The organism is Castellaniella daejeonensis, assembly GCF_039523555.1.
GTDB lineage: Bacteria > Pseudomonadota > Gammaproteobacteria > Burkholderiales > Burkholderiaceae_B > Castellaniella > Castellaniella daejeonensis.
On sequence record NZ_BAAAFN010000006.1, the window covers coordinates 372,281 to 484,552 of the forward strand.

A 112,272-nucleotide genomic window follows, 5' to 3' on the forward strand; every position below is an offset into this window, starting at 1 on the left:
CGGTCGCCAAGAGCATGGTGCGCAACGCCGCCAATCAGCTGGTGCGCGGCCTGCTCGGGTCCCTGGTCGGCGGCCGGCGGCGCTGAACACGCGCGGCAAGGCGAGACGCAGATGCCGGCACGGATATCCGATCCCGCTTCCGCCCCGCACGCCGGGGCGGACCTCGCACGCTGCAACTGGTGCAGCGGCGATCCGCTGTACGTGCGCTATCACGACACGGAATGGGGCGTGCCTTCGCGCGACCCCCGGCACCTGTTCGAAATGCTGATCCTGGAAGGCTTCCAGGCGGGCCTGTCATGGCTCACCATCCTGCGCCGGCGCGAAGCCCTGCGCACGGCCCTGATGGGATTCGATCCAGAAGCCCTGGCCGGCACCGGCGAGGCCTGGGTCCAGGACCGCATGCAGGATGCCTCCATCATCCGCAACCGCCTCAAGCTGCGCGCTGCCGGCACCAATGCCCGCGCCTGGCTGGCCCTGCCCGATCCGGTCGGCCTGGTCTGGTCCGTGGTCGGCGGCCGCCCCATCATCCACCACTATGCCGCCCCGGGCGACGCCCCCGTTGCCGGCCCGGAGGCCGAAGCACTCAGCCGCCTGCTGAAACGGCACGGATTCACTTTCGTCGGTCCGACTATCTGCCAGTCCTACCTGCAGGCCATCGGCTGCCTCATGGACCACACCACGGACTGCCACCGCCATCGGGAACTGGCAGGCTAGCCCCGACAGCCCGATGCCCTCCGTCACAGGATCCCGCAGCTCGCCATCCAGTCCGGCCGCTTCGGCGCTGGCCCAGGCCTACCGGGCCGCGCTCTACCGCATCGACATCGAACCCTCGCTCGTGATGCGGATCGACGAGGCGCATCCGGCGCTGCACGCCCAGTTTCCCCGGGGCGGCGTCTTCCTGACCGCCTGCAATCCGCGCAGCCGGCGCCTGAGGCCTGCCGCGAACGCCCGCCGCCTGCGGGCACTGCAGCGGGCAGTCGAACGCCTGGGCCATGCCTGGCTGCCGGGCCGGGGAATGGACCCGCGCGGCTCATGGCCAGACGAGCCCAGCCTGTGGATTCCGGGCCTGTCCCGGGATGCTGGACTGCAGCTGGCGCGCCGCTTCGGGCAGAATGCGTTGGTCTGGTGCGGACCGGACACGGTGGCGCACCTGGCATGGGTCAGGCCGCCGACAGCCTCCATCTGCTAAGGTAGGCGGGTCATCCGATCCCACGGAGCCCGTCCATGCAATCACTCCTCAGCCGCCACACCGCTTTCCATGCCGTGATCGCACTCACCGTGTTGTGCGCCCTGCTGGCCCTGACCTTCAGCGCCGGCTGGTGGCTGCCCTGCCTGCTGTTCCTGGGCCTGAGCCTGCTCGGGGTCTACGACCTGCGCCAGACACGCCACGCCATCCGCCGCAATTACCCGGTGATCGGCAACCTGCGCTTCCTGTTCGAATTCATCCGCCCGGAAGTGCGCCAGTATTTCTTTGAGGACGACACGCTCAAGCTGCCCTTTTCGCGCGTGGACCGGTCCCTGGTGTACCAACGCGCCAAGCAGCAGATGGACCAGCGCCCCTTCGGCACGCAGGGCGACGTCTACGGCAACGACTACGAGTGGATCAACCATGCCATGGTGCCCACCCACATCCAGGACAGCGATTTCCGCACCACCGTCGGGGGGCCGGACTGTACCCAGCCCGTGGACCTGTCGGTCTTCAATATTTCCGCCATGAGCTTCGGCGCGCTGTCGGCCAACGCCGTCATGGCGTTGAACAAGGGTGCCGCGATCGGTCGCTTCGCCCACGACACGGGCGAAGGCGGCGTCAGCCGCTACCACCTGGAACACGGCGGCGACCTGATCTGGAACATCGGCTCGGGCTATTTCGGCTGCCGCAATCCGGACGGCAGCTTTTCCGAAGAGCGATTCGCCGAAATGGCCCGGCGGGACAACATCCGCATGATAGAGATCAAGCTGTCCCAGGGCGCCAAGCCCGGCCACGGCGGCATCCTGCCGGCGCCCAAGGTCACGCCGGAAATCGCCGCCGCGCGCGGCGTGGCGGCCGGCCATGACTGCATTTCCCCGTCCAGCCACAGCGCCTTCCGCACCCCCGTCGAGATGATGCATTTCATCGCCCGCCTGCGCGAGCTGTCCGGCGGCAAGCCGGTCGGCTTCAAGCTGTGCATCGGGCACCCCTGGGAATGGTTCGCCATCGCCAAGGCCATGCTTGCGACCGGCATCGCGCCCGATTTCATCGTGGTCGACGGCGCCGAAGGCGGCACGGGCGCCGCACCCATCGAATTCGTCGATCACGTCGGCACGCCGCTGCGCGAAGGCCTGCGCCTGGTCCACAACACGCTGGTGGGCATCGGCCTGCGCGAACAAATCCGGCTGGGCGCCTCGGGCAAGGTCATCAGCGCCTTCGACATGGCCCGCATCATGGCCCTGGGCGCGGACTGGTGCAACAGCGCCCGCGCCTACATGTTCGCGATCGGCTGCATCCAGGCCCAGACCTGCCACACCGGCCGCTGCCCCACCGGTGTCACCACGCAGGACCCCAAGCGCCAGCAGGCCCTGGTGGTAGCCGACAAATCCCTGCGCGTGGCCAACTACCACGCCAACACGCTCAAGGCCCTGGGCGAACTGCTGGGCGCGGCCGGCCTGACCCATCCGAACCAGCTGCGCCCGCATCACATCGCGCGACGCATCACCAACGGCGAAGTGCGCGTCCTGTCCGCCCTGTTTCCGGATCTGGAAAAAGGAGAACTGCTGGAAGGCCGGTTCCGCAATACGATCTTCCGCACCGCCTGGCCCATGGCGCAGGCGGAGTCCTTCGAACCCCTGTACAGCCTGAGCGCGGCCCTGTCCGGGCATGCCGATACCACCCTCGCCGCCGATCGCGACCCTTCGGCGCGGCCCGGGGAAAACACCGCCTGAGGCGGCCCGGACACCCGGCTTCGGAAGCGATCAGGGAATTCCCCTATGGCCTGTATTCCGCTCGGGTCTATACTGGAATCGCTACCCGATGGTAGCCCATCACGCCTCAGGGCGTTGACTTAGCACCGCTCCCATGCGGTGCCGCTGCCCAAAGCGGCAGCAGGGCCCCGCCAAAAGGCGGGGCCTTCGCATTTCCGGACTCGCTCCATCCAGTGGCGTCTGCTAAAAAGCGTCCGCTTCCACCCGATTGCGGCCGCCCTGCTTGGCCCGGTACAGCGCCTGGTCGGCGGCCTTCAGCGCCTGCCACGCATCCCCGTCTTCACATACGGCCACCCCGGCCGACAGGGTCACGTTCCCGCCCTCCAGCATCTGCGCGCCCTCCAGCGCCGCCCGCAGGCGCTCGGCGATCTTCACGGCTTCGGCCATGTCGCATCCGGGCAGCACCACCAGGAACTCCTCGCCCCCCAGGCGGAACAGGGCATCCCCCTGGCGCGCCTGCGTACGCATGAGATCGGCCAGACCCGCGATGACCCGGTCGCCCGCGTCATGGCCATGCTGGTCATTGATCCGCTTGAAGAGATCAATGTCCAGCGCCACCAGGGCGAACGGCAGCCCCTGCTCTTCCAGGGCCCGGAAGGCGGCCTCCAGGCCACGCCGGTTTCCCAGCTTCGTCAACGGATCGGTATGCGCGGCGCTGTACAGTTCGCCCATCCGGGTCCGGACCTGTCCCTGGCCCGCCAGAAGCGCCCCACGCAGGCGCTGCGCTTCCAGGTACCAGCACTTCACGGCCGCGATCCGCCGCGCCATGCCTTCCTCGTAGCCGGCCTGGACGATCTGCGACAATTCGCCCAGGGGCCGGGAAATCCAGCGCGACAGCAACCACAAAAGCGCAAGCAGTGCCAGGGCGGGCCAAACCGCCAGCTGCAGCACATGCAGCATCAGCGCGTTCAGCCCGCGCAGGGCGAGCTCGGTGGGGCGCTGCACGACCACCCCCCAGTCGGCGGTCGGTACATAGGCATACCCGGCCAGCATGTCCACATCGCGGCTGTTGACCAGCCGCATCTGGCCGGACCGGCCCTTGCGGACACTGTCGATCGCCGGGTTGTTCATGATGATCTCGCCGATGCGCTCAGGCTGCGGATGGTACAGGAGCCGGCCCTGCGCATCGACGACATAGACGTAAGTGCCGTCACGGAAATATTGCTCGCCGATCAGGCGCTGCAAGCCGCCGTCATTCTTCAGGTACACGGTCGCCGACAGGCGGCCGAGCAGATGCCCTGTCCGGTCGAACAGGGGATGCGAGAGCCGGATCGCCAGATTGCCCAGCACGCTCACATACGGAGCGCTGATCATCGGCACCCGGTCCTCGCCGATGCCGTTCCCATTCTTCACATCCAGGCGGCGCCCTTTCAGGTCCCGGGTCAGTGGGGAAAATGCCTGGATGACACCGCGCCCATCCACGACGGTCACGGTATTGAAGCCCAGTTCCAGGTGGCGCAGCCGATCGACCTCGGCCTGCAGGACGGCCGGATCCATGCCGGAGCGCACCATCAGGCCGGCCGAGTAGGACAGATTGCCCTGGGCCCGCAACAGCAGATCGGATGTGATTCGTGCCAGCTTGAGAGCAAAGGCCTCGTTGGCGTCCAGAGTGTTGGCCATGAGCTGCTGACGCTGGACCTGGTAGGCCCCGGCCATCCCGCCCGCCAGCATCACCACCGCACTGAACACGGCCAGCAGCAGGATCAGTTGCCGTAGATTGATTCTGGACGGTTTCCGGATGCGCATCCGCTTGCCCCCCATGCGATGGTCCCGTGACGGCAACCCCTTCAGGTATCAACTATACGCCAGACTGCATGGTCTTCCGCCCCCCAAGTGCCCCCCGTCGCCTGCAACTTGCACGATGAAAATTCACCCCCTATAATTGCGTGCTTTGGCGCATTAGCTCAGCCGGTTAGAGCGACGGAATCATAATCCGCAGGTCCCCTGTTCGAATCAGGGATGCGCCACCAAGGAATGCAAGCTGCCCCGACACCGAAAGGCTCGGGGCAGTTTTTTTTGCGCCTTATAAAGGCAAGTGGTTGCGTAAGCTCCCCCGTCAAGTAAATAACCATTCATACCGTACAGTCCGATTGAACTGTTCGAGTTTTGGAGGTCAGTTCAAACCCCGGGGGATTCACGCCACTTGTCCGGAACCGCAGCCAGGTACTGAGTCACCATCACGTGCGGTTCACCGGCGATGTCAAACACCGGATTAAGCGTTTGCGCGGGTTTGAGCGCTTCGCTCAGGGGAAGTAGCGGCACAACCGCGCGCGTGCTCATCTGCATCAGCCTGTGGTCGGGACAGTTCTGTTTTCTCCCGAGCGTTCTCTCGGCAGTCTGCGCGCTGAAACAATTCAACACGTGTCCGGGCATGGCGCATGCTACCTTGATCCCGCATGCGGCATAACTTCCCCGCTCAGGAGAACGCACATCATGAAATCCAATATCACCCGCATCATCGCCATCGCCGCGATGGCAGGCGCAGCCACCGTCATGATTTCGGGCTGCTCCGTGGCCCGCAAGCAGGAAACCGTCGGCCAGTACATCGACGGCTCGGCGATCACGGCCGAGGTCAAGGCCAAGCTGGCAAACGATCCCGACACTTCGGCCGCGAACATCAACGTCAAGACCATCGATGGCGGCGTCGTGCAGCTCTCGGGTTTCGCCAAGTCCCAGCGCGAAAAAGACCGTGCCGCCGAACTCGCCCGGTCGGTCAAGGGCGTGACCCGAGTGCACAACGGACTAGTCGTCAAACCATGAGACAATGCGGGCATCATGCCTGATGCCCGCACAGACCTGAAAGATCCGTTCGCCGCCCTGGCGCCTCCCCCGGTCCAGGCCGAAGCCGCTGACTTGGCCCGCGATGCCTTCACCCGGGCATTTCGCCACGCGGCGGCGGAATCGTCCACCTTCCCACAAGATGCGCTGCGCAAGCAATGCCTGGATTGGATTCAATCCGTTCCGGATTCCGAGACGCGCGCCCCGCGGATGGCGCTGCTGCTGAGCGGGCTGGACCAGTGGGGCCTGGCCTTCAGCCAGGCCTTCGGAATCCAGGCGATTCCGCCGCTGACCGCGCTCATCGGCGCCCTGCGCACCGGCCTGGATCCCGCCGACGACGCGCGCTTCCAGCAGCAATTCGAGGCCCTGGACACTGCCGAGACGGCGGCCATCGACTTCAAGATCGCGCTACGCCGCCAGATTCACATGGCCTTGTGGCACGCCATGGCCGCAGGAGACAGCCTGGAAGCGGTCGAGCCGGTGATCCAGGCACTGGGCAGCCAGCTGCTGGCCCTGGACGCCGGCATGCCGGAACTGGGATGGCGCCTGGTGTCGGATACGCTGGCCCACATCCAGATCCGCCTGCTCGAAGACCCTGATGCAACCGCTCTGGCCCAGTCAGGCACCCAATGCCTGTTCGCATCGCTGCGCCAGGCGCTGCCGAAAGAACACCACGATCGCATCCTGGCCCAGGCCGCCCAGGCCGTAATTGCCTGGCAGCATGCCCGCCGCCCGGCGGGCGGCTGACCACCGGCGGGGCCGGGCCAAGACCAAGGATTCCAGCCGCAAATCCGGCTGCGCTAGGGGCATACCACGAGAGACAAGGCAGCGTCACTCTGTTACATTTGGGATGCGGCACCCCCTCATCCGTTTCCCGCTCGATCATGCCCCTGGTTTCCCGTCTTTGCACGCGATGCTGCCGGAAGCCCGTCCAGGCTATCCTGGCCGTGGCATTTGCATTTCTGTGCGCCGGCCTGGGGCAGGTCACCCGTCCCGACCAGGGGCTGTCCATCCTGTGGCCGGCCAATGCCTTGCTGGCCGGCCTGCTGATCCGCCGCCCGGCCCTGGGCCATCCGCTCTTCTGGGCAGGGGCGTTCTGCGGCCTGGCGCTGGCAGGCCTGTTCCTCGAAGACCAGCCCTGGCCGGCCGCCCTTGGCTACGGCATCACCGACCTGTCGGGCGTGTTCGTCGCCTGGATCATCCTGTCGTCCAACTGGACACCCGCCCGGATGCGCAGCCCCCGGGGCATCGGCCATGTGTTCGCGGCCTGCGCGGCGGCTGCCGCCACCAATGCCGCCATAGCATTGGCCCTCGTTCCCTGGCTGCGGCCCGATGCGCAATGGACGACCGTCGCCCTGAACTGGTTCTTCGGCCAATTGCTCAGCTACTGCGCCCTCCTGCCGCCGATCATGCTGTTGCCCAGGCGTGCCGGATTGCGTCCGGATCGCCGCCATTCCTGGTCCTCGCTGTTCAGGCGCATGGTCAGCGGCACCCTGCTGCTGCCCATCGCCGCGCTGGCCGCCAGCCTGTCCCTGTGTTTCCTGCTGGGCGGGCCGGGCGCCGCCGCATTTCCCATCCCCGCCCTGATGTACTGCGCCCTGGCCTACCGCCAGAGCACGACGGCCTGGATCACTCTGCTGACCGCCCTTGCCGTGCTGCTGGGCGTCGCAAATGGCTGGCTGCCGATGGGCGAAAACCAGCCGCTCGCCGGACGCCATGCCTGGGACATGGTTTCCTTGCGGCTGGGCGTCCTGCTGCTGGTCATGTCGCCTCTGCTGGTCTCCGGCATCCTGGCCGCCCGCAGCGACCTGATCTCTTCGCTGAACCTGGCCCTGGACCACGACGGCCTGACCCGCGCCCTGTCGCGCGAAGCCTTCCTGCGCAGCGCCGACGAGCACCTGGGGCGCGCCACGGCGCCGCCCCAGGGCAACGCCCTGCTGATGCTGGACATCGACCACTTCAAGCAACTGAACGACCGGTACGGTCATGCCGCCGGCGACCAGGTCCTGAAGGACTTCGCGCGCACCATCCGCACACTCGTCCGTCCCAACGACCTGTTCGGACGCCTGGGCGGCGAGGAATTCGCGCTGTTCCTGCCCGACACATCCGAACGGGACGCAAACGACATTGCCGAACGCCTGCGCTTCTGCGTGGAAAAACTGGAAGTCTTCGCAGGCAACGGCGCGCCCCTGAAGATCTCCGTCAGCATCGGCGCGGTGCACGACTCCTGCACCCAGCCCGCCTCCCTGAGCGAGCTTTTGGCGTATGCTGATCGAGCGATGTACCAGGCCAAGCGTGGCGGCCGCAACCGGGTGCACGCCCACGGCGGCACGACCGCCTGGCCCCTGGATGCGACGGAGGACACGGCATGGCTCCCACCCTTGAACAACGCGCCCAAGGCGCCCTGATCGGCGCCTACATCGGCGATGCCCTGGCCCTGGGGCCGCACTGGTACTACGACCTGGACGCGCTGCGGCGCGACTACGGCGCGTGGATCGACAGCTACACGGACCCCAGGCCGGACCGCTATCACGCCGGGTTGCGGGCCGGCCAATCGGGCCAGGCCGGTTTCATCCTGGACCTGCTGACGGAATCCCTGGACGCATGCGGCGGATACGATGAAACGGACTTCTGCCGCCGGCTGGACCAGGATCTGTTCCCGCTGCTGGACGGCACCCCCATGAATGGACCAGGAGGCTACACCAGCCAGTCGATTCGCGAAGCCTGGCGCCTGCGCGTGGGCCAGGGGCTGCCCTGGGGTCAGGTGGCGGGCCTGGCCGACACCACCGAGGCCGCCGAGCGCATCCTGGCCCTGGCCGTGCGCTATGCACGGCAACCGGCCGACCTGGCACGCCACTGTGCGACGAACACGGCGCTCACTCAGCGCGACGCCACGGTGATGGCCATGACCGTGGCGTACGGCTGCGTGCTGGGCAGCCTGGTGCGCGGCGAGCCGCTGGACGCAGCCACGTCCGACCGCCTGATGGCGCTGGTGCGCGACGGCGCCCTGCCCTTCCACAGCGTGACATCGGCCGGCGAGAACACCCCGCCGCCCGGTCCGGAAGCGCCCCGGACCGCCGGTCAATTCGCCTCGCCCGACGCCCTGCTGACGGTGTCCTGCGTCCTGCGCGCCGCCCAGGATCCGGACATCCGCATCGAACCGGCCTGGAAAGCCTCGCTGGTATACGGCATGCCCTGCGCCGTCTATCATCAGTTCCCCGCCGCCTACTACCTGGCCGGCCGCTTCCAGGGCGACTTCGAATCCGCCGTCCTGCATGCCGTCAACGGGGGCGGCCAGAACCAGGCCAGGGCGATGCTCACCGGCGCCCTGTGCGGCGCGATCGGCGGCATCCAGGCGATCCCGAGCCGCCTCGTCGCCCCCCTGGAAGACAGTGCGCGGCGCCTGGAACGCGCAGGCCGGATCGCCCGCCGGGCCGCCGAGGCAGCCTGACACACCGGCGAAATCAGCGTACCGGCAGAAAATTGAAGAACAGCAGGCCCTGCACGTAATTGATGCCGATGCGCCGCAGGCTTTCATCCTGCAGCTCGGCTTCCAGATCCAGGCGGGCGACGATGCGCCCGAACTCGCGCTCGAAGCTCAGGTTGGCCACGCCCTCGCCCATTTCATTGGACAGCAGCAGCGGCCGGCCCTGGGCATCGCGCCGGCTGGAGAGCATCCAGGCGGCGATCTCGACATTGCGGGCCGCATTGAACACATGACGGGCCTGGACTGAATCGCCGACGTGGAAACGGGTCAGTCCGCCATGCGCGGCGATGATCATGCTGGACAGGCCGAGCACGAACGCCGCCACCCGGTCCCCCGGGTAACGCGGGTCCATGGCCACCGAGAGCACCTCGATATCCTGCAGGCCGTCCAGTTCCTTGGGCACCTCGCCGCTGCGGATACGGGCCCGGCCCTGCTCCAGCGCTGCCTTCAGATCGGTGAACCCCGCCTTGCGCCATTCGCCCGGATTGCGCCGGTACAGCTTTTCGAGCAGGCGATCCAGGCTTTCCAGGTTGTCGCGCATCGCCAGGGTCTGCATGCGGTTGAGGTCGCTCTGCGCGAACTGATCGGCAGACATGGACTCCCCCCGCAGTCCGGGATCGGAAGGTGCCGCACAGCCGGCCAGCGCCAGCAGGGCGGCCAGCCACCACGCGCGCCAGCGGACGGATTCCCGGGGGCGCGATCCGGCCATCAGGGCCTGCCCGCACGCTGCATGCGCACAGCGGCATGCGCGCTGCGCCTGGTGTCCTGTCCAGCCCGGTTGTGCATGGCCACTCGACTCCTTGGCGAAGGTGAAAGGGCGCCTAGTATTGCCGGTCCCGGTCCACGACGCCGGAGACGGCCTCGCCCCGGTCCAGGGCGCGGATCTTGCCGGCGATCTGCCGCACCGTCCGGTCCATCAGGCTGGCGCCGGCGATGTGCGGCGTGACGCGGATGCGCGCATCGGTCCAGAAGGGATGACCGGGAGGCAGGGGCTCACGTTCGAAGACGTCCAGGGCAGCAGCCCGCAGGCGGCCCTCGTCCAGGGCGGCGAGCAGATCGGCCTCGACCAGGTGCCCACCCCGGGCGATGTTGATCACCACGGCGTCGGGACGCAACCGATCGAACGTGCGGCGGCACAGAATGCCCCGGGTGGCATCGGTGAGCGGCAGCGCGTTGACCAGCACACGCGTGCGCGCCAGGAACGAAGCCAGACCCTGCTCGCCGCAATAGGACTCGGCGCCCGGCACTGAGCGGCCGCTGCGCGACCAGACGGCCGTCGGGTACTCCAGAGCCGCGCAGGCCTGGGCGACCCGGGCGCCCATGGCACCGGCCCCCAGCACCCCGACGGTCCAGGCATCGCGGTCGATATCGCCCAGGGGGCGCCACTGCTCCTGGGCCTGCTGGCGCTCGTAGCGGCCGAAATCGCGCGATTCGCGCAGCAGGTGGTAGAGCGTGTATTCCGCCATCTGCACCGCCATGCCGCCGTCCTCCAGCCGCACCAGGGGCAGGCTGTCGGGCAGGCCGGGCAGTCGCAGCAAGGCGTCGACGCCCGCCCCCAGATTGAACAGGGCGCGCAATCGGGGCTCGCGCACGAACAGGTCGGACGGCGGCGCCCACACCACGGCGAAATCGGCATCGCCTTCGGGGGCACCATCGCCCCACAGGCGCACCCGGGCCTCGGGCAGCGCATCGCGCAATGCCGCCACCCAGGCGTGCGGATCGGCTTCCAGTTCCGACGCAAAGACGATTTCCATGTCAGGACCCATCCGTATTTCCAGGGGCGCCCCCATGTTCCAGGGCATAGTCCAGCGCCGCGCACACCGCCACGGCCTGGGCCTCGTTGCACCGATCCGGCGTTGTGCGCGGGCTGTCGGGATAGACCTCGGTCGTGGTGCGGTAGCGCGCATCCGTGATGCCCGCGCACAGGCCCAGGGACCGCAGGGCGTAGCGAATGACACCCGGGGCCACCACCGGAGAGCCGATGATTTCACCGCGCGCATCGGCGGGGGCGATGTGGGTGACTTCGGCCACCGCGCGAATCACGGCGGCCTGGAACTCCGGTTGGGGCGACTCGGTGTCGTCGACCAGGTAGAAGCCGTCGGGGATGCTGCCCGGGGTGAAAGGCCGGCCATCGCGCGCCGCCAGGGCGGGCCGGAATTCGGACTCGTCGGTGTCGGTGGTCTCGTGCAGGTCGATGTGCACCCGCACGCGGTCGGCAAACGGCGCCACCAGCGCCATCAGTGCAGCCGACTCGGGCGCCGGGCTGCCCTGGCGGAAGGAACGGTTCGGGTCCAGCGCCTGGGGATTCCAGCGATGGATGCGCTCGTAGCCCCAGGGGCTGACACAGGGAACGATCATCAGGTCCAGGCGGCCCGCATAGTCGGCGGCGTGGCGTTCGGCAAATTGCAGGGCGCCATGCACGCCACTGGTCTCGTAGCCGTGCACGCCGCCCGTGACCAGCGCCACGGGTCGGCCATCCTGCCAGTCCCGGCTGCGCAGCGCACACAAGGGATAGGTGTCGGGACCGTAGTCTAGCCGGCCATACCGCACGATGTCGAAACGGTCGCGCAGGTGCTCGACCGCGACGAGGACTTCATCGGCGTAGCTGCGCCGGCGTTGCTGGCGGGCACGCCAGGCGGCGACCTCCGCATCCCCCCAGGGGATGCCGGGCGTGCCGATCGGATAGAACGGGGACAGCATGAACCGGACTCTCCAGGGCATGAAAAACTGCCTTGGAATGTATCACACGGGCGCGCGCCGCCATGTCTGCCCACCGGCCGACCTGCGGCATGCGGACGGCGCCCTCAATACAGCCACAGCCGGACGTGCAGCCAGCCGGCGTCCTGGGCGGCCTCGATGGCCTCGAACACGGGAATCGACAGGAAATACGGCAAGGCATCGCGCACGGTCTTCCAGACGCCCGCAAGATCGACCGTCACGTGCTGCGGCGAGCGCCAGCCGGCCAGACGGGGCAGGAAACGCGGCACCCGTGCCTGGTATGCGTCGAACGGCGTGCCGAACGATATGCGCAGCATCCGCTCTTCTTCGCCCACGATCCAGCGGAACACCGCCCAGGCCGCCAGGGCGAGAACCAGGCCCACCGTCATGCTGCCGGTCTGCAGGCCGATACCCAGGACCGCCAGGATGGAAAAGACATACAGCGGATTGCGGCAGACCGAATAAGGCCCCTCGGCCACGAGATCGGCGCCCTTGCGTCCCCCCAGATACAGCATGCAGGCGCAGCGCCCCAGCAGCGCCAGCGCCATCAGCATGAGCCCCGCCCATTCCAGCCCCTGGTTCACCCAGCCGGCCTCCGGCCAGGCGGAACCGATCCAGGGCAGCGCCAGCAGGGCCAGGGCACCAAGAACGCCCAGGGCGCGGCGGCGCAGCACCTGCGCATGGGCCAGGCGCTCCCAGGCCGGACCGATACCGGTCCCGGAATGGGGCGCAGCGGCGGCCGAAGAAGAATAGGCAGTCGAGGTCATGAAGGCTCCCGGTCGGACAGCACCCACGATAGCCTTCCGGGTTACGAATCCACTACGAATCGAGCTGACTCATAGCTGAACGAAAATCCAGGACGAACACCGTGCCGCTGTCCGGGCCGCCACGGACCGAATCCACATCCAGCCGCCAGCCGCGCAGTTCGCAGACCCGCTGTGCAATGCCCAGGCCCAGGCCATGACCGGCTTCCTGCAGGTCTCCGGCGAACAGATCCGTCCGCCCGTTGCGCCACTCCTGCAGCCGGGCCAGGCGCCCCGGTTCGATGCCCGGGCCGTCATCGCGCAAGACCAGGGCGCCATTGCCGTCCAGGCTCACCCGCAGGGTGGCCGGCGCGGCATGCTCGATCGCGTTGCGCAGCAGATTGCGCAACACGATCAGCAGCGCATCCGGATCCAGCAGCCGGATCTCACCCGGCGGAACGAGCGGCTCCAGTGCCAGGCCGCGCACCCGGGCCATGGGCTCCAGGGCGAACCAGGCCTGTTCCAGGGCTTGCGCCAGATCGACGCGGCGCACCCGGGCAGGATCGGCGCTGTTCAGGGCCGCCGCGCCCGCCAGGCTGCTGGCGGCGGCATCGACCTGGACCAGCATGCGCTTCAGGCGCGCCTCCAGGGGCGTCCCCTGGCCGGCATCCAGCAGCGCCATCTCGCCATCGGAACGTAGGGCGGCCAACGGCGTGCGCAGTTCATGACCCAGGTTGGCGGAGAACTGACGCTCGAACGCCACGGAACGATCGACCCTGTCCTGTATCCGGTTGAAGGCCTCGATCAACTGCAACGCCTCGTCTCCCTGGACAGCGTCGTCGGCAGCAGCCCCGCCTTCCCAGGCCGAGAGCCGGTCCGACACGGCGCGGATCGGCGCCACCACACGGCGCGCCAGACGCCGGGCCAGCAGCCAGGCACAGACCAGCGCCAACCCGGCCCCGCCGGCCAGGATCCAGCCAAAGGACCGGACCCGGTCCTCGTGGGTGGTGGCGTCGTAGCGCACGTAGAGCAGGCCCTGCGGCACGGTCTCGACCCAGGTATGCCAGGTCTGGCCGGCCTGCACGATTTCGCGTCCACCCGGCCCGGCCGGAAACATACCCTCCAGGGGAGGCGGCCGATCCGCCGGCTGCACCCAGGCCTGGACGCGCCCGCCCTCGCTCCACCGCGGCGGCAGGACGGCCGGCACCGCCAGCCCTGCCCCGAGTTCATCGCGCAAGGCTGCGATCTGACCGGACAGGACCTCATCGACCAGGTCATCTTCCATGCGCGCGAAGGTTTCATACGCCAGCAAACCGATGATCGTCAGGAAGACGGCAGCGGTACCGGTGACGGCCCAGGTGACTCGCCTGGCCAGGAAGGAAGGCCGTTTCCGCGTCATGAGCCGTCCTCGCCCCCGACCTGGCCGAGCGCAGTCGTGTCGCCCGTCGCCGGGACCAGCCGCCAGCCCCGGCCGGGATCGGCCACGATGTCCGGGCCGCGCTCCGCACGCAGGCGACGGCGCAGCAAGTGCACCTGGTCATGCAATGCGCGAGCCGATGGCGGCCCCTCGGGCCACAGCGCCGCCGTCAGGCGGGCATGTGTCGCAAGGCTTCCCGCCGGCTGCATCAGCGCCGCCAGCAGCAGCACCGACTTGCGCGGCAGGGCCAGCGGCCTGCCGGACAGGAAAACCGTCCGCGATCGAGCGTCGTAGCGCAAATCTCCGTAGGTCACCGGATCCGCGGCTTCGGCCCGCCCCCGTCGCAGCAGCACGCACAACCGTGCCGCGACCTCGGCCAGCGAGAATGGCTTGACCAGGTAGTCTTCCGCCCCCAGCTCGAAGGCCAGGAGCTTGTCTTCCAGACGATCACGCGCCGTCAGCACCAGCACGGGCCGCCATAACGCGGGTTCCCGACGCATGGCGCGCAGTACATCCAGTCCGCCCAGCCCCGGCAGGCCCAGGTCCAGCACCACGGCATCGAAGGCCGCCCCGCGCAGCAAGGCCAATGCCCCATGGCCATCGTATGCGGCATCGGGCTCCATGCCCTGGCGCTCCAGGTAACCGTACAGGTTTTCCGACAGCGTCGGCTCGTCCTCGACGATCAGGATGCGACGACTGCCGGCCATCGCCGTCCGCGCCTACCCCAGGAACTCGACGCGCCCGGTTCCCAGGCGATAGATGCCGCCGACGACCCGCAGCTTGCCGGCCTGCGCGGCATCCCGGATGATGGACGAGCGCGCGCTCAGGGCGGCGACAGTGTCGCGGACATTCTGCGCGGTCGCGGTCTCCTGCAAGTCTCCCGCCAGTGCGCGGGCCTTTTCCACGGACGGCGAGATGGCCGACACCAGCGACGAAATCTGCCCGGGATATTCCGCCGACTGCGTGACGGCCCTGACGGCGGCGGCAACTGCGCCACAGCGCTCATGTCCGAGCACCAGGATCAGCGGCACTTCCAGGACAGCCACCGCGTATTCAAGACTGCCCAGCATGTCGTCATTGGCAAAATTGCCCGCCACCCGCGCGACGAACAGATCGCCCCGGGCGCAATCGAAGGCATATTCGGGCACGACGCGCGAGTCCGCGCAGCCCAATACGGCCGCGTAGGGATTCTGCCCGGTCGCCAGTGCCGGACGTTCGTGGGTGAAATCGTGACGCCGGGACACGCCGGACACATAGCGCTCATTGCCCGCGACCAACTGTGCGAGTGCGGCATCGGGATCCAGGACATTCTGCGGCTTTGGCGGGGACGCGGTGCGTGCCACGGCCCGGTTGCCCGGCAACACGCCGCCGGCGGCGACCGCCAGAGTGGCAGCCAGGGAGGAACGCAGGAAAAAACGGCGGGCGGACACTGCGGTGTGTGCACAGGATTTCGAATCACACATTTCGGCTCTCCTATCAGGGGAATCGGTCTCGACCCGAGCCGGCGTCGAGCGGCCATGATAACCAGCCCTTTGAAGCCTGAAAAGCACAATCTGAAGCCTGAAAAGCGCAATCGAAACGCCCGGCCTTCCTGCCCGCTGCAGGCATCCGGATTCAATCGCCCGGCAACAGATCCTGCGCGGGCGTCTGATCCAGATACTCCCGATAGTGCCGATATTCCTGCAGCGAGCACGCCCTGATATTCCTTGCAAGCCAGGCGTCGACATCCTCGGTCTCCCGCCCGCGGTCCGGCGCTGCGCGTGTGCGGGCCGCGGAAAAATCCGGGCGATACCTGCCGGTATTCTGCTGGTCCATGCCTGCCGACCTTGAAGAAACAAAACTCTTGAAAAGACGAAACTGAATGCGTATGCACCATGCCCATTATTTCATCCGTATCCCCTTGACACAGAATCAAGAATTGCAAATACCCTGCTTCTTCGGGCAATTTCCATGCATCCGGCAAGCAACGACCGGCAGGCCCACGCAAGGGAAAGATTAAAAATCGTCAGGAAACGAAGAATGGCTGCAACACTCTGATAAATTCGACCATGCCATGCTCACCAACGCCTTACCCGATATGCTCCAGGCCCTTCGCCGCAAGCATCACAGCGGCTGGCACACATCCAAGGTCGCCGCGATCGTATTCCTGGCCGCCATGGCAGAGCTGTCGACCCAGCCCGCCGGCGGCCTGCCGGTGTTGTGGCCCGCGAACGCCGTGCTGGCGGGCCTGCTGTTGCGCCAACCCGCCCTTGGACGACCGGTGGTCTGGCCGATGGCCGGCGCCGTCCTGCTCCTGGCCGCCAGTGCCTGGAACGTGCCCGCACTCCTGGCGCTGGTGTACGGCTTTGCGAACCTGGCCAGCGCCTTCGTCTGCTGGCGGCTTCTGGCCCAGCCCGACGCCGCCCCGAACCTGCGCCAGCCTCGCGCCGTCGCGCAGGTGCTGGCCGCCTGCATCGCGGCGGCCGCCACGCACACGATCGCGGCCGGTCCATTCCTCCTCTGGCTGGCGGCGGATGCGCCCGGTTCCCAGGCATCCGTCATCATTCACGGATTCCTCGGCCAGTTGCTCGGCTATTGCGCCCTTCTGCCCCCCATCCTGACGCTGCCCGTGCCGGCCTCCCGGAATCGCCGCCGCACTCCGCCGCGCACACAGCCCCGACCCGAGACCGTGCCACCGTTCGTCTGCCTGCTCGCAGGGCTGACCCTATGCTTCCTGGTCGGCGGCCCGGGCATCCTGGTCTTTCCGATTCCGCCCCTGCTGTATTGCGCGCTGGCCTACCGGCAACACATCACAGCCTGGCTCGCCCTGCTTTCCGTGCTCACCATCACCCTGGGCGCCACGTACGGCTGGATTCCCTTCGGCGACACACCGGACCCGGCCGGCACGGCCCCCTGGGACATGGCATCGCTGCAGCTGGGCGCCCTGCTGCTGGCGCTGGCCCCCCTGATCATGTCCTGCGCGCTCGCGGCGCGCAGCGACACCATCGCCGCCCTGAACCGCGCCCTCGATCACGACACGCTGACCGAAGCCCTGTCGCGGCAGGCATTCCTGCGCGGCGCCCAGGAACGCCTGCAAGATCCGGCCTTGCTCCGGGGGACCGGCCTGCTCATGCTGGACATCGATCATTTCAAGCGGCTGAACGATACCTACGGACACGCGGCCGGGGATCAGGTCCTGCAGGCCTTCGCGCAAACCATCCGCGCGGCGATCCGTCCCCAAGACCTGTTCGGCCGGATCGGCGGCGAAGAATTCGGCATCGTGCTGCCCGACACGGGCCCCGAGGAAGTCGCCCACATTGCCGAGCGCCTGCGTGCCCGCGTGGCGGAAGCCTTGACGACCTGCACGGAAAGCGCCGAGCCCATCCGGATCACAGTCAGCATCGGCGCGGTGCATGACTCACGGGCGAACGGTGAAACCCTGCACTCGCTTTTATCGTATGCTGACCAGGCGATGTACCGGGCCAAGCACGGCGGCCGCAATCGCGTGTGTTTTCACAACGCCCGGCATCGGAAACATCCCCATGCTTGATCCTAGCCAACTCATTGCACTGCTGGAAGACGACTCAGCCCAATCCGCGTGGATGCAGCAGACCCTGGCCAACGCAGGCCTGTCCTGCCGCGCCTTCGACGAAGGCGGTGCACTGCTCGCGGCGCTGCGCGCCCGCACACCCTTCGCGCTGCTCCTGCTGGACTGGGAACTGCCGGGCATCAACGGCATGGAAGTCCTGCGCTGGGTCCGCGCGAACTGCAACGAGGCCCTGCCGGTGATCTTCATCACTAATCGGACGCTGGAACGCGACCTGATCGAAGGGCTCAACGCAGGCGCGGACGACTATATCGCCAAGCCTTGCCGGCCCGGCGAGCTGCTGGCGCGGATCGGCGCCCAGCTGCGCCGCCACCGCCCGGCCGCGAACCCCGACGCGGACTTCTCGCTGGGCGGATTCTCGGTCGACATGAGCGCCCGGAAGATCCGGCTGCATGGCGAACCCATCGCCCTCACCCCCAAGGAATTCGAGCTCGCGTCCCTGTTCCTGCGCCACCCCTGGCGGCTGTTCTCGCGTGACGACCTCAGCGCGCTGGTATGGAACCGGGAAGTGCCCAGCTCTTCCCGCACCCTGGACACCCACCTGTCGAACATCCGCAAGAAACTGCGCTTCGGCCCCGCCACCGGCACCTTGCTCAGCGCATCTTACGCGCTGGGCTATCGTCTCGAGCTGCTGTCTTCCCCCGACTCAACCGCGTCCCCATGACTTTGCCACGCTTCTTTTCCAATACCCCGGATGCCCGCACCCTGGCGCTGGTCCTGCTGGCTTCCTGCCTGTCCCTGCCGGCCACCACGGTTGCACGCCCCCTGGGCGCCCAGGGAAACGACTTCCTGTACCAGGTGGAGCCGCACGACACCCTGGAGCAACTTTCCCGGCGCTACACGCTGCGGGCCGAGCACTGGCCCGAGCTACAGCGCCTGAACCAGGTCGAAGACCCCTACCGCCTGCCCATCGGCAAGGTGCTGCGCATTCCCCTGTCCCTGATCCCGGAGCAGCCGGCGACTGCCACCATCGTCCATGTGGCCGGACAGGTCGCCGCCGATGGCCGGCCAGTGCGGCCGGGCGACATCCTGCGCGCGAACCAGTCGCTGCGCAGCGACGCGGGCAGCACCGCCACCCTGCAGCTCGAAGACCGGAGCCTGCTGACCCTGCCACCCGGTACGACGCTGCGGCTCCGCCGCCTGAAGTCATTCCAGGGCACGGGGCTGACCGACACCCAGGTCGACATCGACCGCGGCTCGCTCGAATCCACCGTATCGCCCGACGACACGGGTGTCGGGCGCTTCGAGATCCGCACGCCCGCCACCGTGACGGGCGTGCGCGGCACCCGGCTGCGCGTCCACGTCGATGCGCAGGGATCGCGCCACGAAGTCCTGCACGGCAACGCGGCGATCGAAAGCCCCAGCCAGGGCGAACAGCGCCTGGCCCCCGACCGTGGCGCCGCCTACGACGCCCGCGGCACCTTGCTGGGCAGCCACCCCTTGCTGCCCGCGCCGCACCACCCGAACCTGGACCCGGGCAGCGGCCGTCTGGAGTTCGAGCCGGTTCCAGGCGCATCCACCTATGCCGTCCGGGTCGCCCTGGACGCCGACGGCACCCGTCTGGAATCCAGCCGGCGCGTGAACGGCCCCGGCGTGTTCCTCCAGGCCCGTGGAAGCGGCCCACGCTACATATTCGTGCGCGGCATCGACGCGCTCGGCATCGAAGGCCACGATGCAGTCCTGGCCGTCGATACCCTGCGCATCGGCCTCAGGGCCAGCGACGGGACTCCGGTCCTGGGGATCGACGGAACACCCGTGGCGCTGGACTGACGTGCCATGATGCTCACCGACACCCGCCATTCGACCGGCATGCGGCGCCGCCTCATGCTCGAATGGCTGGCGCTGGTGGCCGTCCTGACCCTGCTGTCGACCGCACTGGCGTTCTGGCAGAATCTGCCCGGCATCCGGGATGTGAACCGACGGGCCTACGACCTGAGCATGCAGGCGGTGCACAGCCCGCCCGCCAGCCGGAACATCGTCATCATCACCATTGACGATGCCAGCATCGACGCTCTGGGCTACTGGCCCTGGCGCCGTTCGGTGCATGCGGCCCTGCTCGACCACCTGCACGGCGCGCGGGCGGTGGCGCTGGACCTGATTCTCTCGGCGCCCCACCCTACCCACCCGCAGGACGACCGGATCCTGGCCGAAGCCATCGGAAGGCATGGACGCGTCGTCCTGCCCGAAGTCCTGAGCCCGGACGGGCGGTACCGGATCACGCCGATCCCCTCGCTCGCCCAGGCCGCCGCAGCTCTTGGCCGGATCGATACGAGCCCCGGCCACGACGGCGTGCTGCGCACCGTCGAACTGCGCCGCACGCCGCAGAATGGGAGCCCGCCGCTACCGCATCTGATCGTCGCGCTGGCCCGCATGAGCGGCCAGGACGCGGCCGTGGAACGCACCCGGGCCATCCCCCCGGACACGGCGTCATTCATTCGCTTCATCGACCCGGTTCCTGGCTACACCCTGTACCCTTATGCGGCCGTGCTGAACGGCCTGGTGCCCGAAGCCGCTTTCCGGGACCGCATCGTACTGGTCGGAGCCTGGGCCTCGGGCCTGGGCGACCAGTTGCCGACCCCCATGGGCGGAATGACCGCGGGAGTCGAAATCCTTGCCACCGCTCTGCAGAACCTGCAGGACGACCTCTGGATCCGCATTTCCCCGGCCTGGATCACGGCGCTGGCAGGGCTGGGGCTGATCCTGCCGGTCTGCCTGGGCCTGGGCGTCCTGTCTCCACGCCGGGGGCTGGCCTGTGCGCTGGCCGCCTGCGTGCTTTTCCTGGCTGCGAACGCCCTGCTGCTGCAATGGGCCGGCTACTGGCTGCCACCCGCCGGAATCCTGGCGGCCCTGATCCTGGCCTACCCCCTTTGGAGCTGGCGCAGCCAGGAAGCCTCCCTGAGCCACATCGACGCCGAACTTGAACGGCTGAGCATTCCGTCGACGTCCGCAGATCCCGGATCGGACCTTGCAATGCACGCAAGGGCCGGCCCCGATACCCTGCCCGAGCGGGCCGTCCGCCTGCACCAGGCCGTCACCCGGCTGAAGCAGGCCACCCAGGCCCAGGAAGAGACGCTCAGCTTCCTGTCGCACGACATGCGGTCCCCGCAAAACGCCATCCTGGCCATCATCGAACTACGGCGCCAGGCGCCCGAGCGATGGGCGGAAGGCGCGGTCCTGGCGCACATCGAGCAGCAGTCGCGCACCACCCTGGACCTGGTCGACCATATCGTCCAGCTGGGGCGCGCCGAATCCGCGCCCCTGAACCGGCACCCTGTCTACCTGGACGATCTGATCCAGGAATGCTGCGACCGGCGCTGGCCCAAGGCCGAGCAACGCGCCATCGCGCTTCGATTCGAGGCCCGGCACCCTGACGCGATGGCCGACATCGACGCGGAACTCATGAGCCGGGCCATCGGCAACCTGCTGGACAACGCCCTGCTCTACACCCCCGAGCGCGGGATCGTCGAGTGCACTCTGGACACCGACGGGCGTTTCTGGCGCATTCACGTGCAGGACACCGGCCCCGGCATCCCGCCCGACCAGATGAAGCGCCTGTTTGCCCGCTTCCAGCGCCTGCCGGGCGATGCCGGCAAACCGGCCGGCAGCGGGCTGGGCCTGGCGTTCGTCAAGGCCGTGGCGCAGCGCCACGGCGGCCAGGCATCCTGCGTCAGCACTCCTGGCCAGGGCGCCCGGTTCACGATCAGCATCCCGGTGCAGGCGCACTGAGCGCCGCCGCCCCTGTAGCGGGCAGGCTACCTGACGGCGCTGCGGCGCAGCTTTTCCAGCGCGGCCCGGTTCAGATCCCGGGCCTCCTGCTCGGCGTAGTCCCGCTCGCCGGGCTCATAAGCGCCTTCGTAGAGACACCGGCTGCGATTCCACTGGCACTCGCCGCTGACATCCGTCGTCTGCCTGGCCGGGGCGCCGCCCCCGAAGCATCCGGAGACCAGGGCGGCGGACAGCAGCGCGATGCTGCTTCGAATCACGATTCTGCCGGACATGTTTCCTCCTTCTGCCTGGATTGCGTCTGCCATTTTTATAACAGGTTCCCACAGGCCTTCCGGGGCCGTCGCCCCGCCGCGGCCGGCGATTTTGTCACCGGCTATTACCCCGGCGAAAGGAACGGGCCTGGACAGCCGGCATCGGGCACGCGAATTGCCCCGGCCAGCACCGTACCGAAATAGAAAGGAACCACCATGGCCGATCACACCAACGAACCGCCCGGGCCGGATGTGCCCGAACCCAGGCCCGAAGACGTGCCGCAACCCGATGAAGACGAGGTCAAGCTGCCGCCCAAGGAAAAGCCCCCGATGAAGGCGGGCTGGCAAGAGGATGGGTGAGGCGTGAGCCTCAACGTCCGCACGGCGCCAATCATTGCCTGTTGCCCATAAGCGGCTGGATCCGTGCCTTCGCGCATCCGGATGGTCCCCTCCCTGTGGAGGCATCGCTGGGTGGCGCTTGTCATGCAAGCACGTGTGTTGGGCGTTCTCGATCTCACATCATGCAGAAGCCGCAGCTCGGACACCCACGCACCTTCAGCAATTCCCCTTCTTGGCCTGCCCTGGGGGACAGAATCCGCCATGCCCCTGATCGGGGTCCACGACTACGGATCCGTGCGGCGTATACACAGCACAGGCTGAGAGCAAGGACACCAGCGCACAGGCCAACAATAGTTTTTTCATGCCAACTCCTTTCAGGGCGAAGCAATTTTGCCTCAAGCCAAAAAAGGAATGGCTACGGAGCGTAACCACTCGCCCCATTCAGACCGTCCGCAGACACGGCCCAACGAATGCGTCTTGGCTGCGCATGTGTTCTCTCATCCTCCGATACATGCAGTGCAGCCGGGGCCTTGCACCGGGCGCTATGCCGTGTCAGCCGAGAGCCTGAACTCCTGAGCCCTCCAATACCGGACGGATGCATACGGACGTGACGGCGGTGGAAAGCAAGATTCGCCCTGCCCCAATGACATCCGCATCCCAATCAAGCGCAATATGCAATGGCCTCACGTACAGGCAAAGAAAAAGGACCTAGGTTTGCACCTAAGTCCTTGGTAATTCTGGTGGGCTGTGAGTGACTCGAACACTCGACCGACGGATTAAGAGTCCGCTGCTCTACCAACTGAGCTAACAGCCCGTCGCAATGATTTTGCGAAGAACGAAACTATACACCTTTTTTCAGCGGCGCGCAAAGCAACTGCGGCCAAGCCAGGCCAGACGCAAGCCCCGGCCTACACCGCCGCCGCCAGTCGGGCCGCCAGACCGATGTAGCTGCGCGGCGTCATGGCCAGAAGCCGTGCCTTGGGTTCGTCGGGCAGGTCCAGGCCGGAGATGAATTCCCGCAGGGCCTGCTCGGTGATGCCCTTGCCGCGCGTCAGGGCCTTCAGTTGTTCGTAGGGCTGCGGCAGGCCATAGCGACGCATCACTGTCTGCACGGGCTCGGCCAGGATTTCCCAGCAGGCGTCGATGTCGGCATCGATGGCTGCTGGATTCAGTTCCAGCTTGCCCAGGCCGCGCAGGCAGGCTTCGTAGGCCACCAGGCCGTAGCCCAGCGCCACGCCCAGGTTGCGCAGCACCGTGGAATCCGTGAGATCTCGCTGCCAGCGCGACACCGGCAGCTTTTCCGACAGGTGTCGCAACACCGCGTTGGCCAGGCCCAGGTTGCCTTCGGAATTCTCGAAGTCGATCGGGTTGACCTTGTGCGGCATGGTGGACGAACCCACCTCGCCGTCCTTCAGGCGCTGCTTGAAGTATCCCAGGGAGATATAGCCCCAGACATCGCGGTTCAGGTCCAGCAGGATCGTGTTGGCGCGGGCGATCGCATCGAACAGGGCCGCCATCCAGTCGTGCGGTTCGATCTGGATCGAATAGGGATTCTGGACCAGCCCCAGGCCGCCCAGGACCTTGCCGGAGAAAGCGGGCCAGTCGACTTCCGGGTAGGCCGCGAGATGGGCGTTGTAGTTGCCGGTGGCGCCGTTCATCTTGGCCAGGGGCTGCACGGCGCGGATCGCATCCAGGGCCCGGTCCAGGCGGGCGACCACGTTGGCGAATTCCTTGCCCATGGTGCTGGGCGTGGCCGGCTGGCCGTGCGTGCGCGACAGCAGCGGCTGGTCGGCGTGCCGGTGCGCCAGTTCGCGCAGGCGGGTGGCGACCGATTCCAGGGCGGGCACCACGCACAGGGTGCGCGCGCGGCCCAGCATCAGGGCGTGCGAGGTGTTGTTGATGTCTTCGGAGGTGCAGGCGAAATGGATGAACTCGGCCGCCCGGGACAGCTCGGCATCGTCGGCCACCTGCTCCTTCAGCCAGTATTCCACCGCCTTCACGTCATGGTTGGTGGTGCGTTCGATGGCCTTGATGCGGGCTGCGTCCGCTTCGGAGAAATTCTCCACCAGCGCCTGCAGCCGTGCGCGCGCAGCAGCCGAAAAAGCGGGCAGCTCGGGCAGGCCGGCGTCGGACAGGCCGATCAGCCAGGCGATCTCGACCTCGACCCGATGCGCCATGAAACCGGCTTCGGACAGGTAGGGGCGCAGGGCATCGGCCTTGGCCGCGTAGCGCCCATCCAGGGGCGACAGCGCGTTGAGCGCGCTGAGGGAAGAATCAATATGCATCATCGACGGGAACGAGAAGGCGCCGCAGCCCGGCTACAGGACCGGGGGGCGCGAGACTGTGGAACGAACGGCGACCTGGAAATGCTCCGCACCAGCGAGGCAGCAAAGCGAATCCCAAGCCAGGATTCTAGCACCCGCCCCGGCCGTCTCCGCCGGCGGGGCTTATATACCACACCTGGCCCCTGGCTGTTGATAAAAAAAGGTCAAAAAGACCCCCACATCCCCAGTTCCGGAAACCCGTCCTGCTATACTTTTCGAGCCCTGGACTATCCTGTTTCCTCATGAAATTGATCGGTTCCCTGACCAGCCCCTACGTTCGCAAAGTGCGTATCGTGCTGGCCGAGAAAAAGCTCGATTACGAGCTGATCCTCGACGACCCCTGGGGTCCCGCGACGCACGTCACGGCGCACAACCCCCTGGGCAAGGTGCCCTGTCTGATCATGGACGAAAACGGCGCGCTGTTCGACTCGCGCGTCATCGTGGAATACCTGGACACGCTCTCGCCGGTCGGCCGGCTGATCCCGCCCCCCGGGCGCGAACGCGTGGAAGTCAAGCGCTGGGAAGCCATCGCCGACGGCATCATGGATGCCGCCGCGGCCGCGTTCATGGAAACCCACCGCCGGCCCGAACCCCAGCGCAACCCCGACTGGGTCGCCCGCCAGCATCAGAAGATGAGCGCCGGGCTGGACTACATGGAGCAACTGCTGGGCGAACAGTCCTACTGCATGGGCGTCAACCTGTGCCTGGCCGACATCGCCGTGGGCACCGCCCTGGGTTACCTGGACCTGCGCTTCCCGGACATGGACTGGCGCACCGGTCACCCCCACCTGGCCCGCCTGTCGGAAAAGCTCGGCGCCCGCCCGTCCTTTGCCACGACCCGGCCGCCCGCAGCCTAGGCTCGGCGCGCACCAGACGCCAAAAATCCCCGCATGGGCTCTGCCCTTGCGGGGATTTTCATTCGTGACGCCCGACCCCCCAGGCTGCCCGGATACCCGCCTTCAGACGATGATCCCGCCGCCCAGGCAGACGTCGCCGTCGTACAGCACGGCCGATTGTCCCGGGGTCACGGCCCACTGGGGCTCGTCGAAACGCAGCGTGAACTCCGCGCCCTCGCCCACTTCCAGCAGGCAGGCCGAATCGGCCTGTCGGTAGCGGGTCTTGGCGGCGTAGGCGCCCGGCGCCGGCGGTTCGCCCGCCACCCAGCTGGCATCCTGGGCGCTCAGGTGCTCGCTGAGCAGCCAGGGATGATCGTGGCCCTGGACGACGTACAGGACGTTGTTCGCCAGGTCCTTGCGGGCCGCGTACCAGGCATCGGCCGTGCCGTCATCGCGCTGGGCGCCGCGCACCCCGCCGATGCCCAGCCCCTTGCGCTGCCCCAGCGTATGAAAGGCCAGCCCCTGGTGGCGGCCGATTTCGCGGCCGTCCGGAGTCAGCATCGGCCCGGGCTGGGTGGGCAGGTAGCGGTTCAGGAATTCCCGGAACGGCCGCTCGCCGATGAAACAGATGCCCGTGGAATCTTTCTTGGCGGCGTTCGGCAGGCCGATCTCGCGCGCGATGCGGCGGACTTCGGTCTTGGGCAGTTCACCCAGGGGAAACAAGGTGCGCGCCAGCTGATCCTGGTTCAGTCGATGCAGGAAATAGCTCTGGTCCTTGGTGCCGTCCAGGGCCTTCAGCAACTGGCTGCGGGGGCCGTGCGGTGTGTCGACGCGCCGCACCCGGGCATAGTGGCCGGTGGCGATGTAATCGGCGCCCAGCCCCATGGCATGATCCATGAACGCCTTGAACTTGATCTCGGCATTGCACAGCACATCGGGATTGGGCGTACGGCCGGCGGAATATTCCCGCAGGAATTCCGCGAATACCCGGTCCTTGTATTCGGCGGCGAAATTGACCGCCTCGATGTCCACGCCGACCACGTCGGCCACGCTGGCGGCATCCAGCCAGTCCTGGCGCGACGAACAGTATTCGGTGTCGTCGTCGTCTTCCCAGTTCTTCATGAACAGGCCGACGACCTCGTAGCCCTGCTGCTTGAGCAGCCAGGCCGACACCGAAGAATCGACCCCGCCCGACATGCCGATCACGACCCGGGCGCCGCGTGCCGGCCGTTCAGTCATGCAGCGCCTCGTCCACGGTTTCGATCCAATGGCGCACCGGCGTGTCGGTGCCGCCCTGCAGGTGACAGATGCAGCCGATGTTCGACGAAACGATGGTTTCGGGCAACGTCGCCTGGATGGCCTGCAGCTTGCGGTCGCGCAGGGATTTCGACAGCACCGGCTGGGTGATCGAATAGGTGCCCGCCGAGCCGCAGCACAGGTGCGATTCGCCGAAAGACTGGAGATCGAAGCCCAGTTCGGTCAGCAGGCGCTCGGTGACGGCGCGCAGGCCTTGCCAATGCTGCAGGGTACAGGGCGGATGAAAGGCGCTGCGGCCCGGCGCACGGCGCATCTTCGACCGCACCTCGGCCGCCATGGGCGCGAGGAACTCGGCAATGTCCTTGACGTACGGCATCAGGCGCTCGGCGCGCTCGGCATAGGCCGGGTCGTGCTTCAGGTGATGGGCGTACTCCTTGATCATGCCGCCGCAGCCCGAGGCATTCACGATCACCGCTTCGACCTCGCCGGATTCCAGCAGTGGCAGCCAGGCATCCACGTTGGCGCGCATCTGGTCGCGGCCGGCTTCCTGGGCGTCCAGGTGGAAATTGATGGCGCCGCAGCAGCCCGAACCGGCCGCGATACGCGTGCCGACGCCAACCGCGTCCAGCACGCGCAGCGTGGCGGCGTCGATCGAAGGCATCATGGCGGGCTGGACGCAATTGGCCAGCATCAGCACCTGGCGGGCATGGCGGCCGGGCTCGGCCGGCAGCGGCCCGGCCGGGCGGGCCTCGGCGATCTTCGAGCGCAGCACGGCCGGCAGGACGGGCCGCACCCAGCACCCCATCCTGTACAGGGTGCCAAACCAGGGCGAACCCATCAGGCGGCGCAGGGTTTCGCGCAGCAGGCGTTCGCGCAAAGGACGGCGCACGCGCTCGCTGACGATCTGGCGGCCGATGTCCACCAGGGCGCCGTACTGGACGCCCGACGGACAGGTGGTCTCGCAATTGCGGCAGGTCAGGCAGCGGTCCAGATGCTGCTGGGTGACATAGGTGGGCTCGGCGCCTTCCAGGACCTGCTTGATCTGGTAGATGCGCCCGCGCGGGCTGTCGAGCTCGTCGCCCAGGATCTGGTAGGTCGGGCAGGTGGCCAGGCAAAAACCGCAGTGCACGCAGCGGCGCAGGATTTCATCGGCTTCCCGGCCGAGATCGGTATCGCGCGCCCATTCCGCGAGTTGTGTCTGCATGGTGGGTCCTCAGAGTTCCGGATACAGCCGATGGGCATTGAAGATCCCGGCGGGGTCGAATTCCTGCTTCAGCCGCCGGTGGATCTGCAGGACGCCGTCGGCCAGGGGATGGAAGGCCGGCACATCGGCGGGCGCGCCGTCGCGCCGGTACAGGCAGGCGGAACCGCCCAGCGACTGGACCCGGTCGCGCAGCGCCGCCGCATCGTGCGGGCCGGCCAGCCAGCGCAGGCAGCCGCCCCATTCGTGCAGCACGGGCGCAAGGCCCAGCGCCGGCGCGCCGGCAGGCAGGACGATGCGCCACAGGGGCTGCTGGCGGAAGAACGCATGCGTCTGGTCGCGCATGCCCAGCCAGAAGGCATCCGCGGCCTCGTCGTCCAGATGCTCGCCGCCAATTTCTTCCAGTCCCTGGCGCACGGCCGATTCGTTGCCAGACAGGCGCACCGACAGCTTCCCGCCGGCGCCCGAAGCATCGGCCACCCAGGCCGTCGCCGAAACCGGCAGCGGGCGCGACCGCCAGCGCAGGCACTGATCCAGCGCGGACGATTCATCCAGTGCCAGGACACAGGTGGCCTCGCGGCGCGGACGGGGCACGACCTTGAGCGAGACCTCGACCAGCGCCCCCAGGACACCCAGGGATCCCGCCAGCAGACGCGAGACGTCGTAGCCGGCGACGTTCTTCATGACCTCGCCGCCGAAGCGCAGCACGTTGCCATCGGCGCTCAGCAATCGCGTGCCGAGCACGAAATCCGCCAGCGAACCGGCCGCCATGCGGCGCGGGCCGGCCAGGCCCGAGGCCACGCAACCGCCCAGGGTGCCCGCGGTGCCGAAGCGCGGCGGCTCGAAGGCCAGCATCTGGCCTTGCGAGGCCAGCAGCGTCTCGATTTCCGCCAGCGGCGTGCCGGCCCGGGCCGTCAGCACCAGTTCGGACGGCTCATAGCTGACCACGCCGTGATAGGCAGACAGGTCCAGCCAGGACGCGGCGCCTTCCGGCGGCAGCGGCCCGCCGTAAAAAAGCCGAGTGCCGCCGCCCCGGATCAGAAGCTGCCGCTGGGCCGCGCGCGCGGTCACGACCTGCTCGCAGAGTTCGGACAATACGAATTCCATGGTTGGGCCTATTCAGTCCTAGAACCGGGGGATGTCGGGGAAACGGATGTCGCCCTGATGCACGTGCATCTTGCCGTATTCCGCGCAGCGCACCAGCGTGGGAATGAGCTTGAGCGGATTGAGCAGGCCGTAGGGATCGAAGGCGCGCTTGACCGCCGAAAAGGCGTCCAGTTCGTCGCGCGTGAACTGCGAGCACATCTGGTTGATCTTTTCCAGGCCCACGCCATGCTCGCCGGTGATGGTGCCGCCCACCTGGACGCACAGCTCGAGGATGGCTGCACCGAAGGCCTCGGCGCGCTCGACCTCGTCGGGCTGGTTGGCGTCGAACAGGATCAGGGGGTGCAGATTGCCGTCACCGGCATGGAAGACGTTCGAGCAACGCAGGCCGAACTGTGTTTCCATCCCCGCGATGGCCGCCAGGACCTTGCCCAGGTGGCGGCGCGGGATGGTGCCGTCCATGCAGTAGTAGTCGGGCGAGATGCGGCCGGCCGCGGGAAAGGCGTTCTTGCGCCCGGCCCAGAATTTCAGGCGCTCTTCCTCGGACGAGGACGTCTGCAGCCGGGTGGCGCCCGCCTCGCGCAGCAGGGCCTCGACGCGGGCGATTTCCTCGGAAACCTCGTCGGGCGTGCCATCGGATTCGCACAGCAGGATGGCCTCGGCCTGCAGGTCGTAGCCGGCCCCCACGAATGGCTCGACCATGTGCACCGCGCGCTTGTCCATCAGCTCCAGGCCGGCGGGGATGATGCCGTCGGCGATGATGCGCGTGACACCTTCCCCCGCCTGCTCGACGCTGGGGAAACTGGCCATGACCACCCGCGCCAGTTGCGGACGGGGGATCAGGCGCACCGTGACCTCGGTCACCAGGCCGAGCATGCCCTCGGAACCGATGAAGGCCTGCAGCAGGTTCAGGCCCGGTGCGTCCGGCGCCTCGCCGCCCAGTTCGACGATCTCGCCCTCGATCGTGACCACCCGCACGCGCAGCACGTTGTGCACCGTCAGGCCGTATTTCAGGCAGTGCACGCCGCCCGAGTTTTCCGCCACGTTGCCGCCGATGGAACAGGCGATCTGGCTGGACGGATCGGGCGCGTAGTACAGGCCATGGGGCGCCGCGGCCTCGGAGATCGCCAGGTTGCGCACGCCGGGGCCGACCACCGCCACACAGGTCTCGGGATCCAGGCGCAGGATGCGATTGAGCTTGGCCAGACCGATGACCACCCCCTGGGGATGCGGCGTGGCCCCGCCCGACAGGCCGGTGCCCGCGCCGCGCGGCACGACCGGCACGTTGTGCTCGTGGCAGGCCTTGAGGATGGCGATGACCTGGGCTTCGTTTTCGGGCAGCACCACGACGGGCGGCTGCTCGCGGTACAGAGACAACCCATCGCATTCGTAGACGCGGGTCTGTTCGGGCCGTGTCAGGATGCAGTGCGCCGGCACGTCCCGCGCGATGCGGGCGAGGAAGCCGGGAAAATCAGGCACGATGGCATGCCGTTCGTCCGGAGAGCTTGCGATATCCATGGGGTTCCTCGGGGCCTAGGCGGCCGGCGGCAGGATCTTGCCGGGATTGAGCACATTGTGCGGATCCAGCGCGGCCTTCAGGGCCGCCATCACGTCCAGCGCATCCTGTCCGTGCTCGGCCCGCATGAAGGCTTGCTTGTGCAAGCCCACCCCGTGTTCTCCTGTGCAGGTGCCCTGCATGGCGATGGCGCGCGCCACCAGGCGCTGGTTGAGCTTTTCGGATTCGGCCCATTCCCCGGGATCGTCTGGATCGAGCAGCATCAGCACGTGGAAATTGCCGTCGCCCACGTGACCCACGATCGTATAGGAGAAACTGGCCTGGTCCAGCTCGCGCGCGGTTTCGCCCACGCACTCGGCCAATCGGGAAATCGGCACGCACACGTCGGTCGTGCTGGAACGGCAGCCGGGGCGCAGCTGCAGGCCGGCGAAATAGGCGTTGTGACGCGCCGTCCACAGGCGGCTGCGGTCTTCGGGCCGATCTGCCCATTCGAAATCCTGGCCGCCGTGCTCGCGCGCGATGGCCTGCACCGACTCGGCCTGTTCGCGCACCGAGGCCGGGCTGCCGTGAAATTCGAACAGCAGCAGCGGCGATTCGCGCAGGCTCAGGTGGCTGTAGCGATTGGTCGCCCGCACGGCGTGGGCGTCCATGAATTCGATCCGGGCCACCGGCACGCCCATCTGGATGACTTCGATCACGCTGTTGACGGCGGCATCCAGGTCCGGGAAATTGCAGATGGCCGCGGACACCGCCTCGGGCTGGGGATACAGGCGCACGGTGACTTCGACGATGATGCCCAGGGTGCCTTCGCTGCCCACGAACAGGCGGGTCAGGTCGTAGCCCGCCGAAGACTTGCGGGCGCGGCTGGCGGTCTCGATCACCCGGCCGTTGGCCGTGACGACCTTCAGCGACATGACGTTCTCGCGCATGGTGCCATAGCGCACGGCATTGGTGCCCGAGGCGCGGGTTGCCGCCATGCCGCCCAGGCTGGCATCGGCGCCCGGATCGATCGGGAAGAACAGGCCGGTGTCGCGCAGGGCTTCGTTGAGCTGCTTGCGTGTGACGCCGGCCTGGACCGTGGCCGTGAAGTCTTCGGCGTGCACGGCCACGATCCGGTTCATTCCCGACAGGTCCAGGCAGACCCCGCCCTGGACCGCCAGCAGGTGGCCTTCGAGCGAGGAGCCGGCGCCGTAGGGAATCAGGGCGATGCCGTGGTCATGGCAATGGCGCGCGACCCAGGCGACCTCGTCCACGTCCTGGGCGAAGACCACCGCGTCGGGCGGCATGGTCGGATACGGGGATTCGTCGCGCCCGTGGTGCTCGCGCACCGCCTGCGCCGTGGAGCAGCGCTCGCCGAACCGCGCCTGAAGCGCCGTCAGGAATCCTTCCGGCAAGGGGCGGGCCTGCTGGGCGATGTGCAAGGTGTCCATGGATGCAATCCTGTCTTCTCTTAAGCCTTCAGCTTGCCATAGGGGGCATCAGGCGGCGCTGCCGACCGATTCGGCCGCCGCCCGCACTGCCTGGCGGCGCGCCCGCGCCGCCGCGGCCAGGCGATCCAGCAAGCCCACCGTCGTATCCCAGTCGACGCAGCCGTCGGTGATGCTCTGACCATACACCAGGGGCTTGCCCGGCACCAGGTCCTGGCGGCCGCCCACCAGGTGGCTTTCCACCATGACGCCGAACAGGCGCGTGTCGCCGGCCTCGACCTGGGCGCAGATGTCATCGATCACCAGCGGCTGGCGGGTGTAGTCCTTGCTGCTGTTGGCGTGGCTGGCGTCCACCATGACGCGCGGACGCATGCCGGCCTTTTCCAGGGCCTGGGCCGCCGCCTGGACGTGCTCGGCCTGGTAGTTGGGCGCCTTGCCGCCGCGCAGGATCACGTGGCAGTCCTCGTTGCCGCGCGTGGACACGATGGCGGAATGCCCGCCCTTGGTGACCGACAGGAAATAGTGCGGCTGCGACGAGGCCTTGAGCGCATCGATGGCGATGCGGGTGTTGCCGTCGGTGCCGTTCTTGAAGCCCACCGGGCAGGACAGCCCCGAGGCCAGTTCGCGGTGCACCTGGCTTTCCGTGGTGCGCGCACCGATGGCGCCCCAGGACACCAGGTCGGCGATGTACTGCGGCGTGATCATGTCCAGGAACTCGGTGCCGGCCGGCAGGCCAAGGGCATTGATGTCGATCAGCAGCTCGCGCGCGGTGCGCAGGCCCTGGTTGATGTCGAAACTGCCGTCCAGGCCGGGGTCGTTGATCAGGCCCTTCCAGCCCACCGTGGTGCGGGGCTTTTCGAAGTACACCCGCATGACGATTTCCAGGTCGGCGCCCAGGCGTTCGCGCTGGGGCGCCAGGCGGCGGGCATATTCCATGGCCGCCTGGGTGTCATGGATGGAGCACGGGCCGACCACGACGACCAGGCGGTCGTCGGTGCCGTAGAGGATATTGTGGATGGCGTGCCGCGCATCGTGAACCGTGCGGGAGATGTCCGGCGTGCAGGGAAATTCGCGCATCACATGGGCGGGCGGGGCCAGCTCGCGGATTTCTCGGATGCGGGTATCGTCGGTATTGTGTGACACGATCATGCTCCATTCATGGGCCGGATGCGGGGGCGGCAACAAAAAAGCCGCCTGGCAGCGCCGGCGGCTTTTTCGGGAATGTGTGGTCTACCTTTTAGTACAGCGATTCCCTTCCTCCACCAGCGGCTTTGGAAACGTAAAAAAGTAGAAAAAATAAGGAATCGAGTGCATTGGTGAATCCTAGCACAGTCTGCGCCGCCGGGGCAAGAAAGTTGCTCCGGCGGGACTCTCTGGATCTTTTGCGCCCGAAGGATTTCCTACGCTCCCCCAGCCTTTTCCATGCGATCCGGTCGCCCCGCATGAATCGATGGGCGAATCCTAGCACGCACCCCGCCCTCCTCGGCTAGAAAATTGCTCTAGGGATGCCAGAAGGATTTTCCACCCTGCACCTCCACTGTCAGCTCCGAGCGAATGTTTCTTGTGAATTGATTAGTGCCCGAATCATTCTATAATACATAATTCGCCTAGACACCATTTCACACATATACATTCCGAGATCCATTCACCGGACACCCAGGAGGCATCGATGAAATCCGCACAGAAGAAATCCGCGCTGAAACCCTGGCTGCTCGCCGCAGCCGCCGCCTGCACGCTGGGCCAGGCCGCCACCGTGCAGGCGGCCGACCTGGCCGCCATCCGCGAGAGCGGCACGCTGCGCGTGGCCATCGCCAATGAAATCCCTTATGGCTACATGGACCTGAACGGAGAGGCCAAGGGCGTCGGGCCCGACGTGGCCAAGCACATCGCCAAGGCGCTGGGCATCGGCAAGATCGAATGGACCACCACGGCGTTCGGCTCCCTGATCCCGGGCCTGCAGGCCGACCGCTACGACATGGTGGCCGCCGAAATGGCCATCCTGCCGCAGCGCTGCGAGCAGGTGTTCTATTCCGAACCCAACAGCTCCTATGGCGAAGGCCTGCTGGTGGCCAAGGGCAATCCGAAGGGCATCCATGACTACGAAAGCTTCGCCGCCTCGGATCACAAGGTCGCGGTCATGGCAGGCGCCGACCAGCTGGAAATCCTGCAGGCGCTGAAGGTGCCCGCCAGCCGGATCGTCACCATCGCGAACAACGCCGACGCGATCTCCACGGTGACCACCGGACGCGCGGACGGCTACGCGGCCACCAGCCTGACCGTCAGCCAGCTGGCCGCCAAGAGCAAGGGCAAGACCGAGGCCGCCCATGACTTCAAGGACCCGATGGTCGACGGACAACCGGTGCGCAGCTGGGGCGGCTTCGCCTTCTCCAAGGACTCCGGTTCGCTGCGCGACGCCGTGAACCAGGAACTGGCGAAATTCAAGAAGACCGACGACTGGAAGAAGATCATGAGCGACTATGGCTTTTCCGCCGAGGACGCCTCGCAGTCCTTCGAGCGCACCACCGCGCAGCTTTGCGCCGGCTAAGGTCCGCCCGCGCCGAGCATGGACTGGCTGTCCTACCTGAACCCCCTGATGCAGGGCGCCTGGGTCACGATCCGGCTGGCCCTGTATTCCACCCTGCTGGGGGGAATGTTTTCCTTCCTGTTCGGCATCGGACGCCTGTCCGGGTCCGCGCCCTGCCGCTGGGCCTCGATCGCCATGATCGAGATCTTCCGCGGAACCTCGCTGCTGGTGCAGCTGTTCTGGCTGTTCTTCGCCCTGCCGGTGCTGGGGCAGGCCCTGGGCCTGGACCTGCGCCTGCCGCCGGTGGTGGCGGGCACGCTGGCCCTGAGCCTGAACATCGGCGCATACGGGGCCGAGGTCGTGCGCGGCGCGCTGCAGGCCGTGCCGCACAGCCAGCACGAGGCCGCCAAGGCGCTGGATTTCACGCCGCGCCAGATCCTGTGGCGCATCTCCATTCCGCAGGCCGTCCCGGAAATGATGCCCAGCTTCAGCAACCTGGCGATACAGAACCTGAAGGACACCGCCCTGGTGTCGCTGATCGGGCTGGGCGACCTGGCCTTCCAGGCCGAACGCGTGCGCAATTTCACCCAGGACAGCGTCGGTGTCTACACCCTGCTGCTGCTCATGTATTTCGGCATGGCACTGGTGCTGGCCGGCCTGCTGCGTCTCATGGAAACCCGCGTCGGGCGCTGGCGCGCCAGAGGAATCTGAATGCTGTTCGGCATCGAATGGAACACCGCCAACGACTGGGTGTTCGCCTGGTCGATCCTGCCCATCCTGCTGCGCGGCCTGATCGTCACGATCGAGGCCACGCTGCTGGGTTTCGTGGTCGGCGCCGCGCTGGGCCTGGTGCTGGCGGCCCTGAAAAGCGTGCGCTTCCGGCTGATCTCCTGGCCCGCCCGCGTGTTCACGGAATTCCTGCGCGACACCCCGTTGCTGGTGCAGCTGTTCTTCCTGTACTACGTGCTGCCGGAATACGGGCTGGTGCTGCCCGCCTTCCTGACCGGCGCACTGGCGCTGGGTGTGCAGTACAGCGCCTACATGTCCGAGGTCTACCGCGCCGGCCTGGAATCGATCACCCGGGGACAGGTCGAGGCCGCGCGCGCGCTGGACATTTCCCCGCTGCGCATCTTCACGGTCGTCATCCTGCCGCAGGCGATTCCCCGCATCATCCCGGCGCTGGGCAACTACCTGGTTTCCATCATGAAGGACGTGCCCGTGCTGTCGGTGGTGTCCATCCTGGAACTGCTCAACGTCGCGCGCATCATTGGCGACCGCAGCTTCAACTACATGGTGCCGCTGACGCTGGTGGGCGTGCTCTACCTGATCCTGACCCTGGTCGCCTCGGCCGGCGTGCGCTACCTGGACGAACACCTGCCCAAGCGCGGCATTCCGCTGCATTGAACCCACGATGAACGATACTTCGAACCCTTCCGATCCGGCCTCCCCCATCATCGTGATGGACCAGGTCGTCAAGCGCTTCGGCGACGCACTCGTGCTCGATCATCTGGATTTCCAGGTGGCCAAGGGCGAGAAAGTCACCATCATCGGTCCGTCGGGCTCGGGCAAGTCCACGGTGCTGCGCATCCTGATGACCCTGGAGACCATCGACTCGGGCCTGATCCACGTGGCCGGCAAGCCCCTGTGGCACGAATACCGCGACGGCCGCCCCGTGCCCGCCAGCGAAGCCCATCTGCGCGCCATGCGCAAGGAAATGGGCATGGTGTTCCAGCAGTTCAACCTGTTCCCCCACATGACGGTGCGGCGCAACATCACCGAATCGCCCATCCACGTGCTGGGCCTGTCGAAGGCAGAAGCCGAGCAGCGCGCCCACGAGTACCTGGAGCTTGTCGGCATGACCGAGCATGCCGACAAGTTTCCCGGCCAGCTGTCCGGCGGCCAGCAGCAGCGCGTGGCCATCGCCCGTGCCCTGGCCATGCGTCCGAACATCATGCTGTTCGACGAACCGACCTCGGCCCTGGATCCCGAGCTGGTCGGCGAGGTGCTGACCGTGATCCGCCGCCTGTCCGAGGAACACGACCTGACCATGCTGCTGGTGACCCACGAGATGGAATTTGCCCGCCAGATATCGGATCGGGTGTGCTTCTTCGACAAGGGCGTCGTGGTGGAGCAGGCGCCGCCCGAGGAAATGTTCGCCGAACCCCGGGAAGAACGCACCCGCGAATTCCTGAAAACCTTCATCCGCACCCGGCAGGGGGCCTGAGCCGGAAGCGAACCGGGCGCGGGACTGCCCCGCGCCCGGTGGATCATGCGCAGGCTAGGCAGCCACCCGCAGCGGCGACAGCGGCTCGGCCGACTGCCGCGCCGCGATATGCTCGGGGCGCGGCTTCATGCCGTGAAACGGCGCCACCAGGCGGTTTTCCACGCTGTTGTAGACCATGAAGACATTGCTGCGCGGCCAGGGCGAGAGGTTTCCGGCCGAACCATGCAGCGTGTTGCAATCGAAGAACACCACCGAGCCGGCCGGCGCGATCACGGCCTCGAGGCCGCCCTGCTCCGCCAGCAGGCGCAGGCTGACCGGATCCGGCACCCCGACTTCCTGGCGGCGCAGCGAGGCGCGGTAGTGATCTTCCGGCGTTTCCCCGATGCAGGACACGAACTGCCGGTGCGAACCCGGGATCAGCATCAACGGCCCGTTGAACGCCGTGTTGTCCGTCAGCAGCACCGAGCAGCTCAGCGCCCGCATCGCCGGCATGCCGTCTTCCACATGCCAGGTCTCGAAATCGGAATGCCAGTAGAACTCCTTGCCGTCGAGCGCGGGCTTCATGTTCACCCGCGACTGATGGATGTAGACCTCCGATCCCAGGATCTGGCGCGCCACGTCCAGCAGCCGGGGATCACGCGGCAGGTCGGCCAGACGCCGGCCCAGCTCATGCACGCGGAAGATCGAACGCAATGCCGTACCGCCTGGTTCGCGGATCACTTCCTCGCCCTCGCGCACCGCCGGGTCGTGCTCCAGCGCCTGGGCCTCTTCTCGCAACGCCTGGATTTCCCCGGCATCGAACATGCCGGGCAACACCAGGAAACCGTTGCGTTCATAGGACCGCAACTGCGCTTCATCCAGGGCGTCGGCGTAGCGGCCGCCGCCATACACCACGGGATCGCCGCGCGCGATCAGCGCGGCATCCCGTCCTGTGCGTGATACGTAAAAATCCTTCATGTCGTCATCGTCTCCCATCAAATGCCCCGGCTTCGGCCGGGGCCGCTCCACCGGCCATCGGGCCGGCGAAAGCATGCGGGCAATCCCGCAGGCGCGCTGGCGCGATCAGGCGCCGGCGGCGTCCGCCACCAGCGGATAGACGCCCGACGCATCATGCACCTCGCGCCCCGTCAGCGGCGGATTGAACACGCAGATCACCCTCAACGGCCGCTCGCCGCCGCGCAGCCAGTGCTCGTCGTGCTGGTCCAGCGCATAGACCACCCCGGGGCCCAGGGCGTATTTCCGCCCATCGGCGATGGTCTCGATCTCGCCGTCGCCCTCGATGCACCAGACGGCTTCCAGGTGGTTGCGATAGTGGATGTGCGTTTCGGTCCCGGGAAGGATCACGGTCTCGTGAAACGAGAACCCCATGCCATCGGACGCCAGCAGCACCCGGCGACTGGTCCAGTTGTCCGTGACGATTTCCTGGTCCGTCCCGATGACATCCTTGACGTTGCGCACGATCATCGTCCGCCTCCCGCAACCTTCAGGGGCCTGGAGCGGCGCCCCTCGCCTGCCAGGACTTCGCCCACGCTGCGCTCGACGATTTCCAGTCCCTGCTGCAGTTGCTCGCGCGGAATCGTCAGGGCCGGCAGGACCTTGAGCACCTCGTCTTGCGCGCCGGAAGTCTCGATCACCACGCCCAGCTCAAAGGCCCGCCGCGCGATCCGGCCGGCCAGGCCGTCGCCCACAGGCGTCACCAGCCCCTGGATCAGCCCGCGGCCGCGCACTCCCAGGCCCGCGTCCCTGCAGCTGTGCGCCAGGTTTTCCAGCCAGTCGCGCACCAGGCGTTCCTTGGCCTCGACTTCCTCGCTGAGCGCGGCATCGGTCCAATAGGTCTCCAGCGCCTGGGCCGCCGTGACGAACGCCAGGTTGTTGCCGCGGAAGGTGCCGCTGTGCGCGCCCGGTTCCCAGACGTCCAGTTCGCGGCGCAGCAGCACCAGCGACATGGGCAGCCCGAAACCCGACAGGGATTTCGACAGCGTGACGATATCGGGCGAAATCCCCGCCGCCTCGAAACTGAAGAACCCGCCGGTGCGCCCGCAGCCGACCTGGATATCGTCCACGATCAGCAGCATGTCGTGACGCCGGCACAGGCGCTCCAGCTCGCGCAGCCAGCGCTGCGAAGCCACGTTCACCCCGCCTTCGCCCTGGACAGTCTCGACGATCACCGCCGCCGGCTGGTCCAGGCCGCTGCTCGGATCGTCCAGCATGCGCTCCAGGTAGGCCATGGTGTTCACATCCGGACCGAAATAGCCGTCGTAGGGCATGAAGCTGATGTTGCCCAGCGCCACGCCGGCCGCCTTGCGGAATTTCCGGTTGGCCGTGGCCGCCAGCGAACCGCCCGACACGCCGTGGAAGCCGTGGGTAAAGGAAATCACATTCTGCCGGCCCTTGACCTGGCGCGCGATCTTGAGCGCCGCCTCGACCGCGTTCGTCCCCGTGGGCCCCGTGAACTGCAGCACATAATCCATGCCGCGCGGTTCGAGCACCAGCCGCCCCAGCGTCTGCATGAAGTATTTCTTGGCACTGGTGGCCATGTCCAGGGCGTGCGTCACACCGTCGGATTCCAGGTAGGCCATCATGCGCTCGCGCAGGACCGGGTTGTTGTGCCCGTAGTTCAGGGTGCCCGCGCCGCTGAAGAAATCGATGTAGCAGCGGCCGTCTTCGTCGTAGAGTTCCGAGCCGCGCGCCTTGTTGAAAATGACGGGAAACGACCGGACGTAGCCTCTGACTTCAGACTCCATCCGGTCAAAGATTTTCAAGTCCATGGGTTCCTCCTTTTCTTCGTTCATGGGGTCCGGCCCGATGCATGGACCGGCGGGGTGAACGGGCCGATGCGCAGCAACGGCTCGGCCTCGTGTGCGTCCGGGCCGAACAGTGCGGCGCCGAACAGATCCGTTTCCTCCAGAGCGGCGCCCAGATGGGCCGCCAACCTGGAAAACAGCCTGCGCGAGGCCCTGTTGCCGGGCCCCACGGTGGTCTCGATCCAGCGGATCGGGCACGGAGTCCGGCGCGACAGCAGGCCCAGCAGCATGTCCAGGCCCAGCCCCCGGCCGCGTGCCCGGGGGTCCACCGCCACTTGCCAGACGAACAGCGTATCGTCGCGTCCGGGGGGGCGGTAACCCGACACCATGCCCAACAGGCCTTGTTCATCCTCGGCCAGAATGCAGGTGTCGGGGAAATGCTCCGTCAGGAGCAGATAGAGATAAACGGAATTCAGATCCAGCGGCGGACAGCGCGCCACCAGATCCCGCAGGGCCGGCCCGTCGGCGCGGGCCGGCAAGCGCATGCGAACGCTGCCTTCCGGAGCCGGGCCCGCCGTCAAACCACCAGCCCGGATTCGGGCGCAACGCTACCCACGGGGACGTCCAGCATGGGGGACTGGGGGTCGGCTGCCGGAGCAAGCCCCGTACCGGACTCGATCAGCCCAACCACGCGTTCCAGCGACAGCGTGATCGTGGCCTGTTCCAGTTCGGGCAGCGCCTGCAGTGCCTCGGCCAGCTTCTGCTGCAGCGGCGAAGGCGTATCCCGTGCCAGATCGCGCCCTGCGTCGGTCGCGCTGACGAATACGATGCGGCGGTCCGCTCGGCCGCGCTCGCGCACGATCAGCCCCTTGTCCTCCAGGCGGTCCAGAATGCCGACGACCGTGCTGGCGCTGACGTGGACTTCACGGCTGATGGCCGTGGCCGTCATCGGCCCCTTTTCGATCACGGTTCGCAGGCAGACCAGCTGGGGGCCCGTGATGTGGCTGCAGGCCGATAGCTGCCGGGAATGCAGGGCCACGGCCCGGGTGATGCGGCGCAAGGCCCGCAGGATCCGCAGGTCGTAGGCCTGCTGCGCATCCGTCTGGGTGTTCATGGTCTTGGAAAATCCTCAAAAATTAATTTCTATTGAAATGATAAGACCATGAATCATCTGGGTCAAGAATAAAAAAAACCGCGCCTGGCCGAACCAGGAGCGGTCTTGCGCCACGAGGCCGGGCGCCGGAAGCAGGCCGGTCAGTGCCCCGAATGCGGGTCGATCGGCTCGTCGCTGTGGAAGATCGAGGCGTCCTCCTTGCCCTTCACGGTCAGGAAGCCGGCCAGGCCCTTTTCCATCCGCGACAAGGCATGGTCCACCAGCATGTAGCGTCCCGGGTAGTCGGCCTTGAACTCCACCATCGTGGCCCCGCCCGGCGGCACCAGTGTGGTCTGCACATCGGTCAGCGGCTTGCTGGTGAGCGAGGCCTGGTCGTAGACGCGGTCGAAGACCTCGCCGATGAGGTGCAGGCTGGATGTCAGGTTGGGCCCGCCCACGCCGAAGAAGATCCGCACCGTATCCCCGACCTGGGCTTCCATGTTGTAGACCTTGGTCAATGCATCCATGGAGCCGTTGAACATCATGTGCTCCGGGTTCTCGGCCAGCAGTTTTTCCAGCGAGAACTCCTGCAGGCCGCTGCTGCCGTGCGCCTGCGCGGTGTAGAGCTCGCCCTGCATGACGTAGAACTCGCGATCCACCGCGGGCAGGCCGCCTTCGGGTTCGACCAGGATCATGCCGTACATGCCGTTGGTGATGTGTTGGGCCACCATCGGCGTGGCGCAGTGGTAGACGAACAGGCCGGGATGCAGCGCCTTGAAGGAAAAGGATTTGGTCTGCCCCGGCGGCACCTGCGTCACGGCAGCCCCGCCGCCCGGCCCGGTGACCGCATGGAAGTCCACGGAGTGGATGTGCGTGCTGTCCTTGGCATTGGACACATTGACCGTGACCGTATCGCCCACCCGCACCCGGATGAACGGACCGGGCACCTTGTTGTTGAAGGTCCAGAAGCGGTAGGTGCTGTTGTCGCCCAGCCGGCCCTCGACTTCCGTGGTCAGCAGGTCCACCGTGATTTTCTGCGGCCCGCGCTTGCCCACCGGCGTCCCGACGATGGACGGATCGTGCGCGATCTGGGGCGCCTGGACCTGGGCCTCCTTGGACGGCTCACCCACGATCAGCTTGCCCACCATCCCCGCGGCCTTGTGGCCCGGCAGAGTGCACAGGTACTCGAAAGTGCCGTTCTTGGAAGCACGGAAGACGATGGCCGTGGCCGCGTTCTTGCCCGAGATCTGGTCCGAATGCGCATGGAACTCGGGCACCGCGATGTCGTGGGTGGCCCCATCGTCGTTGATGAGGTTGATCTGCACCACCGCCCCTTCGGGCACCTTCAGGTCGGGATTGACCGCATCGGCGATCGCGCCCCGCTCGCCGATGAACACCAGCTTGCCGCCCGAAATCGACGTGCGCAGCGTGAAGATGACATCCGGCTTGTAGGTGACCGACTGGCCGCTGCCGGCGGCGCCGTCATGCTCTGCCCAGGCCGCTCCGGCCAGCCCCAGGCCGGCCGCGCACAGCAGGAGGCCGCCCAGCAATCGTCCGAAAAAACTCATGACTTCCCCTGTTTGTTTGACGACGAAATTATCCCTGCTTCGATAATGTAGGTTGCGACTTTCAATGTCAACTTGCGATCTGGATACAATTTCGCGCGCAGAGGGGAATCGGCGCAAAAAACCGACAAATCTCAATTTTCACGGCCAAATGCCAGTAAAAGGATAGTGCAGGCACCAAATGTCCTGACAAAGAACTTATAATCCCTCACGAGATCAGGGGCCTTTCCCTGAAGCTCCTTTTTTTGGCAGGTCCTATTTTGCTGGCTGATCCTCCTTCCTCCGGGCCGATCCGCAGGATCAACGCGCCCAGGCGCATTGCTGTGGCGCCCGAGTCGACGCGATGCTCCACCTGCATGCTGAACGCCATCTGCCTGCCGCTGGGCATGACGCGCCAGGACGTGGTCAAGATGGACGAGCTGATCAAGGAACGCTTCCGCCTTCCCAAGGGGGGCACGCTGTATCGCCAGGGCGATGCGGCCGATGCCGTCTATGGCCTGCGGTCCGGATCGCTCAAGACCCAGATCGAGGATGCGAACGGCCAGGTCCAGATCACGGGCTTCCTGCTGCCCGGCGAAGTCCTGGGCCTGGACGGCCTGATGAGCGAACAGCAGGTCTCCCACGCCATTGCCCTGGAAGACTCCGAAGTCTGCATCATCCGGCTGGACGAAATGGACCAGCTGGCGCCCCAGCTGCCTTCGCTGCAGCGCCAGCTGCGCCGCCTGATGAGCAAGGAAATCGGCCGTTCGCACCAGCTGCTGCTGGCCCTGGGCAGCCTGCGCTCGGAACAGCGGCTGGCGGCCTTCCTGCTGAACCTGTCCCAACGGCTTCAGGTACTGGGCTATTCGCCCTATGAATTCATCCTGCGCATGAGCCGCGAGGAAATCGGCAATTTCCTGGGACTGACCCTGGAAACCGTCAGCCGCCTGTTTTCGCGCTTTGCGCGCGAAGGCCTGATCCGGGTCCAGCAGCGCGAAGTCCATATCCTGGACATGGCCGCCCTGCAGGCGCTGTCGGGCACGGACTGCAGCTAGGCCGCCTGGCGGGCGGCCTGCCTGGCCCGGCGCCGCAAAGCCCGGGCACCGGATGCCGGATTCGGCTTTTTCCTATTCGACCGGGTCGCCGAATTCGTCCAGTTCCACCCCGCGCGGGGCGATGCGCAGCGTGAGCGCGCTGGACAGGGCCGCCATGATCCAGAAAATGAAGAAGCCCACGGTGTACACGGTGAGGCGGCCGGCCTGCAGATACCCCAGGAATACGACGTCCAGGGGGTCGACCAGCGCGAACACGACCGCGCTGGCGGCACCTGCCATGAGAAAGGACGGCCACAGGATCCACATCAGATTGCGTGTGCGCAAAACCCGTCTCCCATACGTCAATGATGAATTCAGCGCTGCTGCGCCGGGGCCGCGGGGGCGGTGATGACCAGGCCCTGCCGGGTTCCGCCATCGATGATAGCCTGATCTCCGTAGGACTGGAATGCCAGCACGATGGTGATCACGCAACCGACCACCGCCATGGCCGGGCCCAGGATCAGCAGCCAGGGCCAGCGATGCTGCCACCAGGGCCGGCCTTCGGACAAGCCTTCTGTTTCCCTTGTCTTCGATGTCATGGTGTTTTCCTGTTGGGGCTCAGTTCGGCACATAGAAGCTGGACTGCTCGATCACCGAAGCGGTCTCGCCCGAATCGCGCTGGCCGGTCGTCTCGAAGCGGATATCGTACAGGCCGGGCTTGAGCCCGTCGATGGGGGCCCGCAGCACCACCGGCACCAGCCGGTTGGCCGAGCCTTCGACGCGCACCCGGTCGACTCCCTGGTCTGCGGTCTGCAACACCAGCCCCGGCACGCCGACGGCTTTCAGGTCCAGCTCGATCGGGCTTTCGTCCGAGTTGATGATCTGCAACCGGTAGACATTTTCGACCAGGCCGCCGGCGACTTCGCGCCCGAGCGCGCCCCGATCGCGGATCACGTCGACCCGCAGCGTCGTGCGCGTTGCCAGCGAGAAGACGAACGCGATGGCAATCGCCCCGAGCAGGGCCGAGTAGGCCAGCACGCGGGGGCGCAGCATGCGGCGGCGCACCTGCGACTGGGTCAGCCGTTCCGTGATGGCATTGCCCGAGGTGTAGCGGATCAGGCCGCGCTCGTAGCCCATCTTGTCCATGACGGTGTCACAGGCATCGACGCAGGCACCGCAACCGATGCACATGTACTGCAGGCCGTCGCGGATGTCGATGCCGGTCGGGCAGACCTGCACGCACAGGCTGCAGTCCACGCAGTCGCCCATCCCGGCTTCCTTGTGGTCGATCTTGCGCGAACGCCCGCCGCGCGGCTCGCCGCGCACATGGTCGTAGGTCACGACGAAGGTGTCGTCGTCCACCATCACGCTCTGGAAGCGGGCGTAGGGGCACATGTACTTGCAGACGGCCTCGCGCATGAACCCGGCATTGCCCCAGGTGGCGAAAGCGTAGAACAGCATCCAGAACCACTGCCAGGGGCCGAGGTCGAAGGCCATCAGGTGCGCGCCCAGTTCGCGGATCGGCGCGAAATAGCCGATGAAGGTATAGCCTGTCCACAGGGCCAGGACCACCCACAGGAAATGCTTGGTCGCCTTGATGCGCAGCTTGCGGGCGTTCCAGGGCTGCTCGTCCAGGCGGATGCGGGCCAGACGGTCGCCCTCGACCCTGGCCTCGATCCACATGAACAGCTCGGTGTAGACCGTCTGCGGACAGGCATAGCCGCAGAACAGGCGCCCCGCCATGGCGGTGAAGAGGAACAGCGCAAAGGCCGACAGCACCAGGAGCACCGTCAGGTAGATCACGTCCTGGGGCCAGAGCACCATGCCGAACAGGTAGAACTTGCGCGCGCCCAGATCGAAGAGCACGGCCTGCCGGCCGCCCCATTCGAGCCAGGGCAGACCGTAGAAGATCAGCTGCGTCAGAAACACCATCAGCACGCGGATGCGTGCGAAATTCCCCTGGACGGACCGGGGATAGATCTTGGAGCGGACTTCGGCGAGCGCCTTCTCGACCTGGGGTGAAGTCCCGCCCCCGGACCCCTTGCGTATCCTGCGCACGGGTTGCCAGGCCGGATCGTCGCGCGGCGGCTGCGATGCGGCCTGTGGGGGGGTTTCCTTCTGCATGGTGTCCTCTGTCCGTGAATGTCTTCTGGTCTGTGTGACAGGCCCTATGAATGGATGCGCCGGCGGTCCCCTTCCGGGGCCCCGCCGGCTGTGGTTAGCGGTTGGACAAACCCCAGACCCAGGCCGCCAGCAGGCGGATCTGCTCGGGGGTCAGGTTCTGCTTCTGGGCCGGCATCTGGTTGTCGCGGCCATTCAGGATGGTCTCGACAATGGTCGCCTCGGAGCTGCCGTACAGCCAGACATCATCGGTCAGGTTGGGAGCGCCCAGCGCCTGGTTGCCCTTGCCGTCGATGCCGTGGCAGGCCACGCAGTAGGTCTCGAACCCGCGCTTGCCGGCATTGATCCGCAGCGGATCGTGGGCCAGGCCCGACAGGGAACGGACATACTGGGCGATGGCCGAAGCTTCTTCGGGCTTGACCATCGCCTTCCAGGCCGGCATCACGCCGTGGCGGCCTTCCGTGATGGTATGCAGGATCTGTTCCGGCGCACCACCATACAGCCAGTCGCCATCGGTCAGGTTGGGGAAACCGCGCCCGCCCTTGGCATCGGACCCGTGGCATTGGGCACAGTTGTTCAGGAACAGGCGCTGGCCGATGTTCCGGGCCTGCTCGTCGCCGGCGATGTCCTCGATCGGCATGTCGCGGAAACGCTCGTACACGGGCTGGATGCGCGCGTTGAACGCTTCCTGCTCCTGCAGGACCTGCTTGCCCGCCGTGAAGCCGAGCGTGCCCTTCCAGCTGCCCAGACCCGGATACAGCACCAGGTAGCCCAGTGCGAAGATGCACAGCCCCAGGTACATCACCGTCCACCAGCGCGGCACGGGATTGTTCAGCTCGGTCAGGTCGCCGTCCCAGACGTGGCCGGTGTTCTCGACCTGCTTGACATCGCGCTTGAGCCAGGCGCGCTGGGAAAACAGCAGGTAAACGCACCAGGCGATCCCGCCCAGGGCGATGGCCGCGATGTAATAGCTCCAGAAACTGCTGACGAAATCACTCATTTGATTCCCCGGTGTTCTTGTCGTTCTGATATTCCTCGGGCAGGGCGAAGGGCAGCATCGCCGCCTGCCGGTTGGCTTCGGCACGATGCGCCGACCAGGCCCACCACACGATGCCGACGAATGTCGTCAACGCCAGCACCGTCATGACCCCGTTGATGACGCCGAGCATGTCAACGTCCCCCCTGGACCATGGATTCCTGGGCGGCGGCACGGCCGCCCACGCCCAGGCCCTGCAGGAAGGCCACGACCGCGTCTTCTTCGGTCTTGCCCTTGAGCTGCTCGGGCGCGGCGGCGATTTCCTCGTCCGTGTAGGGCACGCCCAGGGTGCGCAGGACTTTCATGCGTTCCTGGACATCGGTGCCTTCGACCGTGTTCTTCTGCAGCCAGGGATAGGCCGGCATGTTGGATTCCTTGACCACGTCGCGCGGATTGCGCAGGTGGATGCGGTGCCACTCGTCGGAATAACGCTGGCCGACCCGGGCCAGGTCCGGACCCGTCCGCTTGGAACCCCACAGGAACGGGTGGTCGTAGACCGATTCCGCCGCGATCGAATAGGGACCGTAGCGCTGGACTTCCGACTGGAGCTTGCGGATCTGCTGGGAATGGCAGCCCACGCAGCCCTCGCGGATGTAGATGTCGCGGCCCACCAGCCGCAGGGCCTCGTAGGGCCGGACGCCGTCGGCCGCCGTGGTGGTGGAATGCTGGAAGAACAGCGGGATGATCTGCACCAGCCCGGAGAATGACACGACCAGGATGCTGAAGAAGATCAGCAGGCCGACGTTGCGCTCCAGCATTTCATGGGAAAAGCGTTTCTTGGTACCAGACATGGACAACTCCTTAGGCCGACGCCGGCACGGCGGATTGAGGGGCGGCATGGGCATCCGGGCTTTCCAGGGGCACCGCGGGATTGACCCGGGGCTGGCCGCGCACCGTCAGCCAGGTGTTCCAGGCCATCAGGCCCATGCCCGACAGGAAGAACAGGCCGCCGATCATCCGGATGGTGTAGAACGGATAGGTGGACTTCACGACCTCGACGAAGCTGTAGGTGAGCATGCCGTCCTCGCCGGTGGCGCGCCACATCAGGCCCTGCATCACGCCCGCGATCCACATCGAGGCGATGTACAGCACCACGCCCAGCGTCGCCAGCCAGAAGTGCAGGTTGATGAAGTCGGGGCGGGCCATGCTTTCGCGGCCGTACAGGCGCGGGATCAGGTAGTACATCGACCCGAAGGTGATCATCGCCACCCAGCCCAGGGCGCCGGCGTGCACGTGGCCGACCGTCCAGTCGGTGTAGTGCGACAGCGCGTTGACCGTGCGGATCGACATCATCGAGCCTTCGAAGGTGGCCATGCCGTAGAAGGACAGCGCCACCACCAGGAACTTCAGGATCGGGTCGGTGCGCAGTTTGTGCCAGGCGCCAGAGACCGTCATGATGCCGTTGATCATGCCGCCCCAGGACGGCGCCAGCAGGATCAGCGAGAACGCCATGCCCAGCGACTGGGTCCAGTCGGGCAGCGAGGTATACAGCAGGTGGTGCGGACCGGCCCACATGTAGGTGAAGGCCAGCGCCCAGAAGTGCACGATCGACAGGCGGTAGGAATAGATCGGACGGCCAGCCTGCTTGGGCACGAAGTAGTACATCATGCCCAGGAAGCTGGTGGTCAGGAAGAAGCCCACGGCGTTGTGGCCGTACCACCACTGCACCATGGCGTCCTGCACCCCGGCGTAGGCGGAATAGGACTTCCACAGCGACACCGGCAGTTCCAGGTTGTTGAAGATGTGCAGGATCGCGATCGTCAGGATGTAGGACCCGAAGAACCAGTTCGCCACGTAGATGTGCTTGACGCGGCGCTTGGCGATGGTGCCGAAGAACACGATGGCGTAGGCGACCCAGACCAGGGTGATCAGGATGTCGATCGGCCATTCGAGTTCGGCGTATTCCTTGGTCGAGGTGTAGCCCAGGGGCAGCGTGATCACTGCGCCCACGAGCACGGCCTGCCAGCCCCAGAAGGTGAAGGCGGCGAGTTTGTCGGAGAACAGGCGCACCTGACAGGTACGCTGCACGACGTAGTAGGACGTGGCGAACAGGGCGCTGCCGCCGAAGGCGAAGATCACCCCGTTGGTGTGCAGCGGCCGCAGCCGCCCGTAGCTGAGCCACGGCGTGTTGAAGTTCAATTCAGGCCAGATCAGCTGCGATGCGATCAGTACGCCGACAGCCATCCCCACCACGCCCCAGAAGATCGTGGCGATGGTGAACTGTCTGACTACGCCGTAATTGAAGGTTTCGGCCGGTGTTCCGGCTGTACCGGTCGTGCCCATAAGCGTTCCCCTCAGAACAAGGTTAAGACATGAATTTTTGAAAAGCTGAATAATCCCCTAGCCGACCTGAAACATCTTTGATCCAGGTCAAGCCTCCCCGGGATGCGGCCGGTCGTCATCGTCCAGGATGGCGGTGGCGGCGTCCCGGGTGTCGTCGAACTGGCCGGCGAAGATCGCCCACCAGAACGCCACCCCGATTCCCAGAACGAACAGCAGGGAAATCGGCAGAAGCAGGAATAAGGCATCCATGGCCATCAACCCGGCATGGCGTTGGCGCGCCGGACGGTTGGCCGGCGCTCGGCCGCGGCACCGGGAGGCAGGCGCGACAGGCGCCAGGCGTTGGCCGCGACGGCCAGGGAGGACAGCAGCATGGTGATGGCGGCCACCCAGGGCTGCACCCAGCCGCAGGCCGCCAGGGGCGCCATCAGCAGATGCCAGGCCAGGGAGCCATGGAGATTCTGGCGCGCGACGCGCCGCATGGCGCGGTCCAGCGCGGCGGCATCGGGGACGCCCGCGTCGCCGGCCCGCAAGCTTGCCGCGTGACGGGCTGCCAGGGCGGCCGGCACCGACATGGACAGGGCGCAGGGACAGCTCATGACCAGCAAGGCGACAGTGACGGCGACCGCCTGATCGGGCTGGACGTTCCACCAGTACAGGCCGACCAGGACGGCCAGCAGGATCTGGGCACAGACGAAACGGAAGGCCAGGCGATCTGCGGCATGCAGCAGTTCGGCATCGCTGCCGCCGCGGGCCTGGCCGCTGACGGCCTGGCGGGCGCAGGTTTCCAGGAAGCGGGCCGTCAGCAGGAAAGCCACGAACATGGAGACCGAATCGAAATAGACTTCTCCCGCATCGCGCCAGGTGGCGACGACGCTGGGTACGAAGGCAGCCAGGATGCCGAGCGCCACCGGCACGTCCATGCCCACGCGCCAGCGCGACAAGGCACGCCATGCGCCACGCCATACGGGCCAGGCGCAGTACAGCACCAGGGGAACGCACAGGATCAGGCTGAGCCAGTTCATCAGCACGATGGCCTGCTCGAGGGACTGCTGGGCATCGGGAGCGCGCGCACCATGGCGCAGGTAGCCAGGGAAGGCCAGCATCATGACCTGCATCATCACCAGCCAGGCCAGCCCGGTACGGGCCAGCATGTGGCGCCGCGCGCTGCGCATGGCATCGGTCATGTTCGGCGGTGGAGTGAAGAGGGAAGGAGCGCGCATGCGAGCACTATAGCCACGCGCCAGAATGCAAACCTTGATGCAGATCAAAACCCCAACCCGTCTGGGGATATCTCCGCCGCCGGGCTGCAGGCGCCACAAAAAAAAACGGGAAGGCGGAAGCCTTCCCGAAAGCACACTGCAGGGAAGCCCCTTCTTCTTCCCTGCCCTCTCTCAACTGATCGCGATCAGGCCGCCTGTGTCTCGTGGGCCTGGTCGAACTGGGCTTCCTCGGTCGAGCCGGTCAGCGCCGTGGTGGACGACTGGCCGCCCTCGATGGTCTGCGTCACGGCGTCGAAATAACCCACCCCGACCTCGCGCTGGTGCTTGACGGCGGTGAAGCCCTTGTCGGCGGCGGCGAATTCCTTCTGCTGAAGTTCGACGAAGGCGCTCATCTGCGTGCGGGCATAGCCGTGGGCCAGTTCGAACATGCTGTAGTTCAGGGCATGGAAGCCGGCCAGCGTGATGAACTGGAACTTGTAGCCCATGGCGCCCAGCTCGCGCTGGAACTTGGCCACTGTCGCGTCGTCCAGGTTCTTCTTCCAGTTGAACGACGGCGAGCAGTTGTAGGCCAGCATCTTGCCCGGGAACTGGCGGTGGATCGCCTCGGCGAACTTGCGCGCATAGTCCAGGTTGGGCGTGGAAGTCTCGCACCAGATCAGATCGGCGTAGGGCGCATAGGCCAGTCCACGGGAAATCGCCTGCTCCAGGCCGGCGCGGGTGCGGTAGAAGCCTTCCACGGTGCGCTCGCCGGTCACGAAGGGCGCATCGTTCTCATCGATGTTGCTGGTCAGCAGATCGGCGGCCTCGGCATCGGTGCGCGCCACCAGCAACGTGGGCACATTCAGCACGTCGGCCGCCAGGCGGGCCGACACCAGCTTGGCCACGGCCTCGCGCGTGGGCACCAGCACCTTGCCGCCCATGTGGCCGCATTTCTTGACGGAAGCCAGCTGATCTTCGAAGTGCACGCCGGCGGCACCCGCCTCGATCATGGACTTCATCAGCTCGAAGGCGTTGAGCACGCCGCCGAAACCGGCCTCGGCATCGGCCACGATCGGCGCGAAATAATCGATGTAGCCCGCGTCACCCGGGTTCTTGCCTTCCATCCACTGGATCTGGTCGCAGCGCGTCAGGGTGTTGTTGATGCGCTTGACCACGCTGGGCACGGAATTGGCCGGATACAGCGACTGGTCGGGGTACATCTCGCCCGCGATGTTGGCATCGCCCGCCACCTGCCAGCCGGACAGATAAATGGCCTTCAGGCCGGCCTTGACCTGCTGCATGGCCTGGTTGCCGGTCAGGGCGCCCAGCGCGTTGACGAAGTCCTCGGTGTGCAGCAATTCCCAGAGCCGCTCGGCGCCGCGGCGCGCCAGCGTGTGCTCCACCACCACCGATCCGCGCAGACGCACGACTTCATCGGCGCCGTAGCCCCGCTTGATGCCCTGCCAGCGGGGATCCTCGGCCCAGCTGCGTTGCAGATTGCGCACTTCGTTCTCACGTGAGGTCATGATGCTGCTCCTGAAAAGAAAAATGAATCATCGTTGGAGAAAAGTCTACGCTGATGATGCGCTGCACACATGACTTCTATCTTATATAAGATAGAAAATTTTATTCAATATAATCAATTAATTACAAAATTAATTCCATGTTATGAAACTATATTCCTGACGATGAAAAATAACGATGCGCAGCGCAGCATGGAGATTTCACATGCTGAAACGCAAAATCCATGATATGAAAAACGACCGCGGCGCTGGTGCGGCAGCAGGGCAGTAGAATGATGGCGCCGTCCCCGCACGGGACACCAGACAGTCTTCTTCGCGACGCCATGAATCCCGATACCCTTTCCGCCAGCCCCCTGGGCCGCTCCACCCCGGGCTCGGCGCGCTACGATCCTACCCTGCTGTTCCCGATCGCCCGCGTCGATACGCGCGCCGGGCTGGATCTTCCCCAGGCGGCCCATGGCGCCGACATCTGGAACGCCTACGAGATGTCCTGGCTGAGCGCCAAGGGCAAGCCGGTGGTGGCGATCGGCCGCTTCACCGTGCCCATGGACAGCCCCTGCCTGATCGAGTCCAAGTCGCTCAAGCTCTACCTGAACAGCTACAACGAAGAACGCTTCGAATACGCCGACATCGTCCGCCAGCGCCTGCACACGGATCTCTCGCGGGCGTGCGGCAAGCCGGTGCATGTGGAAATCCTGTCGGTGCGTCCGGCCTTCGAGCTCAGCTGCGCGCCGCTGCGCGGCACCTGCATCGACGACCAGGACCTGGAATTCGAGGCTGTCCAGACCCCGCAGCCCGACAGTCTGGTCCTGTCGGAACCGGCGCCTTTCGTGCGCGAGATCCTGGTATCCGAACTGCTGAAGTCCAATTGCCCCGTGACCGGGCAGCCGGACTGGGCCAGCCTGCAGATCCGCTATGCCGGCCCGCGCATCGACCATGCCGGCCTGCTGCGCTATATCGTGTCGCTGCGCCGCCACCAGGAATTCCACGAGCTCTGCGTGGAGAAGATCTACGGGGAAATCATGCAGCGCTGCGCGCCCGAGGAACTGCTGGTCTACGCGCGCTACACCCGGCGAGGCGGGCTGGACATCAATCCATGGCGGGCCAGCTACCAGCCCACCGACATCGGCCAGACGCGAACGCTGCGGCAGTAGGAAGGACGCGGCGCCCCTAGGCCCGGTCGCGGATCTCGGGCCAGGCCTTCTTCAGGTAATAGCACATCGACCAGACCGTGAGGATGGCGGCGATGACGATCAGGATTTCGCCGACAATGCGCGTGGACACGCCATCCAGGGGCTGCCAGTACAGCAGGCAGGGAATGGCGACCATCTGCGCGGCGGTCTTGAACTTGCCCAGCCAGTGGACGGCCACGCTGCTGCTGGCGCCGATCTTCGCCATCCATTCGCGCAGGGCCGAGATGGTGATTTCGCGGCCGATGATCACCAGGGCGATCAGGGAATCGACGCGGCCCAGGTCGAGCAGGATCAGCAGCGCCGCGCATACCATCAGCTTGTCGGCCACCGGATCGAGAAAGGCGCCGAAGGCGGAAGTCTGGCTCCAGCGCCGCGCCAGCCAGCCATCGAGCCAATCCGTGACGGCGGCGACGATGAAGGCCAGGGCGGCGGCCGTGTCGCGCCAGCCGGACCCTGTCCAGGCGTCGGGCAGATAATAAAGCCCCACGATCAGGGGGATCATGGCGATGCGCAGCCAGGTCAGGGCGATGGGGATATTGAACGGCATGATAAGCGTAATACTACCCTAAGGAATCTTCGGCCGCCGCGGCGGTGCTCCTATCTCAGGGCATGGTAGATGCGTTCGGCCAGGGCCTGGGAAATGCCCTCGACGCTGCGCAGTTCGTCGATGCTGGCATCCACCACCCCGCTGAAGCCGCCGAAGCGCGCCAGCAGGTTCTGGCGCCGCTGCTTGCCCACGCCCTCGATATCTTCCAGGCGCGACACGTTGCGGGCCTTGGCCCGCCGGGCACGCATGCCGGTGATGGCAAAGCGGTGGGCTTCGTCGCGGATCTGCGCCACCAGCATCAGGGCGGCGGATTCCACGCCCAGCGCCACCGGAGGCCTGCCGTCGACGAAGACCAGTGTTTCCAGGCCGACCTTGCGATGGTCGCCCTTTTTCACCCCGACGATGCGGCTGACGTCCAGGCCCAGATCGACGAAGACCTGATGCGCAACCCCGACCTGGCCCTCGCCGCCGTCGATCAGCACCACATCGGGCATCTCGGCATCGCCGTCGGCCACCCGCGTATAGCGTCGCGTCAGCGCCTGGCGCATGGCGGCGTAATCATCGCCCGGCCGGATGCCGGCGATATTGAAGCGCCGGTACAGTGACGGCTGCATGGCGTGATGGCGGTACACCACGCAGGACGCCTGGGTGGCCTCGCCCGCCGTATGGCTGATATCGAAGCACTCGATGTGCAGGGCATCGAGCGCATCGTCGTCCGTGTCCAGGTCCAGCTCCACGGCCAGCGCCCGGGTGCGTGCCTCGCGCGCGCTGGATTCGGACAGACGCTGGGCCAAGGCCATCCTGGCGTTTCGCTGCGCCTGTTCCAGCCAGGCACGGCGCGCCCCCTGGGGACGGGTCAGCACACGGATGCGATGACCGTGCTGCTCGGCCAGCAGGGCCATCAGGTCGGGGTCGGACAAGGCATGCGAGCACACCAGCACGGGCGGCGCCGGATTGTCGGCATAGTGCTGCGCCACGAAGGCGCTCAGCACTTCTTCGGCCGACTCGTCCTGGGCCTGGGTGGGGAACAGCGGCTTGTCGCCCAGGTGACGCCCGGCCCGCACCATCGCCAGGTTGACGCACACGCGCCCGCCCGCCATTTCCACCGCGATGATGTCGACGCTGTCGTCGCCCACCTGCTCCATGGTCTGCTGCTGCAGCACTTTTGCCAGCGCGCGCATCTGGTCGCGCAGCGCGGCGGCCTGCTCGAAATCCTGGCACTCGGCGGCGGCAGCCATGCGTTGCTCGATGTCTTCCATGACCTCGCCTGCACGGCCTTCCAGGAAACGGATCGCGCGCTCGACGTCGGCCTTGTAGTCCTCGGGCGAGATCAGGTCGACGCAGGGCGCGGAGCAGCGGCCGATCTGGTACAGCAGGCAGGGGCGCGTACGGTGGGCATAGACGCTGTCTTCGCAGGTGCGCAGGCGGAAGACCTTCTGCAGGATCTGGATGGTTTCACGCACCGCCCAGGAATTGGGATAAGGGCCGAAGAAGCGTCCCGGACCATGGGTGCTGCCCCGGTAGTACACGATGCGCGGGGCCTCGTGCGCGGTGATGTGCAGGTAGGGATAGGACTTGTCGTCCCGGAACAGGATGTTGTAGCGGGGCTTGAGGCGCTTGATCAGGTTGTTTTCCAGGATCAGGGCCTCGGCCTCGGTGCGCGTGACCGTGATTTCGGTGCGCGCCACGCGCGCCAGCATGTGCTCGATGCGCGGGCCGTGGCCGGACTTCTGGAAATACGAACTGACGCGGCGTTTCAGGTCGCGTGCCTTGCCGACATACAGGACCTCGCCCTGGGCGTCGATGTGGCGGTAGACCCCGGGCAGGTGCGGCAGGTCAGATAGAAAGGTTTTCAGATCGAAGGCTTCGGGCACGGAGATACCTCGGATCGGACAACAGCCCCGTCCAATCGGGTGCTGGCCGGGACGGCATCAGCCGCCGGATGCGGCGCACGGCCTGGGGATCCAGCGAGCGGTCCGCCAGAGTGGCCAGCAGTTCGTCGGCCAGATCGGGACGATTGCACACCAGGACCATGTCGCAGCCGGCTTCGAGCGCGGCCCGGGCGCGGGCGCCGATGTCGCCGGCCACGCTCGCGCCTTCCATGGTGAGATCGTCCGAAAACACGACGCCATCGTATTCCATCCGGCCGCGCAGGATGTCGGTCACCCAGCGGCGCGAGAACCCGGCCGGCTCGGGCGCCACCTGCGGATAGATGACATGCGCCGGCATCACGGCCGGCAGCGCCAGGTCGCCCAGCCACTGGTACGGCGCCGCATCCGCTTCCAGGATCTCGTCCAGCGATCGGTCGTCCACGGGAACCGCCAGGTGGGAATCGGCCGCCACGGCGCCATGGCCCGGAAAATGCTTGCCGCAGGCGGCCATGCCGGCCTGGGACAGCCCCTGGATTAGCGCGCGGGCCAGCAGGGCCACGGCGGCCGGGTCTTCGTGCAGCGCACGGTTGCCGATCACCTGGCTGACGCCGTAGTCCAGGTCCAGCACCGGCGTGAAGCTGAAATCCACGCCGCAGGCCCGCAGCTCGCTGGCCAGCACGAAGCCGGTCTCGGTGGCCGCGCGCAGGGCCGCCTGGGGATCCCGGTCGTACCACTGGCCGAACACCCGCATCGCCGGCAACGGCGTAAAGCCGTCCGTACGGAAGCGCTGGACCCGGCCGCCTTCATGGTCGACGGCGATCAGCAGGGGTTCGTCGCGCGCGCCGTGGATGGCGGCGCACAGGGCGGCAAGCTGCGCCCGATCGGCAAAATTGCGCGCGAACAGGATCACCCCGCCGACCTGCGGGTGCCGCAGGCGGGCGCGCTCTTCGCCGGTGAGTTCGAGCCCGGCCACGTCGACCATGACGGGCCCCGGGGCCATGGCGGCGCGGCCGCCCGAATGCGCATTCTGTTGCGAGGTCATGCGATGCTTTCCTTGGAATCGGCGACGGCGGGCAAGGGCTCGATCACGACGAAGGCCGCCACCATGTCGGCCTCGTCGGTCATCGATACGTGCGCCCGTCCGAAGCGGGTGGCATACCAGTCGGCCAGGGGGCCGGACAGGCGGATCTCGGGCGCGCCGCCGGGACGGTTGAGGACCTGCACCCGGGACCAGGTCATGGGCATGTGGATGCCCAGCCCGATCGCCTTGGAAAAGGCTTCCTTGGCCGCGAAGCGGGTCGCCAGGTAACGGATGCCCCGGCTCGGGTCGCGCGCCTGGCGGCGGCGGTGTACGAGCTGTTCGTCCGCACCCAGGATGCGGCGGACGAAACGGTCGCCGTGGCGCGCATAGATACGCTCGATGCGCTCGACCCGCAGCAGGTCGGTGCCGATGCCGGCGATGGATCCAGTGGACACGAAGGACTCCGAAATAGCGACAAGGGCGGAGCGCCGGGCCGTCAGTCCGGCCGGGCGCAGGTTACAGCCGGATGAAATGCTCCCGGTAGTGCTTGAGCTCGTCGATCGATTCCTGGATATCGGCCAGCGCCTCGTGCTTGCTGGCCTTGACGAAGCTGCGATAGACCTCGGGTTTCCAGCGCAGGGAAAGTTCCTTGAGCGTGCTGACGTCCAGGTTGCGATAGTGGAAGTAGGCCTCCAGCCGGGGCATGTACTTGACCATGAAGCGGCGGTCCTGGCCGATGGTGTTGCCGCACATCGGCGACTTGCCGGCCGGCACCAGCGGCGCCAGGAATTCCAGCAGGATGTCCTCGGCTTGCGACTCGGTCAGGGTCGAGGCCTTGACCTTGTCGATCAGGCCGCTCTTGCCATGGGTGGACTGGTTCCATTTGTCCATGCCGTCCAGCACGGCATCGTCCTGGTGGATCACCAGGACGGGCGCCTGCGCCACCGGGGTCAGGTCGGGCTCGGTGACGACCATGGCGATTTCCAGGATGCGCTCTTTTTCCGGGTCCAGGCCCGACATTTCCATGTCGAGCCAGATCAGGCGCTGATCGTTCGCGGCCATATCCTATAATCCTTTGCTGGCAAAGACCCGATTTTCGCACATTGGCCGGACGGACATGCTGACCCTCTTGTTTCTCGCCTGCCTGGTGGGCGACCTGCTCCTGCGCTACTGGCTGGCGCGCCGTCAGATCCGCCATGTGCTCGCGCACCGCGATGCCGTTCCCGCCGCCTTTGCGGACCGCATCGGCCTGCACAGCCACCAGCGCGCGGCCGACTACACCGTGGCCCGCTGCCAGCTGTCCATGATCGAACGCATCGTCGAAGCCGCCGTGCTGCTGGGCCTGACCCTGCTGGGCGGCCTGCAGGCTCTGGACCTGGCCCTGGGCCGCCTGATCGAATCCGAACTCTGGCGCCAGATGGCGCTGGTGGGCTCCGTGCTGGCCCTGCTGGGCGCCGTCGGGCTGGTCTTTTCCGCCTGGCGCACTTTCCGCCTGGAAGCCCGCTTCGGCTTCAACCGCATGACGCCCCGACTCTTCATCACCGATGCCCTGAAGATGCTGGCCGTCACGCTGGTGCTGGGCACGCCGCTGCTGGCCGCCATCCTGTGGATCATGGAATCGGCCGGCACCGACTGGGCGTGGTGGGCCTGGGGCGTATGGGTGGGCTTCAACCTGCTGGTCCTGTGGCTCTACCCCAGCTTCATCGCCCCGCTGTTCAACCGTTTCACGCCACTGGACGACCCCGAACTCACGGAGCGCATCCACGCCCTGGCCAAGCGCTGCCGCTTCGGCCTGTCGGGCCTGTTCGTCATGGACGGATCGCGGCGCTCCGCCCATGGCAACGCCTATTTCACCGGCTTCGGCCGCCACCGCCGCATCGTGTTCTTCGACACCCTGCTGTCGCGCCTGAACACCGACGAGGTCGAGGCTGTCCTGGCCCACGAGCTGGGCCACTTCGCCCACCGCCACATCCTGCGGCGCATCGTCATCGGCTTCACCGCGGCCGGCGTTCTGCTGCACCTGCTGGCCTGGCTGTCCACACAGCTCTGGTTCTACACCGGCCTGGGCGTCATCCCGCAGCTGGGTCGGCCCAACGACGGCCTGGCCCTGGTCCTGTTCATGCTGGCCCTGCCGGTGCTCACGTTCTGGACCACCCCGGTCGCCAGCCTGCTGTCCCGGCGCGACGAATTCCAGGCCGACCGCTACGCGGTGCGGCAATGCGGCGCGGCCCCCCTGTCCAGCGCGCTGGTGAAGCTCTATGACGACAATGCCGCCACGCTGACGCCGGACCCGATCCATTCCGCCTGGTACGACAGCCACCCGCCGGCCCCCGTGCGCATCGCACACCTGCGCGATGGCTGAACCCGCCCCGCTGCAGGGCCGCATCGTCGCCGCCCACGGACGCCACTACGACGTCGAAATCGACGGCGGCGACCGGCGCCAGTGCTACACGCGGGGCAAGAAAGCCGGCCCGGCCGTGGGCGACCGGGTCAACGTACGGCCCGAAGGCCGCCAGGAAGGCGTCATCCTCGACATCCTGCCGCGCCGCAATCTGTTCTACCGCTCCGATGCGCAACGCAGCAAGCAGTTCGCCGCCAACATCGACCAGCTGCTGCTGGTGCTGGCATCCGAGCCCGAGTTCTCCGACGACCTGGCCGGCCGCGCGCTGGTGGCGGCCGCCAGCGCCGGGGTGCCGGCGATCATCGTGCTGAACAAGGCGGACCTGCCCGGCGCCGCCGCGGCCCGCGCTCGGCTGGCGACCATCGAGTCCCTGGGCACGCCGGTCATCATGCTCAGCGCGCTGGACACGGCCCAGGTGCATTCGCTGCTGGCACCCCGGCTGCAGGGCCGCGTCACCCTGCTGCTGGGCCAGAGCGGCATGGGGAAATCCACCCTGCTCAACGCGCTGGTGCCCGAGGCCCTGGCGGCAACCCAGGCACATTCAGAGGCCCTGGGCACCGGGCGCCACACCACCACCCGCACGCAGCTCTACCCCCTGCCCGAAGGCGGCGGCCTGATCGACTCGCCCGGCTTCCAGGCCTTCGGCCTGCAGCACCTCAGCATCCACGACATCGAGCAGGGCTTCCCGGAATTCGCGCAGCCGATCGCCGCATGCCGCTTCTACAACTGCACCCACCGCCACGAACCGGGCTGCGGCGTGCTGGCGGCGATCGAACGCGGCGAGGTGCGCGCCGAGCGCCATGCGCTCTACATGCGCATCCTGGCCGAAAACGAGGCGGCGCGGCGGTACTGAGCGCCCACGATCCTGGCCCCGGGGCCGGTATTGTCACAAAATGGGGGTCTCGACCGTCTGGATGCCGACATGAACGACGCGACCCTCACATTCAATCTCCACCGGCCCCGCCTTCAGGGCATCGCCTACCGCATGCTCGGCTCCTGGGCCGAGGCCGAAGACGTCGTCCAGGACGCCTGGCTGAAATGGCATGCGGCAGACCAGGGTGCCCTGGCGAACATCGAGGCCTGGCTGGTCTCCATCACCACCCGCCTGTCCATCGACCGGCTGCGGGCCGCCAAGGTCCGGCGCGAACACTACATCGGCGCCTGGCTGCCGGAACCCGATCTGGCCGACCTGACCGATCCGGCGCCCTCGCCCGAGCAGGCGCTGGAACGCTCGCACGACGTCTCCTATGCTCTGCTGGCCGTGCTGGAACGGCTCTCGCCCGAGGCTCGCGCGGCCTTTCTGCTGCGGGACGTGTTCGACGAGGACTACGGCGAGATCGCCCGGGTGCTGGATCGCTCCGAAGCCTCGTGCCGGCAACTGGTGCACCGCGCCCGCACCAGGCTCAGGGACGAACGCAAGCCGATGGCCGTGGCGCCGGAAACGCAGCGGGACCTGCTGCAGGCTTTCGCCCAGGCCGCTTCGAGCGGGGATTTCACGGCGCTCAAGTCGGTTCTGGCGGCCGAGGCACAGCTGGTCGGCGACGGAGGCGGCAAGGTTCCCAGCTTTGGCGTGCCGCTGCGGGGCGGCCAGCGCATCGCGCAGCTCTACCTGGCCACCTGCCTGCGTTTTCGCGGCCGCGTGCGCTGCGAGATCGCCCTGGCCGCGGGCCAATGGCGGTTGCTGCGCTTCATCGACGGCAAGCTGGAATCGGCGCAATACCTGGAGACCGATGGCACGCGCATCACCCGCATCCACGCACAGCGCAACCCCGACAAGCTGGCGCAACTGGCGCAAACGCTGGGCTGCGAACTGAGCGCGCTGGCCTGAGCCAACTTTTTTGCAGTTTTTTTCGCCGGGCCGTCACAAGGCGGCCCGGCCGTTCGTCTTGAGTGTGAACCCTTCAAAAACTTTCACTCGAGGTGATCTCATGTCGCATCCCCGCCTGAACTGGACCAGCATCGCGCCCAAGACCTACAGGGCCATGATCGGTGTCAACGCCACGCTTGCCGAATCCACGCTGGGCCCGATCCTGTCGGACCTGGTCCAGACCCGTGTCTCGCAGATCAATGGCTGCGCCTTCTGCCTGGACATGCACGCCCGCGACCTGCGCAAGCACGGCGAGAGCTGGCAGCGCATCAACAGCCTCTCGACCTGGCGCGAGACCGACCTGTACAGCGCCCGCGAACAGGCAGCGCTGAACTGGGCCGAAACCATGACCCGCCTGGCCGACCGGCATAGCGACAGGGATGCCGATTTCGCCGCGCTCCAGGCCGAATTCAGCGAGCAGGAAATCATCGAACTCTGCTGGACGATCGCCGCGATCAACTCCTGGAACCGGATGGCCATCGGCATGCGCGCGCCCATCTCCGCGGAACCGATCGCCTGATCGCACCCTCCCCTTTCATTTTCCGGGGAACAGGCGTTTCCCGGACCCATTCAAGGATTTCCTGATGAAGATCGTCATTATCGGCGGCACCGGCCTCATCGGCCGCAAACTCTCGGCGCGGCTCGAGCAGGCGGGTCATGCCGTGCTGGCCGCCTCTCCCTCGACCGGCGTGAACTCGGTGACGGGCGAAGGCCTGGACCGCGCGCTGGAAGGCGCCGAGGTGCTGATCGACGTCACCAACGCGCCTTCGTTCGAGGATGCTGCCGTGATGTCGTTCTTCCGCGCCTCCACCGCCAACCTGCTGCGCGCCGCCAGCGAGGCCGGCGTCCGTCATTACATTGCACTGTCGGTCGTGGGCCTGGAGCGCCTGCCCGGCAGCGGCTACTTCCGCGCGAAGATCGCCCAGGAAGCCCTGATCACGCACAGCGGAATCCCCTGCACGATCGTCCGGGCGACGCAGTTCTTCGAGTTCCTGGGCGCCATTGCCCAATCCTTCACGCAGGACGGGATCATCCACGCTCCCAGCGCACTGCTGCAACCCATGGCTGCGGATGACGTTGCCGCGGCACTTGCCCGGGTCGCGTCCGAACCGCCCCTGAACGGCATGCGCGAAGTCGCCGGCCCCGCACCGTTCCCCCTGGGCGATCTCTTGAAGAAGGTGCTGCCGGCACAGACCGCGACGCAGATCGTCCGGGATGACGAGGCCCGGTATTTCGGCGACCGGATCGATGACGCATCCCTGATGCCCGGCGCCCAGGCTCGGCTCGGCACCCTTTCCCTGGAAGCCTGGCTGGCTGCCCAGGCCGGCACAGGCCGCTGATGGAGCCCACCATGCAGGTATCCGCACCCCGGATCGCACTCATCACGGGCGGTGGAGCAGGCATCGGCCTGGCCGCCGCCAAGGCCTTCGCCGCTTCAGGCACCCGCGCCGTGATCACCGGCAGGAACGAGGCTCGCCTGGCAGCGGCTGCCCGGCAGACACCCGGCATCGACTATATCGTCGCGGACGCATCCAGCGAAACGGATGCGCAACGCGCCGTCGCCACCACCATCCAGCGCTGGGGAAGGCTGGATGTTCTGGTCAATAACGCGGGCGACGGTGCCATCCTGCCGCTTGCCCAGGCCGAGGCCGACCGCATCGCCTCGATCTTCGCCACCAATGTCATCGGCCCTTCGCTGCTGGCGCGCGCCGCCCTGCCCCATCTGAAGGCATCGGGCGGTTCCATCATCAATGTGTCGAGCACCTTCGGTCACAAGGCGGCCCCCGGACTCTCGCACTATGCCGCCAGCAAGGCGGCCCTGGAGCACATGACCCGCTGCTGGGCACTGGAATTCGCGGCGGACGGCATCCGCGTCAACGCGGTGGCCGCCGGGCCGACCGAAACCCGATTCCTGGAAGAGCGCATGCGTTTGTCTCCCGAGCAGGTCGAGGCCGTGAAGGCCGACGAACGCGCCCGCATCCCCATGGGCCGGCGTGGCAATCCAGAGGACGTTGCACCCTGGATCGTTTCGCTGGCCGCACCCGGCGCGGCCTGGATCACCGGCCAGGTCCTGCGCGTCGACGGCGGCCTGGTCATCACCTGAGGCCGCACACCGCCCCACCCCCTCATCAAGGAACACTGCCATGTCCCATCCAAGAATGCTCGCAGCGCTGCTTTGCCTGGCCTGCACCACTGCCGTGGCTGCACCGCCGTCCGCCCCCGCCCCCATCGTCACCGAGGTCCTGCGCCAGGACCTGCCCGACATGCCGGGCAAGGAAGCGCTGATGCTGCTCGTGGAATATCCGCCCGGCGGCGTCGATCCGGTCCACAGGCACGATGCCCACGGCCTGATCTACGTCCTGGAAGGAAAAGTGGTCATGGGCGTGCAAGGCGGCCGGGAGACGACCCTGGGCCCCGGACAGGCCTTTCACGAAGGTCCGGAAGACGTCCACACCGTCGGCCGCAATGCCAGCGCCACGGAACCGGCACGGTTCCTTGCGGTGCTGATCAAGGACGAAGGCAAGCCCGCCGTCCTGCCGGCCCACTAGGCAGGGCCTGCGCAAACTCCGGGTGGGGCCGCCGGGCCGTGGTGCCCGTCGCGGCCTTCAGCGCCGCCCGGATCCGGCGGGCGGGCGGCCGGACCCGATGCCGGAACCAGGCCCCGGGGGCAAACCGCCTTCGGCTGGTTTGCCGGCGTCAGCAATCAGGATGCCCTGCGAGGCCGACAGGAAGCGATAGAAATTGCGAATCAGGACTGCCGTAGCGCCCCAGATGAAATGGGATTCCCAGCGGATCGAGAAATAGCACCTGCCATGCCCCAGGGCCGTTTCCAGCCGGTGCAGCACATGCCGGCCCGGATCCATCAGGATCTCCAGGGGCACCTCGAACACCTCGGCCACCTCGGATTCATCGGGCCGGACATGAAAACCAGGCAACAGTTCGCCGATCACGGGCGTCATCAGGAACTGCGTCGTGGTCAGCAATGTCGGCTGCGTGCCGATCACGTGGACGAAGCGCCGGTCGACACCGATTTCTTCCCGGGTCTCGCGCAGGGCCGCTGCGATCGGGTCGCGGTCGGAGGATTCGATGCGGCCACCCGGAAAACTGACCTGGCCCGCATGATGATGCAGGTGCGCGGCACGCCGCGTGAACAACACGTGCAGGCCGGCTTCGCGCTGGACCAGCGGCATCAGGACCGCCGCCTGGCGAGCCTGGACATGCAGAGCCCCGCCAGGATCGAAAGCCTGCGCGAACAGAGGTTCGACCCGCCAGTCGACCGGACGCTGGAACGCCCGGCGAATGTAGTCCAGCTGCAGGCACTCCGAAGGCAACACCGGCAGCGGAGCGCTGGGCAGGACGGGCTGGACCTGAGGGTCGAAGCTGGTGGCGCGATCCCCATCCGAGCCCGGCAACCGATACGACATGAAACCCCGATGATGAAATTCCGGCACGGTTCAATTGTGCCGGAAAACCAGCCCCCGCGCCGCGCCTTTGGCTTGCGCGCAAACGCAAGCCTGCATGCTGCCTGGCCCGGTCACGGCATGGTTCATGGTTACGATCCCATGTGCTGACCGGTCGTCCGGGGCCGCTTTTTACCTTGGGGGGCAGTCCGACGGCAAAAAAACAAGGCACCCGGAACGGGTGCCTTGGATTGATCCGCGATGCCGCGATCAGACGGCCTTGCGAACCAGCTTTTCCTTGATGCGAGCGGCTTTGCCCGTCAGGTTGCGCAGATAATACAGTTTAGCACGGCGGACGTCGCCACGGCGCTTGACTTCGATCGAGGCGATCTGCGGCGAATACAGCTGGAAAGTACGCTCGACGGCTTCGCCCGACGAGATCTTGCGCACGGTGAAAGCGGAATTCAGGCCACGGTTGCGGCGGGCGATGACCACGCCTTCGTAGGCCTGGGCGCGCTTGCGCGAGCCTTCGACCACGTTGACATTCACGATGACCGTATCGCCAGGGGCGAATTCGGGGATGGTGCGGCCTTCGGTGAGGCGCGCGATTTCTTCTTTTTCGAGGGTTTCGATCAGGTTCAAGATAGGCTCCAGGGCATCATGGATACCGGGCGTTGAAGTATGGGAATACCGGGCCAGAGGATGCAAACACGGGATTATATCAGAACCCGGCTGCCGCACCCAGCCACATCATGCCCGGGATCATGGCCGCCCAGGTCAGTACCATGAGGACGTCGCCCGCCAGGGCCGCCATGCGGCGCCAGCCGATCCGCAGGCCCGCACGCGGCCGATGCACCCGGGCTGCCTGGCGAACCGGGGCGGAACCGCCCCACCGGCCGGCGCGCCCGGCGGGCCGGCCGCCCCACGACCCGCCCGCGACCCAGGGCCCCTGCAGCACACCCCGGGCATTCGCGCGCACGGAGCCCCGCCGCGCCGCGCCACGCCCGGAAACACCCGCGCCAGCCCATGCCCAAGTTCCATTCCAAGCCATCGATCCAGCCATGTCGAATCTCCCAGGTGCGCCCGGCGCGAGAACCGCCGGATCTGTTGTTTTATACAGTAGTCATGGATACTGTACAAAGAAACAGTGATCGGCGCAAGTGGGGATCGATCCGGACGAAACCGGCCGGCCGGCCCGCGGGCGGCACAGCAAACGGCGTACAGTATGTTTTTCGCTGGAGAACACACCATGCCGCGTGCCTTTCTCGACCACATCGCAGTCACTGCTTTCTCGCTGGAAGCAGGCGCCGCATTCGTTTCGGACACGCTCGGTGTCGCACCGCAGCCCGGCGGCGAACATCCGCGCATGGCGACCCACAACCGGTTGCTGCGTCTCGGCGATACCCTGTACCTGGAGGTGATCTCCCCGAACCCGGCAGCCCCGGCCCCCGGCCGCCCCCGCTGGTTCGGCCTCGACGGGCTCGGCCCGCAATCGCCCCCTTCGCTCGCCACCTGGGTCGTGCGCAGCACCGACATCCGGGCCTCGGCAGCGGCGTCCTCGGAACCCCTGGGCCCCATCGAATCCATGAGCCGCGGCGCGCTCGACTGGCTCATCACCATCCCCGCCGACGGCTCCATACCGCTTCAGGGTGCCGCGCCCGCCCTCATCGAATGGCAGGCCGCGGAGCATCCGGCCTCACGCATGGAAGACAAGGGATGCGCCCTGGTCCGGCTCGAGATCTTTCATCCGGATCCGGAACGGGCTTCCCGCCTGCTGTCATCGCTGGAACTGGAAGCCCCCGTTTTCGTGCATCCGGCCGGACCTGGCGGTCCGGCACGGCTGGTGGCGCACATCGACACACCGCACGGAATCCGGGTGCTGTAGGGCCCGCAATCAGTCCGTCAGCGAACCCGCCAGCCGGCGAAGGAAATCCTCGCAGGCGTCCAGCTGGGCGATTTCGACGAACTCGTCGGCCCGGTGCGCCTGCTCGATGTGCCCCGGACCGCAGATCACCGCCGGAATGCCGGCGTTCTGGAACAAACCGCCTTCGGTACCGTAGCTCACCTTGGATGTCCCGTCATCGCCGGTCAGGGCGCGCACCAGCCGGGTGATGGCATCGCGTTCGGACGCCTCCAGCGCGGGAACCATTGCCGGCATGGCTTCGATCTCGATGCGTGCGGCGTCGTGCTCGCGGCGCATCCGGGGCAGCAGTTCGGACTGGATGTATGCCTCGATCCTGCCCTGAATGCCGTCCGGCGACATGCCGGGCAAGTTGCGGAATTCGTAGATGAACTCGCAGAGCTCCGGGATGGTATTGACCGCGATGCCACCGGAAATCAGATTGGTGCCCATCGTGGTGAACGGGACGTCGAAGCAATCGTCGTAGGGGCCCCGGGACCTGTATTCATCCGCCAGGTCCCGCACGCGGCAGATCAGGTGGGCTGCATATTCGATGGCATTGCAGCCGCGCGGAGTCAGCGAGGAATGCGCCGCCTTGCCGTGCACCCGGCAGCGGTACAGGTTCATGCCCTTGTGCGCCACCACCACCCGCATCCCGGTCGGCTCGCCCACGACGCAACCCTCGGCGCGCACGCCGCGCCGCGCAAGCGCCTCCAGCATCACGGGCGCTCCCAGGCAGCCTACCTCTTCATCATACGAAAAGGCCAGATGCAGGGGCTTGGTGCGCTTCAGGGCCAGGAACTCGGGCACGAGCGCCAGCGCGACCGCGATGTAGCCTTTCATGTCCGCCGTGCCCCGGCCATACAGCCGGCCGTCCCGTTCGGTGAGAGAAAAAGGATCGGAACTCCAGTCCTGCCCATCCACCGGCACGACATCGGTATGACCGGACAGGACGATCCCGCCCTGCGTGGCGCCGTCGCACGCGGGCAGCGTGGCGAACAGATTGGCCTTTCCGCCTTCCGGGGCATAGGTCAGTTCGGACTGGATCCCCTGCGAGGCCAATGCATCGCGGATCGCCTCGATCATCGCAAGGTTGGAATTCCGGCTGGTCGTATCGAAGGCCACCAGCCGCTGCAGCCATTCACGCGCATTCATGCTCTTCATGGATAACATGGTAATCCGCCCCGACGAAATGAAGAAAACCCCGATGCGGGCGAAAGCCCGGCCATCGGGGTCCGGCCGGTCCGCCACGGCGGTACCGGCATGCCCTGGATCCGATCCGCGAGGATCAGAGATCCGGCTGCGGCGTGATGCGCAGGTAGGGGCGGATTTCGGTGTAGCCCTTGGGGAATTTTTCCTTCAGGACGGCCGGATCCTTGATCGAGGGGGCGATGATGACGTCCTCGCCCTGCTTCCAGTTCACCGGCGTGGCGACGCTGTAGTTGTCGGTCAGCTGGATGGAATCCAGGGCGCGCAGGATCTCGTCGAAATTGCGGCCCGTGCTGGCCGGGTAGGTCAGGATCAGGCGGATCTTCTTGTTCGGATCGATGATGAACACCGAGCGCACCGTGGCGGTGGCGCTGGCGTTCGGGTGGATCATGTCATAGAGGGTCGCGACCTTGCGGTCCTCGTCGGCCAGGATCGGGTATTGAACGTCGGTCTTCTGGGTGTCGTTGATGTCCTTGATCCAGTCCAGGTGCGATTGCTTGCCGTCGACCGACACGGCGATCACCTTGGCGCCGCGCTTGGCGAATTCGCCCGACAGGATGGCGGTATAGCCCAGCTCGGTGGTGCAGACCGGCGTGAAATCGGCAGGATGGGAGAACAGGACACCCCAGCTGTCGCCCAGAAACTCGTAGAACTTGATTTTCCCCAGGGAAGATTCCTGTTCGAAATCGGGGGCGGTGTCGCCCAGACGCAGAGTGGCCATCGATAGCTCCTGTTTCAAGTGTCTGCCGCCCGGACGATCCGGGCGGCGAATTGGTTTAGACACTTAAGATTCTTGCAGAATATAGGGCGCTATTGAAATAGCCTTTCTTTATTTCTATATCCAGCCCCATCCGCATCCGCTCATACCTGGGCCTGGCGCACGTAGCGGTCGGCCAGGCCGCCGTCCCGGATGGCAGACTGCAGCGCCAGCGTGCGCGGCAGCACGTGGGCGGCGTACTGCACGGCCGTGGCGATCTTGTTCGCATGGAAGGCATCGGTGGAGCCTTCGGCGATGGCCACGGCCGAAGCCAGCGCCGAGCGCCCCAGCTGCCAGCCCGCATGGGCCGTCCCGGCCAGCATCAGGCACGGCACGCTGCCGGTGAACACACCGCGGATGTCCTCGCGCACGTGCTCCAGCACGAACGACAGCGCCGACTCGTAGGCGTCGGCCGCTGTCTCCAGGCGCTCGCCGATCATGGCCAGCGCCTCGGCATGCACGCCCACGGCCGCCCGCAGGGCCGCCGCCGTCTCGCGCATTCCGGCGATCTGATCGCGCGCCACCGCTCCGCCGTCGCGCACCAGCTTGCGGCCGATGAAATCATTGGCCTGGATTGCCGTGGTGCCTTCGTAGATGGGCAGGATCCGGGCATCACGGTAATACTGGGCGGCGCCGGTTTCCTCGATGAAGCCCATGCCGCCGTGCACCTGCACGCCCAAGGAGGCAACCTCGACGGACGATTCGGTGGAAAACGCCTTGACGATGGGCACGAAGTATTCGTAGATGGCCTTGAAGCGGGCACGTTCGGCCTCGTCCGCAAGACGGGCCGCCTTGTCCCGGTAGCCGGCCGCCACATAGGCCACGGCGCGCGCGCCCTCGGTCAGGCCGCGCATGATGCCCAGCATGCGCGCCACGTCGGGATGGCGGATGATGGGTACCGGGCCGGCGGAGCCTTCCAGGGCGTTGCCCTGGATGCGCTCGGCCGCGTAGGCCGCCGCGTGCTGCAGCGCACGCTCGGACACGGCCACGCCCTGCAGGCCGACCGCATAGCGGGCCGCATTCATCATGATGAACATGTATTCCAGGCCGCGGTTTTCCTCGCCGATCAGGTAGCCGACGGCGCCGCCCTCGCCCGCCGCGCCCTGGCCCGAGCCATACAGCAGCACCGCCGTCGGGCTGCCGTGGATGCCGAGCTTGTGTTCCAGGGACGCGCACACCACATCGTTGCGGGCGCCCAGGCTGCCGTCGTCATTGACCAGGAACTTGGGCACGATGAACAGGGAAATGCCCTTGACACCCTTGGGCGCGTCCGGCGTGCGCGCCAGCACCAGATGGATGATGTTTTCCGCCATGTCGTGATCCCCATACGTGATGAAGATCTTCTGGCCGGTGATGCGGTAGCTGCCATCGTCCTGGCGCACGGCCCGGCTCTTGAGCAGGGCCAGGTCGGAGCCGGCCTGCGGCTCGGTGAGATTCATGGTACCGGTCCAGCGGCCTTCCAGCAGGGGCGGAATGAACCGCGCCTTCTGTTCGTCCGAGCCCACCATCGACAAGGCCTCGATCACGCCGTCGGTCAGCAGGGGACACAGGGAAAAGGCCAGGTTGCCGGCATTGATGCTTTCCGTGACGGGCGCGGCGACGAGCTTGGGCAAACCCTGGCCGCCGAGTTCGGCCTCGTGCGGCAAGCCTTGCCAGCCGCCCTGCGCGAATGCCTGGAACGCCGCCTTGAAGCCGGGCGTGGTGCGCACGCCATCCGCGCTCCAGCGGGCCGGCTCGGTGTCTCCCGCGCGGTTCAGCGGCGCGATTTCCTGTTCGACGAAGCGTGCGTTTTCTTCCAGTACGGCATCGACGAGATCTTCGGAGACCTCTTCGAAGCCCGGAAGCGCCAGCACCCCCCGAAGATCGGCCAGCTCACGCAGAATGAAACGGATATCCTGGATAGGAACCTGGTATGTCATCGCAATTCCTGTGATGCGCGGAGAGCAATCCCCCGCATGGAGCGGCGCGGGTCCCCGGACCGGCCGGGGAGCCCGCGTCCACGGCCAGACTCAGAGGGCCTGGACCAGTTCGGGCACGGCCTGGAACAGGTCGGCCACCAGGCCGTAGTCGGCCACCCCGAAAATCGGCGCCTCGGCGTCCTTGTTGATCGCCACGATCACCTTTGAGTCCTTCATCCCGGCCAGATGCTGGATCGCGCCGGAGATCCCCACCGCCACGTACAGCTGCGGCGCCACGATCTTGCCGGTCTGGCCCACTTGCCAGTCATTGGGGGCATAGCCCGCGTCCACCGCCGCGCGCGAGGCGCCCAGCGCCGCGCCCAGCTTGTCGGCCAACGGATCCAGGATCTTGAAGTTTTCGGCGCTGCCCAGGCCGCGCCCGCCCGACACCACCACCGTGGCGGCGGTCAGATCGGGCCGGTCGCTCTTGGCCAGCTCGCGCCCCACGAACTGGGACTTGCCGGAATCGGACACGGCGTCGATGGTCTCGACCGCCGCCGAACCGCCCGTGGCGGCAACGGGGTCGAAGGCCGTGGCGCGCACCGTGATGACCTTGGTCGCATCGGCCGATTGCACGGTCGCCAGGGCGTTGCCGGCGTAGATTGGCCGCACGAAGGTATCGGCCGATTCCACGGCGACGATATCGGAAATCTGCGCCACGTCGAGTTTGGCCGCCACGCGCGGGGCGACGTTCTTGCCCGAAGCCGTGGAGGCAAACAGGATGTGGCTGTAGCCGCCGGCCACCGCCAGCACCTGCGCGGCCAGGTTCTCGGCCAGGCCTTCGGCCAGCGCCGGCCCATCGGCCAGCAGGACCTTGCTCACCGAGGCGGCCTGAGCCGCCTGGTCGGCCACGGCGCGTGCGCCGGAGCCCGCCACCAGGACGTGCACGTCGCTGCCGATCGCCACCGCGGCGGCAACGGCGTTGCGGGTCGCAGCGCCCAGCTGGGCGTTGTCATGTTCGGCAATAACCAGAATGCTCATTTACACCACCTTCGCTTCGTTCTTGAGTTTGTCCACCAGGGTTGCCACATCGGGCACGATGACGCCGGCCGAACGGCTGGGCGGCTCGGAGACCTTCAGCGTCTTCAGGCGGGGCGCCACATCCACGCCCAGCGCATCGGGGGCAACGGTTTCCAGCGGTTTTTTCTTCGCCTTCATGATGTTGGGCAGCGTCACGTAGCGCGGCTCGTTCAGGCGCAGGTCGGTCGTGACGACGGCCGGCAGCGCCAGGCTGAGGGTTTCCAGGCCGCCGTCGACTTCGCGGGTGACCTGGACGCGGTCACCCTGGACCTCGACCTTGCTGGCGTTGGTGGCCTGCGGCCAGTCCAGCAGCGCGGCCAGCATCTGGCCGGTCTGATTGGCATCGTCGTCGATTGCCTGCTTGCCCAGGATCACCAGGCCCGGCTGTTCTTTGTCCACCAGGGCCTTGAGCAGCTTGGCCACCGCCAGCGGCTGCAGCTCGGCGTCGGTCTGCACGAGGATGCCGCGATCGGCACCGATCGCCATGGCGGTCCGCAGGGTTTCCTGGCATTGCGCCACCCCGCAGGACACGGCCACGATCTCGGCGGCGGCGCCCTTTTCCTTCAGGCGGGTGGCTTCTTCGACGGCAATTTCGTCGAACGGGTTCATGGACATCTTGACGTTGGCGATGTCCACGCCAGTGTGATCGGATTTCACGCGCACCTTGACGTTGTAGTCAACGACGCGCTTGACCGGTACCAGGACCTTCATCGAGCATACTCCAGAATGGAAAGAAAACAGGATGGCCGCGCCCGGCGACGAATCGCATCGCGCGCGGCCCCATCAGTAACCGCCCAGCGCCCGCACATGCGCCACCGCGCTGCGCCCCAGGGCGGACAGGTCGTAACCGCCTTCGAGAAAGCTGACGATCCGCCCCTGGGCGGAGTCGGCCGCGATCTCGACCAGACGTTCGGTGATCCAGGCGTAGTCCGCCTCGACCAGTTTCAGGCTGCCCATGTCGTCCTCGCGATGGGCGTCGAACCCCGCCGACACCAGGATCAGCTCGGGCCGGAAATCACGCAGCGCCGGGAGCCAGTATTCCGTCACGAGGCGGCGGATCACATCGCCGCCGGAATACGCATCGACCGGCAGGTTGATCATGTTCGGACCCAGGTCTTCGTGACGCGTGTCCGGGAACAGGGGGTATTGATAGAAACTGCACATCATGATCCGGGATTCGGTCATGAATACTTCTTCCGTCCCGTTGCCGTGATGGACGTCGAAATCCACGATGGCGATGCGCGACAGGCCGTAGTGGTCCAGTGCATAGCGCGCAGCGATGGCGATGTTGTTGAAGAAGCAGAAACCCATGGCCTTTCCGGGACAGGCATGATGCCCCGGCGGGCGGATGGCGCAAAAGGCGGTCTGTGCATGACCGGCCATGATCTCGTCCAGTGCCGTCAGGCCCGCGCCCGCTGCCGCCCAGGCGGCCTGCAGGGTTTCCGGATTCATGATCGTGTCCGGATCGACGGGGAAATAGCCATGCGCCGGCGCATGCTGGCGCAGGAACGACAGGTATTCCGGCGTGTGCACCCGCAGCACGTCTTCGGGTCGGGCATTGCGCCCCGTGCGCTGAGACAGGAAGTCCATCAGACCATTTGCAGCCAGCTGGTCGGCCACCGCATCCAGGCGCTGTGGGGATTCGGGGTGCCAGGTCCCCATCTCATGCAGGCGGCAGGCTGGATGGGTAATATAGAGTGTCTCCATAAGGGCGATTATGTTCAGACCAACCCGTATTTTGCAAGTTGCCGTAGCGTCGCTTTTTATCTCGGGCTGCGCCAGCAGCCACAGCGATTCCGGACCGTCCTCCGCTGCCCTTGCGGGAACAACGAATCAAACAATTGTTTCAAACGATCGTATTAATTCTAGCAGAACAGAAACCGGCGGGAAACCGGGGGGAATCCGGGGCGATTTCCTTGGCACGGACGGCCGCCTGCTGCCCGAGGTGCAGGCCTTCGCCCACCAGACCGCACAGGCCCATGACCTGCCCCTGGACCGGGTCGAAGCCCTGCTGACCGAGGCGCGCTACGACGCCACCGCGGTCCGGCTGATGGCGCCACCCACGCGCACGGGCCGCATCCGCCGCGCCTGGACCAGCTACCGCCAGCGCCACGTCGACGCGGTACGCATCCGCGAAGGCGTCTCTTTCTGGCAGGAACATCGGGCAGCGATCGACCGGGCCAGCGCCCGCACGGGTGTACCGCCCTCGATCATCGTGGCCATCATCGGCATCGAGACCGTCTATGGCCGCTACACCGGCGACCACCGGGTCCTGGATACGCTCACGACCCTGGGATTCCGCTATCCCGACCCGAACCGGCCGGAACGCCAGGCGATGTTCCGCGAGCAGCTGGCCGATCTGATCGTGCTGGACCACCGGGGGGAACTGGATGCGCGTGTCGTGGAAGGCTCGTTCGCGGGCGCCATGGGGCTGCCCCAGTTCATGCCGGGCAGCCTGATGCGCTACGCGGTGGACGGCGACGGCGACGGCCGCGTGGACCTGGCCAGCAATACCGACGACGCCATTGCCTCGGTGGCGGCATTCCTGCAGGCCCACGGCTGGGTGCGCGACGTGCCTGTCTTCGCCCCCGTGATCCTGCCCGCCGGCGCCGCACAGCTGGCCCAGGACGGGCTGAAGCCGGAAAGCGACTGGGCCACGCTGAAGGCCGCCGGCGCGCAGGCGCTGCCTGGCGGCGGTCCGGCCTGGCAGGCCCAGGCGCTGGGGGTGATCGACCTGCGCGACGAAATCCGCGGCACGCACGACGTGCGCTGCGCCACGCCCAATTTCTTCGCCATCACCCATTACAACCGCAGCTACTTCTATGCGGCGTCGGTGGCGGACCTGGCGCACGAGATCGCCGACCGCATCGGCTACGGGGATCCGAACCGCTTTGGCGGACCCGGCGCTTAGCCATCCGCCGGGGGTATCTCCAGGACCGGGCAAGCCCGCCACAGGCGGATCCGAACCCGGCTTCCGGTCAGCCGAACACGCCGGAAGACAGGTAGCGGTCGCCCCGGTCGCAGACGATGAAGACGATGGTGGCATCCCGCACCGTGGCGGCCACGCGCAGAGCGGCCACGGCCGCGCCGGCCGAGGAGATCCCGCCGAATATGCCTTCCTCGGCGGCCAGGCGCCGGGCCATGGTTTCCGCCTGTTCCTGGGTGATGGGCTCGAAGGTGTCGACGCCGGCGGGGTTGTAGATGCTGGGCTGGTAGGCTTCCGGCCATTTGCGGATGCCGGGAATGTGGGCGCCTTCGGCCGGCTGGGCGCCGACGATGCGCACGGCCGGATTGCGTTCGCGCAGGTACGAGCCCACCCCCATGATGGTGCCGGTCGTGCCCATGGCGCTGACGAAGTGCGTGATTCCACCGCCGGTCTGTTCCCAGATTTCCGGGCCGGTGGTTTCGTAATGGGCGCGCGGATTGTCGGCGTTGGAGAACTGGTCCAGGACCTTGCCCTTGCCCTCGGCCTGCATCTGCAGCGCCAGGTCGCGGGCGTATTCCATGCCGCCATCCTTCGAAGGGGTCAGGATGAGCTCGGCCCCATAGGCCTTCATGGCGGCGCAGCGTTCCTGGGTCGAGTTGTCCGGCATGATCAGGACCATGCGGTAGCCGCGCACGGCGGCCGCCATGGCCAGGGCGATCCCGGTGTTGCCGCTGGTCGCCTCGATCAGGGTGTCGCCGGGACGGATTTCGCCGCGCGCTTCGGCCTGGCGGATCATGCTGAGGGCGGCGCGGTCCTTGACCGAACCGGCCGGATTGTTGCCTTCCAGCTTGGCCAGGATGACGTTGCCACGCGGCTCGCCGACGTCGCCCGGCACCCGCTGCAGGCGCACCAGGGGCGTGGAACCGATGATGTCTTCGATGGTGGGGTAGGTTTTCATGGACGAAATCATACACCCGCCCATCCGGCGCACGGCACGATCTGCTTTCGCAGTCATAAGGATATGACAAAACCCTGAAGATGCGCGCCAGACCGGCTCAGCGCGAGCGCCCGGCGCGTCCCGGCCGCTGCCGGACCGACAGGTAATGATCGACGCCATCCACGTCCGGTTCACCCAGCGCGCCCACCAGGGCTGCCAGATTCAGGCGCGACAGCAGGTACTGATAGCGCGCGGCATCCAGGTTCTGCCGTGCCGAGAAATACTGCTGCTGGGCATTCAACACATCCAGGGTGGTGCGTTCGCCCACGGTGGCACCCAACAGCGTGGCATCCAGGGCGCTCTTGGCGGCGATCACGGCTTTTTCCAGTGCCTCGATCTGCGGCACGGCCACCTCGACCGCCTGGAACTGCTCGCGGATCTGCACATCACTGGTCAGCATCGCCGCCTGCAATTGCGCATCGGCCTGACGTTTCTGATCGATGGCCTGACGCAGTTTGGAGTCGTAGCTGCCTCCCGCGAACAGCGGCACGTTCAGCTGCAAGCCAATGACGGTCTGCCTGGACCGATCCGGCATCACCAGCAAAGGCAGGCCTCCGCTCTGGCTGGCGTCCTGATAGCTCATGTACAGATCCAGTTGAGGGCGGTTGTAGATCTGATTCTTGTCGACATCCGCCTCGGCGATCGAAATCTGGACCCGCGCCCCCAGCACATTCAGATTGTCCGATCGGCCCCGCTCGATCCAGGCCTGGACATCGTCCGGATCAGGTGCCACGGGCTTGAACCCGGGCGATGCCTGGCTCAGATCGGCGGGCAGCGTGCCAACCAGGCTCTTGAACTGCTGCCGCTGGACCTCGAGCGCATTTTCCGCCGCAATGATCTGTGCCGCCACAGCCTGCGCGCGAGCCTGGGCATCGCGTACATCGGTGATGTTGGCCTTGCCGACATTGAAGCGCGCCTGTGCGCTGGCCAGTTGCTGCATGATCGCCGCCTGCTGCTCATGGGCGAGTTCCAGGTTTTCTTTGGCCATCAGCACACCGAAATACGATTGGGCGACACTGAGCACCTGGTTCTGCCGGGCGCCCCGGAACTGGATTTCGGCCAGCCTGGCCTGATCCTTGAGCTGCCTGGCCCCCGTGCTGACGGCTGCATTGTAGATGGGTTGCGTCAAAGTCACGGTAAAGCCCCGTACGAAGCCCGAGGCGTCCCCCACCAGCGAGGGCTGCGACCGACGGCCCTGCAGCGTAGACACCGAATTGACATGCACATGGCTGTACGTGCCCGTGGCCGTAATCTGGGGCAGATACAAGGCCGTGCCCTGCCTGGCGCTTTCCTGGCCCGCCGCGTAGGCGAAGCGCGCCGCTTCGAGCGTGGGATCATGCACGCGGGCCCGATCGACGGCCTCGCGCAGATTCATCGCACCGGCGGACCCGGCCACCAGCAACAGCAGGCCGGCGACCAGCGGGCGCGAGGCCTTGGCGAACGTCATCCCTGCTCCCCCTTTTTTTCATGGCCGCCGGACCGGAATGCCAGCGCATAAGCAGCCGGCAGAAACAGCAGGGTCAGCAGCGTGGCGCCCGTCAGGCCTCCCATGATCGCCCAGGCCATCGGCCCCCAGAAGACCGACTGTGTCAGGGGGATCATCGCCAGGACCGCGGAGGCCGCCGTGAGCAGGATGGGCCGCAGGCGATGCACGGAAGACTCTATGATCGCCTCGTGCAGCGGCACGCCTTCCGACTGGGCCTGCCCGATCTGCACGATCAGGATGACGGAGTTGCGGATGATCATGCCGAACAAGGCCAGCACCCCCAGCATGGCCACGAAGCCGAACGGAATCCGGAAGGCCAGCATGATTGCCGTGACACCGATCATGCCCAGCGGCGCGGTCAGCACCACCAGCAGCATCTTGCCCATGTGCTGCAACTGGATCATGAGCAGGAACAGCACCACTATCCCGACCAGGGGCAGGACCGTCTTGATCGCCGCCTGCGAACGCTGGCTGGATTCCAGCGTGCCGCCCAGCACGATGTCATAGCCGGGCGGCAACGTTGCGGCATAGGTCTGGATGGCCGGCCAGATCGCCGCCGACACATCGTTGGCCTGGGCGCCATTGGCCACATCGGCCTGCACCGTGACGGTCGGCACGCCATTGCGGCGCCAGCGCATGCTGCTCTCGCTGGATACATGCAGCGTGGCGATCTGCGTGAGCGGCACGAAAGCACCGGAGCGGGTATGAATATAGAGGTCCTTGAGCCGGTCCAGATCGCTGCGGCCGGCGTCGGTCAGCCGCATGACGACATCCAGCGTCTCATCGCCCTCGTAATACTGGGTGACGTCCAGGCCGGTCACGGAGGTCTGCAGGGCCTGTGCGATACCGCGGGAACTCACGCCCAAGGTGCGCGCCTGATCCTGGTTGACATCCACCCTGAGCGTGGTGATGCGTTCCCCCCAGTCCATGTTGACGTCGCGGATGTCGCGGCGTGTCCGCAGTCTCGCCATCACTTCGTCGGCGATCTGCAGCAATTGGGCATCGTCCGTGCCGCTCAGGCGCAGCTGGATCGGATAGCCGACCGGCGGTCCGTTCTCGAGCCGGGTGACACGGCCGCGCACACCGGGAAGCTCGGTCCCGAGCAGGTCCTGGATCTTCAGCAGCGTACGTTCCCGCTGCGCAATACCCTTGGTCATCACGACCAGTTCGGCCAGGTTGGTCTGCGTCTGCACGTTCAGGGGCAGATAGAATCTCGGGCTGCCACGCCCGGCATAGGTCGTGACCGACACGATGTCCTCGTCGCCGAGCAATGTCTGTTCGAGCACCTGGGACTGCCGCCGGATCTCGTCGAAGGACACATTCTGCGGGAACCACAGATCCACGATCAGTTCGGGGCGGTCCGAGGACGGAAAGAACTGCTTGGGCACCCAGCGGAACAGGGCGACCGACACGACGAACAGCAGCACGGTCACGGCCACGACCAGCATGCTGCGCTTCACGCACCAGCCGACCAGGCCCCGGAACCTGCGATAGAACACGCCCTGGTAGACGGCATGCTCGTCATGCGCCCTGCCGCCGAAGTCCGGCAGCAGCTTGAACCCGATATAGGGCGTCACCAGCACCGCTACGAACCATGAGACGATCAGCGACACACCGACAACCTCGAACAGTGAACGGGTGTATTCGGCAGACGAGGTTCTGGCGAGAAAGACCGGCAGAAAGCCCGCCACGGTGATCAGCGTGCCGGTCAGCATCGGAAACGCCGTGCTGACATAGGCGAAACTGGCCGCGCGCACGCGATCCCATCCTTCCTCGAGCTTCAGCACCATGACCTCGACAGCGATGATGGCGTCGTCGACCATGAGCCCCAGCCCAATGATCAGCGCCCCCAGGGAAATCCGCTGCAGATCGATGCCGCCGAGATACATGACGAAAAACGTCACGGCCAGCACGAAGGGAATGCACAGCGCCACCACGAAGCCGGTGCGCAGCCCCAGCGACAGAAAACACACCACCAGCACGATGCCGACTGCTTCGTACAGGCTTTCGGTGAACTCGTCGACGGCGTCCCTGACCACACGCGGCTGGTCGGACACCGTATCCAGGGACACCCCGATGGGAAACCGTTGCCGCAGGGTGTCGGCGACGGCCTGCAATCCTTTGCCCAATTCCAGGACATCACCGCCACTGCGCATGCTGATGGCCAGGCCCAGGGCGGGCACACCGTTGAAATACATCCTGGATGCCGGCGGGTCCACGTAGCCGCGCGTGACGGACGCCACATCGCCCAGCCGGAATATCTGGCCCTTGGCCTGGATGCCAAGGTCACGGATGGCCTGCACCGAATCGAAATTGCCGCTGACCTGTATCCGCACCTGCTGATCCCGCGTCTGCGCGACGCCGGCCGGCTGCACGGCGTTGATGGCCTTCAGCGTCTGGACGATCTGGTCCGGGTCGATGCCCAGAGCCGCCAGTTTGGCGTTGGCATATTCGATATAGATGCGCTGATCCTGATCACCGAGCAGGCTGACCTGATCGACATCCGGCACCCGCAGGAACGCCTCGCGCGCGGTATCGGCGTAATCCTTCAGTTGCGCATAACTGAAGTCCTGTCCGGTCAGTACGAAGATGTTGCCGTAGGTGGTGCCGAACTCATCGTTGAAGAACGGCCCTTGCACCCCCCGGGGCAGGGTGTACTGCATGTCTCCGATCTTCTTGCGTACCTGGTACCAGGCCTCGGGCACCGCAGCGGGAGACAGATCGTCGCGCAGCGTCACCATCAGCCGGACGCTGCCCGGCTGCACCATGGTCTTGACGTTGTCCAGTTCGGCCAGCGTCTGCAGCTTTTTTTCGAGTTTGTCGGCCACCTGGCCTTCCATCTGCCCGACCGTGGCACCGGGCCAGTTGGCCTGGATCATCATCGACCGGACCGTGAAGTCGGGATCTTCTGCCTGCCCCAGGTGGAAATACGCGTAGCCACCGCTGCGCACGAACACGATGATCGAGAACAGCACGAATTGCTGGTGCGCCAGGGCCAACCGCGAAAGATTGAACCGGGACACGATTCAGTCCCCCGCCCCGGGTCCGGCCACGGGGACCACTTTCTGTCCGGGATGCAGCAGGTTGCCACCCTTGGTCACGATCACATCCCCGTCGGTCAGGCCCGATGCGATGTAGGCGGTGTCGCCGCGCACGGAAGCGACCACGACCGGATGGGTTTCCACGCCCTCATCCGCCCCGACCTTCCAAATGGCGGGCGCATCCGGTTTCGGATACACCACGGCGGTCAGCGGCACGGCGTACTGCGGGCCTGCGGCCGGGCCTTCCAGGTGCACATAGGCCGTCATACCCAGCCGCAGAGAGGCATCCGGTTCCAGCACGGTCACGTGGGCATCGTAGGTGCCCGTAGTACTGTTGGCGGCCGGATCGATTTCCCGCAACCGCGCCGGCCAGGATTTTCCGGGATCGGCCCACAGCGACACCGTCAGCCTGCCCGCCGAGCGCAATTGATCCAGACGTGTTTCAGGGATGCTGATGACGACCTCACGATCACCATCCCGAGCGATGCTCACGGCCGTCCGGCCCGCCGCCACGACTTGCCCGACATCGACGTCGATGGCCGTGACCAGCCCATCGACCGCCGCCCGCAGGGTCGCATAATCCAGTTGGTTGGCGGCTTCGTCATACTGGGCTTGCGCGGCCTGCAGTTCAGCAACCGCAGTATCCAGGGCGATCTTGTCCCGGTCGTAAGCCGCCTGGCTGATGAAATTCTGCTTCAGCAGTACGGCATCGCGGCCCAGATCGACCCTGGCCTGCGCCGCCTTGCTGGTCGCCGCATCCAGCTGCGCCCTGGCCTGCTGGAGCGTCAGCTTGAAATTGCTGGGATCGAGCTGCAGCAACGGCTGGCCCGCGCTCACATGCTGTCCGACTTCGACCTGCCGGCGCAGCACCGTGCCGGGCACGCGAAACCCCTGGTCGCTGACGTGCCGCGCCGCGATGGCGCCGACGAACACCCCCAGGTTGTCGGCAGATGCCGCCCTGACCGTCAGGGTCAGCACCTGCCGCGGCGGCTGCGCTTCAGTGGTCCCCCCGTCCCTGCAGCCGGCAAGCAGGATTGCCGCGCAGAACACTGCGGCGACCCCGCCATGCCAGGCCAGTGCACATAATCCGTCGCGACACTCTGCGTTACTCATCGGCCGCCGCCGGATAACCGTTGGCGCGATCCAGCCGCGCAACAAAACGGGCCACCCAGTAGTCGATCAGATCATGCACCTGATCGTCCGAAGGCGGCGCCTCCCGGCCCGTCACGGTCTTCCGGCTCTCGCGGCTGTCGACCGCCGCGCCCAGCAGCTTTCCCGTCACGCTGTCCTGCGCCTCGCTCTCAATGGACATCTGCAGGACATACGGTGTCTTGTCTGCAGCCATTCGCGCCACGTTGAACAGGGCCTTGGCCGGCACAAGATCGCGGAGTTTGAACTGGGGACCGGTCTCGATCAGGCCCACGACGGCGAGCCGCAGACGCGCCACCCCCGGACCAGGCTCACGGACCACCCGGTAATGGCGACTGAGCGCGGTCGCCAGCCGGGACGTGTAGTAGTCCGAGATCGCCTGCAGGCGCCCAGGGCTGAGCGCCCCATACGCCTCATGCGTATTGATGATGAACACAGGCTCATCGATGATGAAACTGCGGTACTGCCCGGCGCTTACGCCCGGCGCAGTGTAGTGCCGGTAGTCGGGATTTCCGGGGTCGGGCGCCAGCAGGCTGTAGTCTTTCAGAAAGCCGGAAGGCGCCGGCGAGGACGAAGCGGGCTGCGTCGGCGCAGTCGAGCAGGCGGCCAGCAACGCCAGGAGCGGCGCGGCCAGCCATGCGGGTCGGGTTCTCATTGGGCCTCCTGTCCGCACACGACATGGCGGGGTAGGAAAGATGACACGGTCAAGACGCCGCGATCTATTTGCCGGTTTCGGTCTTCAATGCCTTGAGTTCCTTGGCGCAGCCGACACTGAGACTGTCTTCGTGCGTCTTCAGGCATTTCAGCAGGCGACCTTCGCCTGGACGGACGCCTTTGCACAGGCGTTCGACGTCAGCCTTGCAGTACTTGAATTCCTGCAGGCTGGGGGTCTGGGCCCGGACAGGCGTCAGGACGGCCGCCAGCGACAACAAACCTGTGGCGGCCAGTGCAAGCGCAAGCGTGGAAGCATTTCGTGCATGCATCTGCGTCTCCCGAGGTTCTGGTTGTTTTATGGATGGTTGCAACGCGCACTGGCCGAGGTCCCGACCGTACGCCCGCAGCCACATGCCACGAGATGATGCTGCCCCCGGGGCCACAAAGCACCCACGCCCGCAGGGGTGATTTTATTTTCCGCTTTTTTCTTCACGTGTCAATGGACTTCGACTGCCTGGCGCCGGCTTGGCGGCCGGCGCAGCCGCCTGACGTCCCTGCCCCGACACGCGCGTGCCGCCGCCATCGATGGTCAGGCCTGCCGACTGCAGGGCCTGCGCCCGGCGCGGCCCGATGCCGCGCACCCGGTCCGACAGGTCGGCGAACGACAGGTAGCGGCCGCCCCGCTCGCGCTCGTCGAGGATGATCCGGGCAGTCCTGGGTCCGATGCCGCGAATGCCCTGCAACTGGTCGAGCGTTGCGGTGTTCAGATCGACGGCGCCCGCCGGGCCAACCCAGGCCAGGGTGGCCAGGCTGGCTGCCGCCAGCAGGCGCGACAGGCCGCGGGCGGGACGGCGGGCCGCGCGCGAGCGGGCCGGATGCCGCCGGCCGGGGATGAAGACCCTGCGGGCGCTCCTGCCCGCGGCCGGCATGCCGGCCTGCGCAGCGGGCACATGGGCGGCGCCGGAATTCTCGCCCGCGGGCACGCCGGCGGTATCGTGCAGAAAAGGATTCATGACCGACTCCTGTGGTGTGAAGGTACGGTCATGATGCCCTGGACTCAGGGCGCATGGAGGCGGCCGTGATCCGGAATGTCCACCCGGAAAAACACGCGCGACCGGCGCGTGCCGGCATCAGCCGATCGCCAATCCTCCGGATTCCAGCAGCCGGCCGACATAGGCATTGACCCCGGTCTGCACATCGCTGAAGGCGCCCGTATAGCCGGCGGCGCGCAATTGGGTCAGGTCCGCCTGGGTATGGCTCTGGTAGCGGCCTTTCAGGTCATCCGGGAACGGGATATAGCGCAGCTGCCCGCCCGCCACCAGTTCCTGCAGCGGCAGAGCGAGCTGGCCCTGATGCACGCGCAGGCTGTTGACCACGGTCTGGGCGACATCGTTGAAGGGCTGGGCGCGCCCGGTGCCGCAGTTGAAGATGCCGGAGACTTCCGGGTGGTCCAGGAAGTGCAGGTTGACCTTGACCACGTCGTCGACGAAAACGAAGTCGCGCTGCTGGCCGCCGTCGGCATAGCCGTCCCAGCCGCCGAACAGCCGCACATGGCCTTCGCGCACGTACTGGTTCATGTTGTGGAAGGCCACCGACGCCATGCGACCCTTGTGCTGTTCGCGCGGACCGTAGACATTGAAATAGCGCAGGCCCACCACCTGGGCCGTGAGCCTGTCCATGCGCCGGCGCAGGACCTGGTCGAAGAGCAGCTTGGAATAACCGTAGACGTTCAGCGGCGACTCGCAGGACGGGTCCTCGGCATAGCGCGGGCCGGCCCCGTAGACGGCTGCCGAGGAGGCATACAGGAACGGGACTTCCCGGGCCTGGCAGTATTCGAACAGCTCCAGCGTGACGCGGAAGTTGTTGTCCATCATGAAGCGCCCGTCCCGCTCCGTCGTGTCGGAGCAGGCGCCCTGGTGGAACACGGCCTCGGGGCGCGGCAGTTCGCCCGCCAGGACACGACGGCGGAATTCGTCCTTGTGCTGGTAATCGGCGATTTCCAGGTCGACCAGGTTGCGGAACTTGTCGCCGTCGGTCAGGTCGTCGACCGCCAGGATGTCGGTGATGCCGCGCGCATTCAGCCCGCGGACCAGGTTGCTGCCGATGAAGCCGGCGGCGCCGGTGACCACGATCATGATATCAATTCCTCTGCGGTGACGATGGATGTGCCCAGCTTGCCGACGACGATGCCGCCGGCGCGGTTGGCCCACGTCATGGCCTCGAACCAGTCGAGGCCGGCTGCCCGGGCGACGGCCAGGGTGGCCAGCACGGTATCGCCCGCGCCCGAGACGTCGAAGACTTCGTGCGCCTGGGCATCCGCGTGCCGGCGGCCTTCGGCGGTGTACAGGGTCATGCCCTGCTCGGACCGGGTGATCAGCAGGGCTTCCAGTTCGAGCTCCTGGCGCAGCGCCTGGGCGCGGCGCGTCAGGTCTTCTTCCGAATCCCAGCGTCCCACGGCGTCCTGCATTTCGCTGCGGTTGGGCGTGACCAGCGTGGCCCCCCGATAGCGCGGATAACGGTGACCCTTGGGATCGACCAGCACCGGGATGCCGCGCTCGCGGGCGGCACGGATCATGGGTTCGACCCTGGACAGGGCGCCCTTGGCATAATCCGACAGCACCAGCAGATCGTAGTTCCCCAGGACGTCCGCCAGGCCGGCATCGAGCGCGTCCAGTGCGCGTGCGCCCGGCCCCTGCTCGAAATCCACCCGCAGCAATTGCTGCTGGCGCCCCAGCACCCGCATCTTCAGCGTGGTGTCCATGCCGTCGGCGTCTTCGACCAGATGGTCCCTGACGCCGGCTTCGCGCGTCAGCGTGCGCACGCGGGCGCCCGCCTCGTCGGCGCCCACCACGCCCAGCAGCCCCACGCTGGCGCCCAGCGCGACGATGTTGCGTGCCACGTTGGCCGCACCGCCCAGCCGGTCTTCGCGGCGGGCGACCCGCACCACGGGGACCGGCGCCTCGGGCGAGATGCGGTCGACTTCACCGAACCAGTAGCGGTCCAGCATGATGTCGCCGGCGACAAGGATCCGGGCAGCGGCGGCCGCGCGGATCGGGAATGGCGTCATCGAATTTCCTCCAGGCGGCGAGGCCGATAGGTTTCCCAGGTGTTGCAGCCCGGGCATTGCCAGTAATAGCGCCGCGCCTCGAAACCGCAATGCCCGCAGGCGTAGCGGTCAAGGCGCTGGGTATGCTTGTGGATCATGCTGCGCAGCAGGCCCAGGTCGGCGCCCGGCACCAGGGTGGCGCCAGGCACGTCCTCGCCCTGGGCGAGCTCGACTTCGAGCAGGCGGTCGAGGCCCAGCAGCGACGGATGGGCGCGCAGCGCCTGGCGGGCGAAAGCCCAGGCGGGGGCTGCGCCTTCCGTGGTGCGCAAGGCACGGAAGATCACGTTGAACAGGTCGAGCGTGGGCAGGCGCCCGTACTGGTCGCGCAACAGCGACAGGCCTTCGGCGGCGCGCCCCAGTGCCGCATGGCAGTCGAGCAGCGGCTGGGCGACGAGGCCCGAGAATTCCGGTGCCGTGGACAGGACATCCTGGAGATGGGCGCGCTGGGATTCGAGATCGCCGCGCAGGGCCGCCAGGCGAGCGCGCAACATGCGCACGCGGGTTTCCGACGCGGGCGTGGCGCCGTTCCGGCGCGCGGCATCCTCGGCGGCATCCAGCGCCCGCGCTGCGGCGTCGAGGTCTGGCTTGCCGGATTCCATCAGCGCCTGGGCACGCTCGCAGTGGTAATGCGCCAGCTGCGGCACGGGCTCGTCGATGCGGCTGCGCAATTGCTGGACGGTGTCGATCGCCTTGTCCCAGTCGTGCTCGGATTCGTGGATGCGGACCAGGGCGCGCAGGGCTTCCAGGACGTGACGCGTCTGCAGCACCGCCTGGAATCCCTTTTCGGCGCGATCGAGCATGCCGGCCTTGAGGAAATCCTGGGCCAGGGCCAGCTGGGCGTTCTCGCGGTCCCGCAGGGGCAGATCTTCGCGCGAGAGCAGGCTCTGGTGCACCCGGATGGCGCGCTCGATCTCGCCGCGGCGGCGGAACAGGCTGCCCAGGGCGAAATGCAGTTCGGTGGTTTCCGGGTCGAGCTTGGCGACTTCGACGAAGGCGTCGATGGCGCGGTCGGGCTGCTCGTTGAGCAGGAAGTTCAGCCCCTTGAAGTAGGAATCCGGCAGCGCCCGGGTTTCCGACAGCATCTGGCGGAAATCGAAGCGCGCCGCCAGCCAGCCCAGGCCGAACAGCACCGGAACGATGATCAGCCACCAGGGCTCGAAATCCACGACCCGCTCCCCGGGAATTTACAGGGGCGCCAGCGGCGCGACGGTTTCGGGGATCACCGGAGCGGACGCCGCCTGGGGGTGGTCGATGGCGTCCTGCGCCCTGGCCAGCTCGCGGCGCAGGCGGTTGATCTCGCGGCGGCGGCGCAGCAGGGACGTGGCCGCCATGAGCAGGCCGAAGGCAACGCCCAGGATGAAGGCCACCAGCATCACGACGATCAGCGGGACCTGGCTCAGGACATGGTCGGCAAACAGGCCGACATCCACCGGCGCCGTGTTTTTCAGGGCGAAAAGCAGCACGATGACAAAGATCACCAGCCTCAGAATCCAGACCAGGTAGCGCATGCGACAAGCTCCTCGGGGCAATCCCGCCATTGTAAACGCAAAGACAATGCTCAAATGGAAAACGGGCGGCGCTTCGCAAGAAGCACCGCCCGTCATCCGGACTCGATGGCCACCTCGCGGCCTGCAGGCCACTCGGATTCGCCAGGCACAGGATTTCTCCCGCCGGGACAGCTCTCCACCTCGCGGCCTGCAGGCCGCTCGGATTCGCCAGGCACACAATAGCCCGCAGGGGGCTATTGTGTGTCCTGGCTCATCCCATCATTCGGGCTTGGTAGAGGTCGGCTACGGTGGCGGGCTCGTCGGCGTCGCCGCCGCCGGGGCCCTGATCCACCCGTTCGCGCAATTCCTTGCCCGGCTTGAAGTGCGGGACCAGCTTGGCCGGCACGTGCACTTTTTCACCGGACTTCGGGTTGCGCCCCACGCGCGGCTGGCGCCGCGACAGGGAAAAGCTGCCGAAGCCGCGGATTTCGATGCGCTGGCCCTGGGCCAGCGCATCGGCCATCGCGTCCAGGACCGTCTTGACTGCAAAGTCCATGTCGCGAGCCGCCAACTGCGGGTAGCGGCTCGCCAGCACGGCGATGAGTTCGGACTTGGTCAGGCCAGGCATCACTCGTCGCGCTGCTGGTCGAGCTTGGCCTTCAGCAGGGCGCCCAGGTTGGTGGTACCCGAGGAGGCGCTGGCTTCGGTCATGCGCTGGATGGTTTCGGCCGTTTCAGCGTTGTCGCGAGCCTTGATCGACAGCTGGATCGAACGCGCCTTGCGATCGATGTTGATGATCATGGCCTCGACCTGGTCGCCGGCATGCAGAACCGTGGTGGCGTCCTCGACGCGGCCGGCGGAGATTTCCGAGGCGCGCAGGTAGCCTTCGACGTCGACGGACAGCGTCACGACGGCGCCCTTGGGCTCGACGGACTTCACGGTACCCGACAGGACGGCGCCCTTGTCGTAGGTGGCCACGAAGTTGTTGAACGGATCGCCTTCCAGTTGCTTGATGCCCAGGGAGATGCGTTCCTTGTCGGTGTCGATGCCCAGAACCACGGCGTCGATCTCGTCGCCCTTCTTGAAGTTGCGCACGGCTTCTTCGCCGGACTCGGACCAGGAGATGTCGGACAGGTGCACCAGGCCATCGATGCCGCCGGGCAGGCCGACGAACACGCCGAAGTCGGTGATCGACTTGATGGCGCCGTGGACCTTGTCGCCGCGCTTGAAGTTCGCGGCGAAGTCTTCCCAGGGGTTCGGGCGGCACTGCTTCATGCCCAGCGAGATGCGGCGACGGTCTTCGTCGATTTCCAGGACCATGACTTCGACTTCTTCGCCCAGGGTCACGACCTTGCGCGGATCGACGTTCTTGTTGGTCCAGTCCATTTCGGAAACGTGCACCAGGCCTTCGATGCCGGCTTCGACCTCGACGAACGCACCGTAGTCGGTCAGGTTGGTGACCTTGCCGAACAGGCGGGTGCCTTGCGGGTAGCGGCGGCCCAGGCCGATCCAGGGATCTTCGCCCAGCTGCTTGACGCCCAGCGAGACGCGGGATTTTTCCTGGTCGAACTTGAGGACCTTGGCTTCGATTTCCTGACCCACCTGCAGCACTTCGGACGGGTGGCGGACACGGCGCCAGGCCATGTCGGTGATGTGCAGCAGGCCGTCGATACCGCCCAGGTCGACGAACGCACCGTAGTCGGTGATGTTCTTGACGATGCCCTTGACGATGGCGCCTTCATGCAGGGTTTCGAGCAGCTTTTCGCGTTCCTCGCCCATGCTGGCCTCGAGGACGGCGCGGCGCGACAGCACGACGTTGTTGCGCTTGCGGTCGAGCTTGATGACCTTGAATTCGAGGGTCTTGCCTTCGTAGGGGGTGGTGTCCTTGACGGGACGCAGGTCGACCAGCGAACCGGGCAGGAAGGCGCGGATGCCGTTGGTCATGACCGTGAGGCCGCCCTTGACCTTGCCGGTGATGGTGCCGTTGACTAGCTCGCCGGATTCCAGGGCCTGCTCGAGGTGCAGCCAGGCCGACAGGCGCTTGGCGCGATCGCGCGACAGGATCGTGTCGCCGTAGCCGTTTTCCAGGGAATCGATGGCGACGGAGACGAAGTCGCCGCTCTGCACTTCCAGGTCGCCCTGGTCGTTCAGGAATTCTTCGAGGGGAATGTAGGCTTCGGACTTGAGGCCGGCATTGACCACGACGAAATTGTGGTCGACGCGCACGACTTCGGCGGAGATGACCTCGCCGGAGCGCATGTTCTGATCCTTGATGCTGGCGGCAAACAGGTCGGCGAAGCTTTCGCCGCCCAGGGCGGCTTCAGTGGTGAGGGTGGACATGAAAGATAGATCCATAGGCCCCGAAGGGCAATCATGACACGCCAGGCAAATACCCGGCGGAGTGAAAAAACATCCTGCCCGAAGGAAACGCCGGTCGGCGCCCGTCAGGCAGGCCCGTGTGCGGACCAGAGATCCAGCACTTGACGCACCACGTCATCGATCCCTTGGTGGGACGAATCCACGGTGACCGCATCCGCCGCCGCAACAAGCGGCGCATGCGCCCGACCCCGGTCTCGCGCATCGCGCGCCCTAAGGTCTTGCAAAAGGTCATCTAGATTAGCAGAAAAACCCTTGTCCTTCAACTGTTTATAGCGCCGCTGCGCCCGAACCCCGACGTCCGCGTCGAGGAAGATTTTCAGGGGGGCATCGGGGAAGACCACGGTGCCCATGTCGCGCCCGTCGGCCACCAGGCCCGGCGTCCGGCGGAAATCCCGCTGACGCGCCAGCAGGGCCTCGCGCACCGCCGGCCAGGCGGCAACGCGCGAAGCCAGGTTGCCGACTTCTTCCTGGCGGATCAGGGCGCCGACATCCTCGCCGCCCATGAGAATGGCGTCCGGCTGGAAACGCACGTCCAGGCGCCGGGCGAGCCGTGCCGCCTGGGCTTCGTCGGTGCCATCGCCCCCATCGCGCAGCACGGCCAGGGCCGTCAGGCGGTAGAGCGCGCCGCTGTCCAGCACGTGCCAGCCCAGGGCCTGTGCGACCCGCTGGGCGATCGTGCCCTTGCCCGAGGCCGTCGGGCCGTCGATGGTGATGACTGGCGCTGCCTGCGCCGGGGTGCCGTTTCCAGGATGATCGGCGGCCATGGAAGATTCCTTTGCTGTGGATGGGATTCGCCGCCCGGACAGCCCTGGCGGGGGGCGGGCCGGGGCTCAGCCCGCTGCGAGCAGGCGGCGGAAATCCACGAAATAGTCCGGATAGGTCTTGCTGACGCAGCCCGGGTCCAGGATGGTCACCGGCACGGGTCCGAATGCCGCCAGCGAGAAGCACATGGCCATGCGGTGATCGTCGTAGGTGCGGATCTCGGCGGCGCGCCAGTCCGCGGCCTGCAGGGGATGCACCGTCAGGCTGTCGGCATCGGATTCCACGCGCGCGCCCAGGCGGGCCAGTTCGGCATGCATGGCGGCGATGCGGTCGGTTTCCTTGACCCGCCAGCTGGCGATGTTGCGCAGCCGGCATGGGCCGTCCGCATACAAGGCCAGCACGGCGGCGGTCATGGCGGCGTCGGGAATCAGGTTGAAGTCCCGGTCGAAGGCCCTGAGCCGCTCGCCATCGGCCACCGCGCGGCCCCGCACCACCAGCGCACCGGCCTCGCGTTCCACCTGTGCGCCCATGGCTTCGACCACCTCGGCGAAGGCCACGTCGCCCTGGATGCTGTCGCCGCCGACGCCCTCGATGCGGACGGGACCGCCCGCGATGGCGCCCAGCCCCAGGAAATACGAGGCGGACGAGGCATCGCCTTCTATCCTGTAGTGGCCCGGGGCGCGGTAGCGGGCATCGGCCGGAATGACGAAGCGTTCCCAGCCCTCGCGCCCGACGCGCACGCCAAAGCGCTCCATCAGGTTCAGGGTGATCAGGATGTACGGTTTCGAGATCAGCGGGCCGTCCAGCTCGATGACGACGTCATGGCCAGACCGCCGGGCCGCGATCGGCGCCGCCATCAGCAGCGCCGTCAGGAACTGGCTGGACACCGAACCCCGCACCCGCACGGGGCGCTGCGCATCCAGGGGCCCCAGGCCGATGCGCAGGGGCGGATAGCCTTCCTGGCCGGCATAGGCGATCTCGCAACCCAGGCCCCGCAGCGCCTGCACCAGGTCGCCGATGGGCCGTTCGTGCATGCGTGGCACACCCGACAAGTGGTAATCGCCGCCCATCACGGCCAGGGCGGCCGTCAGCGGCCGAAAGGCCGTGCCCGCATTGCCCAGAAACAGTTCGGCCTGTTTCCGGGGCCATTCGGCAGCGCCGGCCAGGCTCACCCGCCCCGGGTTATCCTGGCGCAGGTCCAGCCCCAGGGTTCGCAAGGCATCCCGCATGACCCTGGTGTCGTCCGAATCCAGCAGTCCCTCGAGCTCGGTTTCGCCTTCGGCCAGCGCCGCCAGCAGCAGCGCCCGATTGGAAATGCTCTTGGATCCCGGCAATGTCACCGTGCCGCGCGCGTGCACGGCCGGCTCCAGCAGCAGGGAAGGTTCGCGCACGGCGGCGCCTGTCGTATTCATGGCATCTGGCTCCTGCCGCCCCAGAACCGGCGGGCAAGCGCTGCCTGCTCGAGCAATGTCTCGAGCGCAGCGGGATCGGTGTCGCCTTCCAGGGCAGCCCGCAGCAGTTGCAGTGCCTGGTCGAAATCGTCCAGTTCGCGCAGCACCGCCGCCCGGTTGGAAAGAAAGATGTCGCGCCAGACCTCGGCGGAGCCCGCGGCGATCCGGGTGAAGTCGCGGAAACCCGTCCCGGCCAGGTTCAGGCGCGTGTCGGCGTCATCGGCCCGGATGACCTGGGTCATGTAGGCAGCCGCGAGGAAATGCGGCACATGGCTGACGGCTGCCAGCGCCCGGTCGTGGGCCTCGGGCGTCATCAGGGAAACGCGCGCGCCGCAGGCCTCCCAGACCCGGATCAGGCGATGCTGCAGCACGCCCGGGGTATCGTCGAAGGGGGTCAGCACGACCTTGCGGCCGTGGTAGAGCATGGGATCGGCCGCCTCGGGGCCGGCCATCTCGGAGCCGGCAATGGGATGGCCCGGAATGAACTGCGCATGGCGTTCGCCCAGGATTTCCTGGGCCAGCCGCGCCACATCGGCCTTGGTGCTGCCGGCGTCGGTGACCAGGGTGTCGGGTCGCAGCAGGGAGGCCAGATCCCGCAGGATCGGCGCCATGGCGCCCACCGGAGTGGCGAGGAAGATCAGGTCGGCCTCGGCCGCCGCCTGGGCCAGGCTGGCAACATCGTCGATCAGGCCCAGGCTGCGCGCCCGCTGGAGCGAAGCCGGGTTGCGTCCGACCCCGAGCACCCTGCCCGCCTGCCCGACCCGCCGCAAGGCCGCCGCGAACGAACCGCCGATCAGCCCCGTGCCGACGATGGCCAGCACCGGAACCAGAGGCTGCCCGCCGGGATCGCCGTTCATGCCTGCAACACGGCCTTCAAGGCGTCGAGGAGGCGGGCGTTTTCCTCGGGCAGGCCGATGCTGACCCGCAGATGCTCGGGCAGGCCGTCGCCGGCCACCGGCCGCACGATCACGCCGCGGCGCAGAAGCTCGCCATTCACGCGCGCGGCATCGCCCACCCTGACCAGCACGAAATTCGTGTAGCTGGGCACGAAATCCAGACCCAGCGCGGCGAAGCCTTCCTGCAGCTGCGCGCGGCCCGCCCGGTTCAGGGCATAGGTGCGGGCCAGGAAATCGGTGTCGGCCAGGGCGATGCGCGCGGCGAGCTGGGCCAGGACGTTGACATTGAAGGGCTGGCGGACCCGGTTGAGCAGGTCGGTGAGCGCCGGCTGCGCCAGGGCATAGCCGACCCGCAGGCCGGCCAGGCCGTAGGCCTTGGAGAAGGTGCGGGTGACGATCAGGTTGGGGAATTCGCGCACCCACCGGACGCTGTCGGATCGCGCCTCGGGATCGAGGTATTCGTCATAGGCTTCGTCCAGCAGCACGACGACGCGGTCCCCGTGCCGTTCCCGGACGGATTCCAGGAAGGCCAGCACGCGATCGCCGGGCTGATGGGTGCCGGTGGGGTTGTTCGGATTGGCGATGAACACCAGCCGCGTGTCGTCTGCGATCGCCGCCAGCATGGCATCCAGGTCGTGGCCGTAGTCGCGCGCCGGCACCATCAGGTGGCGCGCGCCCCGTGCCTGGGTGCAGAGGCGGTAGACCACGAAGGCGTGCTGCGCATAGACGGCCGACGTACCCTCGTCCAGCAGGGCCAGGGACGCGAGTTCCAGCAGGTCGTTGGAGCCGTTGCCCAGGGTGATCCAGTCGGCGGGCATATCGTGGTGCGCCGCCAGGGCTGCCTTCAGGTCGAAGCCGTTGGCATCCGGGTAGCGGCCGTGCAGCGCGCCGGCGGCCTCGGAAAGCGCCGCACGCACACGGTCCGAGCAGCCGAGCGGGTTTTCGTTGGAAGCCAGCTTGATGATGCCATCCGGGTCCAGCCCATATTCGCGGGCAAGTTCCTCGATGGGTTTTCCGGCCTGGTAGGGAGCGATGGCCCGGATATGGGCGGGCGCCAGGGTGTTTGTCATGAAGCGGGCCTCACTGCCTGGGATAGGATCCCAGGATCTTGAAGAAGGCGACCTGCTGGCGCAGTTCGGCCAGTGCCTGGGCAACGGGCTCGTCATCTCTGTGGCCCAGCAGATCGACATAGAAATAGTATTCCCACTGCCCCGTGCGGGCGGGACGCGACTCGAGGCGCGTCATGGACACGCCATGCCGGGACAGCGGCGCCAGCATGTCGTAGACGGCGCCGGCGCGGTTCGGCACGGCCAGGACCAGGCTGGTCTTGTCGCGGCCGGTGGGGCCGGCATCGCGCAGGCCGACGGCCACGAAGCGGGTCTGGTTCTGGGGGTCGTCCTGGATCCCGCTGGCCACGGCGCTGAGCCCCCAGGCAGCAGCGGCCGCGTCTCCGGCGATCGCCGCGCACGTGGGGTCTTCGGAAGCCATGCGCGCCGCCTGGGCATTGCTGGCGACGGGCAGGCGTTCCAGCCCGGGATGATTGCGGCTGAGCCAGGCCTGGCATTGGGCCAGGGCCTGCGGATGCCCCAGCACCCGGGTCACGCCTTCCAGCCCGCCGGTCAGGGTGAGCAGGTTGTGGTGGATGCGGATGGTGCGCTCGCCGAGCACCTTGAGCGAGGAATTCAACAGCAGGTCCAGGCTGCGGTTGACGGCACCCTCGGTGGAATTTTCCACCGGCACGATGCCGACGTCCGCCTGGCCCGCCTCGACGGCGCGGAATACCTCGTCGAAGGACTCGCAGCGCAGGCCGTTGATGGCATGGCCGAAATGCTCGTAGGCCGCCTGCTCGGAAAACGAGCCCTGCGGACCCAGGAAGGCGGCGGTCAGCACGCTTTCCAGGCCGCGGCAGGTGGAAATGATCTGGCGCCAGATGGCGGCCACGGCTTCTTCGGGAATGGGGCCGGGATTTTCCGACTGCAGGCGCCGGATGATCAGGGCCTCGCGCTCCGGCTTGAGGATTGCCCCCCCGGCATCGAAGGCCTGCTTGACTTCGCCGACTTCCAGGGCTGCGCGGGCGCGCTGGTTGAGCAGATCGAGGATCTGCGTATCCAGCGCATCGATGCGGCGGCGCAGGGGTTCCAGCCTGGACTGGAGTGTCTCTTCATCCGCCATGCCGGGCCTCGAAGTCCTTGAGGAAATCGATCAGGGCCTGCACGCCTTCCATGGGCATGGCGTTGTACAGCGACGCCCGCATGCCGCCCACGGCCTTGTGGCCTTTCAGGGCCAGCAGCCCGGCGGCCTCGGATTCGGCCAGGAATGCGGCGTTCAGCGATTCGTCGCGCAGGAAGAACGGCACGTTCATGCGCGACCGACAGGACGGCGCGATGCGGTTTTCGTACAGATCGGAGTTGTCCAGGTAGTCGTACAGCGCACGCGACTTGGCTTCGCTGGCGGCATCCATCGCCGCAACCCCGCCCTGGCGCAGCAGCCACTTGAAGACCAGGCCCGCCACGTAGATGGCATAGGTCGGCGGCGTATTGAACATGGACTGGGCGCCCGCCACATTGGCATAGTCGAACACCGAGGGGCAATACGGCAGCGCATGGCCGATCAGGTCCTTGCGCACGAAGGTCAGCGTCACCCCGGCCGGGCCGGCGTTCTTCTGCGCGCCGGCATAGACCATGCCTACCCGCGAGAAATCGATGGGGCGGGACAGGATGTTGGACGACATGTCGGCCACCAGGGGTACGTCGGGTGCGCCCAGGGCGGCCATGTCGGGCATGACGGGCTGCTCGATCCCGCCAATGGTCTCGTTGGCGCACAGGTGCAGGTAGGCCGCATCGGGGCGGACCTGCCACTGCGCCTGGTCAGGCAGCCAGCACCAGGAGCCGAAGCGGCGCCCGTCGATGACGGTTTCGGATTCGGCTGTGGCGGCCACGGCGATGTCGCCGTAGCGGGCAGCCTCGTTGAAGGACTTGCGCGCCCAGTGCCCGCTCAGCACGTAGTCCGCCCGGCCCCGGCCCCCACGGCCGATCAGGTTCAGCGGCACGATGGCATTCTGGGCCGATGCACCGCCCTGCATGAAGAGGACCTCGAAATCATCCGGCACCGACAGCAGTGCGCGCAGGTCGGCCTCGGCCTCGTCGCGGATGCGGCTGTAGTGCTTGCCGCGATGGCTCATTTCCATGACCGAGGTGCCGCTGCCGTGCCAATCGCACATTTCCTCGGCGGCCTGCTGCAGGACTTCGAGCGGCAGGGTGGAAGGCCCGGCGGCAAAATTCCAGGGGCGGCTCATGATGCCTGATCCTCGTCGGTTTTGGGTTGGGCCGGGTCTTCAGCCGGCTGGGCGCCATCAGCGGGCGGATCTTCCGGGCCGCCGGGCTCGTCGTCCTCGTCGGCATCGCTTTCGACCACGCGGCGCACCCCCGACAGCAGGCTGTCGTCATCCACGTTGATCAGCGTGACCCCCTGGGTGGCGCGGCCCATCTCGCGGATCTCGGAGACCCGCGTGCGCACCAGCACCCCGCCGGTCGTGATCAGCATGATCTCGTCTTCGGGCTGCACCAGCACGGCGCCGACGACCTTGCCGTTGCGCGCCGAAGTCTGGATGGCGATCATGCCTTTTGTGCCGCGCCCGTGGCGCGTGTATTCGACAATGGGCGTGCGCTTGCCGTAGCCGTTCTCGGTGGCGGTCAGCACGCTCTGGCTCTCGTCCTCGGCCACCAGCAGGGCGATCACCGACTGCCCGTCTTCCAGCGACATGCCGCGCACCCCGCGCGCCGTGCGGCCCATCGGGCGCACGTCGTTTTCGTCGAAGCGCACGGCCTTGCCGGCATCCGAGAACAGCATCACGTCGTGCTGGCCGTCGGTCAGCTCGGCGCCGATCAGGAAATCGCCCTCGTCCAGGCCGACCGCGATGATGCCGGCCTTGCGGGGGTTGGAGAAATCGGACAGCGGGGTTTTCTTGACCGTCCCGCGCGAGGTGGCCATGAAGACGTAGTGGTCGTCGCTGAAGGCCTTGACCGACAGCACCACCGTGATGGTCTCGCCGTCGATCAGCGGGAACATGTTCACGATGGGCCGGCCGCGCGAATTGCGCGAACCCTGGGGCACTTCCCAGACCTTGAGCCAATAGACGCGCCCGCGGTCGGAGAAGCACAGCAGGTAGTCGTGCGTGTTGGCGATGAACAACTGGTCGATCCAGTCGTCTTCCTTGGTGGCGGCGGCCTGCTTGCCACGGCCGCCGCGCTTCTGGGCCCGGTACTCGGACAGCGGCTGGCTCTTGATGTAGCCGCTGCGCGACAGCGTCACCACCATGTCCATGGGGGTGATGAGGTCCTCGGTCTCGAGCTCGGTGGCGTTGTATTCGATTTCCGAGCGGCGGCGGTCGTTGCTGGCGTTGGAGAATTCCGCGCGGATCGCCTGCAGTTCATCGCCGATGATCGTGGTGACCCGTTCCGGACGGGCCAGGATGTCCAGCAGATCGGCGATGGTGTCCATGACCTCGCGGTATTCGCCCACGATCTTGTCCTGCTCCAGGCCGGTCAGGCGCTGCAGGCGCATGTTCAGGATTTCCTGGGCCTGGACTTCGGACAGACGGTACTGGCCATCGGCCTGCAGGCCGTAATGCGCATCCAGCCCTTCGGGACGATAGGCCGCGCGCCCGCCCGAGGCCACATTGGCGTCCGCGCGCTCGAGCATTTCGCGCACCAGGGACGAATCCCAGCTGCGATCCATCAGCGCCTGGCGCGCCACCGGCGGCGTGGGCGCTGCCTTGATGATGGCGATGAAGTCGTCGATGTTGGCCAGGGCCACCGCCAGGCCTTCCAGCACGTGGCCCCGTTCGCGGGCCTTGCGCAGCTGGAAAATGGTGCGGCGGGTGACGACCTCGCGGCGATGCTGGAGGAAATATTCCACCATCTGCTTCAGGTTCAGCAGGCGCGGCTGGCCATCGACCAGCGCCACCATGTTCATGCCGAAGGTTTCCTGCAGCTGGGTGTTCTTGTAGAGGTTGTTCAGGACGACCTCGGGAACTTCGCCGCGCTTGAGCTCGATGACCAGGCGCATGCCGTCCTTGTCCGATTCGTCGCGGATGTCGGAAATGCCCTCGATCTTCTTTTCATTGACCAGATCGGCGATGCGCTCCTGCAGGGATTTCTTGTTCACCTGGTAGGGAATGGCATCGACGACGATGGCCTGGCGGTTGCCGCGTTCCATGTCCTCGAAGTGAACCTTGGCGCGCATGATCACCCGCCCGCGCCCGGTACGGTAGCCTTCGCGCACGCCCGCCATGCCGTAGATGATGCCCCCGGTGGGGAAATCCGGCGCCGGGATGCGCTCGATCAGTTCGTCGACGGTGCAATCGGGGTTGCGCAGACAGTACAGACAGCCTTCGACGACCTCGGACAGGTTGTGCGGAGGAATGTTGGTTGCCATGCCCACCGCGATCCCGGCACTGCCGTTGACCAGCAGGTTCGGCAGGCGCGACGGCAGCAGCAGGGGTTCCTGTTCGCTGCCATCGTAGTTGGGGCCGAAGTCCACGGTTTCCTGGTCGATGTCGGCCAGCAGTTCGTGGGCGATCTTCGACAGGCGGACTTCGGTGTAACGCATGGCCGCGGCGTTATCGCCGTCGATCGAGCCGAAGTTGCCCTGGCCGTCGACCAGCATGTAGCGCAGCGAGAAATCCTGGGCCATGCGCACGATGGTGTCGTAGACCGCGGAATCGCCGTGGGGGTGATATTTACCGATCACGTCCCCGACGATACGCGCGGATTTCTTATAGGCGCGGTTCCAGTCGTTGTTCAGCTCGTGCATGGCGAACAGCACCCGCCTGTGCACGGGCTTGAGCCCGTCGCGCACGTCAGGCAGGGCGCGCCCCACGATCACGCTCATCGCGTAATCCAGGTAGCTGCGCCGCATTTCGTCTTCGAGCGAAATGGGCAGCGTCTCTTTGGCGAAAGAATCCATGGCGTATCCGAAAAACCTTTCAGGCTTGAATGACTGGACCAGGCGGCCCCGGCAGACGAATGGCAAACCGCGCCGCAGGCACATTACATGCAGTGCCCGCGGGCACTGAAAGGCATCGCCCGTCTGCCCGGTACCGGGCCAATCGGTGATTCTATCATTCGCCCCACGGCCCCTGGCCGGCGCCCACGAACGGACCACTCAGTCCCGGCGGAAGCAGCATCCGGATCGGGAGCGATGCCCGGATGTTGCGAAAAGCCTACACCCGGACGTATCGATCCTTGGAAAACGCGTCCAGAGGGCATGTGAGGAGCTTTGTGCTTAACCCGGCAGGGGAAAATGCCTTAAGATTTCGGCTAACACGCATGAAACCCAGCGCAACTCTGAGCATTCCAGCTCGACATTGCTATACTGGAAGCGTTCTTTCGATGTGCGGCGGGGGTTCGCTGCGGTCACTTTCAAGCATCATGCTCAAACGAGGAGAAACATGAACAAACCCTCCAAAATCGCTATTGGACTCGCCATTGCTGCCATGGCCGCCGTCGGCACCGCCTCGGCTTCCGACAACTGGACCAACGTTGACGGCCATGTCTGGAAAGACGCGAGCGGCGAAAACTGCTGGCGCGATGCATTCTGGACGCCCGCCACCGCTGCCGAAGGCTGCGGCAAGCCCGTCGCCGAAGCGCCCGTCGTCGCCCCGACCGCCAGCAAGGTCGTCCTGAACGCCGACACATTCTTCGACTTCGACAAGTCCACCCTGAAGCCCGAAGGCAAGCAGGTCCTGGACCAGGTCGCCCAGCAAGCCGGCTCGATCAACCTGGAAACGGTCATCGCCACCGGCCACACCGACTCCATCGGCACCGAAGCCTACAACCAGAAGCTGTCCGAGCGCCGCGCCAACACGGTCAAGCAGTACCTGATCAGCAAGGGCGTGCCGGCTGACCGCATCTACGCCGAAGGCAAGGGCGAACTGCAACCCGTCGCGTCCAACAAGACCCGCGAAGGCCGTGCCCAGAACCGCCGCGTGGAAATCGAAATCGTCGGTACCCGCAAGTAATTCCGCTGGCCGCACGAAACCGCCGCGCGCCCCGCGCGCGGCGGATACAATAGGGCTCCGTTCAACGGAGCCCTGTTTTTTTGGTGTCTTCTGGAGCCCACCCCATGCATGCAGCCAATGCCGACCCGGCGGAACTCGACAAATTCAGCGCATTCGCCTCCAGCTGGTGGGATCCGCAAGGCGATCTGAAGACCCTGCACGACATCAATCCGCTGCGCCTGGACTGGATCCGGTCCCAGGCCGGCCCGCTGGAAGGCCTGCGGGCGCTGGACGTGGGCTGCGGCGGCGGCCTGCTGGCCGAAGCCATGGCGGCCGAAGGCGCCCAGGTCACCGGCATCGACCTGGCCAAGCAATCCCTGCAGATCGCGCGTCTGCATGGTCATGAATCCGGCGTCCAGGTGCACTATGAATGCACCAGCGCCGAGGACTACGCACAACAGCAGGCGGGCCAGTTCGACCTGGTCACCTGCATGGAACTGCTGGAACACGTGCCTGACCCGGCGTCGGTCGTCGCCGCCTGCGCCCGGCTGGTCCGCCCCGGGGGGCTGGTGTGCTTTTCCACCCTGAACCGCAACCCCAAGTCTTTCCTGCTGGCCATCGTGGCCGCCGAATACGTGATGCGCATGCTGCCCCGGGGCACCCACAGCTACGAGCATTTCATCACGCCCAGCGAACTTGCCGCTGCCGCGCGCGCTGCGGGCCTGGAAGTCTCGGGGCTGTCCGGCATGAGCTACCAGCCCCTGACCCAGCGCTACAGCCTGACCACGGACACCGGCGTCAACTACCTGATGGCCGCCCGGCGTCCGGAATGACCATGCCGAACCGTCTCGTCCTGTTCGATTTCGACGGCACCCTGGCCGACACGGCACCCGACCTGGCCGCCGCCGCCAACCGGCAGCGCCACTACCGGGGCCTGCCCCCCCTGCCCTACGAGGCCTTGCGCCCCTACGCCTCGCACGGTGCGCGCGGCCTGCTGAAGGCCGCACTGGGCCTGGATGCCAGCTCCGATGAATACGAGGCGTCCCGGGAAAGATTCCTGCGCGACTACGCCGATGCCATGCTGGTGCGCACCCGGCTGTTTCCCGGCATCCCCGAACTGCTCGATCTGCTGGGCGGCCAGGCCTACGGCTGGGGCATCGTCACCAACAAGGTCGAATCGCTGGCCCTGCCCATCGTGCACCACCTGGGTCTGCAGGACCGCTGCCTGGTGACCGTGGGCGGCGACACCACCCCGCACACCAAGCCGCATCCCGAACCCTTGCTGCACGCCGCCCGCCAGGCCGGCGTCGCACCCGAATACTGCATCTACATCGGCGACGACGAGCGCGACATCGTGGCTGGCCAGGCTGCCGGCATGGCGACCGTGGCCGCCGCCTACGGCTACTGCTCGCTGGACGATCCGTCGCGCTGGGGCGCCGACGCCGTTGCCGGCACCCCGGCCGAACTCTGGCCCCTGATCGAGCGCTGGACGGGAGGCGGCCTGGGGCCCGCCCGCACCGCTCAGGAAGCCGTGTGAACGGCTGCGCCCGAACCGGCCGCCGTGAACAGCACGTCGGTCGATGAATTCAACGCCGTCTCGGCGGAATCCTGCAGCACACCGATGATGAAGCCCACGCCGACGACCTGCATCGCCAGGTCGTTGGAGATGCCGAACAGGCTGCAGGCCACCGGAATCAGCAGCAGCGAGCCCCCCGCCACGCCCGAAGCGCCGCATGCGCAGACCGCGGCCACGATGCTGAGCAGCAGCGCCGTGGGCAGGTCCACTGCGATTCCCAGGGTGTGGACGGCCGCCAGCGTCAGCACCGTGATGGTGATCGCGGCCCCGGCCATGTTGATGGTCGCCCCCAGGGGAATGGACACGGAATAGGTGTCTTCTTCCAGACCCAGCTTGCGGCACAGGGCCATGTTGACCGGGATGTTCGCCGCCGAACTGCGGGTGAAAAAGGCGGTGATGCCCGATTCGCGCAGGCAGGTGAATACCAGGGGATAGGGGTTGGTCCGCAGCCGCAGGAACACGATGAGCGGGTTGACCACCAGCGCCACGAACAACATGCAGCCCAGCAGCACCATCAGCAGCTGGGCGTAGTCCATCAGCGCGCCGAAGCCGGTTTCGGCCATGGTCGAGGCGACCAGCCCGAAGATCCCGATGGGTGCGGTACGGATGACCGCCTTGACGATGTATGACAGCCCCGCAGCCAGGTCCGCCATCACTTGCCGGGTCGAATCGCCCGCATGGCGCAGTGCAAGGCCCAGGCCGATCGCCCAGGCCAGGATGCCGATGTAATTGGCCTGGATCAGGGCACGCACCGGGTTGTCCACCACGCTGAGCAGCAGGTTGCGCAGGACCTCGATCACGCCGCTGGGCGGGTTGAGCGCGGCATCGCCCAGCTGCAGGCGGATGGTCAGGGGAAACATGAAGCTGGCCCCTACGGCGACCGCCGCCGCCGCGAAGGTGCCGATCAGGTACAGGACCAGGATCGGCCCCAAGCGCGCCTGGGAACCTCGCTGATGGTTGGCGATCGATGCAGCCACCAGCGCGAAGACGAGGATCGGCGCGATGGATTTCAGCGCCGTGACGAACAGGCCGCCCAGCAGGCCGACGGCCTGCGCCGCATCAGGCGCCACCAGCGCCAGGATCACGCCGGCCGCCAGGCCGAACAGAATCTGCGTCACCAGGCTGCCATTGCTGACGAACTGGAGCAAGGGGTTGGGTTTGTTCAGGACGTGGGACGTCATCAGGTACTCCGAGAAAGGCGTGCCGGGTTCGCGCCCGGCCGGTGCCCCATGAAAATGGGCGCCATTCTAGCATCGCCGCCCAGTCCATCCGGCCAGCCGATACAATGCCGGATTGACTCGAGACAAGATCCGCCGTGCCGGCAACGTGCCGGCCCAGGAAGCGATCTGCACGTTATTCAGGGGAATTCCATGTCTTCTCACGCGATCCGGGTCGGCATCGCCGGCTACGGCAACCTGGGGCGCGGCGCCGTGGCGGCCCTGGCCCGCTGCCCGGACATGCGCCTGGCCGGGGTGTTCACGCGCCGCGCCCCCGCTTCGCTGCGCCTGCCCGACCCCGCGACGCCGGTTCTGCCACTGAACGACGCCGCGGCGCACCGCCACGACATAGACGTCATGATCCTGTGCGGCGGCTCCAAGGACGATCTGCCCGTGCAGGGCCCCGAACTGGCGCAGTGGTTCACGACCGTGGACAGCTACGATACCCACGCCCGGATTCCCCGGTACTTCGAGGCCGTGGACGCCGCCGCCCGCGCACACGGCAACCTGTCGATCATCGCCGTGGGCTGGGACCCCGGCCTGTTCTCGATCAGCCGCCTGGTGGGCGAGGCCATCCTGCCGGACGGCGCCACCTACACATTCTGGGGCAAGGGCCTGAGCCAGGGGCACTCGGATGCGATCCGGCGCGTTGCCGGCGTGCGGGCGGGCGTGCAGTACACGATCCCGGTCCCCGAGGCGATCGAGCGCGTGCGCGCGGGCGAACGGCCCGCGCTTTCCACCCGCGAGAAACACCGGCGCGAATGCTATGTGGTGCTGGAACCGGGCGCCGATCCTCGCCAGGTCGAGCAGGCCATCGTCACCATGCCCGACTATTTCGCCGACTACGACACCCAGGTGCACATCATCGACGAGGCCACCCTGGCCCGCGAACATGCCGGCATGCCGCACGGTGGCTTCGTGATCCGCAGCGGCCGGACGGGCGCTTCGGAAAACCAGGCGATGGAATTTTCCCTGAAACTCGGCAGCAACCCGGCATTCACATCCAGCGTGCTGGTGGCCTATGCGCGCGCCGCCTGGCGGATGAAGTCCGCCGGGGAAACCGGGGCCCGCACCGTCTTCGACGTGGCCCCCGGCCTGCTGTCTCCGCAATCCCCCGAGATGCTGCGCAAGGCGCTGCTGTAGGCGGCCCGTCAGGGCGCAGGTCCGGCAGGCCGACCGGCCGGGGCCGCATCAGATCATCGGCAGGAAAGACGGGCGCGGCCCGCGGGGAAACGCCGCATCCAGCCGCTCGATATCGGCAGGCGTCAGCCGCAGGCTGCCCGCCCCGGCATTGTCGCGGACGTGCTCGGGACGCGAAGCCTTGGGAATGGCGAACAGGCCGTCCTCTCGCGTCAGGAAAGCCAGCGCCACCTGACGCGGCGTGACGCCATGCGCCCGGGCGACCTCGGCCAGCACGCGCCCGCCCGCCGCATCCCCGCCCGGAAACGCATCGTGTCCGAAGGGGCTGTAGGCCACCACGGCCACATCGTGCGCGCGACACCAGGGAATGACGTCATGCTCGATGGCGCGTTCCTCCAGGTGATAGAGCACCTGGTTGCAGACCAGCTTGCCGGGCCCCAGGATGGCCCAGGCTTCTTCCAGGTCGTCCACGTCGAAATTGCTGACTCCGTAGGCGCGGATCTTGCCGGCGGCCATCAGGTCATCGAAGGCACGGAAGGTTTCCTGCAGCGGGACGGAGCCGCGCCAATGCAGCAGGTACACGTCCAGGCAATCCGTGCCCAGGGCCTTCAGGGAACGCTCGCAGGCCTGGACGGCGGCCCGGCGGCCCGCGTTCGACGGCAATACCTTGGACACCAGGAACACCTCGTCGCGGCGTCCCCGGATCGCTTCGCCCACCAGCGCCTCGGCCGCGCCCGAGCCATACATTTCGGCCGTATCGATATGGCTCAGGCCCAGGTCCAGGCCCTGCCGCAAGGCGGCAACCGCCCCGGCCCGGTCCGCCGCCTGGTCGATATACCAACTGCCCTGGCCCAGCACCGGCACCCGGCGCCCCGTGGCGCCGAACACGCGCATTTCCATGTTTTCTCCTGAATTCCCGCCCACTTGCCTAGTGGCCGTTTCGCACACTACCATGCCAAAGACAATATTCAGGAGTCAACCATGAAGCAACCGTCCTTCAATCGCAGAGATTTCCTGAAACTGGCGGGCGCCGCCGCCCTGCCCGGCCTGCCGGCCCTGGCCCGGGCCGCGGACGCCGCCGCCGTCGCCGAAGGCAAGGCCACGTTCTTCGCCAACATCACCGCGGTGCAGCCCATCATGGACGCCTTCCACAAGGCGACCGGCATCCAGGGCGAATACTCGCGGATCTCCAGTTCCAAATTCATCCCCACCCTGCTGACCGAGGCGGCCGCCGGCAAATTATCGGCGGATGTGGTGCAGGCGCCCCTGCCGATGCTCGAACTCCTGAAGGACCAGGGCATCCTGGCGCCCTACCGTTCCCCGGCCGCCCAGGGCTATCCCGACTGGGCCACCAAAGACGAGCACATCACCCTGTTCGGCGTGGAATACGTTTCCTACCTGTACAACACCCAGCACGTCCAGGCTGCCGATGCCCCCAGGACCTACCAGGAACTGGGCGATCCGAAATGGCGCGGCCAGATCGTCATGGCCAACCCGTCCAACCATGCCTCGACGATTTCCTGGCTGGTCGGACTGAAGGAACAGGTCTTCGCCTCCGAAGACGAATGGATGCAGTTCGTCAAGGCGCTGGCAGCCAACGAACCCATGTTCGTGGCCTCGTTCGGCCCGACTCCCGCCCCCATCGAAAGCGGCGAAAAGCGCATCGCCATTTCCATGCCCAAGTACATCGTCACCAAGGCCCCGGCGCCGCTGGCCTGGAGCCCGCTGTCGGGCCCTCTGCTGGGCTCGGCCCGCGCCATCGCCGTCACGGCCCAGGCCCCGAGGCCGGCGGCCGCGCGCGCCTTCGTGGATTACTGGCTGGGCCATGAAGCCATGTCGCTGCTGGCCAAGGACGTGGGTGAGTACGTGCTGGCGCCGGGCGTGCATCCCCCGATCCCGGGCATCGACCAGGTCCAGGTCAAGCCCGTGCGCGACCTGTCCGACCAGGAGCTGCAACGCTGGGGACGCGAGTTCGGCAAGCTGTTCGGTGCCCGCTGAATCCGGCCGCCGCCATGGAAATCCGCATCGAAGGCCTGTGCAAGACCTACAGGTCCGAAGGGCGCACCGTCTCCGCCCTGGACCACGTCGACCTGACCATCCCGGCCAATGAAATCTTCACCCTGCTGGGCCCCAGCGGCTGCGGCAAAACGACGCTGCTGCGCTGCATTGTGGGCCTGGAGACCCCGGACGCCGGCGAGATCCGCATCGGCGACGACATCGTCTGGTCGTCGGAACGCCACATCGCCGTTCCCACTGAAAAGCGCGGCCTGGGCATGGTGTTCCAGACCTACGCCATCTGGCCGCACATGTCGGTCTTCGACAATATCGCCTACCCGCTGCAGGTGCGCGGCACGCCGCGTGCGCAGATCCGCGAACGGGTCTCCCGGGCGCTGGAATTCGTCCAGCTGCGCGGCGTCGAACGGCAGCCCGCCACGCGGCTGTCGGGGGGGCAGCAGCAGCGCGTCGCCCTGGCACGCGCCCTGGTGGCCGAGCCGCGCGTGATTCTTTTCGACGAGCCACTCAGCAACCTGGATGCCAAGCTGCGCGAGGAAACCCGCAAGCTGCTGCGCCAATTCCTGGGCGAGCTGGGCATCACCGCCCTGTACGTCACCCACGACCGGGTCGAGGCCCTGGCCCTGTCGCACACCATCGCCGTGATGCAGGCGGGGCGCGTGGTCGAAACCGGCACGCCGCAGCACATGTACTTCGAGGCGCAGCATCGCTACGTGGCGGACTTCATCGGCCGGGCCAACCAGTTCCCGGCCATCGTCCGCAACCGTGAAAACGAGTACACGCTGGCGCGCTGCGGCCTGGGCACGATCCACTGCCAGGCCCGCGACCTGCCCGAAGGCGCCGAGGCCACGCTGTGCATCCGCCCGGAATTCGTTCGCGTCCGGCCCTACGAGATCGGGCCGGGCTTCAATGTCATCGAGGGCACGATCGAGTCCATGGAGTTCGTCGGCGAGGTCTACGAGGCCGAGATCCGCGTCAACGACGAGCGGCTGCTGGCGCGCATCGACCCGGACGTCCCGGCCGCCCCGGGCGAGCGCGTCGAGATCCGCCTGGACCCTGCCCACTGCCTGCTGCTGAGCGCCTGAATGCCCCGCCCACAGTCGCGCGCCCTGAGCTGGACCCTGATCGTTCTGGTCGGATTCCTGACGCTGTGCCCCGTCCTGATGCTGCTGCTCGGCAGCCTGTCGCAGGGGCTGACCGCGTTCGGCCAGTTCACCCTGTCGAAATACACCCGCGCCTACACAGACCCGTACCTGTGGGACGTGACCTTCAACACCGCGGCGTTCGTGCTCGGCGCCTCGCTGCTGTCCACGCTGCTGGCCCTGTTCCTGGCCTACCTGAACACCCGCACCGACATTCCCGCCAAGCCGCTGTTCACCGTGCTGTCCATCGTTCCGATGATGATTCCGCACCTGCTGTTCTCGGCCAGCTGGGCGCTGCTGCTGAACCCCAGCAACGGCCTGCTCAACCAGGTGCTGCAGGGGCTGTTCGGCCTGGAGTCGGCCCCCTTCGACATCTATTCTCTATGGGGCATGATCCTGGTCGAAGGGCTGCTCAACATGCCCATTGCCTATCTGATCATCGCGCCGGCCATGGCCGCCTTCGATCCTTCCCTGGAAGAGGCGGCGCGGGTATCTGGGTCGAGCTGGGCGCGCACGCTGCTGCGGGTCACCCTGCCGGTCCTGCGGCCCGCCATCCTGGCGGCCGTGGTCCTGGGCATCGTGCGCAGCCTGGCGTCCTATGCCGTGCCCCGCGTCCTGGGCACGCCCGGCAGGGTGGACGTGCTGGCCACCTACCTGTACGACATGATCTCCACCGGCTTCGCCCCGGACTACGGCCAGGCCGCCGCCGTCGGCATGAGCGTCCTGTCGGCCTCCATCGCCCTGATCGTGCTCTACCGCGCCCTGACGGCCGAAGGCGAAAAGTACGTCACGGTCTCGGCGCGCGGCTTCCGGCCCGGCATGATCGCACTCGGGCCGCTGCGGCGTCCGCTGGGCCTGGCCGTCGGGCTGCTGTGCCTGCTGATGGTCGTGCTGCCGGTCCTGGTGCTGCTCTACACCTCGCTGGTGCCCTATGTCATGCCGCCCAGCCAGCAGGCCTTCGCCTCGATGGACCTGCGCCACTGGAGCGCCGTCTTCCACGAGCCCGGCGCCCTGCTGGCGCTGCGCAACAGCCTGTTCCTGGCGGTCGTGGGCGCCACCCTGGGCGTGGCGCTGTCCCTGGGCGTGGCCTATGTCGTCGTCAAGACGCGCGGGCCGCTGGCCACCCTGCTGGAGACGCTCAGCTTCCTGTCGTTCTCCTTCCCGGGCATCGTCATCGGCATCGGCTTCATGTGGTTCTTCGTGCAGACCCCCCTGTATTCCACGCTGACGGCCCTGCTGCTGGCCTACGTGGCGGCCTACCTGCCCTACGGGGTGCGGCCACTGGCCAGCGCCTTCGTGCAGATCCACAGCCACCTGGAGGAATCCTCGCTGGTCTGCGGGGCCGGACGCATGACCACCTTGCAGCGCATCGTGATCCCGCTGCTGATCCCGGGACTGGTCTCTGCCTGGATACTCATGGCGACCATGTTCCTGCGCGAACTGACCGTGTCCGTCGTGCTGTCGCGCCCCGGCACCGAAGTCCTGGCCATCCAGATCCTGAGCTACGCCGACGACGGTCTCTGGGGCAAGCTGTCGGCCCTGGGCCTGTTCATGATCGTGCTGTCGACGATCCTGGTGCTGTGCGCCCAGGCAGCGGGCCAGGCCCTGCGCCGGCGCCAGGGGCTGTAGGCCGGGGAGCAGCACCGCAGCCGCGCATCGGGTGGGATCCCGGTCGTGCGGCCCGGCTCAATGGCGGGTACCGCCGCCTCCGTCCGGCCCATCGAACGCATCATCGTCGGCATCGTACTCGTCGACGCGGATGTCCGGTGCGCCCATCACGGCCTCCCAGGTGCGCTGCGGCAGATAGCCCTGCAGGCGTACGATGGCCTGGTGGATCAGCGCTTCGTGCAGCGCATGCCCCACGCCCGAAGCCATGTCCAGTGTCGCATCGCCCCCAAGCCCGGCCAGGTGCCCATGCACCTGGCGCGCCTGGTCGAGCGGCGCGACGCGGTCCGCCGCCCCGTGCAGCAGGTGCAGCGTGGTCAGCATCGGGGCACTGGCCGGCAGTGTGGCGAAGCGGGTGGAAAACAGCAGGGCCCGGCCAGCCAGACCCGCATCGCTGCAAACGGCTTCCAGCGCCACGGCGGCGCCTTCGGAAAACCCCACCAGGGCCGTCTGCTCGCCGTTCAGACCGCGGCTGCGCTGCAGGGCCCGGACCTCGCTCGCCAGAGCGGCCCCGGCCTCCGTCACCAGGCCGACATAGGCCTCGGGCTCGGGGTTGGCCAATGCAATCCAGCGCCGCTGATTCCCCGCACCGAACGGCCCGTACGGCTGGACGATCAGCGCCTGAGGAAAGGCCTGTCGGATCGCCGCCACCAGGCCCAGCACCTGGTCGGGAGCCGCCGATTCGCCATGCAGCACCACAAAGAGCTGTGCGGGCGCGCCAGCGGACGGTTCGATGATCAGGGATTCGGGTCGGGAATCAGGCATGTGGCTCGGCATTCGGGATGAGGAAACTGAGTGGGGATCGCGCCAGGATAACGGATTATCCCGCGAACCCTCCCGCGTCCAGGAATTGCCGCTCTTCGGCCGTCGTCTCGCGTCCGAGCAGGGCATTGCGGTGCGGAAACCGTCCGAACCGCCGGATGATGTTGCAATGGTCCTCTGCCCAGCGCAGCGAAGCCGGGGCTTCGCGGGTGTACAGAGCCAGGGATTCCTCCTGGACGGCCGGGTCTTCGGCGTGCATGAACGGCAGGCAGATGAAGTTGCGCAGCGCGGGTTCGATCCGATCCAGGAAGACCAGCGCACGCCGGGCATAGGCCAGTGCCAGGCCGTCCGTGGCGAACATGTGACCGGTTCCCCGGAAGGCGTTGCGGGGATACTGGTCCAGCAGCAGGATCAGCGCCAGGGCCGACTCGGGGTGCGCCAGCCAGTCTTCCAGCTCGCCACGCGCGGCGGAAAAATGTTCGTCCAGGAAGCGCTCGCGGAACTCTGCATCGAAGGCGGCGTCCTTGGAAAACCACTTGCCGGGGCCAGCCTTCCGCCAGAAATCGACGACGGCCAGTGCATCGTCGGGCGGGGTGGAAGGCATGGAAGAGGCTGCATGCGCCATGGGAATCTCCAGTGAACGGTATCCCCTACGGTACACCGATCCTTCTACAATCGCAGCATCCATCATTCCCGCCATCACCCGCCATGTCCCTGCCCGAAGACCTCGCCCCCACCGGCGTCCTGCGCGCCTCCATCAACCTGGGCAATCCATTGCTGGCCCGGCGCGACGCCGGCACCGGCGAAGTGACGGGTGTGTCCGTGGACCTGGCCGGAGAACTGGCGCGGGAACTCGGCATTCCCCTGGAACTGGTGGTGGTCGACAAGGCCGCCCAATCGGTCGAGGCCGTTGCCAGCCAGGCCGCCGACATCGGCTTCTTCGCCATCGACCCCAAGCGCGGCGAAAGCATCGCCTTCACTGCGCCCTACGTGCTCATCGAAGGCGCCTACCTGGTGCGCGCGGATTCCCCGCTGCGCGACAACGACGAGGTCGACCGCCCCGGCCACCGCGTCGTGGTGGGCCAGGGCAGCGCCTACGACCTGTATCTCAGCCGCCACCTGCAGCAGGCCGTGATCGTGCGGGCGGAAAACTCGCAACGCGTGGTGGACGACTTCCTGGCCGGCGGCCAGGAAGTGGCCGCCGGGGTGCGCCAGCAGCTTCAGGCCGACGCGGAGCGTGTCGGTGGAATGCGCCTGCTGCCCGGACGATTCATGGTGATCGAACAGGCCATGGGCCTGCCCAGGTCGCGTCCGGCCCAGGCCGCCGCCGCACTGTCGGAATTCGTCGAGCGCTGCAAGGCATCCGGGTTCGTGGCCCGGGCGCTGGAGCGCCACGGGATCCGGGGCGCTTCGGTCGCCCCCTGAGCGTCAGGCGGATCAGGCTTGCCGATCGCGCCACTGGCGGTACCAGCCATGGCCGCTCAGCAGCACCACCCCCGACACCACCAGCAGCGTTCCTCCCAGGAAGCCGGCGCCCACCGGCTCGTCCAGCAGCCAGGCGCCCAGGGCCACACCGAACAGCGGCGTCAGGAAGGAAAATACGCCCAGGCGGGATGCCAGGTATTTGCGCAGCAGCCAGAACCAGACCAGATAGCTCAGGAACGCGACGAACACCGTCTGGAAGGCCAGGCTGGCCCAGACCGCCGGCGTCATGCGAAACGCCGTCTGCCCCATCAGGAACGACACCGCCAGCAGGCATACGGCGCCCACCACGAGCTGGTACACCAGGGTCTGGGCAGCAGGCAGCGCAGCCATCCGCGTCACCCGGACCACCACGGTCGTGGCGCCCCAGGCCGCGCCGCCCAGCAGGGCCAGGAGATCGCCCCACAGCATCGCGGCCCCAGCGGCCCGGGCGCCATCATCGCGCCACAGGAATGCCAGCGCCACCCCGCCGAAGGCGAGCGCCACGCCAAGCCACTGGACGGCGGCCAGGCGCTCGTCGGGCAGTTTCCAGTGCAGTCCCAGCGCGGCGAAGATGGGCGCCGTGTACAGCAGCACCACCACATGCCCGGCCGAGGTATGGCGCAGGCTTTCGCCCACCAGGACGAATTCCAGCGCGTACAGGGTTCCGGCCAGCAGTCCCGGCCGCCACAGGTCCAGGAACCCGTCCAGGCGCTCGCCGCGCACTGCCATGAGCAGGATCACCAGCAGCCCGGCGACGGCGCTGCGCACGGCGATCTGGAACATGGGGGCGAAGTCCGGCGCGGTGGCCTTGAGCGCGATCTGCTGCATGGCCCAGATCAGGCACAGCACCAGCATCAGGCCCGAAGCCAGGCCATCCATGGGCCTGCGGGATTCCATACGATTCACCCGGAAACGGAAAACCGCCATTGTAGGCCCGCCGCGGCCCGGTTTCGGACACGCCCATGCCGATTCCCTGACCCTGCCGTGGCTTTACTGGCCGCACCCCAGCCGCAGGTCTATGATGGACTTCACCCCAAGTCCCCGGAGCCCCGCGTCATGGATTCCCCGATGTATCCCCACCCCACCCCCGAACTGGCCCGGCGGCGCGCCGAACTCGCACCCGAGGCCCTGTCCGCGTTCAAGGCCTTCAGCAGGGCCGTGTTCGCTCCCGGCGCGCTGGACGCGAAGACCAAGCAGCTGATCGCCGTGGCCGTGGCCCACGTCACCCAGTGCCCCTATTGCATCAAAGGCCACACCGAAGGCGCAGCGCGCGCGGGCGCATCCGATGCGGAAATCATGGAAGCCATCTGGGTGGCGGCCGAAATGCGGGCGGGGGGCGCCTACGCCCATTCCGCCCTGGCCCTGCAGACACTGGAAGACCTGCACGGGCATGGCCACGGCCCGGCCTGAAGCGCCACGCGGACCAAGGCCCGGCACCGCCATGCAAGCCGGAACAGGAAGGCATGAAACGTTTCCCGCCCTGGCATCATCCAATGGCCACGGTATTCTTTCAGGAGTTCACGTGGACACCCAGACCCAGCACGATCGAGCGGTCTTGGACGACCCTGCGCTGATCGGGCGCGCGGCCGACGGCGACCTGGCGGCCTTCGAGGCACTGATGCGCCGGCACAACCAGCAGCTCTACCGGGCGGCGCGCAGCATCCTGCACGACGAAGCCGAGGCGGAGGACGCCGTCCAGGAGGCCTGGTGGAAGGCCTACTGCCACCTGCGGGATTTCCGCGCCGAGGCACAACCCGGCACATGGCTGACGCGCATCGCCATCAACGAGGCCCTGATGCGGCGGCGGCGAAACAGATCGCGCGAAGCCCTCATCCAATCCGCATACCAGGCTCCGCACGAACAGGACACCATGCCGACGCTCGACCCCGACACCGCCGCTCCCGATTCCGCCGGCCCTGACCAGATGGCCTGGCGCGCCGAACTGCGGCGCCGGCTGGAACAGCGCATCGACGAACTGCCCGATCTCTACCGCACGGTTTTCGTGCTGCGCGCCGTGGAAGACATGCCCGCCGCTGAAGTCGCGGCCGCCCTGGAACTGCCCGAGGCCACCGTGCGCGTACGTTTCATGCGGGCCCGCCGCCTGCTCCAGGCGGCCATGCAGCAGGACCTGGACCCGCGCGCCGCAGGGGCGTTCTCGTTCGCGGGACATCGCTGCGACCGCATCGTGGCCGGCGTCCTGGCCAGGGTACGGGCGGCAGGGTGCTGAAGGGCAGCCCGAAAAAACGCTGCGGACTTTTCAGAAGAAACAGCCGGCACGGCCGGCCCGAGCCGGGCGCGGACCCGCCCCGAGGGGCGGGAATCGCACTCGGGCGGATCAATCGACCCGGCCCTGCTTCAGGATGGCCGCCACGGCGGGGAAACCCGCCAGGGCGGCTGGCGGCAGCTGTGCATCCGTGCCGGCATAGGGCGGCGCGGCATCCGCTTCTCCCACCACGATGCGCCCGACCATCCCCGCATGCTCGTGCGGCAGGCAGAAATAATCGTAGACGCCGGGCCTGTCGAACACCACCGTGAAGGACTGCCCGGGCAGCAGGTAATCCGAATTCCACGACTTCGCGCCTTCCGTCATCCGCAGAGGCTTGCCGTTGGCGGGGTGATAGGCCGTGGAAGTATGGACGTTGCCGGTATCCCGGTTGACCCAGCGGACGGCCTGGCCCGGCCGGACCAGCAGGCCCCGGGGCCGGAACCAGACGTCCGACCCGGACGGCGTGCCCGACATGCCGATTTCGACCGCCTCGCCGGCATGCGCCGGTCCGGGCAGGACGGCCGCCAGCCACAGGCCGCCGCCCGCCGCCAGCAGCAGCCGGCGGCGCGGATCATGCGCGGTCGCGTTCATTTCGCCACGCGGCTTTCCTGCGCGGCCGGCACGTTCCACAGCACGATGTGGATGTGCGGTTCCGCCACGCCGGGGTGCCCCGCGTTGTACATGATGTCGACATGGTCCACCTTCACGCCGGCCGGCACCTTCAGGTCATTCAGGTGCATGTCGGACTTCATCAGCGACAGCGGAATCATGTAGGTGGTGTTCACCAGGCGGCCATCGTGGTCATAGCCGAGGAACGGACCCGCCGGCAGCGTGGCGGGATCGACGAACAGTTGCCCCATGCCGGGGAGGAAGTCCGGCAGTTTCACCAGCGAGCTGACCGCCTTGTAGGGAGCGGCCGGCGGCGCCTTGAGCTCCGACGCGCCGGCCGCCTGGGCCACGGGCGCGCCCAGGACGAGCGCGGCGGCGGTCGCGGCCGCCATCAGGATGGAACGTGTGATCATGAGAATCTCCCGATCTACGCGGCGGGAATCGCCGTGTTTCGCGCCATTGGATGCGCGATCGGAGAGATCCGTTTCGGCGGCGCGCGGACGCGGAGCCCCACGCAGCGGGCGCCGTGTCCCGGAAGATGCATGCCGCCTACTGGGAGGCATCAATGCTGGATGCGCGTCCCCAGCACCACCAGGAACTGGGCGATCCAGGCCGGATGCGCAGGCCAGGCCGGCGCCGTCACCAGATTGCCGTCCGTATGCGCCTGGTCGATCGCGATGTCGGCGTAGCGGCCGCCTGCCAGGCGCACTTCCGCCGCGCAGGCGGGATACGCGGAGCAGGTGCGGTCCTTCAGCACGCCGGCAGCGGCCAGCAGCTGCGCCCCATGGCAGATCGCCGCAATGGGTTTGCCGGCGGTATCGAAATGCCGCACGATGTCCAGCACGCGTTCGTTCATGCGCAGGTATTCGGGCGCCCGGCCGCCGGGGATCACCAGCCCGTCGTAGGCCGATGCATCCACCGCGTCGAAATCCCGGTTCACGGTGAA

General features: G+C 66.9%; 115 protein-coding genes and 2 tRNA genes (1 of these 117 running past the window's edge). 40 read left to right on the forward strand and 77 right to left on the reverse strand.

The window, feature by feature from the left end:
- The 4 genes from ABD022_RS03620 to ABD022_RS03635 all read left to right on the forward strand — a co-directional run.
- The coding region (locus ABD022_RS03620; protein WP_343820193.1) for a hypothetical protein at positions 1-86 on the forward strand (86 nt) is incomplete at its 5' end.
- A gap of 25 nt (positions 87-111) precedes the next feature.
- Positions 112-714 (forward strand): DNA-3-methyladenine glycosylase I, encoded by a 603-nt coding sequence (locus tag ABD022_RS03625; RefSeq protein WP_325126927.1) that lies wholly within the window; start codon positions 112-114, stop codon positions 712-714.
- A 13-nt stretch (positions 715-727) separates the two neighbouring features.
- Positions 728-1,189 carry a DUF3293 domain-containing protein gene (locus tag ABD022_RS03630; RefSeq protein WP_343820080.1) on the forward strand — a complete coding sequence of 154 codons (462 nt, stop codon included), beginning with the start codon at positions 728-730 and terminating at the stop codon, positions 1,187-1,189.
- Between the two features lie 35 nt (positions 1,190-1,224).
- Positions 1,225-2,919 (forward strand): FMN-binding glutamate synthase family protein, encoded by a 1,695-nt coding sequence (locus ABD022_RS03635; protein WP_325126923.1) that lies wholly within the window; start codon positions 1,225-1,227, stop codon positions 2,917-2,919.
- Positions 2,920-3,141: 222 nt separating this feature from the next.
- On the opposite strand, the gene ABD022_RS03640 is transcribed toward ABD022_RS03635, so the two are convergent.
- Entirely contained in the window at positions 3,142-4,704 is a 1,563-nt protein-coding gene (locus ABD022_RS03640) for a sensor domain-containing diguanylate cyclase (protein WP_325126921.1), read from the reverse strand.
- A 147-nt stretch (positions 4,705-4,851) separates the two neighbouring features.
- Here ABD022_RS03640 and ABD022_RS03645 point away from each other — a divergent pair.
- Positions 4,852-4,928 (forward strand) — tRNA-Met (locus ABD022_RS03645).
- A 148-nt stretch (positions 4,929-5,076) separates the two neighbouring features.
- On the opposite strand, the gene ABD022_RS03650 is transcribed toward ABD022_RS03645, so the two are convergent.
- A complete protein-coding gene (locus tag ABD022_RS03650) occupies positions 5,077-5,238 on the reverse strand; it encodes a CcdB family protein (protein WP_343820083.1) in 162 nt (53 codons plus the stop codon).
- A 153-nt stretch (positions 5,239-5,391) separates the two neighbouring features.
- Here ABD022_RS03650 and ABD022_RS03655 point away from each other — a divergent pair, with 153 nt between their 5' ends.
- The 4 genes from ABD022_RS03655 to ABD022_RS03670 all read left to right on the forward strand — a co-directional run bounded on the left by ABD022_RS03655 (position 5,392) and on the right by ABD022_RS03670 (position 9,187).
- A complete protein-coding gene (locus ABD022_RS03655) occupies positions 5,392-5,718 on the forward strand; it encodes a BON domain-containing protein (protein ID WP_325126919.1) in 327 nt (108 codons plus the stop codon).
- A gap of 15 nt (positions 5,719-5,733) precedes the next feature.
- Positions 5,734-6,483 (forward strand): hypothetical protein, encoded by a 750-nt coding sequence (locus tag ABD022_RS03660; RefSeq protein WP_343820085.1) that lies wholly within the window; start codon positions 5,734-5,736, stop codon positions 6,481-6,483.
- A 200-nt stretch (positions 6,484-6,683) separates the two neighbouring features.
- Entirely contained in the window at positions 6,684-8,144 is a 1,461-nt protein-coding gene (locus ABD022_RS03665) for a GGDEF domain-containing protein (RefSeq protein WP_325126916.1), read from the forward strand.
- A complete protein-coding gene (locus tag ABD022_RS03670) occupies positions 8,105-9,187 on the forward strand; it encodes an ADP-ribosylglycohydrolase family protein (RefSeq protein ID WP_343820087.1) in 1,083 nt (360 codons plus the stop codon). Before ABD022_RS03665 ends, ABD022_RS03670 begins: the two co-directional genes overlap by 40 nt.
- A 13-nt stretch (positions 9,188-9,200) precedes the next feature.
- Here ABD022_RS03670 and ABD022_RS03675 read toward each other — a convergent pair whose 3' ends face one another.
- The 8 genes from ABD022_RS03675 to ABD022_RS03710 all read right to left on the reverse strand — a co-directional run bounded on the left by ABD022_RS03675 (position 9,201) and on the right by ABD022_RS03710 (position 15,916).
- Positions 9,201-9,932, reverse strand: a complete 732-nt coding sequence (locus ABD022_RS03675; protein WP_325126912.1) for a hypothetical protein — start codon at positions 9,930-9,932, stop codon at positions 9,201-9,203.
- A 112-nt stretch (positions 9,933-10,044) separates the two neighbouring features.
- Complete coding sequence (locus ABD022_RS03680) at positions 10,045-10,977, reverse strand: 2-hydroxyacid dehydrogenase (protein WP_325126910.1); 933 nt, start codon at positions 10,975-10,977, stop codon at positions 10,045-10,047.
- Between the two features lies 1 nt (position 10,978).
- Positions 10,979-11,923, reverse strand: coding sequence for a M14 family metallopeptidase (locus ABD022_RS03685; RefSeq protein ID WP_325126908.1), 945 nt, complete (start codon positions 11,921-11,923; stop codon positions 10,979-10,981).
- Positions 11,924-12,027: 104 nt separating this feature from the next.
- Complete coding sequence (locus tag ABD022_RS03690; RefSeq protein WP_325126906.1) at positions 12,028-12,708, reverse strand: methyltransferase family protein; 681 nt, start codon at positions 12,706-12,708, stop codon at positions 12,028-12,030.
- A gap of 52 nt (positions 12,709-12,760) precedes the next feature.
- On the reverse strand, positions 12,761-14,083 hold the full coding sequence (locus ABD022_RS03695; protein ID WP_325126905.1) for a sensor histidine kinase: 1,323 nt from the start codon (positions 14,081-14,083) through the stop codon (positions 12,761-12,763).
- Positions 14,080-14,808 carry a response regulator transcription factor gene (locus tag ABD022_RS03700; protein WP_325126902.1) on the reverse strand — a complete coding sequence of 243 codons (729 nt, stop codon included), beginning with the start codon at positions 14,806-14,808 and terminating at the stop codon, positions 14,080-14,082. The genes ABD022_RS03695 and ABD022_RS03700 overlap by 4 nt, the downstream gene beginning before the upstream one ends.
- A gap of 12 nt (positions 14,809-14,820) precedes the next feature.
- A complete protein-coding gene (locus tag ABD022_RS03705) occupies positions 14,821-15,564 on the reverse strand; it encodes a carbonic anhydrase (protein WP_343820091.1) in 744 nt (247 codons plus the stop codon).
- 151 nt (positions 15,565-15,715) lie between these two features.
- On the reverse strand, positions 15,716-15,916 hold the full coding sequence (locus ABD022_RS03710; RefSeq protein WP_325126898.1) for a hypothetical protein: 201 nt from the start codon (positions 15,914-15,916) through the stop codon (positions 15,716-15,718).
- 238 nt (positions 15,917-16,154) lie between these two features.
- Here ABD022_RS03710 and ABD022_RS03715 point away from each other — a divergent pair, with 238 nt between their 5' ends.
- Genes ABD022_RS03715 through ABD022_RS03730 form a run of 4 tightly spaced genes read left to right on the forward strand, consistent with a single transcriptional unit; the run spans position 16,155 to position 21,413 of the window.
- Positions 16,155-17,630 carry a GGDEF domain-containing protein gene (locus ABD022_RS03715; protein WP_343820093.1) on the forward strand — a complete coding sequence of 492 codons (1,476 nt, stop codon included), beginning with the start codon at positions 16,155-16,157 and terminating at the stop codon, positions 17,628-17,630.
- Complete coding sequence (locus ABD022_RS03720; protein WP_325126894.1) at positions 17,623-18,351, forward strand: response regulator transcription factor; 729 nt, start codon at positions 17,623-17,625, stop codon at positions 18,349-18,351. The genes ABD022_RS03715 and ABD022_RS03720 overlap by 8 nt, the downstream gene beginning before the upstream one ends.
- A complete protein-coding gene (locus ABD022_RS03725; RefSeq protein ID WP_325126891.1) occupies positions 18,348-19,457 on the forward strand; it encodes a FecR domain-containing protein in 1,110 nt (369 codons plus the stop codon). The genes ABD022_RS03720 and ABD022_RS03725 overlap by 4 nt, the downstream gene beginning before the upstream one ends.
- Positions 19,458-19,463: 6 nt before the next feature.
- On the forward strand, positions 19,464-21,413 hold the full coding sequence (locus tag ABD022_RS03730) for a CHASE2 domain-containing protein (protein ID WP_343820095.1): 1,950 nt from the start codon (positions 19,464-19,466) through the stop codon (positions 21,411-21,413).
- 26 nt (positions 21,414-21,439) lie between these two features.
- On the opposite strand, the gene ABD022_RS03735 is transcribed toward ABD022_RS03730, so the two are convergent.
- Positions 21,440-21,685 carry a hypothetical protein gene (locus tag ABD022_RS03735; RefSeq protein ID WP_325126887.1) on the reverse strand — a complete coding sequence of 82 codons (246 nt, stop codon included), beginning with the start codon at positions 21,683-21,685 and terminating at the stop codon, positions 21,440-21,442.
- A 195-nt stretch (positions 21,686-21,880) separates the two neighbouring features.
- Here ABD022_RS03735 and ABD022_RS03740 point away from each other — a divergent pair, with 195 nt between their 5' ends.
- The gene (locus ABD022_RS03740) at positions 21,881-22,024 is read left to right on the forward strand and encodes a hypothetical protein (RefSeq protein ID WP_325126885.1); all 144 of its coding nucleotides are present in this window, start codon (positions 21,881-21,883) and stop codon (positions 22,022-22,024) included.
- Positions 22,025-22,741: 717 nt separating this feature from the next.
- On the opposite strand, the gene ABD022_RS03745 is transcribed toward ABD022_RS03740, so the two are convergent.
- Both ABD022_RS03745 and purB read right to left on the reverse strand, forming a co-directional pair.
- A tRNA-Lys gene (locus ABD022_RS03745) sits at positions 22,742-22,817 on the reverse strand.
- 94 nt (positions 22,818-22,911) lie between these two features.
- Positions 22,912-24,288 (reverse strand): adenylosuccinate lyase, encoded by a 1,377-nt coding sequence (purB, locus tag ABD022_RS03750; RefSeq protein WP_325127013.1) that lies wholly within the window; start codon positions 24,286-24,288, stop codon positions 22,912-22,914.
- Positions 24,289-24,569: 281 nt separating this feature from the next.
- Between purB and ABD022_RS03755 the strand changes: the two genes are divergently transcribed.
- A complete protein-coding gene (locus tag ABD022_RS03755; RefSeq protein WP_343820097.1) occupies positions 24,570-25,184 on the forward strand; it encodes a glutathione S-transferase in 615 nt (204 codons plus the stop codon).
- A 102-nt stretch (positions 25,185-25,286) separates the two neighbouring features.
- Here the strand turns inward: ABD022_RS03755 and mnmA are convergent, their stop codons facing one another.
- Genes mnmA through aroG form a run of 6 tightly spaced genes read right to left on the reverse strand, consistent with a single transcriptional unit; the run spans position 25,287 to position 32,811 of the window.
- Positions 25,287-26,402, reverse strand: a complete 1,116-nt coding sequence (mnmA, locus tag ABD022_RS03760; protein ID WP_343820099.1) for a tRNA 2-thiouridine(34) synthase MnmA — start codon at positions 26,400-26,402, stop codon at positions 25,287-25,289.
- Positions 26,395-27,624, reverse strand: coding sequence for a glycolate oxidase subunit GlcF (gene glcF, locus ABD022_RS03765; RefSeq protein WP_343820101.1), 1,230 nt, complete (start codon positions 27,622-27,624; stop codon positions 26,395-26,397). Before glcF ends, mnmA begins: the two co-directional genes overlap by 8 nt.
- 9 nt (positions 27,625-27,633) lie before the next feature.
- A complete protein-coding gene (glcE, locus tag ABD022_RS03770) occupies positions 27,634-28,728 on the reverse strand; it encodes a glycolate oxidase subunit GlcE (RefSeq protein WP_325126877.1) in 1,095 nt (364 codons plus the stop codon).
- 18 nt (positions 28,729-28,746) lie between these two features.
- The gene (locus tag ABD022_RS03775; protein WP_343820103.1) at positions 28,747-30,243 is read right to left on the reverse strand and encodes an FAD-linked oxidase C-terminal domain-containing protein; all 1,497 of its coding nucleotides are present in this window, start codon (positions 30,241-30,243) and stop codon (positions 28,747-28,749) included.
- A gap of 15 nt (positions 30,244-30,258) precedes the next feature.
- Entirely contained in the window at positions 30,259-31,671 is a 1,413-nt protein-coding gene (locus tag ABD022_RS03780; protein ID WP_343820105.1) for an FAD-binding oxidoreductase, read from the reverse strand.
- A gap of 48 nt (positions 31,672-31,719) precedes the next feature.
- Positions 31,720-32,811, reverse strand: coding sequence for a 3-deoxy-7-phosphoheptulonate synthase AroG (gene aroG, locus ABD022_RS03785; protein ID WP_325127011.1), 1,092 nt, complete (start codon positions 32,809-32,811; stop codon positions 31,720-31,722).
- 526 nt (positions 32,812-33,337) lie between these two features.
- Here aroG and ehuB point away from each other — a divergent pair.
- The 4 genes from ehuB to ehuA are packed head-to-tail and all read left to right on the forward strand — an operon-like array spanning position 33,338 to position 36,416.
- The gene (ehuB, locus tag ABD022_RS03790; RefSeq protein WP_325126872.1) at positions 33,338-34,213 is read left to right on the forward strand and encodes an ectoine/hydroxyectoine ABC transporter substrate-binding protein EhuB; all 876 of its coding nucleotides are present in this window, start codon (positions 33,338-33,340) and stop codon (positions 34,211-34,213) included.
- Positions 34,214-34,231: 18 nt separating this feature from the next.
- A complete protein-coding gene (ehuC, locus tag ABD022_RS03795) occupies positions 34,232-34,903 on the forward strand; it encodes an ectoine/hydroxyectoine ABC transporter permease subunit EhuC (protein ID WP_325126870.1) in 672 nt (223 codons plus the stop codon).
- The gene (gene ehuD / locus ABD022_RS03800; RefSeq protein WP_325126867.1) at positions 34,904-35,596 is read left to right on the forward strand and encodes an ectoine/hydroxyectoine ABC transporter permease subunit EhuD; all 693 of its coding nucleotides are present in this window, start codon (positions 34,904-34,906) and stop codon (positions 35,594-35,596) included.
- 7 nt (positions 35,597-35,603) lie between these two features.
- Positions 35,604-36,416 (forward strand): ectoine/hydroxyectoine ABC transporter ATP-binding protein EhuA, encoded by an 813-nt coding sequence (gene ehuA / locus ABD022_RS03805; RefSeq protein WP_325126865.1) that lies wholly within the window; start codon positions 35,604-35,606, stop codon positions 36,414-36,416.
- 54 nt (positions 36,417-36,470) lie between these two features.
- Here ehuA and thpD read toward each other — a convergent pair whose 3' ends face one another.
- From thpD to nirK, 6 genes are all read right to left on the reverse strand, one after another.
- On the reverse strand, positions 36,471-37,373 hold the full coding sequence (gene thpD / locus ABD022_RS03810; RefSeq protein ID WP_325126863.1) for an ectoine hydroxylase: 903 nt from the start codon (positions 37,371-37,373) through the stop codon (positions 36,471-36,473).
- A 105-nt stretch (positions 37,374-37,478) separates the two neighbouring features.
- Positions 37,479-37,880, reverse strand: coding sequence for an ectoine synthase (locus tag ABD022_RS03815; protein ID WP_325126861.1), 402 nt, complete (start codon positions 37,878-37,880; stop codon positions 37,479-37,481).
- The gene (ectB, locus tag ABD022_RS03820) at positions 37,877-39,184 is read right to left on the reverse strand and encodes a diaminobutyrate--2-oxoglutarate transaminase (protein ID WP_325126860.1); all 1,308 of its coding nucleotides are present in this window, start codon (positions 39,182-39,184) and stop codon (positions 37,877-37,879) included. The genes ABD022_RS03815 and ectB overlap by 4 nt, the downstream gene beginning before the upstream one ends.
- Positions 39,185-39,204: 20 nt before the next feature.
- Positions 39,205-39,705, reverse strand: a complete 501-nt coding sequence (gene ectA, locus ABD022_RS03825; RefSeq protein ID WP_343820112.1) for a diaminobutyrate acetyltransferase — start codon at positions 39,703-39,705, stop codon at positions 39,205-39,207.
- Positions 39,706-39,737: 32 nt separating this feature from the next.
- Complete coding sequence (locus ABD022_RS03830) at positions 39,738-40,274, reverse strand: MarR family winged helix-turn-helix transcriptional regulator (RefSeq protein WP_325126856.1); 537 nt, start codon at positions 40,272-40,274, stop codon at positions 39,738-39,740.
- Positions 40,275-40,414: 140 nt separating this feature from the next.
- Entirely contained in the window at positions 40,415-41,821 is a 1,407-nt protein-coding gene (nirK, locus tag ABD022_RS03835; RefSeq protein ID WP_325126854.1) for a copper-containing nitrite reductase, read from the reverse strand.
- A 353-nt stretch (positions 41,822-42,174) separates the two neighbouring features.
- On the opposite strand from nirK, the gene ABD022_RS03840 reads away from it, so the two are divergent.
- A complete protein-coding gene (locus ABD022_RS03840) occupies positions 42,175-42,852 on the forward strand; it encodes a helix-turn-helix domain-containing protein (protein WP_325126852.1) in 678 nt (225 codons plus the stop codon).
- Positions 42,853-42,924: 72 nt separating this feature from the next.
- On the opposite strand, the gene ABD022_RS03845 is transcribed toward ABD022_RS03840, so the two are convergent.
- From ABD022_RS03845 to aceA, 10 genes are all read right to left on the reverse strand, one after another.
- Positions 42,925-43,176, reverse strand: a complete 252-nt coding sequence (locus ABD022_RS03845; protein ID WP_325126850.1) for a hypothetical protein — start codon at positions 43,174-43,176, stop codon at positions 42,925-42,927.
- 29 nt (positions 43,177-43,205) lie between these two features.
- Positions 43,206-43,430, reverse strand: coding sequence for a hypothetical protein (locus ABD022_RS03850; RefSeq protein WP_325126848.1), 225 nt, complete (start codon positions 43,428-43,430; stop codon positions 43,206-43,208).
- 19 nt (positions 43,431-43,449) lie between these two features.
- Positions 43,450-44,955, reverse strand: coding sequence for a cytochrome c oxidase accessory protein CcoG (gene ccoG / locus ABD022_RS03855; protein ID WP_325126846.1), 1,506 nt, complete (start codon positions 44,953-44,955; stop codon positions 43,450-43,452).
- Positions 44,956-45,049: 94 nt separating this feature from the next.
- Positions 45,050-45,952: a cytochrome-c oxidase, cbb3-type subunit III gene (gene ccoP / locus ABD022_RS03860; RefSeq protein ID WP_343820116.1), complete on the reverse strand. Its 903-nt coding sequence runs from the start codon at positions 45,950-45,952 to the stop codon at positions 45,050-45,052.
- Positions 45,945-46,121, reverse strand: a complete 177-nt coding sequence (locus tag ABD022_RS03865; protein ID WP_325126842.1) for a cbb3-type cytochrome oxidase subunit 3 — start codon at positions 46,119-46,121, stop codon at positions 45,945-45,947. The genes ccoP and ABD022_RS03865 overlap by 8 nt, the downstream gene beginning before the upstream one ends.
- A gap of 1 nt (position 46,122) precedes the next feature.
- Positions 46,123-46,779, reverse strand: a complete 657-nt coding sequence (gene ccoO / locus ABD022_RS03870; protein WP_325126840.1) for a cytochrome-c oxidase, cbb3-type subunit II — start codon at positions 46,777-46,779, stop codon at positions 46,123-46,125.
- A gap of 10 nt (positions 46,780-46,789) precedes the next feature.
- Positions 46,790-48,271 (reverse strand): cytochrome-c oxidase, cbb3-type subunit I, encoded by a 1,482-nt coding sequence (ccoN, locus tag ABD022_RS03875; protein WP_325126838.1) that lies wholly within the window; start codon positions 48,269-48,271, stop codon positions 46,790-46,792.
- 87 nt (positions 48,272-48,358) lie between these two features.
- Positions 48,359-48,520 (reverse strand): cbb3-type cytochrome oxidase assembly protein CcoS, encoded by a 162-nt coding sequence (gene ccoS, locus ABD022_RS03880; protein WP_325126836.1) that lies wholly within the window; start codon positions 48,518-48,520, stop codon positions 48,359-48,361.
- Positions 48,521-48,525: 5 nt separating this feature from the next.
- The gene (locus ABD022_RS03885) at positions 48,526-49,491 is read right to left on the reverse strand and encodes a P-type ATPase actuator domain-containing protein (RefSeq protein ID WP_325126834.1); all 966 of its coding nucleotides are present in this window, start codon (positions 49,489-49,491) and stop codon (positions 48,526-48,528) included.
- Positions 49,492-49,676: 185 nt separating this feature from the next.
- Entirely contained in the window at positions 49,677-50,996 is a 1,320-nt protein-coding gene (aceA, locus tag ABD022_RS03890) for an isocitrate lyase (RefSeq protein WP_343820120.1), read from the reverse strand.
- 320 nt (positions 50,997-51,316) lie between these two features.
- Here aceA and queF point away from each other — a divergent pair, with 320 nt between their 5' ends.
- Positions 51,317-52,147 (forward strand): NADPH-dependent 7-cyano-7-deazaguanine reductase QueF, encoded by an 831-nt coding sequence (gene queF / locus ABD022_RS03895; RefSeq protein ID WP_325125906.1) that lies wholly within the window; start codon positions 51,317-51,319, stop codon positions 52,145-52,147.
- A gap of 16 nt (positions 52,148-52,163) precedes the next feature.
- Here the strand turns inward: queF and pgsA are convergent, their stop codons facing one another.
- The 5 genes from pgsA to orn form a co-directional block, all read right to left on the reverse strand.
- A complete protein-coding gene (pgsA, locus tag ABD022_RS03900) occupies positions 52,164-52,733 on the reverse strand; it encodes a CDP-diacylglycerol--glycerol-3-phosphate 3-phosphatidyltransferase (protein WP_325125908.1) in 570 nt (189 codons plus the stop codon).
- Between the two features lie 50 nt (positions 52,734-52,783).
- Entirely contained in the window at positions 52,784-54,607 is a 1,824-nt protein-coding gene (uvrC, locus tag ABD022_RS03905; protein ID WP_343820122.1) for an excinuclease ABC subunit UvrC, read from the reverse strand.
- Entirely contained in the window at positions 54,570-55,646 is a 1,077-nt protein-coding gene (gene nagZ, locus ABD022_RS03910) for a beta-N-acetylhexosaminidase (RefSeq protein WP_325125912.1), read from the reverse strand. The genes uvrC and nagZ overlap by 38 nt, the downstream gene beginning before the upstream one ends.
- Positions 55,643-56,080, reverse strand: a complete 438-nt coding sequence (acpS, locus tag ABD022_RS03915; protein ID WP_325125913.1) for a holo-ACP synthase — start codon at positions 56,078-56,080, stop codon at positions 55,643-55,645. Before acpS ends, nagZ begins: the two co-directional genes overlap by 4 nt.
- Before the next feature lie 61 nt (positions 56,081-56,141).
- Positions 56,142-56,687 carry an oligoribonuclease gene (gene orn / locus ABD022_RS03920; RefSeq protein ID WP_325125915.1) on the reverse strand — a complete coding sequence of 182 codons (546 nt, stop codon included), beginning with the start codon at positions 56,685-56,687 and terminating at the stop codon, positions 56,142-56,144.
- A 55-nt stretch (positions 56,688-56,742) separates the two neighbouring features.
- Here orn and ABD022_RS03925 point away from each other — a divergent pair, with 55 nt between their 5' ends.
- The 7 genes from ABD022_RS03925 to ABD022_RS03955 all read left to right on the forward strand — a co-directional run bounded on the left by ABD022_RS03925 (position 56,743) and on the right by ABD022_RS03955 (position 62,442).
- The gene (locus ABD022_RS03925) at positions 56,743-57,987 is read left to right on the forward strand and encodes a M48 family metallopeptidase (protein WP_343820123.1); all 1,245 of its coding nucleotides are present in this window, start codon (positions 56,743-56,745) and stop codon (positions 57,985-57,987) included.
- A complete protein-coding gene (gene rsgA / locus ABD022_RS03930) occupies positions 57,980-58,879 on the forward strand; it encodes a ribosome small subunit-dependent GTPase A (RefSeq protein ID WP_325125919.1) in 900 nt (299 codons plus the stop codon). Before ABD022_RS03925 ends, rsgA begins: the two co-directional genes overlap by 8 nt.
- A 69-nt stretch (positions 58,880-58,948) precedes the next feature.
- Positions 58,949-59,854, forward strand: coding sequence for an RNA polymerase sigma-70 factor (locus ABD022_RS03935; RefSeq protein WP_325125921.1), 906 nt, complete (start codon positions 58,949-58,951; stop codon positions 59,852-59,854).
- 100 nt (positions 59,855-59,954) lie between these two features.
- Positions 59,955-60,413 carry a carboxymuconolactone decarboxylase family protein gene (locus ABD022_RS03940; protein WP_325125923.1) on the forward strand — a complete coding sequence of 153 codons (459 nt, stop codon included), beginning with the start codon at positions 59,955-59,957 and terminating at the stop codon, positions 60,411-60,413.
- 64 nt (positions 60,414-60,477) lie between these two features.
- A complete protein-coding gene (locus tag ABD022_RS03945; RefSeq protein ID WP_343820125.1) occupies positions 60,478-61,233 on the forward strand; it encodes an SDR family oxidoreductase in 756 nt (251 codons plus the stop codon).
- An 11-nt stretch (positions 61,234-61,244) separates the two neighbouring features.
- On the forward strand, positions 61,245-61,997 hold the full coding sequence (locus tag ABD022_RS03950) for an SDR family NAD(P)-dependent oxidoreductase (RefSeq protein ID WP_325125927.1): 753 nt from the start codon (positions 61,245-61,247) through the stop codon (positions 61,995-61,997).
- Between the two features lie 40 nt (positions 61,998-62,037).
- Entirely contained in the window at positions 62,038-62,442 is a 405-nt protein-coding gene (locus ABD022_RS03955) for a cupin domain-containing protein (RefSeq protein ID WP_325125929.1), read from the forward strand.
- 57 nt (positions 62,443-62,499) lie between these two features.
- Here ABD022_RS03955 and ABD022_RS03960 read toward each other — a convergent pair whose 3' ends face one another.
- From ABD022_RS03960 to ABD022_RS03970, 3 genes are all read right to left on the reverse strand, one after another.
- Positions 62,500-63,318 (reverse strand): CoA pyrophosphatase, encoded by an 819-nt coding sequence (locus ABD022_RS03960; protein WP_325125931.1) that lies wholly within the window; start codon positions 63,316-63,318, stop codon positions 62,500-62,502.
- Between the two features lie 246 nt (positions 63,319-63,564).
- Positions 63,565-63,936, reverse strand: coding sequence for a 50S ribosomal protein L19 (gene rplS / locus ABD022_RS03965; protein ID WP_325125933.1), 372 nt, complete (start codon positions 63,934-63,936; stop codon positions 63,565-63,567).
- 79 nt (positions 63,937-64,015) lie between these two features.
- On the reverse strand, positions 64,016-64,273 hold the full coding sequence (locus ABD022_RS03970; RefSeq protein WP_325125935.1) for a hypothetical protein: 258 nt from the start codon (positions 64,271-64,273) through the stop codon (positions 64,016-64,018).
- A 270-nt stretch (positions 64,274-64,543) separates the two neighbouring features.
- Between ABD022_RS03970 and ABD022_RS03975 the strand changes: the two genes are divergently transcribed.
- The gene (locus tag ABD022_RS03975; RefSeq protein ID WP_343820128.1) at positions 64,544-65,179 is read left to right on the forward strand and encodes a VOC family protein; all 636 of its coding nucleotides are present in this window, start codon (positions 64,544-64,546) and stop codon (positions 65,177-65,179) included.
- A gap of 9 nt (positions 65,180-65,188) precedes the next feature.
- On the opposite strand, the gene argE is transcribed toward ABD022_RS03975, so the two are convergent.
- The 6 genes from argE to ABD022_RS04005 all read right to left on the reverse strand — a co-directional run bounded on the left by argE (position 65,189) and on the right by ABD022_RS04005 (position 71,845).
- Entirely contained in the window at positions 65,189-66,349 is a 1,161-nt protein-coding gene (gene argE, locus ABD022_RS03980; protein WP_343820130.1) for an acetylornithine deacetylase, read from the reverse strand.
- A gap of 133 nt (positions 66,350-66,482) precedes the next feature.
- Positions 66,483-67,124, reverse strand: a complete 642-nt coding sequence (locus ABD022_RS03985; protein ID WP_325125940.1) for a peroxiredoxin — start codon at positions 67,122-67,124, stop codon at positions 66,483-66,485.
- Positions 67,125-67,264: 140 nt separating this feature from the next.
- Positions 67,265-69,079 carry an acyl-CoA dehydrogenase gene (locus tag ABD022_RS03990; protein WP_343820132.1) on the reverse strand — a complete coding sequence of 605 codons (1,815 nt, stop codon included), beginning with the start codon at positions 69,077-69,079 and terminating at the stop codon, positions 67,265-67,267.
- 90 nt (positions 69,080-69,169) lie between these two features.
- Positions 69,170-70,099: an electron transfer flavoprotein subunit alpha/FixB family protein gene (locus tag ABD022_RS03995; RefSeq protein ID WP_325125944.1), complete on the reverse strand. Its 930-nt coding sequence runs from the start codon at positions 70,097-70,099 to the stop codon at positions 69,170-69,172.
- On the reverse strand, positions 70,100-70,849 hold the full coding sequence (locus tag ABD022_RS04000; protein WP_325125947.1) for an electron transfer flavoprotein subunit beta/FixA family protein: 750 nt from the start codon (positions 70,847-70,849) through the stop codon (positions 70,100-70,102). It lies immediately after the preceding gene.
- A gap of 72 nt (positions 70,850-70,921) precedes the next feature.
- Positions 70,922-71,845 (reverse strand): histone deacetylase family protein, encoded by a 924-nt coding sequence (locus tag ABD022_RS04005; RefSeq protein WP_325125949.1) that lies wholly within the window; start codon positions 71,843-71,845, stop codon positions 70,922-70,924.
- Positions 71,846-72,083: 238 nt separating this feature from the next.
- Between ABD022_RS04005 and mltB the strand changes: the two genes are divergently transcribed.
- Positions 72,084-73,049 (forward strand): lytic murein transglycosylase B, encoded by a 966-nt coding sequence (mltB, locus tag ABD022_RS04010; RefSeq protein WP_343820133.1) that lies wholly within the window; start codon positions 72,084-72,086, stop codon positions 73,047-73,049.
- Positions 73,050-73,116: 67 nt separating this feature from the next.
- On the opposite strand, the gene cysM is transcribed toward mltB, so the two are convergent.
- From cysM to gyrA, 20 genes are all read right to left on the reverse strand, one after another.
- Positions 73,117-74,022 carry a cysteine synthase CysM gene (cysM, locus tag ABD022_RS04015; protein ID WP_325125953.1) on the reverse strand — a complete coding sequence of 302 codons (906 nt, stop codon included), beginning with the start codon at positions 74,020-74,022 and terminating at the stop codon, positions 73,117-73,119.
- 97 nt (positions 74,023-74,119) lie between these two features.
- Positions 74,120-75,508, reverse strand: a complete 1,389-nt coding sequence (locus ABD022_RS04020; RefSeq protein WP_325125955.1) for a TolC family outer membrane protein — start codon at positions 75,506-75,508, stop codon at positions 74,120-74,122.
- Complete coding sequence (locus ABD022_RS04025) at positions 75,505-78,570, reverse strand: efflux RND transporter permease subunit (RefSeq protein WP_343820135.1); 3,066 nt, start codon at positions 78,568-78,570, stop codon at positions 75,505-75,507. Before ABD022_RS04025 ends, ABD022_RS04020 begins: the two co-directional genes overlap by 4 nt.
- A gap of 3 nt (positions 78,571-78,573) precedes the next feature.
- Entirely contained in the window at positions 78,574-79,566 is a 993-nt protein-coding gene (locus tag ABD022_RS04030) for an efflux RND transporter periplasmic adaptor subunit (protein ID WP_343820137.1), read from the reverse strand.
- A 127-nt stretch (positions 79,567-79,693) separates the two neighbouring features.
- The gene (locus ABD022_RS04035; RefSeq protein ID WP_325125960.1) at positions 79,694-80,392 is read right to left on the reverse strand and encodes a DUF3313 domain-containing protein; all 699 of its coding nucleotides are present in this window, start codon (positions 80,390-80,392) and stop codon (positions 79,694-79,696) included.
- 64 nt (positions 80,393-80,456) lie between these two features.
- Entirely contained in the window at positions 80,457-80,720 is a 264-nt protein-coding gene (locus ABD022_RS04040; protein ID WP_325125962.1) for a cysteine rich repeat-containing protein, read from the reverse strand.
- 141 nt (positions 80,721-80,861) lie between these two features.
- On the reverse strand, positions 80,862-81,404 hold the full coding sequence (locus ABD022_RS04045) for a ComEA family DNA-binding protein (RefSeq protein ID WP_325125964.1): 543 nt from the start codon (positions 81,402-81,404) through the stop codon (positions 80,862-80,864).
- A gap of 117 nt (positions 81,405-81,521) precedes the next feature.
- Entirely contained in the window at positions 81,522-82,526 is a 1,005-nt protein-coding gene (gene rfaD / locus ABD022_RS04050; RefSeq protein WP_325125967.1) for an ADP-glyceromanno-heptose 6-epimerase, read from the reverse strand.
- A complete protein-coding gene (gene rfaE1 / locus ABD022_RS04055; RefSeq protein ID WP_343820138.1) occupies positions 82,523-83,458 on the reverse strand; it encodes a D-glycero-beta-D-manno-heptose-7-phosphate kinase in 936 nt (311 codons plus the stop codon). The genes rfaD and rfaE1 overlap by 4 nt, the downstream gene beginning before the upstream one ends.
- Positions 83,455-84,663 (reverse strand): lipopolysaccharide assembly protein LapB, encoded by a 1,209-nt coding sequence (gene lapB, locus ABD022_RS04060; RefSeq protein ID WP_325125970.1) that lies wholly within the window; start codon positions 84,661-84,663, stop codon positions 83,455-83,457. Before lapB ends, rfaE1 begins: the two co-directional genes overlap by 4 nt.
- A gap of 18 nt (positions 84,664-84,681) precedes the next feature.
- Complete coding sequence (locus ABD022_RS04065) at positions 84,682-85,005, reverse strand: LapA family protein (protein WP_325125972.1); 324 nt, start codon at positions 85,003-85,005, stop codon at positions 84,682-84,684.
- A gap of 250 nt (positions 85,006-85,255) precedes the next feature.
- Positions 85,256-85,603, reverse strand: a complete 348-nt coding sequence (locus ABD022_RS04070; RefSeq protein ID WP_325125978.1) for an integration host factor subunit beta — start codon at positions 85,601-85,603, stop codon at positions 85,256-85,258.
- Positions 85,604-85,611: 8 nt separating this feature from the next.
- Positions 85,612-87,324: a 30S ribosomal protein S1 gene (gene rpsA / locus ABD022_RS04075; RefSeq protein ID WP_343820140.1), complete on the reverse strand. Its 1,713-nt coding sequence runs from the start codon at positions 87,322-87,324 to the stop codon at positions 85,612-85,614.
- Positions 87,325-87,428: 104 nt separating this feature from the next.
- The gene (gene cmk / locus ABD022_RS04080) at positions 87,429-88,127 is read right to left on the reverse strand and encodes a (d)CMP kinase (RefSeq protein ID WP_343820141.1); all 699 of its coding nucleotides are present in this window, start codon (positions 88,125-88,127) and stop codon (positions 87,429-87,431) included.
- Positions 88,128-88,193: 66 nt separating this feature from the next.
- The gene (gene aroA, locus ABD022_RS04085; RefSeq protein WP_343820143.1) at positions 88,194-89,537 is read right to left on the reverse strand and encodes a 3-phosphoshikimate 1-carboxyvinyltransferase; all 1,344 of its coding nucleotides are present in this window, start codon (positions 89,535-89,537) and stop codon (positions 88,194-88,196) included.
- On the reverse strand, positions 89,534-90,433 hold the full coding sequence (locus tag ABD022_RS04090; RefSeq protein ID WP_343820145.1) for a prephenate dehydrogenase: 900 nt from the start codon (positions 90,431-90,433) through the stop codon (positions 89,534-89,536). Before ABD022_RS04090 ends, aroA begins: the two co-directional genes overlap by 4 nt.
- The gene (gene hisC / locus ABD022_RS04095) at positions 90,430-91,542 is read right to left on the reverse strand and encodes a histidinol-phosphate transaminase (RefSeq protein WP_343820146.1); all 1,113 of its coding nucleotides are present in this window, start codon (positions 91,540-91,542) and stop codon (positions 90,430-90,432) included. Before hisC ends, ABD022_RS04090 begins: the two co-directional genes overlap by 4 nt.
- A 10-nt stretch (positions 91,543-91,552) precedes the next feature.
- Positions 91,553-92,644 (reverse strand): prephenate dehydratase, encoded by a 1,092-nt coding sequence (gene pheA, locus ABD022_RS04100; RefSeq protein WP_343820147.1) that lies wholly within the window; start codon positions 92,642-92,644, stop codon positions 91,553-91,555.
- Positions 92,634-93,767: a 3-phosphoserine/phosphohydroxythreonine transaminase gene (gene serC / locus ABD022_RS04105; RefSeq protein WP_425545197.1), complete on the reverse strand. Its 1,134-nt coding sequence runs from the start codon at positions 93,765-93,767 to the stop codon at positions 92,634-92,636. The genes pheA and serC overlap by 11 nt, the downstream gene beginning before the upstream one ends.
- Positions 93,764-96,439 carry a DNA gyrase subunit A gene (gyrA, locus tag ABD022_RS04110; protein ID WP_343820149.1) on the reverse strand — a complete coding sequence of 892 codons (2,676 nt, stop codon included), beginning with the start codon at positions 96,437-96,439 and terminating at the stop codon, positions 93,764-93,766. Before gyrA ends, serC begins: the two co-directional genes overlap by 4 nt.
- 484 nt (positions 96,440-96,923) lie before the next feature.
- Here gyrA and ompA point away from each other — a divergent pair, with 484 nt between their 5' ends.
- From ompA to ABD022_RS04125, 3 genes are all read left to right on the forward strand, one after another.
- Positions 96,924-97,493 carry an outer membrane protein OmpA gene (ompA, locus tag ABD022_RS04115; protein WP_325125446.1) on the forward strand — a complete coding sequence of 190 codons (570 nt, stop codon included), beginning with the start codon at positions 96,924-96,926 and terminating at the stop codon, positions 97,491-97,493.
- Positions 97,494-97,597: 104 nt separating this feature from the next.
- Positions 97,598-98,305 (forward strand): bifunctional 2-polyprenyl-6-hydroxyphenol methylase/3-demethylubiquinol 3-O-methyltransferase UbiG, encoded by a 708-nt coding sequence (gene ubiG / locus ABD022_RS04120; RefSeq protein ID WP_343820152.1) that lies wholly within the window; start codon positions 97,598-97,600, stop codon positions 98,303-98,305.
- Positions 98,306-98,307: 2 nt separating this feature from the next.
- Positions 98,308-99,009: an HAD-IA family hydrolase gene (locus ABD022_RS04125; protein ID WP_325125441.1), complete on the forward strand. Its 702-nt coding sequence runs from the start codon at positions 98,308-98,310 to the stop codon at positions 99,007-99,009.
- On the opposite strand, the gene sstT is transcribed toward ABD022_RS04125, so the two are convergent.
- Positions 98,994-100,229: a serine/threonine transporter SstT gene (gene sstT, locus ABD022_RS04130; RefSeq protein WP_325125439.1), complete on the reverse strand. Its 1,236-nt coding sequence runs from the start codon at positions 100,227-100,229 to the stop codon at positions 98,994-98,996. The two genes, ABD022_RS04125 and sstT, sit on opposite strands and share 16 nt — an antisense overlap.
- A gap of 189 nt (positions 100,230-100,418) precedes the next feature.
- Between sstT and ABD022_RS04135 the strand changes: the two genes are divergently transcribed.
- On the forward strand, positions 100,419-101,408 hold the full coding sequence (locus ABD022_RS04135; protein WP_325125437.1) for a diaminopimelate dehydrogenase: 990 nt from the start codon (positions 100,419-100,421) through the stop codon (positions 101,406-101,408).
- Between the two features lie 48 nt (positions 101,409-101,456).
- Here the strand turns inward: ABD022_RS04135 and ABD022_RS04140 are convergent, their stop codons facing one another.
- A complete protein-coding gene (locus ABD022_RS04140; RefSeq protein WP_325125435.1) occupies positions 101,457-102,305 on the reverse strand; it encodes an aldo/keto reductase in 849 nt (282 codons plus the stop codon).
- 81 nt (positions 102,306-102,386) lie between these two features.
- On the opposite strand from ABD022_RS04140, the gene ABD022_RS04145 reads away from it, so the two are divergent.
- From ABD022_RS04145 to ABD022_RS04155, 3 genes are read left to right on the forward strand one after another with little or no spacing between them, the layout of a single operon-like run.
- Positions 102,387-103,403: an ABC transporter substrate-binding protein gene (locus ABD022_RS04145; protein ID WP_325125433.1), complete on the forward strand. Its 1,017-nt coding sequence runs from the start codon at positions 102,387-102,389 to the stop codon at positions 103,401-103,403.
- Positions 103,404-103,417: 14 nt separating this feature from the next.
- Positions 103,418-104,503, forward strand: a complete 1,086-nt coding sequence (locus tag ABD022_RS04150) for an ABC transporter ATP-binding protein (protein ID WP_325125432.1) — start codon at positions 103,418-103,420, stop codon at positions 104,501-104,503.
- Complete coding sequence (locus tag ABD022_RS04155) at positions 104,504-106,189, forward strand: ABC transporter permease (protein WP_343820156.1); 1,686 nt, start codon at positions 104,504-104,506, stop codon at positions 106,187-106,189.
- 57 nt (positions 106,190-106,246) lie between these two features.
- On the opposite strand, the gene ypfH is transcribed toward ABD022_RS04155, so the two are convergent.
- Together ypfH and ABD022_RS04165 are read right to left on the reverse strand one after the other, a co-directional pair.
- Positions 106,247-106,990 (reverse strand): esterase, encoded by a 744-nt coding sequence (ypfH, locus tag ABD022_RS04160; protein WP_325125428.1) that lies wholly within the window; start codon positions 106,988-106,990, stop codon positions 106,247-106,249.
- Between the two features lie 55 nt (positions 106,991-107,045).
- Positions 107,046-107,612 (reverse strand): DUF924 family protein, encoded by a 567-nt coding sequence (locus ABD022_RS04165; RefSeq protein ID WP_325125427.1) that lies wholly within the window; start codon positions 107,610-107,612, stop codon positions 107,046-107,048.
- Positions 107,613-107,695: 83 nt separating this feature from the next.
- On the opposite strand from ABD022_RS04165, the gene ABD022_RS04170 reads away from it, so the two are divergent.
- On the forward strand, positions 107,696-108,412 hold the full coding sequence (locus tag ABD022_RS04170; protein WP_325125424.1) for an ABC transporter substrate-binding protein: 717 nt from the start codon (positions 107,696-107,698) through the stop codon (positions 108,410-108,412).
- 12 nt (positions 108,413-108,424) lie between these two features.
- Here the strand turns inward: ABD022_RS04170 and ABD022_RS04175 are convergent, their stop codons facing one another.
- On the reverse strand, positions 108,425-109,348 hold the full coding sequence (locus tag ABD022_RS04175; protein WP_325125422.1) for a DMT family transporter: 924 nt from the start codon (positions 109,346-109,348) through the stop codon (positions 108,425-108,427).
- A gap of 159 nt (positions 109,349-109,507) precedes the next feature.
- Here ABD022_RS04175 and ABD022_RS04180 point away from each other — a divergent pair, with 159 nt between their 5' ends.
- Both ABD022_RS04180 and ABD022_RS04185 read left to right on the forward strand, forming a co-directional pair.
- Positions 109,508-109,861 (forward strand): carboxymuconolactone decarboxylase family protein, encoded by a 354-nt coding sequence (locus ABD022_RS04180; protein ID WP_325125420.1) that lies wholly within the window; start codon positions 109,508-109,510, stop codon positions 109,859-109,861.
- 112 nt (positions 109,862-109,973) lie between these two features.
- Positions 109,974-110,678 (forward strand): RNA polymerase sigma factor, encoded by a 705-nt coding sequence (locus ABD022_RS04185; protein WP_325125418.1) that lies wholly within the window; start codon positions 109,974-109,976, stop codon positions 110,676-110,678.
- A gap of 108 nt (positions 110,679-110,786) precedes the next feature.
- Here the strand turns inward: ABD022_RS04185 and ABD022_RS04190 are convergent, their stop codons facing one another.
- From ABD022_RS04190 to ABD022_RS04200, 3 genes are all read right to left on the reverse strand, one after another.
- Complete coding sequence (locus ABD022_RS04190) at positions 110,787-111,308, reverse strand: cupredoxin domain-containing protein (protein ID WP_343820159.1); 522 nt, start codon at positions 111,306-111,308, stop codon at positions 110,787-110,789.
- Complete coding sequence (locus ABD022_RS04195) at positions 111,305-111,739, reverse strand: DUF5602 domain-containing protein (RefSeq protein ID WP_325125414.1); 435 nt, start codon at positions 111,737-111,739, stop codon at positions 111,305-111,307. Before ABD022_RS04195 ends, ABD022_RS04190 begins: the two co-directional genes overlap by 4 nt.
- 149 nt (positions 111,740-111,888) lie before the next feature.
- A protein-coding gene (locus ABD022_RS04200) for a DJ-1/PfpI family protein (RefSeq protein WP_343820161.1) crosses the window boundary here: on the reverse strand, positions 111,889-112,272 show its 3' portion. Its footprint extends 195 nt past the window's final position; only the last 384 of its 579 coding nucleotides appear in the window; the start codon falls outside the window, past its right edge; its stop codon occupies positions 111,889-111,891.

Coding starts and splice junctions, on each gene's coding strand:
- ccoG (WP_325126846.1), bottom strand. CDS start 44,955: ATGCAGAAGGAAACCCCCCCACAGGCCGCATCGCAGCCGCCGCGCGAC.
- ABD022_RS03940 (WP_325125923.1), top strand. CDS start 59,955: ATGTCGCATCCCCGCCTGAACTGGACCAGCATCGCGCCCAAGACCTAC.
- glcF (WP_343820101.1), bottom strand. CDS start 27,624: ATGCAGACACAACTCGCGGAATGGGCGCGCGATACCGATCTCGGCCGG.
- ABD022_RS04155 (WP_343820156.1), top strand. CDS start 104,504: ATGCCCCGCCCACAGTCGCGCGCCCTGAGCTGGACCCTGATCGTTCTG.
- aceA (WP_343820120.1), bottom strand. CDS start 50,996: ATGACCTCACGTGAGAACGAAGTGCGCAATCTGCAACGCAGCTGGGCC.
- ABD022_RS04175 (WP_325125422.1), bottom strand. CDS start 109,348: ATGGAATCCCGCAGGCCCATGGATGGCCTGGCTTCGGGCCTGATGCTG.
- nagZ (WP_325125912.1), bottom strand. CDS start 55,646: ATGACCTCGCAACAGAATGCGCATTCGGGCGGCCGCGCCGCCATGGCC.
- orn (WP_325125915.1), bottom strand. CDS start 56,687: ATGGCCGCGAACGATCAGCGCCTGATCTGGCTCGACATGGAAATGTCG.
- ABD022_RS03840 (WP_325126852.1), top strand. CDS start 42,175: ATGCTGAACGCCATCTGCCTGCCGCTGGGCATGACGCGCCAGGACGTG.
- ehuB (WP_325126872.1), top strand. CDS start 33,338: ATGAAATCCGCACAGAAGAAATCCGCGCTGAAACCCTGGCTGCTCGCC.
- thpD (WP_325126863.1), bottom strand. CDS start 37,373: ATGAAGGATTTTTACGTATCACGCACAGGACGGGATGCCGCGCTGATC.
- serC (WP_425545197.1), bottom strand. CDS start 93,767: ATGAGCCGCCCCTGGAATTTTGCCGCCGGGCCTTCCACCCTGCCGCTC.
- ABD022_RS03655 (WP_325126919.1), top strand. CDS start 5,392: ATGAAATCCAATATCACCCGCATCATCGCCATCGCCGCGATGGCAGGC.
- ABD022_RS03680 (WP_325126910.1), bottom strand. CDS start 10,977: ATGGAAATCGTCTTTGCGTCGGAACTGGAAGCCGATCCGCACGCCTGG.
- ABD022_RS03740 (WP_325126885.1), top strand. CDS start 21,881: ATGGCCGATCACACCAACGAACCGCCCGGGCCGGATGTGCCCGAACCC.
- ABD022_RS03830 (WP_325126856.1), bottom strand. CDS start 40,274: ATGAACACCCAGACGGATGCGCAGCAGGCCTACGACCTGCGGATCCTG.
- ABD022_RS03715 (WP_343820093.1), top strand. CDS start 16,155: ATGCTCACCAACGCCTTACCCGATATGCTCCAGGCCCTTCGCCGCAAG.
- ABD022_RS03780 (WP_343820105.1), bottom strand. CDS start 31,671: ATGGACACCTTGCACATCGCCCAGCAGGCCCGCCCCTTGCCGGAAGGA.
- ehuC (WP_325126870.1), top strand. CDS start 34,232: ATGGACTGGCTGTCCTACCTGAACCCCCTGATGCAGGGCGCCTGGGTC.
- ABD022_RS04145 (WP_325125433.1), top strand. CDS start 102,387: ATGAAGCAACCGTCCTTCAATCGCAGAGATTTCCTGAAACTGGCGGGC.
- ABD022_RS03640 (WP_325126921.1), bottom strand. CDS start 4,704: ATGCGCATCCGGAAACCGTCCAGAATCAATCTACGGCAACTGATCCTG.
- ccoP (WP_343820116.1), bottom strand. CDS start 45,952: ATGAGTGATTTCGTCAGCAGTTTCTGGAGCTATTACATCGCGGCCATC.
- ABD022_RS04180 (WP_325125420.1), top strand. CDS start 109,508: ATGGATTCCCCGATGTATCCCCACCCCACCCCCGAACTGGCCCGGCGG.
- ABD022_RS03990 (WP_343820132.1), bottom strand. CDS start 69,079: ATGACATACCAGGTTCCTATCCAGGATATCCGTTTCATTCTGCGTGAG.
- ABD022_RS03675 (WP_325126912.1), bottom strand. CDS start 9,932: ATGGCCGGATCGCGCCCCCGGGAATCCGTCCGCTGGCGCGCGTGGTGG.
- ABD022_RS04090 (WP_343820145.1), bottom strand. CDS start 90,433: ATGAACGGCGATCCCGGCGGGCAGCCTCTGGTTCCGGTGCTGGCCATC.
- ABD022_RS03955 (WP_325125929.1), top strand. CDS start 62,038: ATGTCCCATCCAAGAATGCTCGCAGCGCTGCTTTGCCTGGCCTGCACC.
- rpsA (WP_343820140.1), bottom strand. CDS start 87,324: ATGTCCACCCTCACCACTGAAGCCGCCCTGGGCGGCGAAAGCTTCGCC.
- ABD022_RS03885 (WP_325126834.1), bottom strand. CDS start 49,491: ATGCGCGCTCCTTCCCTCTTCACTCCACCGCCGAACATGACCGATGCC.
- ABD022_RS03695 (WP_325126905.1), bottom strand. CDS start 14,083: ATGACGCGGAAACGGCCTTCCTTCCTGGCCAGGCGAGTCACCTGGGCC.
- glcE (WP_325126877.1), bottom strand. CDS start 28,728: ATGGAATTCGTATTGTCCGAACTCTGCGAGCAGGTCGTGACCGCGCGC.
- ABD022_RS03985 (WP_325125940.1), bottom strand. CDS start 67,124: ATGGCCACTCTGCGTCTGGGCGACACCGCCCCCGATTTCGAACAGGAA.
- ABD022_RS03630 (WP_343820080.1), top strand. CDS start 728: ATGCCCTCCGTCACAGGATCCCGCAGCTCGCCATCCAGTCCGGCCGCT.
- ABD022_RS04150 (WP_325125432.1), top strand. CDS start 103,418: ATGGAAATCCGCATCGAAGGCCTGTGCAAGACCTACAGGTCCGAAGGG.
- cysM (WP_325125953.1), bottom strand. CDS start 74,022: ATGAAAACCTACCCCACCATCGAAGACATCATCGGTTCCACGCCCCTG.
- ABD022_RS04065 (WP_325125972.1), bottom strand. CDS start 85,005: ATGCGCTACCTGGTCTGGATTCTGAGGCTGGTGATCTTTGTCATCGTG.
- ABD022_RS03995 (WP_325125944.1), bottom strand. CDS start 70,099: ATGAGCATTCTGGTTATTGCCGAACATGACAACGCCCAGCTGGGCGCT.
- ABD022_RS04000 (WP_325125947.1), bottom strand. CDS start 70,849: ATGAAGGTCCTGGTACCGGTCAAGCGCGTCGTTGACTACAACGTCAAG.
- rfaE1 (WP_343820138.1), bottom strand. CDS start 83,458: ATGACGCCATTCCCGATCCGCGCGGCCGCCGCTGCCCGGATCCTTGTC.
- ABD022_RS03635 (WP_325126923.1), top strand. CDS start 1,225: ATGCAATCACTCCTCAGCCGCCACACCGCTTTCCATGCCGTGATCGCA.
- ABD022_RS03670 (WP_343820087.1), top strand. CDS start 8,105: ATGGCTCCCACCCTTGAACAACGCGCCCAAGGCGCCCTGATCGGCGCC.
- mnmA (WP_343820099.1), bottom strand. CDS start 26,402: ATGACTGAACGGCCGGCACGCGGCGCCCGGGTCGTGATCGGCATGTCG.
- ABD022_RS04170 (WP_325125424.1), top strand. CDS start 107,696: ATGTCCCTGCCCGAAGACCTCGCCCCCACCGGCGTCCTGCGCGCCTCC.
- ABD022_RS03725 (WP_325126891.1), top strand. CDS start 18,348: ATGACTTTGCCACGCTTCTTTTCCAATACCCCGGATGCCCGCACCCTG.
- ABD022_RS03925 (WP_343820123.1), top strand. CDS start 56,743: ATGCTGACCCTCTTGTTTCTCGCCTGCCTGGTGGGCGACCTGCTCCTG.
- ABD022_RS03700 (WP_325126902.1), bottom strand. CDS start 14,808: ATGGCCGGCAGTCGTCGCATCCTGATCGTCGAGGACGAGCCGACGCTG.
- ectA (WP_343820112.1), bottom strand. CDS start 39,705: ATGCGCTTGCCGGCCCGCGCCGACGGGCCGGCCCTGCGGGATCTGGTG.
- ABD022_RS03660 (WP_343820085.1), top strand. CDS start 5,734: ATGCCTGATGCCCGCACAGACCTGAAAGATCCGTTCGCCGCCCTGGCG.
- ABD022_RS03960 (WP_325125931.1), bottom strand. CDS start 63,318: ATGTCGTATCGGTTGCCGGGCTCGGATGGGGATCGCGCCACCAGCTTC.
- ectB (WP_325126860.1), bottom strand. CDS start 39,184: ATGGACTTGAAAATCTTTGACCGGATGGAGTCTGAAGTCAGAGGCTAC.
- ABD022_RS04045 (WP_325125964.1), bottom strand. CDS start 81,404: ATGAATCCTTTTCTGCACGATACCGCCGGCGTGCCCGCGGGCGAGAAT.
- ABD022_RS04040 (WP_325125962.1), bottom strand. CDS start 80,720: ATGCATGCACGAAATGCTTCCACGCTTGCGCTTGCACTGGCCGCCACA.
- ABD022_RS04140 (WP_325125435.1), bottom strand. CDS start 102,305: ATGGAAATGCGCGTGTTCGGCGCCACGGGGCGCCGGGTGCCGGTGCTG.
- ubiG (WP_343820152.1), top strand. CDS start 97,598: ATGCATGCAGCCAATGCCGACCCGGCGGAACTCGACAAATTCAGCGCA.
- ABD022_RS03975 (WP_343820128.1), top strand. CDS start 64,544: ATGCCGCGTGCCTTTCTCGACCACATCGCAGTCACTGCTTTCTCGCTG.
- ABD022_RS03735 (WP_325126887.1), bottom strand. CDS start 21,685: ATGTCCGGCAGAATCGTGATTCGAAGCAGCATCGCGCTGCTGTCCGCC.
- ABD022_RS03720 (WP_325126894.1), top strand. CDS start 17,623: ATGCTTGATCCTAGCCAACTCATTGCACTGCTGGAAGACGACTCAGCC.
- purB (WP_325127013.1), bottom strand. CDS start 24,288: ATGCATATTGATTCTTCCCTCAGCGCGCTCAACGCGCTGTCGCCCCTG.
- ABD022_RS03685 (WP_325126908.1), bottom strand. CDS start 11,923: ATGCTGTCCCCGTTCTATCCGATCGGCACGCCCGGCATCCCCTGGGGG.
- sstT (WP_325125439.1), bottom strand. CDS start 100,229: ATGACGTCCCACGTCCTGAACAAACCCAACCCCTTGCTCCAGTTCGTC.
- argE (WP_343820130.1), bottom strand. CDS start 66,349: ATGAATGCGCGTGAATGGCTGCAGCGGCTGGTGGCCTTCGATACGACC.
- ABD022_RS03775 (WP_343820103.1), bottom strand. CDS start 30,243: ATGGATATCGCAAGCTCTCCGGACGAACGGCATGCCATCGTGCCTGAT.
- ABD022_RS04020 (WP_325125955.1), bottom strand. CDS start 75,508: ATGACGTTCGCCAAGGCCTCGCGCCCGCTGGTCGCCGGCCTGCTGTTG.
- ABD022_RS03650 (WP_343820083.1), bottom strand. CDS start 5,238: ATGAGCACGCGCGCGGTTGTGCCGCTACTTCCCCTGAGCGAAGCGCTC.
- ompA (WP_325125446.1), top strand. CDS start 96,924: ATGAACAAACCCTCCAAAATCGCTATTGGACTCGCCATTGCTGCCATG.
- ccoO (WP_325126840.1), bottom strand. CDS start 46,779: ATGTCTGGTACCAAGAAACGCTTTTCCCATGAAATGCTGGAGCGCAAC.
- rsgA (WP_325125919.1), top strand. CDS start 57,980: ATGGCTGAACCCGCCCCGCTGCAGGGCCGCATCGTCGCCGCCCACGGA.
- ABD022_RS03705 (WP_343820091.1), bottom strand. CDS start 15,564: ATGTGTGATTCGAAATCCTGTGCACACACCGCAGTGTCCGCCCGCCGT.
- ABD022_RS03690 (WP_325126906.1), bottom strand. CDS start 12,708: ATGACCTCGACTGCCTATTCTTCTTCGGCCGCCGCTGCGCCCCATTCC.
- ABD022_RS04195 (WP_325125414.1), bottom strand. CDS start 111,739: ATGATCACACGTTCCATCCTGATGGCGGCCGCGACCGCCGCCGCGCTC.
- ypfH (WP_325125428.1), bottom strand. CDS start 106,990: ATGCCTGATTCCCGACCCGAATCCCTGATCATCGAACCGTCCGCTGGC.
- ehuD (WP_325126867.1), top strand. CDS start 34,904: ATGCTGTTCGGCATCGAATGGAACACCGCCAACGACTGGGTGTTCGCC.
- ABD022_RS04125 (WP_325125441.1), top strand. CDS start 98,308: ATGCCGAACCGTCTCGTCCTGTTCGATTTCGACGGCACCCTGGCCGAC.
- ABD022_RS03730 (WP_343820095.1), top strand. CDS start 19,464: ATGATGCTCACCGACACCCGCCATTCGACCGGCATGCGGCGCCGCCTC.
- gyrA (WP_343820149.1), bottom strand. CDS start 96,439: ATGGATTCTTTCGCCAAAGAGACGCTGCCCATTTCGCTCGAAGACGAA.
- ABD022_RS03950 (WP_325125927.1), top strand. CDS start 61,245: ATGCAGGTATCCGCACCCCGGATCGCACTCATCACGGGCGGTGGAGCA.
- ABD022_RS04005 (WP_325125949.1), bottom strand. CDS start 71,845: ATGGAGACACTCTATATTACCCATCCAGCCTGCCGCCTGCATGAGATG.
- nirK (WP_325126854.1), bottom strand. CDS start 41,821: ATGAGTTTTTTCGGACGATTGCTGGGCGGCCTCCTGCTGTGCGCGGCC.
- pheA (WP_343820147.1), bottom strand. CDS start 92,644: ATGGCGGATGAAGAGACACTCCAGTCCAGGCTGGAACCCCTGCGCCGC.
- ABD022_RS03865 (WP_325126842.1), bottom strand. CDS start 46,121: ATGCTCGGCGTCATCAACGGGGTCATGACGGTGCTGGCGTTGACGACA.
- ehuA (WP_325126865.1), top strand. CDS start 35,604: ATGAACGATACTTCGAACCCTTCCGATCCGGCCTCCCCCATCATCGTG.
- ABD022_RS03935 (WP_325125921.1), top strand. CDS start 58,949: ATGAACGACGCGACCCTCACATTCAATCTCCACCGGCCCCGCCTTCAG.
- ABD022_RS03815 (WP_325126861.1), bottom strand. CDS start 37,880: ATGATCGTGCGCAACGTCAAGGATGTCATCGGGACGGACCAGGAAATC.
- ABD022_RS03850 (WP_325126848.1), bottom strand. CDS start 43,430: ATGACATCGAAGACAAGGGAAACAGAAGGCTTGTCCGAAGGCCGGCCC.
- ABD022_RS04135 (WP_325125437.1), top strand. CDS start 100,419: ATGTCTTCTCACGCGATCCGGGTCGGCATCGCCGGCTACGGCAACCTG.
- pgsA (WP_325125908.1), bottom strand. CDS start 52,733: ATGCCGTTCAATATCCCCATCGCCCTGACCTGGCTGCGCATCGCCATG.
- rfaD (WP_325125967.1), bottom strand. CDS start 82,526: ATGATCGTGGTCACCGGCGCCGCCGGCTTCATCGGCAGCAACCTGGTC.
- hisC (WP_343820146.1), bottom strand. CDS start 91,542: ATGACAAACACCCTGGCGCCCGCCCATATCCGGGCCATCGCTCCCTAC.
- ccoN (WP_325126838.1), bottom strand. CDS start 48,271: ATGGGCACGACCGGTACAGCCGGAACACCGGCCGAAACCTTCAATTAC.
- ABD022_RS03625 (WP_325126927.1), top strand. CDS start 112: ATGCCGGCACGGATATCCGATCCCGCTTCCGCCCCGCACGCCGGGGCG.
- ABD022_RS03755 (WP_343820097.1), top strand. CDS start 24,570: ATGAAATTGATCGGTTCCCTGACCAGCCCCTACGTTCGCAAAGTGCGT.
- ABD022_RS04165 (WP_325125427.1), bottom strand. CDS start 107,612: ATGGCGCATGCAGCCTCTTCCATGCCTTCCACCCCGCCCGACGATGCA.
- ABD022_RS04190 (WP_343820159.1), bottom strand. CDS start 111,308: ATGAACGCGACCGCGCATGATCCGCGCCGCCGGCTGCTGCTGGCGGCG.
- cmk (WP_343820141.1), bottom strand. CDS start 88,127: ATGGCCGCCGATCATCCTGGAAACGGCACCCCGGCGCAGGCAGCGCCA.
- queF (WP_325125906.1), top strand. CDS start 51,317: ATGAATCCCGATACCCTTTCCGCCAGCCCCCTGGGCCGCTCCACCCCG.
- ABD022_RS03945 (WP_343820125.1), top strand. CDS start 60,478: ATGAAGATCGTCATTATCGGCGGCACCGGCCTCATCGGCCGCAAACTC.
- aroA (WP_343820143.1), bottom strand. CDS start 89,537: ATGAATACGACAGGCGCCGCCGTGCGCGAACCTTCCCTGCTGCTGGAG.
- ABD022_RS04035 (WP_325125960.1), bottom strand. CDS start 80,392: ATGAGAACCCGACCCGCATGGCTGGCCGCGCCGCTCCTGGCGTTGCTG.
- ABD022_RS03710 (WP_325126898.1), bottom strand. CDS start 15,916: ATGGACCAGCAGAATACCGGCAGGTATCGCCCGGATTTTTCCGCGGCC.
- ccoS (WP_325126836.1), bottom strand. CDS start 48,520: ATGGATGCCTTATTCCTGCTTCTGCCGATTTCCCTGCTGTTCGTTCTG.